The organism is Micromonospora sp. C95, from assembly GCF_018070465.1.
In the GTDB taxonomy this organism is placed as follows: Bacteria; Actinomycetota; Actinomycetes; order Mycobacteriales; family Micromonosporaceae; genus Micromonospora.
On the sequence record NZ_JAGPXT010000006.1, the window covers coordinates 1 to 111,664 of the forward strand.

Annotated in this window: 111 protein-coding genes, 1 pseudogene and 1 riboswitch (1 of these 113 cut by a window edge); of the genes and pseudogenes, 37 read left to right on the forward strand and 75 right to left on the reverse strand. The window is 72.0% G+C overall.

Features of this window, described 5'->3' with window-relative positions; genetic code table 11:
• Positions 1–49 precede the first annotated feature (49 nt).
• The 4 genes from KBX00_RS09205 to glgX all read right to left on the reverse strand — a co-directional run bounded on the left by KBX00_RS09205 (position 50) and on the right by glgX (position 8,376).
• Positions 50–1,831 carry a cellulose binding domain-containing protein gene (locus tag KBX00_RS09205; RefSeq protein WP_301547642.1) on the reverse strand — a complete coding sequence of 594 codons (1,782 nt, stop codon included), beginning with the start codon at positions 1,829–1,831 and terminating at the stop codon, positions 50–52.
• Positions 1,832–2,230: 399 nt separating this feature from the next.
• Positions 2,231–3,955 carry a malto-oligosyltrehalose trehalohydrolase gene (treZ, locus tag KBX00_RS09210; protein ID WP_210825290.1) on the reverse strand — a complete coding sequence of 575 codons (1,725 nt, stop codon included), beginning with the start codon at positions 3,953–3,955 and terminating at the stop codon, positions 2,231–2,233.
• 16 nt (positions 3,956–3,971) lie between these two features.
• Positions 3,972–6,257, reverse strand: a complete 2,286-nt coding sequence (gene treY, locus KBX00_RS09215; protein WP_210825292.1) for a malto-oligosyltrehalose synthase — start codon at positions 6,255–6,257, stop codon at positions 3,972–3,974.
• Position 6,258: 1 nt separating this feature from the next.
• Complete coding sequence (gene glgX / locus KBX00_RS09220; protein WP_210825294.1) at positions 6,259–8,376, reverse strand: glycogen debranching protein GlgX; 2,118 nt, start codon at positions 8,374–8,376, stop codon at positions 6,259–6,261.
• Between the two features lie 357 nt (positions 8,377–8,733).
• On the opposite strand from glgX, the gene KBX00_RS09225 reads away from it, so the two are divergent.
• A complete protein-coding gene (locus KBX00_RS09225; RefSeq protein WP_210825699.1) occupies positions 8,734–10,137 on the forward strand; it encodes a glycosyltransferase family 4 protein in 1,404 nt (467 codons plus the stop codon).
• A gap of 91 nt (positions 10,138–10,228) precedes the next feature.
• Here the strand turns inward: KBX00_RS09225 and KBX00_RS09230 are convergent, their stop codons facing one another.
• Both KBX00_RS09230 and KBX00_RS09235 read right to left on the reverse strand, forming a co-directional pair.
• Entirely contained in the window at positions 10,229–10,714 is a 486-nt protein-coding gene (locus tag KBX00_RS09230) for a DinB family protein (RefSeq protein ID WP_210825296.1), read from the reverse strand.
• 132 nt (positions 10,715–10,846) lie between these two features.
• Positions 10,847–11,293: a hypothetical protein gene (locus KBX00_RS09235; protein WP_210825298.1), complete on the reverse strand. Its 447-nt coding sequence runs from the start codon at positions 11,291–11,293 to the stop codon at positions 10,847–10,849.
• A 99-nt stretch (positions 11,294–11,392) separates the two neighbouring features.
• On the opposite strand from KBX00_RS09235, the gene KBX00_RS09240 reads away from it, so the two are divergent.
• Positions 11,393–11,962, forward strand: a complete 570-nt coding sequence (locus tag KBX00_RS09240) for a hypothetical protein (protein WP_210825701.1) — start codon at positions 11,393–11,395, stop codon at positions 11,960–11,962.
• Between the two features lie 84 nt (positions 11,963–12,046).
• Here KBX00_RS09240 and KBX00_RS09245 read toward each other — a convergent pair whose 3' ends face one another.
• The 7 genes from KBX00_RS09245 to KBX00_RS09275 form a co-directional block, all read right to left on the reverse strand.
• A complete protein-coding gene (locus tag KBX00_RS09245) occupies positions 12,047–13,330 on the reverse strand; it encodes a citrate synthase (RefSeq protein ID WP_210825300.1) in 1,284 nt (427 codons plus the stop codon).
• Positions 13,331–13,569: 239 nt separating this feature from the next.
• Positions 13,570–15,693: a sulfatase-like hydrolase/transferase gene (locus KBX00_RS09250; RefSeq protein WP_307868339.1), complete on the reverse strand. Its 2,124-nt coding sequence runs from the start codon at positions 15,691–15,693 to the stop codon at positions 13,570–13,572.
• Positions 15,690–17,165 (reverse strand): class I SAM-dependent methyltransferase, encoded by a 1,476-nt coding sequence (locus KBX00_RS09255; RefSeq protein WP_210825303.1) that lies wholly within the window; start codon positions 17,163–17,165, stop codon positions 15,690–15,692. Before KBX00_RS09255 ends, KBX00_RS09250 begins: the two co-directional genes overlap by 4 nt.
• Positions 17,166–17,174: 9 nt before the next feature.
• Positions 17,175–17,324: a hypothetical protein gene (locus KBX00_RS09260; RefSeq protein WP_210825305.1), complete on the reverse strand. Its 150-nt coding sequence runs from the start codon at positions 17,322–17,324 to the stop codon at positions 17,175–17,177.
• A gap of 228 nt (positions 17,325–17,552) precedes the next feature.
• Entirely contained in the window at positions 17,553–19,016 is a 1,464-nt protein-coding gene (locus tag KBX00_RS09265) for an ATP-binding protein (protein WP_374225273.1), read from the reverse strand.
• Positions 19,013–19,759, reverse strand: coding sequence for a response regulator transcription factor (locus KBX00_RS09270; RefSeq protein WP_301547643.1), 747 nt, complete (start codon positions 19,757–19,759; stop codon positions 19,013–19,015). The genes KBX00_RS09265 and KBX00_RS09270 overlap by 4 nt, the downstream gene beginning before the upstream one ends.
• A 91-nt stretch (positions 19,760–19,850) precedes the next feature.
• Complete coding sequence (locus KBX00_RS09275) at positions 19,851–20,075, reverse strand: hypothetical protein (protein ID WP_210825307.1); 225 nt, start codon at positions 20,073–20,075, stop codon at positions 19,851–19,853.
• 162 nt (positions 20,076–20,237) lie between these two features.
• Here KBX00_RS09275 and KBX00_RS09280 point away from each other — a divergent pair, with 162 nt between their 5' ends.
• From KBX00_RS09280 to KBX00_RS09290, 3 genes are all read left to right on the forward strand, one after another.
• Positions 20,238–21,185 carry a serine/threonine-protein kinase gene (locus KBX00_RS09280; RefSeq protein ID WP_210825309.1) on the forward strand — a complete coding sequence of 316 codons (948 nt, stop codon included), beginning with the start codon at positions 20,238–20,240 and terminating at the stop codon, positions 21,183–21,185.
• Between the two features lie 60 nt (positions 21,186–21,245).
• Positions 21,246–21,668: an OsmC family protein gene (locus tag KBX00_RS09285; protein ID WP_164447287.1), complete on the forward strand. Its 423-nt coding sequence runs from the start codon at positions 21,246–21,248 to the stop codon at positions 21,666–21,668.
• A gap of 349 nt (positions 21,669–22,017) precedes the next feature.
• Positions 22,018–22,872, forward strand: coding sequence for a hypothetical protein (locus tag KBX00_RS09290; RefSeq protein WP_210825312.1), 855 nt, complete (start codon positions 22,018–22,020; stop codon positions 22,870–22,872).
• Between the two features lie 43 nt (positions 22,873–22,915).
• Here the strand turns inward: KBX00_RS09290 and KBX00_RS09295 are convergent, their stop codons facing one another.
• The 3 genes from KBX00_RS09295 to KBX00_RS09305 form a co-directional block, all read right to left on the reverse strand.
• Positions 22,916–23,362: a response regulator gene (locus KBX00_RS09295; RefSeq protein ID WP_210825314.1), complete on the reverse strand. Its 447-nt coding sequence runs from the start codon at positions 23,360–23,362 to the stop codon at positions 22,916–22,918.
• A gap of 219 nt (positions 23,363–23,581) precedes the next feature.
• Entirely contained in the window at positions 23,582–24,628 is a 1,047-nt protein-coding gene (locus tag KBX00_RS09300) for a B12-binding domain-containing protein (RefSeq protein WP_210825316.1), read from the reverse strand.
• Positions 24,625–26,376, reverse strand: coding sequence for a PP2C family protein-serine/threonine phosphatase (locus tag KBX00_RS09305; protein ID WP_210825318.1), 1,752 nt, complete (start codon positions 26,374–26,376; stop codon positions 24,625–24,627). The genes KBX00_RS09300 and KBX00_RS09305 overlap by 4 nt, the downstream gene beginning before the upstream one ends.
• 285 nt (positions 26,377–26,661) lie before the next feature.
• Between KBX00_RS09305 and KBX00_RS09310 the strand changes: the two genes are divergently transcribed.
• Together KBX00_RS09310 and KBX00_RS09315 are read left to right on the forward strand one after the other, a co-directional pair.
• Complete coding sequence (locus KBX00_RS09310) at positions 26,662–26,970, forward strand: STAS domain-containing protein (protein WP_307868342.1); 309 nt, start codon at positions 26,662–26,664, stop codon at positions 26,968–26,970.
• 62 nt (positions 26,971–27,032) lie between these two features.
• Positions 27,033–27,377: an STAS domain-containing protein gene (locus tag KBX00_RS09315; protein WP_210825322.1), complete on the forward strand. Its 345-nt coding sequence runs from the start codon at positions 27,033–27,035 to the stop codon at positions 27,375–27,377.
• 241 nt (positions 27,378–27,618) lie between these two features.
• On the opposite strand, the gene KBX00_RS09320 is transcribed toward KBX00_RS09315, so the two are convergent.
• From KBX00_RS09320 to KBX00_RS09330, 3 genes and pseudogenes are all read right to left on the reverse strand, one after another.
• Positions 27,619–28,200, reverse strand: a complete 582-nt coding sequence (locus KBX00_RS09320; RefSeq protein WP_210825323.1) for an HD family hydrolase — start codon at positions 28,198–28,200, stop codon at positions 27,619–27,621.
• Positions 28,197–28,667 (reverse strand): annotated as a pseudogene (locus KBX00_RS09325) (transcriptional regulator); the annotation flags it as partial. The pseudogene KBX00_RS09325 and the gene KBX00_RS09320, both read right to left, overlap by 4 nt.
• A 26-nt stretch (positions 28,668–28,693) precedes the next feature.
• Positions 28,694–28,996 carry a hypothetical protein gene (locus KBX00_RS09330; protein WP_210825324.1) on the reverse strand — a complete coding sequence of 101 codons (303 nt, stop codon included), beginning with the start codon at positions 28,994–28,996 and terminating at the stop codon, positions 28,694–28,696.
• A gap of 216 nt (positions 28,997–29,212) precedes the next feature.
• Between KBX00_RS09330 and KBX00_RS09335 the strand changes: the two genes are divergently transcribed.
• Positions 29,213–30,193: a DUF2267 domain-containing protein gene (locus KBX00_RS09335; protein ID WP_210825325.1), complete on the forward strand. Its 981-nt coding sequence runs from the start codon at positions 29,213–29,215 to the stop codon at positions 30,191–30,193.
• Positions 30,194–30,267: 74 nt separating this feature from the next.
• Here KBX00_RS09335 and KBX00_RS09340 read toward each other — a convergent pair whose 3' ends face one another.
• The 5 genes from KBX00_RS09340 to KBX00_RS09360 all read right to left on the reverse strand — a co-directional run bounded on the left by KBX00_RS09340 (position 30,268) and on the right by KBX00_RS09360 (position 34,403).
• Positions 30,268–31,569 carry an NAD(P)/FAD-dependent oxidoreductase gene (locus KBX00_RS09340; protein ID WP_210825326.1) on the reverse strand — a complete coding sequence of 434 codons (1,302 nt, stop codon included), beginning with the start codon at positions 31,567–31,569 and terminating at the stop codon, positions 30,268–30,270.
• A 125-nt stretch (positions 31,570–31,694) separates the two neighbouring features.
• Positions 31,695–31,976 carry a DUF6510 family protein gene (locus tag KBX00_RS09345; protein ID WP_210825327.1) on the reverse strand — a complete coding sequence of 94 codons (282 nt, stop codon included), beginning with the start codon at positions 31,974–31,976 and terminating at the stop codon, positions 31,695–31,697.
• 13 nt (positions 31,977–31,989) lie between these two features.
• Positions 31,990–32,712: a ferredoxin reductase gene (locus KBX00_RS09350; protein WP_210825329.1), complete on the reverse strand. Its 723-nt coding sequence runs from the start codon at positions 32,710–32,712 to the stop codon at positions 31,990–31,992.
• A gap of 8 nt (positions 32,713–32,720) precedes the next feature.
• Entirely contained in the window at positions 32,721–33,320 is a 600-nt protein-coding gene (locus tag KBX00_RS09355; RefSeq protein ID WP_210825331.1) for a sulfite oxidase-like oxidoreductase, read from the reverse strand.
• Between the two features lie 69 nt (positions 33,321–33,389).
• Positions 33,390–34,403 (reverse strand): TerC/Alx family metal homeostasis membrane protein, encoded by a 1,014-nt coding sequence (locus tag KBX00_RS09360; protein WP_210825333.1) that lies wholly within the window; start codon positions 34,401–34,403, stop codon positions 33,390–33,392.
• Between the two features lie 243 nt (positions 34,404–34,646).
• On the opposite strand from KBX00_RS09360, the gene KBX00_RS09365 reads away from it, so the two are divergent.
• The gene (locus tag KBX00_RS09365) at positions 34,647–35,813 is read left to right on the forward strand and encodes a CaiB/BaiF CoA-transferase family protein (RefSeq protein ID WP_210825335.1); all 1,167 of its coding nucleotides are present in this window, start codon (positions 34,647–34,649) and stop codon (positions 35,811–35,813) included.
• A 30-nt stretch (positions 35,814–35,843) separates the two neighbouring features.
• On the opposite strand, the gene KBX00_RS09370 is transcribed toward KBX00_RS09365, so the two are convergent.
• Positions 35,844–36,254, reverse strand: a complete 411-nt coding sequence (locus KBX00_RS09370) for a DUF2267 domain-containing protein (protein ID WP_210825337.1) — start codon at positions 36,252–36,254, stop codon at positions 35,844–35,846.
• 146 nt (positions 36,255–36,400) lie between these two features.
• Here KBX00_RS09370 and KBX00_RS09375 point away from each other — a divergent pair, with 146 nt between their 5' ends.
• Positions 36,401–36,673 (forward strand): DUF2795 domain-containing protein, encoded by a 273-nt coding sequence (locus tag KBX00_RS09375; protein WP_210825339.1) that lies wholly within the window; start codon positions 36,401–36,403, stop codon positions 36,671–36,673.
• A 211-nt stretch (positions 36,674–36,884) separates the two neighbouring features.
• Here KBX00_RS09375 and KBX00_RS09380 read toward each other — a convergent pair whose 3' ends face one another.
• The 3 genes from KBX00_RS09380 to KBX00_RS09390 form a co-directional block, all read right to left on the reverse strand.
• The gene (locus KBX00_RS09380; RefSeq protein WP_210825341.1) at positions 36,885–37,547 is read right to left on the reverse strand and encodes a hypothetical protein; all 663 of its coding nucleotides are present in this window, start codon (positions 37,545–37,547) and stop codon (positions 36,885–36,887) included.
• Positions 37,548–37,621: 74 nt separating this feature from the next.
• Positions 37,622–38,206 carry a dihydrofolate reductase family protein gene (locus KBX00_RS09385; RefSeq protein WP_210825343.1) on the reverse strand — a complete coding sequence of 195 codons (585 nt, stop codon included), beginning with the start codon at positions 38,204–38,206 and terminating at the stop codon, positions 37,622–37,624.
• Between the two features lie 66 nt (positions 38,207–38,272).
• A complete protein-coding gene (locus KBX00_RS09390) occupies positions 38,273–38,812 on the reverse strand; it encodes a TetR/AcrR family transcriptional regulator (protein WP_210825345.1) in 540 nt (179 codons plus the stop codon).
• A 70-nt stretch (positions 38,813–38,882) separates the two neighbouring features.
• Between KBX00_RS09390 and KBX00_RS09395 the strand changes: the two genes are divergently transcribed.
• Both KBX00_RS09395 and KBX00_RS09400 read left to right on the forward strand, forming a co-directional pair.
• A complete protein-coding gene (locus KBX00_RS09395; protein WP_210825347.1) occupies positions 38,883–40,088 on the forward strand; it encodes an alpha/beta hydrolase in 1,206 nt (401 codons plus the stop codon).
• A complete protein-coding gene (locus tag KBX00_RS09400) occupies positions 40,085–41,206 on the forward strand; it encodes an NAD(P)/FAD-dependent oxidoreductase (RefSeq protein WP_210825349.1) in 1,122 nt (373 codons plus the stop codon). Before KBX00_RS09395 ends, KBX00_RS09400 begins: the two co-directional genes overlap by 4 nt.
• Positions 41,207–41,221: 15 nt before the next feature.
• Here KBX00_RS09400 and KBX00_RS09405 read toward each other — a convergent pair whose 3' ends face one another.
• The 5 genes from KBX00_RS09405 to KBX00_RS09425 form a co-directional block, all read right to left on the reverse strand.
• On the reverse strand, positions 41,222–42,175 hold the full coding sequence (locus tag KBX00_RS09405) for a pirin family protein (RefSeq protein WP_301547669.1): 954 nt from the start codon (positions 42,173–42,175) through the stop codon (positions 41,222–41,224).
• A gap of 27 nt (positions 42,176–42,202) precedes the next feature.
• Positions 42,203–42,346, reverse strand: coding sequence for a hypothetical protein (locus tag KBX00_RS09410; RefSeq protein WP_210825353.1), 144 nt, complete (start codon positions 42,344–42,346; stop codon positions 42,203–42,205).
• Between the two features lie 129 nt (positions 42,347–42,475).
• A complete protein-coding gene (locus KBX00_RS09415) occupies positions 42,476–43,108 on the reverse strand; it encodes a hypothetical protein (RefSeq protein ID WP_210825354.1) in 633 nt (210 codons plus the stop codon).
• A 13-nt stretch (positions 43,109–43,121) separates the two neighbouring features.
• On the reverse strand, positions 43,122–44,906 hold the full coding sequence (locus KBX00_RS09420) for a DUF4012 domain-containing protein (RefSeq protein ID WP_307868346.1): 1,785 nt from the start codon (positions 44,904–44,906) through the stop codon (positions 43,122–43,124).
• Between the two features lie 81 nt (positions 44,907–44,987).
• Positions 44,988–46,241 (reverse strand): glycosyltransferase family 4 protein, encoded by a 1,254-nt coding sequence (locus tag KBX00_RS09425; protein ID WP_210825355.1) that lies wholly within the window; start codon positions 46,239–46,241, stop codon positions 44,988–44,990.
• Between the two features lie 162 nt (positions 46,242–46,403).
• Here KBX00_RS09425 and KBX00_RS09430 point away from each other — a divergent pair, with 162 nt between their 5' ends.
• Positions 46,404–46,958 (forward strand): low molecular weight phosphatase family protein, encoded by a 555-nt coding sequence (locus KBX00_RS09430; protein ID WP_210825356.1) that lies wholly within the window; start codon positions 46,404–46,406, stop codon positions 46,956–46,958.
• Here KBX00_RS09430 and KBX00_RS09435 read toward each other — a convergent pair.
• Positions 46,939–48,405, reverse strand: a complete 1,467-nt coding sequence (locus tag KBX00_RS09435; RefSeq protein ID WP_210825357.1) for a polysaccharide biosynthesis tyrosine autokinase — start codon at positions 48,403–48,405, stop codon at positions 46,939–46,941. The genes KBX00_RS09430 and KBX00_RS09435 overlap by 20 nt on opposite strands.
• A 370-nt stretch (positions 48,406–48,775) precedes the next feature.
• On the opposite strand from KBX00_RS09435, the gene nhaA reads away from it, so the two are divergent.
• Entirely contained in the window at positions 48,776–50,107 is a 1,332-nt protein-coding gene (gene nhaA / locus KBX00_RS09440; protein WP_210825359.1) for a Na+/H+ antiporter NhaA, read from the forward strand.
• 18 nt (positions 50,108–50,125) lie between these two features.
• Here the strand turns inward: nhaA and KBX00_RS09445 are convergent, their stop codons facing one another.
• The 9 genes from KBX00_RS09445 to KBX00_RS09485 form a co-directional block, all read right to left on the reverse strand.
• The gene (locus KBX00_RS09445) at positions 50,126–50,416 is read right to left on the reverse strand and encodes a DUF1622 domain-containing protein (RefSeq protein WP_210825360.1); all 291 of its coding nucleotides are present in this window, start codon (positions 50,414–50,416) and stop codon (positions 50,126–50,128) included.
• The gene (locus tag KBX00_RS09450) at positions 50,413–50,763 is read right to left on the reverse strand and encodes a DUF1622 domain-containing protein (protein ID WP_210825363.1); all 351 of its coding nucleotides are present in this window, start codon (positions 50,761–50,763) and stop codon (positions 50,413–50,415) included. Before KBX00_RS09450 ends, KBX00_RS09445 begins: the two co-directional genes overlap by 4 nt.
• Before the next feature lie 95 nt (positions 50,764–50,858).
• Positions 50,859–51,446 carry a TMEM165/GDT1 family protein gene (locus KBX00_RS09455; RefSeq protein ID WP_210825365.1) on the reverse strand — a complete coding sequence of 196 codons (588 nt, stop codon included), beginning with the start codon at positions 51,444–51,446 and terminating at the stop codon, positions 50,859–50,861.
• Positions 51,447–51,666: 220 nt separating this feature from the next.
• Positions 51,667–52,632: an L-histidine N(alpha)-methyltransferase gene (gene egtD, locus KBX00_RS09460; RefSeq protein WP_210825367.1), complete on the reverse strand. Its 966-nt coding sequence runs from the start codon at positions 52,630–52,632 to the stop codon at positions 51,667–51,669.
• Positions 52,633–52,707: 75 nt separating this feature from the next.
• A complete protein-coding gene (gene egtC / locus KBX00_RS09465) occupies positions 52,708–53,454 on the reverse strand; it encodes an ergothioneine biosynthesis protein EgtC (protein ID WP_210825369.1) in 747 nt (248 codons plus the stop codon).
• A 22-nt stretch (positions 53,455–53,476) separates the two neighbouring features.
• Complete coding sequence (gene egtB, locus KBX00_RS09470; protein WP_210825371.1) at positions 53,477–54,811, reverse strand: ergothioneine biosynthesis protein EgtB; 1,335 nt, start codon at positions 54,809–54,811, stop codon at positions 53,477–53,479.
• Positions 54,808–56,043 (reverse strand): glutamate-cysteine ligase family protein, encoded by a 1,236-nt coding sequence (locus tag KBX00_RS09475; RefSeq protein ID WP_210825373.1) that lies wholly within the window; start codon positions 56,041–56,043, stop codon positions 54,808–54,810. The genes egtB and KBX00_RS09475 overlap by 4 nt, the downstream gene beginning before the upstream one ends.
• 282 nt (positions 56,044–56,325) lie before the next feature.
• Positions 56,326–57,069, reverse strand: a complete 744-nt coding sequence (locus tag KBX00_RS09480) for a hypothetical protein (RefSeq protein ID WP_210825375.1) — start codon at positions 57,067–57,069, stop codon at positions 56,326–56,328.
• Position 57,070: 1 nt separating this feature from the next.
• Positions 57,071–57,700, reverse strand: coding sequence for an RNA polymerase sigma factor (locus KBX00_RS09485; protein WP_210825708.1), 630 nt, complete (start codon positions 57,698–57,700; stop codon positions 57,071–57,073).
• 294 nt (positions 57,701–57,994) lie between these two features.
• On the opposite strand from KBX00_RS09485, the gene KBX00_RS09490 reads away from it, so the two are divergent.
• The 5 genes from KBX00_RS09490 to KBX00_RS29180 all read left to right on the forward strand — a co-directional run bounded on the left by KBX00_RS09490 (position 57,995) and on the right by KBX00_RS29180 (position 63,292).
• Entirely contained in the window at positions 57,995–59,362 is a 1,368-nt protein-coding gene (locus tag KBX00_RS09490) for a serine/threonine-protein kinase (protein WP_210825377.1), read from the forward strand.
• Positions 59,363–59,467: 105 nt separating this feature from the next.
• A complete protein-coding gene (locus tag KBX00_RS09495) occupies positions 59,468–60,730 on the forward strand; it encodes a nucleotide sugar dehydrogenase (protein ID WP_210825379.1) in 1,263 nt (420 codons plus the stop codon).
• A gap of 177 nt (positions 60,731–60,907) precedes the next feature.
• A complete protein-coding gene (locus KBX00_RS09500) occupies positions 60,908–62,365 on the forward strand; it encodes an LVIVD repeat-containing protein (protein WP_210825380.1) in 1,458 nt (485 codons plus the stop codon).
• Between the two features lie 134 nt (positions 62,366–62,499).
• Positions 62,500–62,721, forward strand: a complete 222-nt coding sequence (locus KBX00_RS09505) for a DUF2188 domain-containing protein (protein WP_210825381.1) — start codon at positions 62,500–62,502, stop codon at positions 62,719–62,721.
• A gap of 43 nt (positions 62,722–62,764) precedes the next feature.
• Positions 62,765–63,292: a hypothetical protein gene (locus tag KBX00_RS29180; RefSeq protein ID WP_301547645.1), complete on the forward strand. Its 528-nt coding sequence runs from the start codon at positions 62,765–62,767 to the stop codon at positions 63,290–63,292.
• On the opposite strand, the gene KBX00_RS09515 is transcribed toward KBX00_RS29180, so the two are convergent.
• The 4 genes from KBX00_RS09515 to KBX00_RS09530 form a co-directional block, all read right to left on the reverse strand.
• Positions 63,229–64,047: a MerR family transcriptional regulator gene (locus KBX00_RS09515; RefSeq protein ID WP_210825383.1), complete on the reverse strand. Its 819-nt coding sequence runs from the start codon at positions 64,045–64,047 to the stop codon at positions 63,229–63,231. The genes KBX00_RS29180 and KBX00_RS09515 overlap by 64 nt on opposite strands.
• A 68-nt stretch (positions 64,048–64,115) precedes the next feature.
• Positions 64,116–65,726: an asparagine synthetase B gene (locus KBX00_RS09520; RefSeq protein ID WP_210825385.1), complete on the reverse strand. Its 1,611-nt coding sequence runs from the start codon at positions 65,724–65,726 to the stop codon at positions 64,116–64,118.
• Positions 65,727–65,728: 2 nt separating this feature from the next.
• Positions 65,729–66,685, reverse strand: a complete 957-nt coding sequence (locus KBX00_RS09525; RefSeq protein ID WP_210825387.1) for a DUF5715 family protein — start codon at positions 66,683–66,685, stop codon at positions 65,729–65,731.
• A 143-nt stretch (positions 66,686–66,828) separates the two neighbouring features.
• Positions 66,829–67,197: a hypothetical protein gene (locus KBX00_RS09530; RefSeq protein ID WP_210825389.1), complete on the reverse strand. Its 369-nt coding sequence runs from the start codon at positions 67,195–67,197 to the stop codon at positions 66,829–66,831.
• Between KBX00_RS09530 and KBX00_RS09535 the strand changes: the two genes are divergently transcribed.
• Positions 67,196–68,947: a DEAD/DEAH box helicase gene (locus tag KBX00_RS09535; RefSeq protein WP_210825391.1), complete on the forward strand. Its 1,752-nt coding sequence runs from the start codon at positions 67,196–67,198 to the stop codon at positions 68,945–68,947. The genes KBX00_RS09530 and KBX00_RS09535 overlap by 2 nt on opposite strands.
• A gap of 44 nt (positions 68,948–68,991) precedes the next feature.
• Here the strand turns inward: KBX00_RS09535 and lon are convergent, their stop codons facing one another.
• Positions 68,992–71,328: an endopeptidase La gene (gene lon, locus KBX00_RS09540; RefSeq protein WP_210825394.1), complete on the reverse strand. Its 2,337-nt coding sequence runs from the start codon at positions 71,326–71,328 to the stop codon at positions 68,992–68,994.
• Between the two features lie 277 nt (positions 71,329–71,605).
• Between lon and KBX00_RS09545 the strand changes: the two genes are divergently transcribed.
• Positions 71,606–71,953 (forward strand): Lsr2 family protein, encoded by a 348-nt coding sequence (locus KBX00_RS09545; RefSeq protein ID WP_210825396.1) that lies wholly within the window; start codon positions 71,606–71,608, stop codon positions 71,951–71,953.
• 189 nt (positions 71,954–72,142) lie between these two features.
• Here the strand turns inward: KBX00_RS09545 and KBX00_RS09550 are convergent, their stop codons facing one another.
• Both KBX00_RS09550 and KBX00_RS09555 read right to left on the reverse strand, forming a co-directional pair.
• Complete coding sequence (locus KBX00_RS09550) at positions 72,143–73,369, reverse strand: hypothetical protein (protein ID WP_210825398.1); 1,227 nt, start codon at positions 73,367–73,369, stop codon at positions 72,143–72,145.
• A 286-nt stretch (positions 73,370–73,655) separates the two neighbouring features.
• Positions 73,656–74,540: a DUF2726 domain-containing protein gene (locus KBX00_RS09555; RefSeq protein WP_301547646.1), complete on the reverse strand. Its 885-nt coding sequence runs from the start codon at positions 74,538–74,540 to the stop codon at positions 73,656–73,658.
• 200 nt (positions 74,541–74,740) lie between these two features.
• Between KBX00_RS09555 and KBX00_RS09560 the strand changes: the two genes are divergently transcribed.
• From KBX00_RS09560 to KBX00_RS09570, 3 genes are all read left to right on the forward strand, one after another.
• Complete coding sequence (locus tag KBX00_RS09560) at positions 74,741–75,466, forward strand: helical backbone metal receptor (RefSeq protein WP_210825400.1); 726 nt, start codon at positions 74,741–74,743, stop codon at positions 75,464–75,466.
• 176 nt (positions 75,467–75,642) lie between these two features.
• On the forward strand, positions 75,643–76,203 hold the full coding sequence (locus KBX00_RS09565; RefSeq protein ID WP_210825712.1) for a DoxX family membrane protein: 561 nt from the start codon (positions 75,643–75,645) through the stop codon (positions 76,201–76,203).
• A gap of 163 nt (positions 76,204–76,366) precedes the next feature.
• Entirely contained in the window at positions 76,367–76,747 is a 381-nt protein-coding gene (locus tag KBX00_RS09570) for an FKBP-type peptidyl-prolyl cis-trans isomerase (RefSeq protein WP_210825402.1), read from the forward strand.
• A 96-nt stretch (positions 76,748–76,843) separates the two neighbouring features.
• Here the strand turns inward: KBX00_RS09570 and KBX00_RS09575 are convergent, their stop codons facing one another.
• From KBX00_RS09575 to pdhA, 5 genes are all read right to left on the reverse strand, one after another.
• Positions 76,844–77,194: an STAS domain-containing protein gene (locus KBX00_RS09575; RefSeq protein WP_210825405.1), complete on the reverse strand. Its 351-nt coding sequence runs from the start codon at positions 77,192–77,194 to the stop codon at positions 76,844–76,846.
• A gap of 191 nt (positions 77,195–77,385) precedes the next feature.
• Entirely contained in the window at positions 77,386–78,648 is a 1,263-nt protein-coding gene (locus KBX00_RS09580) for an Ig-like domain-containing protein (RefSeq protein ID WP_210825407.1), read from the reverse strand.
• A 285-nt stretch (positions 78,649–78,933) separates the two neighbouring features.
• Positions 78,934–80,367 carry a dihydrolipoamide acetyltransferase family protein gene (locus tag KBX00_RS09585; protein WP_210825408.1) on the reverse strand — a complete coding sequence of 478 codons (1,434 nt, stop codon included), beginning with the start codon at positions 80,365–80,367 and terminating at the stop codon, positions 78,934–78,936.
• Positions 80,364–81,380 (reverse strand): alpha-ketoacid dehydrogenase subunit beta, encoded by a 1,017-nt coding sequence (locus KBX00_RS09590; protein ID WP_164450141.1) that lies wholly within the window; start codon positions 81,378–81,380, stop codon positions 80,364–80,366. Before KBX00_RS09590 ends, KBX00_RS09585 begins: the two co-directional genes overlap by 4 nt.
• Positions 81,380–82,546, reverse strand: a complete 1,167-nt coding sequence (gene pdhA / locus KBX00_RS09595) for a pyruvate dehydrogenase (acetyl-transferring) E1 component subunit alpha (RefSeq protein WP_210825410.1) — start codon at positions 82,544–82,546, stop codon at positions 81,380–81,382. The genes KBX00_RS09590 and pdhA overlap by 1 nt, the downstream gene beginning before the upstream one ends.
• Positions 82,547–82,650: 104 nt before the next feature.
• Between pdhA and KBX00_RS09600 the strand changes: the two genes are divergently transcribed.
• Positions 82,651–83,157 (forward strand): Lrp/AsnC family transcriptional regulator, encoded by a 507-nt coding sequence (locus KBX00_RS09600; protein WP_210825412.1) that lies wholly within the window; start codon positions 82,651–82,653, stop codon positions 83,155–83,157.
• A gap of 4 nt (positions 83,158–83,161) precedes the next feature.
• Here the strand turns inward: KBX00_RS09600 and KBX00_RS09605 are convergent, their stop codons facing one another.
• From KBX00_RS09605 to KBX00_RS09615, 3 genes are all read right to left on the reverse strand, one after another.
• Positions 83,162–84,133 carry a DNA polymerase domain-containing protein gene (locus KBX00_RS09605; protein ID WP_210825414.1) on the reverse strand — a complete coding sequence of 324 codons (972 nt, stop codon included), beginning with the start codon at positions 84,131–84,133 and terminating at the stop codon, positions 83,162–83,164.
• Positions 84,134–84,268: 135 nt separating this feature from the next.
• Entirely contained in the window at positions 84,269–84,499 is a 231-nt protein-coding gene (locus KBX00_RS09610) for a hypothetical protein (RefSeq protein WP_210825715.1), read from the reverse strand.
• 165 nt (positions 84,500–84,664) lie between these two features.
• Positions 84,665–85,534 (reverse strand): metallophosphoesterase, encoded by an 870-nt coding sequence (locus KBX00_RS09615; RefSeq protein ID WP_210825416.1) that lies wholly within the window; start codon positions 85,532–85,534, stop codon positions 84,665–84,667.
• A 67-nt stretch (positions 85,535–85,601) separates the two neighbouring features.
• Positions 85,602–85,692, forward strand: a riboswitch (ZMP/ZTP riboswitch).
• An 18-nt stretch (positions 85,693–85,710) separates the two neighbouring features.
• Between KBX00_RS09615 and KBX00_RS09620 the strand changes: the two genes are divergently transcribed.
• Complete coding sequence (locus tag KBX00_RS09620) at positions 85,711–87,147, forward strand: glycine hydroxymethyltransferase (RefSeq protein WP_210825417.1); 1,437 nt, start codon at positions 85,711–85,713, stop codon at positions 87,145–87,147.
• Positions 87,148–87,198: 51 nt separating this feature from the next.
• On the opposite strand, the gene KBX00_RS09625 is transcribed toward KBX00_RS09620, so the two are convergent.
• The 3 genes from KBX00_RS09625 to KBX00_RS09635 form a co-directional block, all read right to left on the reverse strand.
• Positions 87,199–87,450, reverse strand: a complete 252-nt coding sequence (locus KBX00_RS09625) for a hypothetical protein (RefSeq protein ID WP_210825418.1) — start codon at positions 87,448–87,450, stop codon at positions 87,199–87,201.
• Between the two features lie 121 nt (positions 87,451–87,571).
• Positions 87,572–87,832, reverse strand: coding sequence for a hypothetical protein (locus KBX00_RS09630; RefSeq protein WP_155220244.1), 261 nt, complete (start codon positions 87,830–87,832; stop codon positions 87,572–87,574).
• 84 nt (positions 87,833–87,916) lie between these two features.
• A complete protein-coding gene (locus KBX00_RS09635) occupies positions 87,917–89,008 on the reverse strand; it encodes an alpha-hydroxy acid oxidase (protein ID WP_301547647.1) in 1,092 nt (363 codons plus the stop codon).
• 96 nt (positions 89,009–89,104) lie between these two features.
• Here KBX00_RS09635 and KBX00_RS09640 point away from each other — a divergent pair, with 96 nt between their 5' ends.
• Positions 89,105–89,515, forward strand: a complete 411-nt coding sequence (locus tag KBX00_RS09640; RefSeq protein WP_210825419.1) for an MmcQ/YjbR family DNA-binding protein — start codon at positions 89,105–89,107, stop codon at positions 89,513–89,515.
• A gap of 30 nt (positions 89,516–89,545) precedes the next feature.
• Here KBX00_RS09640 and KBX00_RS09645 read toward each other — a convergent pair whose 3' ends face one another.
• Together KBX00_RS09645 and KBX00_RS09650 are read right to left on the reverse strand one after the other, a co-directional pair.
• Positions 89,546–89,839 (reverse strand): hypothetical protein, encoded by a 294-nt coding sequence (locus KBX00_RS09645; RefSeq protein ID WP_210825420.1) that lies wholly within the window; start codon positions 89,837–89,839, stop codon positions 89,546–89,548.
• Positions 89,840–90,041: 202 nt separating this feature from the next.
• Positions 90,042–90,203, reverse strand: a complete 162-nt coding sequence (locus tag KBX00_RS09650) for a hypothetical protein (protein WP_210825754.1) — start codon at positions 90,201–90,203, stop codon at positions 90,042–90,044.
• Positions 90,204–90,345: 142 nt separating this feature from the next.
• On the opposite strand from KBX00_RS09650, the gene KBX00_RS09655 reads away from it, so the two are divergent.
• Together KBX00_RS09655 and KBX00_RS09660 are read left to right on the forward strand one after the other, a co-directional pair.
• A complete protein-coding gene (locus KBX00_RS09655; RefSeq protein ID WP_210825421.1) occupies positions 90,346–91,173 on the forward strand; it encodes a helix-turn-helix transcriptional regulator in 828 nt (275 codons plus the stop codon).
• Between the two features lie 9 nt (positions 91,174–91,182).
• Positions 91,183–91,392 carry a DUF397 domain-containing protein gene (locus KBX00_RS09660; protein WP_210825423.1) on the forward strand — a complete coding sequence of 70 codons (210 nt, stop codon included), beginning with the start codon at positions 91,183–91,185 and terminating at the stop codon, positions 91,390–91,392.
• Positions 91,393–91,593: 201 nt separating this feature from the next.
• Here the strand turns inward: KBX00_RS09660 and KBX00_RS09665 are convergent, their stop codons facing one another.
• On the reverse strand, positions 91,594–92,844 hold the full coding sequence (locus KBX00_RS09665) for an MFS transporter (protein ID WP_210825425.1): 1,251 nt from the start codon (positions 92,842–92,844) through the stop codon (positions 91,594–91,596).
• Between the two features lie 87 nt (positions 92,845–92,931).
• Between KBX00_RS09665 and KBX00_RS09670 the strand changes: the two genes are divergently transcribed.
• Positions 92,932–93,552, forward strand: coding sequence for an ABATE domain-containing protein (locus KBX00_RS09670; protein ID WP_210825427.1), 621 nt, complete (start codon positions 92,932–92,934; stop codon positions 93,550–93,552).
• A 100-nt stretch (positions 93,553–93,652) separates the two neighbouring features.
• Positions 93,653–94,582 (forward strand): sialidase family protein, encoded by a 930-nt coding sequence (locus KBX00_RS09675; RefSeq protein ID WP_210825429.1) that lies wholly within the window; start codon positions 93,653–93,655, stop codon positions 94,580–94,582.
• Between the two features lie 352 nt (positions 94,583–94,934).
• Here KBX00_RS09675 and KBX00_RS09680 read toward each other — a convergent pair whose 3' ends face one another.
• Genes KBX00_RS09680 through KBX00_RS09720 form a run of 9 tightly spaced genes read right to left on the reverse strand, consistent with a single transcriptional unit; the run spans position 94,935 to position 102,975 of the window.
• Positions 94,935–95,255 (reverse strand): antibiotic biosynthesis monooxygenase family protein, encoded by a 321-nt coding sequence (locus KBX00_RS09680; RefSeq protein WP_210825431.1) that lies wholly within the window; start codon positions 95,253–95,255, stop codon positions 94,935–94,937.
• The gene (locus tag KBX00_RS09685; protein WP_210825432.1) at positions 95,255–96,502 is read right to left on the reverse strand and encodes a beta-ketoacyl synthase N-terminal-like domain-containing protein; all 1,248 of its coding nucleotides are present in this window, start codon (positions 96,500–96,502) and stop codon (positions 95,255–95,257) included. The genes KBX00_RS09680 and KBX00_RS09685 overlap by 1 nt, the downstream gene beginning before the upstream one ends.
• A gap of 37 nt (positions 96,503–96,539) precedes the next feature.
• Complete coding sequence (locus KBX00_RS09690) at positions 96,540–97,814, reverse strand: beta-ketoacyl synthase (protein WP_210825434.1); 1,275 nt, start codon at positions 97,812–97,814, stop codon at positions 96,540–96,542.
• Positions 97,811–98,209: a cupin domain-containing protein gene (locus KBX00_RS09695; RefSeq protein ID WP_210825436.1), complete on the reverse strand. Its 399-nt coding sequence runs from the start codon at positions 98,207–98,209 to the stop codon at positions 97,811–97,813. Before KBX00_RS09695 ends, KBX00_RS09690 begins: the two co-directional genes overlap by 4 nt.
• Positions 98,202–98,978: an SRPBCC family protein gene (locus KBX00_RS09700; RefSeq protein ID WP_301547648.1), complete on the reverse strand. Its 777-nt coding sequence runs from the start codon at positions 98,976–98,978 to the stop codon at positions 98,202–98,204. The genes KBX00_RS09695 and KBX00_RS09700 overlap by 8 nt, the downstream gene beginning before the upstream one ends.
• The gene (locus KBX00_RS09705; protein ID WP_210825438.1) at positions 98,975–100,354 is read right to left on the reverse strand and encodes an acetyl/propionyl/methylcrotonyl-CoA carboxylase subunit alpha; all 1,380 of its coding nucleotides are present in this window, start codon (positions 100,352–100,354) and stop codon (positions 98,975–98,977) included. Before KBX00_RS09705 ends, KBX00_RS09700 begins: the two co-directional genes overlap by 4 nt.
• A 13-nt stretch (positions 100,355–100,367) precedes the next feature.
• Positions 100,368–100,955, reverse strand: a complete 588-nt coding sequence (accB, locus tag KBX00_RS09710) for an acetyl-CoA carboxylase biotin carboxyl carrier protein (RefSeq protein WP_210825440.1) — start codon at positions 100,953–100,955, stop codon at positions 100,368–100,370.
• Positions 100,952–102,652 (reverse strand): acetyl-CoA carboxylase carboxyltransferase subunit alpha, encoded by a 1,701-nt coding sequence (locus KBX00_RS09715; RefSeq protein ID WP_210825442.1) that lies wholly within the window; start codon positions 102,650–102,652, stop codon positions 100,952–100,954. Before KBX00_RS09715 ends, accB begins: the two co-directional genes overlap by 4 nt.
• Positions 102,649–102,975 (reverse strand): TcmI family type II polyketide cyclase, encoded by a 327-nt coding sequence (locus tag KBX00_RS09720; RefSeq protein ID WP_210825444.1) that lies wholly within the window; start codon positions 102,973–102,975, stop codon positions 102,649–102,651. Before KBX00_RS09720 ends, KBX00_RS09715 begins: the two co-directional genes overlap by 4 nt.
• A 399-nt stretch (positions 102,976–103,374) precedes the next feature.
• Between KBX00_RS09720 and KBX00_RS09725 the strand changes: the two genes are divergently transcribed.
• From KBX00_RS09725 to KBX00_RS09750, 6 genes are all read left to right on the forward strand, one after another.
• Positions 103,375–104,217, forward strand: coding sequence for a BTAD domain-containing putative transcriptional regulator (locus tag KBX00_RS09725; protein WP_210825446.1), 843 nt, complete (start codon positions 103,375–103,377; stop codon positions 104,215–104,217).
• A gap of 91 nt (positions 104,218–104,308) precedes the next feature.
• Positions 104,309–104,656, forward strand: a complete 348-nt coding sequence (locus KBX00_RS09730) for a TcmI family type II polyketide cyclase (protein ID WP_210825448.1) — start codon at positions 104,309–104,311, stop codon at positions 104,654–104,656.
• 13 nt (positions 104,657–104,669) lie between these two features.
• The gene (locus KBX00_RS09735; protein WP_210825450.1) at positions 104,670–106,019 is read left to right on the forward strand and encodes an NAD(P)/FAD-dependent oxidoreductase; all 1,350 of its coding nucleotides are present in this window, start codon (positions 104,670–104,672) and stop codon (positions 106,017–106,019) included.
• 221 nt (positions 106,020–106,240) lie between these two features.
• Positions 106,241–107,062 (forward strand): helix-hairpin-helix domain-containing protein, encoded by an 822-nt coding sequence (locus KBX00_RS09740; RefSeq protein ID WP_210825452.1) that lies wholly within the window; start codon positions 106,241–106,243, stop codon positions 107,060–107,062.
• A gap of 177 nt (positions 107,063–107,239) precedes the next feature.
• Entirely contained in the window at positions 107,240–108,445 is a 1,206-nt protein-coding gene (locus KBX00_RS09745; protein WP_210825454.1) for a low temperature requirement protein A, read from the forward strand.
• A gap of 85 nt (positions 108,446–108,530) precedes the next feature.
• Positions 108,531–108,737, forward strand: coding sequence for a hypothetical protein (locus KBX00_RS09750; RefSeq protein WP_210825456.1), 207 nt, complete (start codon positions 108,531–108,533; stop codon positions 108,735–108,737).
• Between the two features lie 84 nt (positions 108,738–108,821).
• On the opposite strand, the gene KBX00_RS09755 is transcribed toward KBX00_RS09750, so the two are convergent.
• Complete coding sequence (locus KBX00_RS09755) at positions 108,822–110,393, reverse strand: hypothetical protein (RefSeq protein ID WP_210825458.1); 1,572 nt, start codon at positions 110,391–110,393, stop codon at positions 108,822–108,824.
• Positions 110,394–110,572: 179 nt separating this feature from the next.
• A protein-coding gene (locus KBX00_RS09760) for an amino acid transporter (RefSeq protein WP_210825460.1) crosses the window boundary here: on the reverse strand, positions 110,573–111,664 show its 3' portion. Its footprint extends 999 nt past the window's final position; the window shows 1,092 of its 2,091 coding nt (coding positions 1,000–2,091); the start codon falls outside the window, past its right edge; it ends in the stop codon at positions 110,573–110,575.

The window sequence follows — 111,664 nt, forward strand, 5'->3', positions numbered from 1 at the left end:
GGGGGGGGGGGGGGGGGGGGCCCCCGCTTCCGGGTCAGGGATGAGTTGCTCAGCTACAGGCGGCTCCGTTGAGGGTGAAGCCGGTGGGTGCGGCGTCGTTGCCGCCGTGAGTGGCCTGGAAGCCGATGGTGACGGAGGCTCCGGGCGGGATGGAGGGGTTGTAGCTGACGTTCGTCGCAGTCACCTGACCGCTTGTCGGTGAGTACGTGGCACCCCAGCCGGAGGTGATCGTCTGCCCGGAAGCGAGAGTGAATCTCAGCGACCAGCCGTTGACGGCGCTCGTACCGGTGTTGGTGATGGTGATGTTGTCGACCAGGCCGTTGTTCCACGCGTTCACCGCGTTCGTCACCCGACACGCCCCCGCTGGCGGGTTGACCGTCGGGCTGGGAGTGGGCGTCGGGGTCGGGGTCGGGCTGACCGTTGGCGTGGGCGTCGGGGTGGCCGTCGGCGTCGGTGAGGCGGAGCCCTCGGTCAGGACGATCGTGGAGATGCTCCGGGCGGGCACGTTCACGGTCGCCTGGCCGCCACTGACGTTCACCGCCTGCGACTGGGCACCCGAGGTCCGCGAGGTGACGGTGTACTCGGCCGCCGAGATGTTCTGCGGCACCTGGACGACCGCGTCGTTCACCGCGTTGTTCGACCGGTTGAGCAGCACCAGCACGACCTTGCCCCGGCCGCGGTAGGCGGTGACCTCCAACCCGGAAACCCGCGAACTCTTCGACAGACCCACCCGACGGTCACCGGGACGGACGTACTTGGCGTACTGGGAGAACGCCTGGCCACGCTTGAGGACCGCGCCCTTTGTGGTGCCGTACTGCGCGTCGCCGTCACCGATGAAGGAGTAGAAGCGGCGGCCGTACCACCAGATGTAGGCGCTCCAGTTCGCCTCCATCGACCTGTGCACGGTTCGCATGATGTCGTCGAGGGTCTCGTTCCAGACGGCCGTGTTGCCGGGGTCTCCCCAGATGTTCGCGCCGTTCCCGTCGGCGGCGTGCAGATTCCACTCGGTCATCCACTGGTTCTTGCCGTACTGCGCGGCCAGCGGATAGGGCGACAGGTTTCCGCTGTTCTCGGCGTCGTAGAGGTGGCCGCCGACGTAACCGATGTTGTTGCGCGCGGTGGCGTCCTGCAACGTGGGGTCGGAGTACTGGCGCGCGAACCGCAGGGACTCGCCGACCATGAGGCTGGTATCCCTGACCCGGGCACCGTGGTCGCGGACGAAGTTCCGCATCTCGGTGCCGGTCCAGTCCATCGAGTCGTAGTCGGGGTGCCAGTCCGGCTCGTTCTGGATCGAGGTCACATCGATGGTCACCCCCCGGTTCTTCATGAACTGCACGTAACTGTTCAGGTGTTCGGCATAGTCGTCGTAGTAGTCGGTCCGGAGCTTGCCGCCGTTGATCCTGCTGTTGTTCGTCTTGAAGTGGGCGGGTGCCGTCCACGGCGAGGCGAGGATCTTGACGTCGGATCCGTAGGACTTCGCCGTTTGCAGGCTGGCCGCGTACAGGCCCCACTCGCTCGTCACGGGCGACACCACGGTCCGTACGATCGACAGACCGAGCTGTCCCGGCCCCGTACCGACAAGGGTCTGGGTTTCGCTCGTCGTCCACGGGTCTCCGGAACCACCGAAGATCGGCGTCGCGGCCCCGAACCCGTCGATCGTCTGATAGCTCGACGCGGTGTTGACGGTGATGTCCGGTGTCGCGGCCAGCGAGGGTGGCGCGGTCAGGATTCCCGCCACGGTGACCAGCGAGGTCGCCGCCGCGAGCACGGCGACCGCGACGGCTCCTCGACGGCGGGGTGGTGGGGCTTCGTCAGACTGGGCAAGCCTCATCGGGCTTCCTCTCTACCGCTGCTGCGATGCAGGTGGCGGCGTTTCGGCGCAGCTGGCAGGGGTCAGCCCGAACGGCTGGGCGGACAGCGGACCACCCGCCTGCCGTCGCCCCCAGCTGCAAGTCGATCAAGAACATCCGATGCCCGGCCGTTGCCCTCGGCTCAGGTCATCATCGCTGCCACTCCCACGCGACGCATCGACAGCCATCTTGCCAGTGCGTCCCGACGCACTGCAATCGTTTGCCGCCCGCCCTGCGCCATACCCCGCCCCGCCCCCGCCCCCGCCTTCGGCTCACCCAGTCGATCAAGAGCTTTGCGTCTCGGCGCCACCGTCCTGGTGACGCAAGATTCGGTTCAGCTAACGACAACTGTCCAAGATTTCGGCCGTACCGTAAGCGGCTCACAATGCGACGATTGCTGCTGTCTCCGCTGGCAACTCGATGCGGTCGCGCTGCACCGTGACGCCGTTGCCGGTGGCCAGCAGGACGCGGCGGGCCACCCCGGGCAGGGTTACCCGCTGAGGTTTGCCGGCCAGGTTCGCCGCGACCAGACAGCCACCCCGCCGCATCACCACGAACTGGTCGCCGTGGCGTACCTCCATCGCGAACAGGTGTGGATCCGACAGCTCCGGGCGGGACTTGCGCAGCGCGATCAGGCGGCGGTGGAAGTCGTACATCTCGCGGTGTTCGGGTTTGTCCAGCTCGGCCCAGTCGAGCCGGGACCGCAGGAAGGTCTGCGGGTCCTGCGGGTCCGGCACGTCGCCAGGTGGCCAGCCGTGCGCGGCGAACTCCGCGCGGCGGCCGGAGACGACCGCGGTGGCCAGTTCCGGCTCCGGGTGCGAGGTGAAGTACTGCCAGGGAGTAGAAGCCGCCCACTCCTCCCCCATGAACAGCATCGGGGTGAACGGCGCGGTCAGCAGTAGCACCGCCCCCACCCGCAGCAACGCGGGCGACAGCGAAGCCGACAGACGATCCCCGACCGCGCGGTTGCCGATCTGGTCGTGGTTCTGGAGGTACGCGACGAAGCGGTGGCCGGGGGTACGCGGGTCGACCGGGCGGCCATGCTGGCGGCTGCGAAACGACGACCAGGTGCCGGTGTGGAAGAACCCGCCACGCAGCACCTCGACCAGGCACTCCATGGTGCCGAAGTCGCCGTAGTAGCCCTGCCGTTCCCCGGTGAGCAGGGTGTGCAGGGCGTGGTGGGCGTCGTCGTTCCACTGGGCGTGCAGGCCGTGGCCGCCGGCCTCGCGAGGGGTGATGAGCCGGGGGTCGTTGAGGTCGGACTCGGCGATCAGGGACAGCGGGCGATTCACATGAACTGACAGCGACTCGACCTCGACGGCGATCTCTTCGAGGAGGTGCACGGCGCGGGTGTCGGGCATGGCGTGCACGGCGTCCAGCCGCAGCCCGTCGACGTGGTAGTCGCGCAGCCACATCAGCACGCTGTCGATGATGAAGCGGCGTACCCCGTCGGAGTGCGGCCCGTCCAGGTTGACGGCCTGACCCCAGGGGGTATGCCGCTCCCCCAGATAGGGCGCGAACTTCGGCGCGTAGGCCCCAGAGGGCCCGAAATGGTTGTAGACGACGTCGAGGATCACCCCCAGACCACGCGCGTGGGCGGCGTCCACGAACCGTTTCAGGCCGTCCGGCCCGCCGTAGGGTTCGTGCGGGGCGTACCAGCAGACGCCGTCGTAGCCCCAGTTGTGCTCCCCGTTGAACGCGTTCACCGGCAGCAGCTCGATCAGGTCGACGCCCAGGTCGACCAGGTGGTCGAGTTTGCCGATCGCCGCGTCGAAGGTGCCTTCCGGGGTGAAGGTGCCCACGTGCAGCTCGTACAGGATGCTGCCGGGCAGCTGCCGGCCGGTCCACGAGCCGTCGGTCCAGCGGAAGGCCGCGTGGTCGTAGATCCGGCTGGGGCCGTGCACGCCGGACGGCTGCCAGGCCGACCGGGGGTCGGGCAGCGGCTGGTCGTCGTCGTCGAGCAGGAACGCGTAGTCGGTGCCGGCGTCGGGCACCTCGACCCGCCACCAGCCGCCCCGGCCGGCCCGCATCTCGTGGTCGGCGGCACCGGGCAGGTGCAGCCGTACCCGTCTCGCCTCGGGCGCCCAGACGGTGAACTCGGTCATGACGCAGCCTCCCGGGTCAGGTGGTGGGCACCAGCAGCGCGACGGGATAGGTGGTCAACAGGTCCGCCAGACGGACCCGAGAGCCACTGTAGACCCGACCGGTGAACAGGCACGACATCTCTTTGCCGGGTAGTGACAGGGTGGTGTCCCGCCAGCCGCCGGCCGCGCCGAGTCGCAGCGGCAGCCGGGTGGCCACGGCGACCGCACCGCCCCGGTCGAAGGCCACCGCGTGCCGGGCGGCCGGCCCGTGCACGATGAGCGGCTGGTAGTCGCCGAACAGCTCCGGGTGGTCGCGACGCGCCCGCAGGGTCCGCGACACCACCAGCAGCTTCGCCGCGCCGGTCTCGTCCACCGCCGGCTGCCAGCCGGCATCCAACCGGGCCAGCAGTTCCCGGCGTACGGCGAAGTCGACCGGGCGGCGGTTGTCCGGGTCGACGAGCGAGTTGTCCCACAGCTCGGTGCCCTGGTAGGTGTCGGGCACCCCGGGCATGGCCAGCTGCACGAGTTTCTGCCCCAACGAGTTCGACCAGCCGGGCGGGGTGATCTCGGCGGCGAAGGCGGCCAGCTCCGCGGTGACGGCCGGGTCGTCGTACATGGCGTCGACCAGGGCGTGCATGGCCCGTTCGAAATCCGGGTCGGGGTCCGTCCAACTGGTCGAGGCCGCCGCCTCCCGGGCGGCCTTCTCCGCGTACACGTGCAGCCGCTCGCGCGGAAGCGGCCAGGCGCCGACGGCGGTCTGCCACAGCAGGTGAGCCAGGGCGGCGTCGGGCAGCGGCACCGCCGCCATCCACCGGGTGACCAGGTCGGCCCAGCGTTGCGGCAGCTCGGCGAGGACGGCGAGGCGGGCCCGGACGTCCTCACCGCGTTTCGTGTCGTGGGTCGACAGGGTGGTCATGCTCGCCGGCCACCGCTCGTGGCGGGCGGCGGCGAAACGGTGGAACCGGCCGGGCCGGGTGCCGAAGTGGGTGGGGCTGCCGCCGACCTCGTTGAGCGCGATGAACCGACTCCACCGGTAGTAGGCGGTGTCCTCGACGCCCTTGGCCATCACCGCGCCGGTGAACTGGGGGAAGCGGCGGGCGAGTTCGTCGTCGGGGTCGCGCAGCCGGCGGGTGATCGCGTCCAGTGCGCCGGTCAGGTCGGTGCGGCGCCGGCCGGCCTCGGCGCGGGCGTTGGCCAGGTGCCGGGCCCCGTCGGGCGGGTAGCCCCGGTAGACGGCGAAGGCGGCGGCGAGTTCGGCGAGGGCGGCGCGGGCCGCGTCGGGGTCGACGTCGGGGGCGAGCGCGGCCAGCCGGGTCAGTTCGGCGGCCAGCAGCCGGGTGGCGGCACCGAGTTTCGTGTCGTGGGTCAGGTCGGCCCAGGAGGTGGCCCGGCCGGCGAGGCGGGTGTCCAGGGCGGTGAAGTCGGCTTCGGCGTCGCCGTCGACGAAGAGCCCGCCGACGGCGCCCAGCGCGTCGTAGCCGGTGGTGCCGTCTACCGGCCAGCCCGGCAGTTCCTCGCCGTACTCCAGGATCTTCTCCACGATCAGCCAGGCGTCGGGGGCGGCTTCCCGCAGCCGGGCCAGGTAGCCGGCGGGGTCGCGCAACCCGTCGGGGTGGTCGACCCGGATGCCGTCGACCTCGCCGGCCGCCGCCCAGGCCAGGACCAGCTCGTGGGTGGCGGCGAACACGTCCGGGTCCTCCACCCGCAGCCCGGCCAGGCTGGACACGGCGAAGAACCGGCGGTACGTCAGCTCGGCGTCGCCGCGTCGCCAGGACACCAGCTCGTAGTGCTGCCGGTCGTGCACCTCGCGGGCGGTGCCGTCGCCGGTGCCGTCGGCGACCGGGAAGCGGTGCTCGTGGTAGCGCAGCTCCCCGTCGGCGAGCTTGAGGTCGTCGAGCGCGTCGGGGGCGTCGGCGAGCACCGGCAGCAGCAGCCGGCCCCGCTGCCAGTCGATGTCGAACCAGCCGGCGTACGCCGACTCGCGGCCCCGGCGCAGCACGTCCCACCAGGCCGGGTTGGCTGCCGGCACGGCCACTCCGGCGTGGTTGGGCACGATGTCCACGACCAGACCGAGACCGGCGTCCCGCAGCGCCCGCAACAGCCGCTGCCGGCCGGCCTCACCGCCGAGCTCCGGGTTGACCTGCCGGTGGTCGACGACGTCGTAGCCGTGTGCGCTGCCGGGGGCGGCGGCCAGCAGCGGCGCGCTGTAGAGGTGGGTGACGCCGAGCTCGGCGAGGTAGCCGGCGAGGTCGGCGGTGGCGTCCAGGTCGAAGCCGGGGCGCACCTGCACCCGGTAGGTGGCGGTGACGGGCTTCGCGGGCATGTCAGGCCACCCTCTCCAGCACCACCAGGGAGCGGTCCGGTACGCAGAGCGTGCCGCCGGCCTCCACGGTGGTCGTCTTGTCCTGGTCCGGTTCGGCGGTGCTGATCACCAGTTCCCAGCGCTGGCCGAACTCGGCCGGCGCGAGGGTGAAGTCCAGCGGCGCGTCGTGGGCGTTGAAGCAGAGCCAGAAGGAGGCGTCGTGGTGGCGCTGGCCGTACTGGCCGCGTTCCCGGATGCCCTCGCCGTTGACGAACAGCGCCACCGAGCGGCCGAAGTCGTTGCCCCAGTCCTCGCCGGTCATCTCCCGACCGTCGGGGGTGTACCAGGCCAGGTCGGGCAGCGGCTCGTCGACCTCGCGACCGCGCACCGTCAGGCCGGTGAAGAAGCGGCGACGCTGGAACACCTGGTGCTGGCGGCGGAACTCGACGAGTCGGCGGGTGAAGTCGAGCAGGTCGGTGTCGGCGTCGTCCCAGTCGATCCAGGCCAGTTCGCTGTCCTGGCAGTAGGCGTTGTTGTTGCCTCGCTGGGTGCGGCCCAGCTCGTCGCCGTGGCCGATCATGGGCACGCCCTGCGACAGCAGCAGGGTGGCGATGAAGTTGCGGCGCTGCCGGGCACGCAGGCCCAGCACCTCGGGGTCGTCGGTGTCGCCCTCGACACCGCAGTTCCAGGACCGGTTGTGACTCTCGCCGTCGCGGTTGTCCTCGCCGTTGGCCTCGTTGTGCTTGTCGTTGTACGACACCAGGTCGTTGAGGGTGAACCCGTCGTGGCAGGTGACGAAGTTGATGCTGTGGAAGGGGCGGCGGCCGTCGTCCTGGTAGAGGTCGGCGGAGCCGGAGATGCGGGAGGCGAACTCGGCGAGGGTGGCCGGTTCGCCGCGCCAGAAGTCGCGGACGGTGTCGCGGTACTTGCCGTTCCACTCCGTCCACTGTGGCGGGAAGTTGCCCACCTGGTAGCCGCCGGGGCCGACATCCCACGGTTCGGCGATCAGCTTCACCCGGCTGACCACCGGGTCCTGCTGCACCACCTCGAAGAAGGTGGAGAGCCGGTCCACCTCGTAGAACTCGCGGGCCAGGGTGGCGGCCAGGTCGAAGCGGAATCCGTCGACGTGCATCTCGGTCACCCAGTACCGCAACGAATCCATGATCAGTTGGAGCGAGTGGGGGCTGCGGACGTTCAGGCTGTTGCCGGTGCCGGTGTAGTCGACGTAGTAGCGCCGGTCGTCCTCGGAGAGCCGGTAGTAGCTGGGGTTGTCGACGCCCTTGAAGCTCAGCGTCGGCCCGAGGTGGTTGCCCTCGGCGGTGTGGTTGTAGACCACGTCGAGGATCACCTCGATGCCGGCCGCGTGCAGCGCCTTGACCATGCCCCGGAACTCCTGCACCTGCTGGCCCAGGTGGCCCAGGGCGGAGTACGCGTGGTGCGGGGCGAAGAAGCCGATGGTGTTGTAACCCCAGTAGTTGCGCAGGCCCAGGTCGGTCAGGCGGTGGTCGTTCACGAACTGGTGCACCGGCATCAGTTCGATGGCGGTGATCCCGAGTCGGGTCAGGTGCTCGATCATCGGCGGTGCGGCGATGCCGGCGTAGGTGCCGCGCAGTTCCTCGGGGATGCCGGGCAGCCGCATGGTCAGCCCGCGTACGTGGGCCTCGTAGATCACCGAGTGGTGGTACGGGATGCGCGGCGGCGCGTCGTTGCCCCAGTCGAAGTAGGGGTTCACCACCACCGACTTCGGCATGAACGGCGCGGAGTCGTCGGCGTTGATCCGCTCGGGGTCGCCGTGGATGTAGTCGTAGACCGCCGGATCCCACCGCACGTCACCGTCGATGGCCTTGGCGTACGGGTCGATGAGCAGCTTGGCCGGGTTGCAGCGGAGTCCACCAGCCGGGTCGTACGGGCCGTGCACCCGGTAGCCGTACCGCTGGCCCGGTCCGATCCCCGGGATGTACGCGTGCCAGACGTACGCGTCGACCTCCCGCAACTCGACCCGGCGTTCGTGGCCCACGTCCCACTCGTCGAAGAGGCAGAGTTCGATCTTCTCCGCCACCTCGGAGAAGATCGCGAAGTTGGTGCCCATCCCGTCGTAGGTGGCCCCGAGGGGGTATCGCTCGCCCGGCCAGACCTGCATCTCGCTCCTTCGACCCATGTCATGAGCGCGCCCGCACCATGAGCGCACCCGCCGGAGCCCACCGGTGATGCGCGCGGCCGTAATGCCCCGCACGGTCCACCGCCAATCCATCCGATCGGGTGAATGCCCGGTGTCCGCGCGACCGGGTCCAGATGAACCCTGCGGTGTCGTCGGTCACTGAGGCCCTCTTCGAGATGCGGGATCGGCCGTCATGACGTTTCCTTGTACGCGGGCGCGTAGTCCGCGCGCCTACCAGATCCTCGCACCGTCGGCGCGTTGACGCGTGTCCGAAACCCAACCCTGCCCTTCGCCGCCACCGAGGTCGGCGCGTTCCTTCCTGCACGGACGGAGACTGATGTGACCACCCTGCGGGTCGGCGGACGGACCGCCACCGCTTCGGACCGCGTCCACCGCCCCACGCTCACCTCGCGTCCCCAGGTTCCGGCGTCGGCCGGTCCCGGTACCGGGCCGCAGTCCCGCCGCATCCTCATGCTGTCGTGGGAGTACCCGCCGGTGCTCGTGGGCGGCCTGGGTCGGCACGTGCACGCCCTGTCGGTGGCCCTGGCCGCCGCCGGTCACCAGGTCACCGTCGTCACCCGCCACGCCGACGGAGCTCCGCTGGAGGAGTACGTCGACGGGGTGCGCGTCGTGCGCGCCGCCGCGGACCCGGTGACCTTCCCGCTGGCCACCGGCTCGCTGCTGGCCTGGACGATGGCCTTCAACCACACCCTGACCCGGGCCGCGCTGCGCGCCGCCGCCACCGACCACTATGACGTGATCCACGCCCACGACTGGCTCGTCGCGCACACCGCGATGACCCTGCGCGACCACCTCGACCTGCCGCTGGTCACCACCATCCACGCCACGGAGGCGGGCCGGCACCAGGGCTGGCTGCCCGAGGAGATGAACCGCACCATCCACGGGGTGGAGCACTGGCTGGGCGGCGAGTCGAACCGGGTCATCGTCTGCTCCGGATACATGCGCGACGAGGTGACCGGCCTGTTCGGCGTGCCGACCGGCCGGGTCGACGTGGTGCCCAACGGGGTCGAGCCGCACCGCTGGCGGGTCTCCGCCGCGGCGGTGGCGAAGGCCCGGGCCCGGTTCGCCGGTGCCGGCCCGCTCGTCACCTTCGCCGGCCGGCTCGTCTACGAGAAGGGCGTGCAGCACCTGATCGCCGGGCTGCCCCGGCTGCGGGAGCGGCACCCGGGGCTGCGTGCGGTGATCGTCGGCGACGGGCCGTACCGGGGTGAGCTGGAGGCCGGCGTGCACCGGCTCGGCCTGGCCGGCACGGTCAGCCTGCCGGGTTTCCTCGGTGGCACCGATCTGCCCGCGGTGATGGCCGCCTCGGACTGCTTCGCCGTGCCCAGCATCTACGAGCCGTTCGGCATGGTCGCGCTGGAGGGTGCCGCCGCCGGTGCGCCGCTGGCGGTCGCCGAGACCGGCGGGCTGGCCGAGATCGTCGAGTCGGGCGTCACCGGGGTGACCTTCCGGCCGCACGATCCGGACGCGCTCAGCGACGCGGTGCACACCCTGCTCTCCGACGCCGACCGCGCCCGGACGCTGGCCCGCCGGGCCCGCGTCATGGTGCACGATCGGTACGGCTGGGCCGCCATCGCCAGCCGCACCGCCGCCACGTACGCCTCGGCGGTCGCCCAGGCGCCGACGTTCACCGCCGAGCGGGCGGCGCGGCAGATGGCGCACGGGCGGTCGCTGCCGGCGATCCCGGAGGGCAACCTGCTCGCCGCCGCCGGCCTGCGCTGACCCCGTCCCCACCACTCGCGCTCGCGGGCGCCTCGCCCCGACCCGGACCTCGCCCGGGTCGGGGCGATGACCACCGGCGCTCGGGTGGCGGCTATCGGGGCCCGAGGCCGGTCCGGCCGTCGAGCAGCTCGCGCGCCGCGTCGAGATGACCCGCGTGGCGTGCGGTTTCCTCGATCATGTGCAGAACGACCCGCCGTAGGTCGGTGACCTCGTCTCCGAGCTGACCGGGGTGCCGCTCGCGGACCGGCGCGGACAGTGGCGTGGCGGCGAGGACGGCGTCGGACCGCTCGCACTGGGCACGGTAGAACTCCAGCACCACCGACGGCGGTCGGGGCGTGGTCAGCGGCGCATGGTCGTCGTCGGGCCAGGTCAGCGGCTCGGCCGAGCCGAGCATGATCTCCTGGAACCAGTGTCGCTCGGCGTAGCCGAGGTGCTCCACCAGGCCCAGCGGCGTCCACCCGGAGGGCAGCACGGCGGTGGCCAGGGCCGTCACGTCGAGCCCGGCAATGATCGCGAGGACGCTTGCCCGCTGCGCGCTCAGGAACACCGACAGCGCGTCCTTCTCCTCGTCACCCATGCCGTGCACCCTCTCCCTGGTCAGCCGGTGGCCCCTGTCGGAACGCGCGTAGCCTGGATCGGCTAAATGCGACCGGCGGACGATAACAATCCCGACCGACATCGTTCGCTGCCGAACTGCGCCCCTCAGCCCCTAGTCCAGCAGCCAGTGGTGCAGTTGCATGCCGTACGGGGTCAGCGAGAGGACCGCTGTCGCGCACCAGAGGGCGGTGCCGATGGCGAGCCAGCGGAACGTGGACCGATCGCCGGTCTGCCAGGTGCGGGCGAGGGACACCAACCCGAGAAGCAGGGCCACCGCGGCGAGCGGCTGGACGACCATCGCCACCACCCGGCTGAGTTCGAAGACCCAGAGCATCGGGTTCCACACCGAGTCCGGCCCGACCGGCGGAAGGGAGTCCTTCGGATCGCCCAACCGGGCCAACCCCGGGTCCAGCAGCGCCGAAAGGTCGCCGGCGCGGAGCGCGGCGGCGAGCAGCACACCGAAACTGCCGACGAGCGTGGCGGTCAGCGCCAGCAGTTGGGCCGCCAGCACCACCCGCCCACCGAGCGAGAACGGTCGCACCCGCACCTGCTGCCCCATGGGCGGCACCGTACCGCTCACCCGGTGGGTACGGCTGCCCCGCACCTGACGGGGCCGCCGGCCGGCAGGGCGACTGGCAGCATGGTGGACATGACGGCGATGGACGGTAGCGAGGTTGACCAGGCGGTGGCCGAGATGGTGCGGACGCTCACGCCGCACGTGTCCCGGGACTGGCGGGCACACCCGGCGGGGACGCTTGAGTGGAGTTGCTGGACGACGGCGGTCCACGTCGCCCACGACCTGCTGGCGTACGCGGGTCAGGTCGCGGCCCGGCCAGCCGACGCGTACCTGCCGTTCGACCTGGTCGTCCGGGACGACGCCGCGCCGCGCGACGTTCTCGCCGTGGTCACCGCCTGCGGGCGTCTGCTGAGCGACGCGGTCGGCGCTGCGGAACCGACCGCCCGTGGCTGGCACTGGGGACCGACCGACCCGGGTGGCTTCGCCGCGCTGGGGGTCAACGAGACGCTCGTGCACACCTGGGACATCACCCAGGGGCTCGGGATCGAGTGGCGGCCACCGGCGGCGCTGTGCGCGGCCGTGCTCGCCCGGCTCTTCCCGCAGGCCCCGGCCGGAGATCCGGTCGATGTGCTGCTCTGGTGCACCGGCCGGGCCGAACTGCCCGGCCATCCCCGGGTGACGTCCTGGCTGCTGAAGGCCGCCGTCGGCTGACCCGCCCGGCACGGCGACGGCCGCCGTACCCGTGAGCCGGGTGCGGCGGCCGTCGTTGTGCGGGCTGCGTCGGGTCGCTCGCGGTCAGCGCTGCTCGACGGGGAGGTAGTTCCGCTCGGCGGCACCGGTGTAGACCTGCCGCGGACGGCCGATCTTGGTCTCCGGGTCGTTGATCATCTCGCGCCACTGGGCGATCCAGCCCGGCAGCCGCCCCAGGGCGAACAGCACGGTGAACATCTTCGTCGGGAAGCCCATGGCCTTGTAGATCAGGCCGGTGTAGAAGTCGACGTTCGGGTAGAGCTTGCGCGAGACGAAGAAGTCGTCGGCCAGCGCGATCTCCTCCAGCTGCATCGCGATGTCCAGCAGCGGATCCGGCTTGGCCATCCGACCGAGCACGTCCTGCGCCGCCGTCTTCACGATCGCGGCCCGCGGGTCGTAGTTCTTGTAGACCCGGTGGCCGAAGCCCATCAGCTTGACGCCGTCCTCGCGGTCCTTCACCTTGCGGACGAACGACTGCACGTCGCCGCCCTCGGCCTGGATGCGCTCCAGCATCTCCAGCACCGCCTGGTTGGCACCGCCGTGCAGCGGGCCGAACAGCGCGTTGACGCCGGCCGAGACCGAGGCGAACAGGTTGGCGTTGCTGGAGCCGACCAGCCGCACCGTCGAGGTGGAGCAGTTCTGCTCGTGGTCGGCGTGCAGCACGAAGAGCATGTCCAGCACCCGGGCGACAACCGGGTCCACCTCGTACGGCTCCGCCGGCACACCGAACGTCATCCGCAGGAAGTTCTCCACGTAGCCCAGGGAGTTCTCCGGGTACAGCAGCGGCTGCCCGATCGCCTTCTTGTACGCGTACGAGGCGATGGTGGGCACCTTCGCCATCAGCCGGACCGTGGACATCTCCACGTGCTCGGCGTCGAACGGGTCGAGGCTGTCCTGGTAGAAGGTGGAGATGGCGCTGACGGCCGAGGAGAGCACGGCCATCGGGTGGGCCTCCCGGGGGAAGCCGTCGAAGAAGCGGCGCATCTCCTCGTGCAGCAGGGAGTGCCGGCGGATCCGCTCGGTGAACTCGGTCAGCTCCTGGGTGGTCGGCAGCTCGCCGTAGATGAGCAGGTAGGAGACCTCCAGGAAGGAACTCTTCTCGGCCAGCTGTTCGATCGGGTAGCCCCGGTAACGCAGGATGCCCGCATCACCGTCGATGTAGGTGATCGCGGACGAACAGGCGGCGGTGTTGACGAACCCCGGGTCGTACGTCGTCAGCCCGGTTTCCTTCAGCAGCTTGCCCACACCGATCCCGGCGGGGCCCTCGACCGCGGAATGTACCGGCATCGACAGCTGCCCGCCGGGGTGATCGAGCTTGACTTCCGTCATGTGGTTCCTCGCTTCGCCGGCAGATCTACGTTGAATTGCCTTCGCTTCTACCGTAATTGCGGTTGCGGCGACACCGCCCCTCGTGGTTCGGCGGTGAGGCATGCGTCACCCGATTCCCGACCGAAGCGCCGGGAAACCCCGACGACCGGGACGCTGAGCCACGAAAGGCGCACGTGATGTGCAAGCAGGCGACGCGAACGGGACCGGAACGGCAGCTGCCCGGCGGGCCGCCCGACCGGTCAGGAGATCGACAGCTGACGCAGCCGCCCGTCGGGGCCGACCAGGTAGAGGTCGAGCCGGTTGGCGCCAGCCCGGAAGAGCCGGTCGTCGGCGAGCAGGGCCGCGAAGCGTCGGCCGCCCGGGTCCGGAGCGACCACCGGAACCACCGCCGCGACCGTACCGTTGACGGCCACCGCCAGTTCGGTCCCGTCGGTGACCTCGTCGTCGACGGTGCCCCAGATCATGCCGGGCAGCACCCCCTCGTCGGGATCGACGGCGCGGAAGGCGCCCAGCCCGCCGACCCGGGCACTGCCGGCGGCCGGCGTCGCTCCCACGGCGGTCCCGACCAGCCGATGCGGGGCCGCCGGTGGCGGCGCGACCGGCACCCCACCGCTGATCGGCATAGGTTGCGACGGCCGGTCGTAGAAGACCTTGCCCGCGTCGGTGCGGGGCGCCTGCCGGGCGGAGCGGCCGTCGACCCGCCAGGGCAGCCGGATGGCGGCCTCGTCGGCGACCGTCGGCAGCAGGTCGACGTGTTGCCAGTTGCGGTCGTCGACCTGCCCACCGCGCTGGCCGGGTGTCTTGACGAAGAGCGGCACCCAGGCCACCTCGTCCGCGGCGGCCCGGATGGCGTCCTCGCCGCGCCCCTGCACACCCTTCGTGAAACTCACCCCGTGGTCGGCGGTGACCACCACGAGCGCCTCGTCCCACAACCCGGTGGCGCGCAGCGTACGCATCGTCTCGCCGATCAGCCGGTCGGTGTAGCCGAGCTGGGCGAGGTGCCGGGCCCGGGCCAGCTCCACCCAGCCGTCACCCTCGTTGGGGAAGTCCTCCGGGGCCTCGTACCGCGCTCCGGACGGCAGGAACGCCCACGGCGAGTGCGGCATCAGCAGGTGCAGGAAGTGCAGCGTCGGCCGCGCCGACGGGGTCAGGCCGTTGAGGAAGCTGGTGAACCGGGCCGGCTGGTTGACGTTGAGGCTGTCCCAGCGGAACTTCGGGTCGGTCGGCACCGGCTCGGCGGCGTCGATACCGGCCTCCTCGGCGGTGCGCTCGCGGTAGGAGTCCTCCGGGTCGATCCGACTGTCGTGCGGCGCGACCACCTGACGCAGCAGCCCTGCCGTCTCCCGCACCAGCACGCCGATCCCCTGTTGCGGGGTGACCGGTTGCTCGCAGCGGCTCGGTGGGCAGAGTCGGGTGATGCTCTCCTCGGCGCGGATGTCGTACAGCCCGCCGAAGGCGGTGAAGAGGTTGTCCGGGTAGTGCGAGTAGTGCGGGGCGTACGGCTCCGTCGGGTAGCGGCCGGTCAGCATCGCCGGCAGCGCGTACGGCGTCCACCCGCTGACCCCGGTCGCGTTGCGGTACCAGGTGGAGGCGGCGGCCAGCTCGGCGAAGTGCGGGAACCGGGTCGCGTCGACGCCACCGCCGGAGTCGAGCAGGGAGACCAGCGGAAGCTCGTCGAGGATCAGCATGACCACCGGCGGGTGCCGGTTTCCGGTCGCCGTACCCGCAACGCCGCCGTCGCCGAGCGGCAGCACCACCGGCCCGGTCGGCGAGGCGAACAGGAACAGGCCGACGAAGACCGGCGGACCGACGGCCGCCAGGCGCAGCACCCGACCGAGCACCGTCCAGCGCCGGTGGGCGACGGCCGCGCCGGCACCGGCCGCCACCGCGACAAGCAGCAGCGGTACGCCCCGCAGCGCTGTGGTGTGCCGGCCCACCTGCACCGCCAGCGCGGCGACCAGCAGCCCGAGCAGCAGGCTGTGCGTCACCGTGCGCGCCGCGGCTCCGGCCAGGCCGGCGAGCAGGCCCAGCAGCCCGAGCGCCAGCGTCGGCACGACCGCGACCAGGGCCACCAGCAGCAGGATCTCGCCCCGGTCGGCGCGGTGGAACAGGAAGAAGTCCGGGCTGCGGCCGAGGATGTCCAGCAGCGGCTGGGTGATCACCAACCCGACCAGCGCGGTGACCTCCAGCAGCCGGCGGCCCTCGGTCCGCCAACCGCCCCAGCCCGACCACCATCGCCTGCGGTGGACCGGCGGTCCGGTCGGGTCGGTGTGGACGGATCCTGCTGGTGCCGCATCGTCGCCACTCGCACGGGCGGCACCGGGGTCGGGCACGCCGGACCCGGTGCAGCGGCGGTCGGTCACGAAAGGGCCACCCGGTACAGGGTGCGGGTGCCCGAGGACAACTCCAGGCGCTCCTCGACGGTGCCGTGTCCGGCGAGCAGCGTCTCGAAGACGTCCCGCCGGTAGTCGGGGAAGATGCCGTCGGGCTTGTTTGCCAGCAGCCGGGCGGCCATCGGGTCGTCCGGGTGGACGAACTCGACCACCAGCCGGCCGCCGGGCGCGGTGAGGCCGGCGAGGCAGGCCACCACCTCCGGCAACGGCACGTTCCGCCCGATCGCCAGATGGTGTACCAGGGCCAGGGCGAGCACGGTGTCCGCGTTGGCCCGAGCGGCGAACGAGGCCCGTTCGATCCCACGCCAGCCACCGCCGGGAGACGGGTCGGCCAGGTCCATCACCAGGGGCAGCACGTGCCGTTCACCTTCGCCGCGCAGGCTGCGGTACAGCCGGTCGACCACCACCGGGTCCTGCTCGACGGCGACCACGTAGTCGGCGTGCCGGGCGGCGAGTCGGGCGTACCGTCCGTCGTTGGCGCCGAGGTCGAGCACGAGTCGATGCCGACCGGCGGCGTTCAGCGCGGCGACCACGAAGCGCTCCTTGCCCGCCCGGTCGTCGCCGGAGTAGCCGCAGGTGTGCTGGTAGTCGACCCAGTGGGTGGCCGGCGGCTGGTGGTCCAGGCGGCGGACGAGCTTCTCCAGCCCCCGCACGGTCGCCACGGCCAGCTCCCGGGTGTACCCGGCGTCGCGCAACTGGGTGCGGACGTCGGCGGTGCTGGTCGCGGCGCTGCGGCGCTGCACCGAACCGTGCAGGTGGACGTGGGTGAGCACCCCGGGAAGCAGCCGGCGGGTGCCCCGGAACAGCGGGCCCATCTGGTCCGGGGAGATGCCGTCCACCTGAGCCCGCAGCCACGGCTGGAAGGCCAGCCCCAGGTGGGCGCCGAGCATCAGCGGGTAGAGCAGGGTCTGACAGAACTGCCGGTAGCCGGCCCAGGGTTCACCGTCACGCAGCGGGGTGAAGGACCCGACGTCGATGAAGACCGGCTCGGTGCCGCGCCACTGGAGGTTGTACGCCGAGCCGTCCTTGGTGGTGAAGCCCGCCGGCAGGGCGGACCGGAGGATCTCCAGGTGCAGCAGCGCGGCGTCGCGCAGCATGGCGAAGGACCATTCGTACGGGTGTGAGACGAACGGGACGCGCTCGTGCCGCAGCACCGTCTCCCAGACCGTGGACGCCGAACCGGCCGGCAGTTGGCGCAACGGCGACTGGGCCGGGAGTTCCTCGGTGCCGCAGACCTTGCCGGCGGCGAGCAGCGGCGGGAAGAAGCTGCTGGCCGCCAGGGCACGCCAGTGGGTAGCGGCGGTCCGGTCGAGCGCGCGCAGCACATCGTCGCCGGCGTGGAAGACCCGGTTGGCCGGGTCACGGAAGGAGCCGGGCTCCGGGCGTGGGTCGACGTCGAGCGGGGCCGGTCTCGGCGACCGGCCCAGGTCTGGGATCACCATCGCCTCGGGTCAGCCCTGGTCGGTGGGCTGGCGGCGGAACCGGCTGACGAGTCTGCGCCAGTAGAGCTTGGCCGCCACCGCGACCCCGGCGATCCCGCCGACCACCGCCTGCACGATCAGGCTGCCGGATCCCGCGTCCAGGTAGGCCAGGTGGTTCACCGACCGCTCCTTCCCTCTGCCGTCACAAACCGACACCGACCGCCGCAGCTCACATTCCGGATCAGAGCGGCCGTGCCGGACCTAAGCCACCGTACGCCCCCAATTGCCACCGCTCACCCACAACGCCCACTTCCCCCACCCACTTCCTCCAGCCCACCCACCCCCATCCCGCGTTGATCATGAGGTTGGCGGCGCTCTTGGAGATCGAACTTGCGGTCAACCTCATGATCAACGCGAGGAAAGGGGGGTGGGGTCTGGGAGGCGGACGGTGAAGACCGTGCGGCCGGGGCGGGAGTCCAGGGTGACGGTGCCGTGGTGCGCCGCCACCACGGCGGCGACGATGGCCAGGCCGAGTCCGGTGCTGCCGTGGGCGCGGGACCGGGAGCTGTCGCCACGGGCGAAGCGTTCGAACACCTCGGGCCGCAGCTCGGGGGGTACGCCGGGGCCGTCGTCGGCGACGCTGAGTTCGGCGGCGTCGCCGGCCTGGCGCAGGCTGGTGGTGACGGTGCTGCCGGGTGGGGTGTGCACCCGGGCGTTGGTCAGCAGGTTGGCCAGCACCTGGTGCAGCCGGGCGGGGTCACCTGTCACCCGGATGATCGGCTCGGGCAGGTCGAGTCGCCAGCGGTGCTCGGGGCCGGCCACGTGCGCGTCGCTGACGGCGTCCACGACCAGCGCGGTGAGGTCGACCGGTTCGACCGCGAGGGGTCGGCCGGAGTCCAGCCGGGCCAGCAGCAGCAGGTCGTCGACGAGGCTGGTCATCCGGGTGCTCTCCGACTCGACCCGGCGCAGCGCGTGGGCCACGTCGGGCGGGACCTCGGCGCGGCCCCGGCGGGTCACCTCGGCGTAGCCACGGATCGCCGCGAGAGGCGTACGCAGTTCGTGGCTGGCGTCCGCGACGAACTGGCGTACCCGGGTCTCGCTGGCCTGGCGGGCGGCCAGCGCGGCGGCGACGTGGCCGAGCATCCGGTTGAGCGCGGCGCCGACCTGACCGACCTCGGTACGCGGATCGGTGTCGGCGGCCGGGACCCGTTCGGAGAGCGCCACCTCACCCCGGTCGAGCGGTAGTTCACTGACCCGGGCGGCGGTGGCGGCGACCCGGCGCAGCGGACGCAGCGTGGCCCGGACGATCAGCGCCCCGGCGGTGCCGGCGACGAGCAGGCCGACCACGGTGACCCCGGCCTGCGCGGCCACCATCGCCCAGACGGTCTCCTGTACGCCGGCCAGCGGCACACTCAGCACCCGCACGGTCCCGGTCGGCGACTGTCGGGCCACCGCCCGGTAGCCGCCCCGCTCCCCCAGGCGCAGGCTGTGCGCCCGACCGTCGGTGGGCACCTCGGCCAGTTCGCCCACCTCGTCGACCGGTACCGACTGCTCCTGTCGACCGACAAGGGTCCATGCCTCGGTGACCCGGCCGTCGGCGACCTGGGCGCTGATCGTGCCGGGCGGGAAGCCGCGCGGCACCCGCAGATCGCCCCACGGGCCGGTGCCGGGGCCGGGCTCCCACGCAGCGCCGGGTCGCCCACCCGGCGTGAAGCGCAACTGCTCGTCCACCCGGGAGATCAGGAACTGCCGCAGCGCCAGGGTGGTGAGACCGCCGATGGCCAGGCTGACCACGGCGAGCAGCGCCACCAGGGTGAGCACCAGACGGGTCCGCAGCGACCAGCCGGCCAGCCACCGGTGCACCCCGGTCACTCCGCCGGCTTGAGCAGGTACCCGGCCCCGCGCAGCGTGTGGATCATCGGCTGGCGGCCGGCGTCGATCTTCTTGCGCAGGTACGAGATGTACAGCTCGACGACGTTGGCCTGGCCACCGAAATCGTAGTTCCACACCCGGTCGAGGATCTGCGCCTTGCTCAGCACCCGACGGGGGTTGCGCATCAGGTAGCGCAGCAGCTCGAACTCGGTGGCGGTGAGGGTGATCAGTTCCCCGTCCCGGCGTACCTCGTGGCTGTCCTCGTCGAGGGTGAGGTCGCCGACGGTGAGCACCGCGTCCGGACGGGTGGCCACCGCGAAGCCGGAGCGGCGCAGCAGCGCGCGCAGCCGGGCGATGACCTCCTCCAGGCTGAACGGCTTGGTCACGTAGTCGTCGCCGCCGACGGTCAGCCCGGCGACGCGCTCCTCGACCGCGTCCCGGGCGGTCAGGAAGAGCACCGGCACGCCGGCGTCGTCCGCCCGCAGCTTGCGCAGCACCTGGAGACCGTCCAGGTCGGGCAGCATCACGTCGAGCACCACCGCGTCGGGCCGGAACTGCCGGGCGGCGCGTACCGCCGCCATGCCGTCGGCCGCCGTACGCACCTGCCAGCCCTCGTAACGCAGCGCCATCGACAACAGGTCGGTCAGGGTCGGCTCGTCGTCGACGACCAGCACCCGGACCGGCTCACCGTCCGGTCGACGCAGTTCCACCCGGTCCAGTCCGGCCTCGCCCTCGATCGTCATGGATGCCATGGTGGCGCCACGCGCTTGGTGGCGCTTGTGCGGCCGCTGTGTGCCAGCTGTGCGGGCGCGCCGGGGCGCGGTCCGTGTCGGGTCACTCGGTCACGCCGACCGGGTCGGTTCGGACGAAACGCATGGACCAGGTTCCCGAGCTGTCGGGACGTTCCCGCACGTAGAGATGATCCGCTGCCGGCGTGGGCGCCTCCTGGGGGCGGCGCAGCACCCACAGCCGTGGCGGGGTGCCGTCCGGGCCGGCCGGCAACGACCGGACCAGGTCGTGGGCCGGACCGCCGACGAAACGTACGGTCACTTCACTCATCACGTTCCGCCTCCAGCCCGCCCGGCGCGTCGGGCGTCCCGGCTCGCACGCTAACGCACCAGCCGCCGTCCGAGGCGGGTTTGCCCTGATCGGAGCCGGGGTACCGTGCCCAAGCCACGGCCTCGCACGCCGGTGGAGCGATCGAGGGACAGGAGGCAGTCGATGCGTACGCTGGACGGGCGGTACCGGCTCGACCAGCGCATCGGCATCGGCGGGATGTCGGAGGTGTGGCGGGCGCACGACACCGTGTTGGACCGGCAGGTGGCGGTGAAGCTGGTCTCACCCGGTCAGCCGGACGGGGCGGACTCGGTGGAGCGGATCCGCGCCGAGGCGCGGTCAGCGGCCCGCCTGGTGCACCCCAACGTGGCCAGCGTGCACGATTTCGGCACCTGCGACACCGGGGCGGGGCACCGGTTGCCGTACATCGTGATGGAGTTGGCCGAAGGGCAGACCCTCGCCGCGCACCTGCGCGCCGGTCCGTTGGACTGGCGGATCGCGGTGCGCGTCTGCGCGGAGGTCAGCGCCGCGCTGGCCGCCGCGCACGCCCACGGCATCGTGCACCGCGACATCAAGCCGGCCAACGTGATGCTCACCCCGTCGGGGGTCAAGGTGTTGGACTTCGGCATCGCCACTCCGGCCGGCGCCGCCGACACCACGCCCGACGGCGTCGTGGTCGGTACGCCCGCGTACCTGGCGCCGGAACAGCTGCACCGGGCTCCGGCGACCCCGGCGGCCGACATCTACGCCCTCGGCGTCCTCCTGCACTACTGCCTGGCGGGACGTCTGCCGTACCCGGCGGACAGCGTCAGCCAGTTGCTCCGACGGGATCGACGCCGCACCCCGCGGCCCCTGCCCGAGCTGCCCGGGCTGCCCGCCGAGGTGGCCGACCTGTCCCGACGCTGCCTCGCCGACGACCCGATCCGCCGGCCGAGCAGCCTGGTGGCCGCGCTGCTGCTCGCCGAGGCGGTCGACGCCCGGGTGTACGTGCCGATGCGCGAGCCGCTGATGCCACGACCGCGGCCGGCGGTGAGTCCGTGGACGGAGCGGGCGGCGACAGAGGTGACCGAGGCCGCCGCCGCCGTCGTCCAGTGGAGTCGGCACGGCGGGTGACTTCCCGGTTTCACGCGGCCGGGCCCGGGTAGCCCGGCGGGGAGTGACGGGAGGAACGCGATGCCGAGTTCCTGGCTGAACGAGGTTGCCGCCGCGACCGCCGAGGGCGGTCACATCCACACCGACGACGAGGCGCTGTCCACCGCCCTCGCCTCGCCGCTGGCGCCGCACTGCACCGGGCTGACCCCGTCGCAGCTGCTCGCCGCGGCGTTCGCGTCCTGCCTGCATCACGCGGCGGTGGAGGCGGCCGGCGGCATCACCGACGAGGCGCACACCGTGCAGGTACGCGCGGAGGCGAAGCTGGGGCGCGATGACGACGGCCGTTACCGGGCCGACGTGCACGCCTCCATCTCGTCGGTCGGGCTGAGTCGACAGCAGCTCACCGAACTGGTCGAGCACGCCGACCGGCTCTGGCCGTTCTCCAGCGAGGACGGCGGCCGACACCGGCTCACCGTCAGTCCGGCGGAGAACGGCCGACACTGATCCGCGTGGTGCGGTGCACCGGCCCGGCCTCGTCGGGTGCGGCGACGTCGAAGCAGGTGGTCGGAGTCAGCACCGCATGGCCCGACCGCCCCACCCGCCGGCCCGGTTGGATCGATCTCGGCCTCATCCGTTCGGCGGAGGTGGCCGAGCGACTCGATAGACGCCGGCAAGATCCCGTTTCCGCCCTGTTTTATACGTTGATTTCCGACATTTACTCAGGGACGGACAGGCGTATTTGATCCGTTATGTCATATAACGCGGAGAATCACCAGGCGGATAGCCGCGAATTGTGACGCATGCCACCAACCGGGCCGATGGCAGCCGGCCGTCTACTTTCTAGCCTCGGCGGGTGCATCCCGACGACGACATCGACCAGCAGCTGACCCCCGAGCAACCGGCGAGCCTTTCGTCCGGCGAGGCATCACCCGAAAGGCTGATGGGGCGGCATCGCGCCGTACCCGTACCGCGCCGGGGTGTTCGCGCGTTGCTCGCCTCCACCCCGCTGCGGGTGGCTCTGGCCACGGGCGTCACCTGCTGCCTCGGCGCCACCGCCGTCGTGGCCGCCCGGCACGACGACGAGGCACCGCCACCCCGGGTGACCGAGGCGCTCACCGAGCGCGCCCTCGCGGCTCAGGAGAAGGCCGCCTCCCGCTCCCTGGACCGCAGCCCCACCCCCGCCCCGACCAGCGCCAGCCCCTCCCCCACCGTCAAGCCGTCGCCCACCGCGAAGCCGAAGCCGAAGAAGAAGGCCCCCGCCAGACCGACCCGCCCCCGGCCCGTCGCCGGGCTGAACCAGGCACAGATGGACAACGCCAAGGCGATCGTGGACGTCGGCGTCAAGATGAAGATCCCGCGTCAGGGGTTGGTGATCGCGGTCGCCACCGCCATGCAGGAGAGCACCCTGCTCAACTACGCCAGTGGTGTGCTGCCCGAGTCCCAGAACTACCCGCACCAGGCCGTCGGCTGGGACCACGACTCCGTCGGGCTGTTCCAGCAACGCCCCAGCAGCGGTTGGGGCAGCGTGCGGGACCTGATGCGGCCGGCGTACGCGGCCCGCGCGTTCTACGAGGCGCTGCTCCAGGTGCCCGGGTGGCAGCAGATGAGCCTGACCCTGGCCGCCCAGGCGGTGCAGATCTCCGCCTTCCCGTACGCCTACGCTCAGCACGAGCAGCGGGCCGCCACCGTGGTGGCGGCCCTGACCTGAGCCGGACGCCGGTCGTCGGGTCTGACCCGCCAGCAGCGGCGGGTCAGACCCGCTTGGGCAGCACGACCACCCGGCCGAAGAACTCGTCGATACGGTGCACCACGTCGTTGAAGTCGTCCAGGTCGATCGGCTTGGTGACGTAGGCGTTGGCCTGGAGGGTGTAGCTGCTGATGATGTCGGTGTCCGCGTTCGAGGTGGTCAGCACGACGATCGGGATGGACCGCAGGTCCTCGTCGTTCTTCACCTCGCCCAGCACCTGACGCCCGTCCTTCCGGGGCATGTTGAGGTCGAGCAGGATCACGTCCGGACGTTGGGCGTCGCCGTGCCGGCCCTCGCGACGGAGAAACTCCATCGCCTCCTCGCCGTCACCGACCACGTCGATCACCTTCTCGACGTCCGAGGTGGCCAGGGCTTCCTCGATCATGAGCACATCGCCCGGGTCGTCGTCCACCACCAGGATGCGAACCGGAGCGAGGGTGCGTGCGCCCATCTCTACCTGCCTCAGGTCGGCCAGGACGGGACCTACCGGCCCCGCGCTGGCGGAAATGTAGCCCATCATCGGACGATCGACGACCGCCGGGTCCGCGAAGTCACAGCCGTACCCCGGCAGCCTGTCCGAGACGGCCGGGATGCGCACCCGGCACTCGAAGACGGGTGTTTGCTGCCCGGCAAGTATAGGAGGCGCTGGCGGGCGGATGGCACGCTCCGGTCAGGCAGCTCGCCGATCCACCGCCGGCAGTACCGCGCGTCCCCGCTGGAGGTGCTCCACCGCCCGGGGAAAGTCGTGCAGCAACCGGCCGTAGTGCGCCAGCGACACGTCGACAGACGCGGCCGGCACGCCGCGACTGTCCAGGATTGTCACCAGCCACTCGACGAACTCGGTGAACAGCGAGCCGTCGTCGACGTAGAGGGCGGCGGCGAGGAAGTCCAGGATGTATCCGAGGTCGTTGACCGTCGAGTCCAGCTGGGCCGGGGTGTGGTCGCGGATGGCCGGGAACCGCCGCGCCAACTCGGCCAGGGCGCTGTCGATCAACTCGCCGCGTCGGTTGACCAGGCTGGCGTACTCGTCGTCGGCCAGGTGCACCAGGTCGGCCGGCGGCACCGCGCGCAGGGCCCGTTCGTCACCGAGCAGGTCGGCGGCGGCGGGCGCGTTGGCGGCCCAGGCCACCCCGAGCCGCCGCGCCCACCGGCCGTCCACACCGAAGCCCCGACCACCGACCAGCACCGGCACGTCCGCGCGCCGGCACGCCTCGATCATCCGATGCGCGTGGGGCAGTCGCATCGGCAGCGCGGAGGCCAGCGCCACCGCGTGAGCGTCGTACCGGTGCAGGTACGACACCAGGTGCGCGGCGGGGACACTTGCCCCCAGGAAGGTGACCTGCCAGCCCCGCAGCCGCAGCACCTCGGCCACCAGTCGAGCCGGCAGCGCGTGCCACTCACCGTCCATGCAGGCCACCACGATCCGGGCACGGGTCGGGCGCACGTCGACGTACGCGGCGACGGCCGCCACCACCCGCTCGCTGACGTGTGTCGCCGCGTGCTCCTGGGCCACGCTCCACTCGTTGCGCGCCCACCGCTCCCCCACCTCGGCCTGTGCCGGCGCGACCAGGTCCAGCAGTACCCGTTCGGCGGCCACCCCGGCGTCGAGCAGCCCGCGCGCCACCTCGACGGCGGCGTACTCGTCGGCCTCGGCGAGGCAGTGCAGATAATCCGGGTAGACGGCCTGGAGTGAGGTGTCCCGGGTCGCGGCGGTCACCGGTCCGCCCCCTCCGGGGCCGGTTCGGTCACGGCGGGCACCGCGTGCAGATGCCGCTGCGGGCGACCACCGACGCCGGTGGCACGCAACGCCAGCACCGCGATGTCGTCGTGGTCACGCTGGGCCAGCCAGTCGCAGGTCACCTGCTCGATCCGCTCGGCAAGTGCCGGAGCCGGCATCCGGTGGCACCCACCGAGCGCCTGCACCAGACGCTCGGTGCCGAGCAGCTCCTCACCCCGTCGACCGCCCCGCGCCTCGGTGACTCCGTCGCTGTAGAGCAGGCACGTCTCACCGGGGGCCAGCCGGGTGGAGACCTGACTGATCCGCGGATCCGGTACCACGCCGATGAGCATGCCGTTCAACGGCAACTGCTCCACCTCGCCGGAGGCTCGCAGCACCAGCGGCGGCAGGTGCCCGCCGCCGGCCAGGGTCAGCCCCAGGCCACCGTCGCGGTGTGGCCGGACCACGCCCAGCACCATGGTGGCGAAGCGACCCTGTCCGTGCGCCAGAGTCGTCTCCAGCAGTGCGTCGTTGAGCAGCCGCAGCAGCCGGGCCGGTTGCTGCTCCACCCGGTGCAGCGCATGCAGACACTGACGCAGCTGCCCGGTGAAGACCGCCGCCTCGACTCCCTTGCCGGAGACGTCGCCGAGGAAGAACACCGAGCCACCGTCGGGCAGCCGGTGCGAACCGTAGAAGTCGCCGCCGATGCGCAGGCCGGCCTGGGCCGGCCGGTACGCCGTACCCCACTGCACACCCGGCGCCGGCGGCGGCTCGACGGGCAACAGGCTGGCCTGCAACATGTCGGCCACCTCCGCCTGTTCGCGGTAGAGCAGCGCGGTGGTCAGCGCCGCACCGGCCCGGGCGGCGAAGGCCCGGACGAGGTCGAGGTCGTCCGCCCCGTACCAGCCGCCCGCTCCCCGCGCGACGAGCAGCACCCCGGCGGGCGCGTCCCGGCCCGACAACGGCACCAGGCGGGCAGCCACCTCGGCGGCGGAAACACCGGGCAACCAGCCCGCGTCGATGGCCTGCTCGACCAGCCAGTCGACGCTGTGCGGTGCGGTGCCGCGCAGACTCTCGACGATCGCCGGAGGCAGCTCCGTCGCGGCGAGGACCCCGCGATCGACCGTGGGTGTCGCGTCGGCGTCCTGGCGGGCGCGCCACCATCGGGCCCGTCCGGAGCGGGGCGCGAGCACCAGCACCGCCACCTCGGCCAGGGTCGGCACGGCGAGCCGGACGACCGCGGCAGCCGCACGGTCCGGGTGCAGCGGATTGCCCAGCTTGTCGCCGACCGTGGTGAGGAACGCCGACCTGGACCGCTCGGCCGCCAGTTCCTCGGTCCGCTTCTCGTGGTCGCTGACATCCTCGACGTACCAGCAGCTGCGCCCGGCGGACAGCTGGACCTGACGTACCCGCAGCCGTCGGCCGTGCTGGCGCAGATGTCCCTCGCGCGAGGTCAGCTGCGCGACCGCCCCGAGCGTGCCACCGACGACCACCTCGGGCAGCAGGCGCCGCGCGACCGGGCTGACGTGCCGCACGGTCCCGTCCGGCCCGCACACCACCACACCCTCGCGGAGATGTTCGGCTACCTCAGGCCAGTCCGCGGCGAGCTGACTGCGCGGCGACTCCAGGGCGGGCAGCCCGACGGCCGGCGCGGAGGTGGTTGGACGCCAGGCGGGAACCCGGGCGACGCTCGGCGCGGCAGAACGTCCGTCGCCGGGGTCGAGGTCCCTGACGTCGGCACCAGTCACCAGCTTGAGCCTCGCTCCTTGTCGGTTCCGCAGCCGCTTCGAGCGGCATGCATGGTCGCGTCCTGGCACCCAGCCTACGCGGGTCTGCCGGGGCCGCCACCCGGGCGAGCATCGCGTCGCGTACCGACGGCCGTCCGAGAGGCGGGCCAGCTCGGCGGTTGTTACGATCCCCGCGCCCCTACCCGCCCGCCACCGCAGAAGGCGTGATCGTTGCTGTCCCACGGTCGCCGACCCCAGACGCCGCCGCTGATTATGTCCGTCGACCGGTCCGTTCCACTCGCACCGGTGATCCGGGTCGTCGGTGATCTCGCCTACACCACCGCCGCGCCGCTGCGGGCCGAGATCGACCGGACGATGGGCACCGCCCCCACCACCCTGGAACTCGACTTCGGTGGCCTGCAGTTCATCGACAGCACCGGGCTCGCCGTCATCGTCCATGCCTGGCGCGAGGGGCAGCAGCGGGGCATCCGACTGCGGTTACGGGCGGTTCCCCGGTTCCTGGGGACGATCCTCGACATGACGGGAGTCACCGGCCTGCTGGCCCGCGAGCCGGACGGCACCGAGCCGGACGGCCAGTCCCCGGTCACCGCGTAGCGGCTGACGGAGAACCTGGCCCCGCGAGTTGCGCTCGGCCGGCGTACTGGCAACATGGTGTCATGTCGGCACAGCTGTTGGTCATCGAGGTCGACCGGCACGACGCGGGGCATGCCGAGCTGCGGCTGACCGGTGACCTCGACTTCGACAGTGCGCCGGAGCTCGTCGACGTCGTGGCGACCCTGCGGCGCGAGGGCTTCGAGCAGTTCGTCATCGACCTCTCTGGTGTGAGCATGTGCGACTCGTCCGGGTTGAGCGCGTTCGTGGTCGCCCACCGGGGCGGCTCCGTGCCGCTGCGGCTGATCGGCGTCAACGCCACACTTCGCCAACTGCTGGACCGCACCGGCCTCGCCGAGTTGCTTGAGCTTCCCCTGGCCGCCGGGGGCGACGTTCAGGCGGCCGGCTGATCCGTCCGGGCCACCGAAGACACCGCCGGACCGCGCTCGTAGCTGGCGATGGCTCCGATGCTGTCGACAGCAACAGTGACAGCAACGAGCCCGGACGAAGACGACCGCCGAGGGAGCGCGGGCAGTCGCCCGAGGTCACGGACGCGGACGGACCCCGCCAGACGAGGCGCCCAGAAACGTACAAGCGAGGGGTCAACTTGCTTGGAGTGGTCGACCCCGGTGGCAGGTCTGTGCCTGGTGGTTATGCCGGCGGTGGGGGAGGAGTGAGCCAGGCGAGGGGTTGTCCGGTGAGGGCGGCGTCGGCGAGGCGGTGGGCGCTTGTGGTTTTGAGTGCCGCACGTGAGCTGTCGATCCAGCGTTGTACGTTGTCTGTGCCCTGGTGGCGGTACTCGACTGCTTGGACGAGGCATTCCAGTTTGTCAGCGTCGCGGGCGACGATGGCCTCTGGTGTCTCGCCCGCTTCGTATTCGGCGACGGCGGCGTTGATGAGGTCAGCGACGGCCGGTGGGCAGGCGGCGACCTGGTCGGCGGTGACGGTGGTGTTGGGTGCGGCGGTGAGGTAGCGCTTGGCGATGTGTGGGATGTCGGTGATCCGGGTTTCCTGGGTGTCGTGCAGGACGCACAGCATCGATACGCGGGCCGGGTCGGCACCTTCCATAGTGGCGAGCATCATCCCGATGAGCGCGGTTCGGAATGAGTGTTCGGCGATGGATTCGGGGTGCTTGATGCCGGCGAACCACCAGCCGGTGCGGGCGGCGCGTTTGAGTACGCCGGCTTCGAAGATGAAGCGCATGGCTCCGGCGGCGTCGTGGTCGTCGTTCATCTGCCCGTCCCTGTGCCGGTGACTCCGTCTGCTCGCAGGCTGTAGACGATAGAGGTTAGTTCCTGCCGGGATTGTGGAGAGATGTGGTGGCTGTCCAGGATCCGGGTACTGCGCTTGAGGAGCGCGCGGCTCTCGGCGGGGTTGTCGAGGGTGAGTCTGCGGCGTACGGCGAGCAGAGCCCAGATGTTGTGGACGTTCAGGTCGACAAAGGGGTGCGTTGGGTCGAGGCGCTGGACCAGGTGCCGGAAGAGAACCGAGCCGTGCCAGTCTGCGAGCGGTGCCGGCATGAAGGAGTCGTCGCATCGGCTGGACCCGACAGCCGCCAGCAGTACAGCAGCGAAGTACAGCAACCGTGCCGACCGACCCCGACCGGAACGGGCGTCACCAGGCCGGATGACCTCGCATCGAGCCCGATCCGGCCGGTCTGCCGAGAGTTCACACCGAAGGGGTGGCCCCCGACCCTGGGACCAGGGGTCGGGGGCCGGAGGATGGCTCAGGGAGCCGGGACCGGATACGGGCCGCTGCGGTGGGGCCGGGTGGTCGGCTCCGCGTCCTCCGGTAGGCCCGAATCCGGCGTCTGGAACAGATAGCGGACGAACTCCGCACCCGTCCCGTCGTCCTGATCGCCGGGCCACTGGCCGACGCAGTCGACGCCGATCACCTCGCGGCCGCCGCCGTCGGCCTCTTCCAACAGCGCCCACAGGCTCACCGGGTAGCAGCGGGTGCGCTCGGGTGCCAGCCGCCACCGCGCGTACCAACCGGGTCGGGCGGGGACGATCTCCACTATCCGCTTCATCACGACCTTCCCTTCCGCCGTGCCTCGGAAGATCTCCGGTCCACCGCGATCGTCGGCCCCGCCCGGGTGACCGGCCCTCACCCCGGCCGGATGAAGCCTCGCCGGCGTGGTCGACTCCGTCCACTGCCGGCGCCGGCCCGATCGTTTCGGCCCGGCGACCGCCGGGAAGGCCATCGACGAAGCCCGGCACCACCCAGCGGAAGCGAGGTGTGCACCATGCGTAAACAGATGGAGGGCGACAACCAGCGCCGAAGGGCACTGGCCCGCCAGGCCCGGGAACGCGGCATGCGGGCCGCCGACACCGGTGCCAGCCTGAGCGCGTCCAAGCAGTTGACCCACCTCGACCAGCACGAGCGGGCCGGCCCGGCACCGGCCGGCAGCCGCCACAAACCGGACACCACGCGCGGCGGTCCCGCTCCCCCACCGGCCGGTTCCCCGGCGACCCCCCGGCCTCGCCCCGAGCCGGCCGGGCCGGCGCCCGGGGTCACCATGGTGGGCTACCGCGAGCTGGTCGAGGACGTCGTGCGCCGCGCCGGCGTCGACTTCCGTACCGCAAAGGTCGGGGTGGAGTCGACGGTGCTGGTCCTGGCCTGGGCCCTGGAGGCCGGCGAACGTCGCCGGCTGCTGGAGGCGGTGCCCGCCTCGCTGCACGACGTGGTGCCGGTGGACGGCATCGAGCGGCGCCAGGACCTGGCCGGCTTCCTGTCCGAGGTGGGTCGGATCAGTGGTCGAACGCCGGAACAGGCGCGCTATCAGGCCGAGGCGACCCTCTCCGCGCTCGCCGAGCACGACGGTGATCTGATCGAATCACTGCACGTACCGGACGAACTGCGGCAACTGCTGAACCCGCCGGCTGCCGGCGGCGGCGTGGTCGGTCCGGTCAGCGCGCTGCCGCCGTTGTCGGCGGCCGAACTGCGCGCGGCCCTGGCCGACCTGCCGTACTGGTCCGGTGACGGCACCGCGCTGTCCCGGACCCTGGAGCTGCCGCCGGGCAACCTGGACCGGGTGCTGGATCGGCTCGATCAGCTCCGCCAGCAGACCGGCCGCGGGCCACGCATCGGCCGCGCCGACCCGACGACCGCCCTGCTGACCGTCACCTCCGGCAACGCCGGGGCGGTGACCGCGATGGACATCGACCTGGCACACGCGGTCGACGACGCCATCGACGAGGCGGGGGCCGGCATGGCGACCGGCTGAGCCGTCGAGATGTCAGCCGTGCGGTCGTGGACACCCCCACGACCGCACGGCGGGTCGGTCAGGTCGGACCCGTGTCAGCGCACCCGGGCCGGCATCTCGGGCGACGAACTCTCCAGCGGTACGGCGGTGGCGGAGATCAGTCCGAGCTGCGCCGCCGAGCGTGGCAGTGCGGCGTCGAGGAACCAGTCCGCGCTCACCCTGGCCCGGTTGCCGGGCATCGCGAGCAGGTGATAGCCACGGGTGACCGCCTTGGCGGGCAGGCCGGACAGTGGCACCTTCAACGGGTTCGCCGCGGCCTGCTTGCCGCCCAGGTCGACCACCCAGCCGAGGTCGTGGTGCTTGTACGGCCGACGGCGTCCCTGTCCGTACGAGGCGGCGATGTTGTGCGCGGCCAACTTGCCCTGCCGCTGCGCGTGCTGGGCGGTCATCGTGCAGATCTCACCGGGCCGGGTCAGGTCGGGCACCGCGGCGGCGTCGCCGCAGGCGTAGACCTCGGGGAATCCGGGGACGTTGAGGTACTCGTCGACGACCAACCGCCCCTTCTCGGTCCGCAGGCCCAGTTCGGCCACGAACGGGTCGGGGCGTACGCCGACGCACCAGACCAGCGAGCAGGTGGGCACGTACTCGCCGTCGGTGAGCTTGACCCCGTCGGAGGTGGCGACCGCCACCGAGGTGCCCATCCGCACGTCGACCCCGCGCCGTCGCAGCACCCGGTCGGCGGTGACCGACATCCGTCGGTCCAACTCGGGCAGCACCCGTGGGGCGACGTCCAGCAACATCCACCTTGGCCGGATCTTCAGCCGGGGGTGCTGGGCGGCCAGTTCGTCGGTGAACAGGATGCCGTGCGCGGCCACCTCGGTACCGGTGTATCCGGCACCCACCACCACGAACGTGGCGCGTGCCTGCTGCTCCGCCGGGTCCTCGGCCTGCTCGGCGAGTTCGATCTGCCGGACCACGTGATCGTGCAGGTAGAGCGCCTCGGGCAGGCCACGGAAACCGTGCGCGTACTCGGTCACGCCGGGAATCGGCAGCAGCTTGTTCACGCTGCCGACGGCCAGCACCAACCGGTCGTAGGCCAGCCGGTTGTGGTCACCCTCCGGCTGGGTGAATCCGACCCACCGGTTCTGCAGGTCGACGCTGTCCGCCTCGCCGATCACCACCCGCACGCCGTCCAGCGTGCCGGACAGGGGCACGGCGATCCGGCCCGGCTCCACCACTCCCGCCGCCACCTCCGGCAACAGCGGCAGATAGAGGAAGTAGTCGGTCGAGTTCAGCAGGACGATCTCGACTCGACCGCGGGCCAGCCGGGTCAACGTCTTCGCCGCGTGGTACCCGGCGAACCCGGCCCCCACGATCACTACACGAGGCTTCGTCATTCCGGCCCGGTTCCCGCGATCCGCGCCGGCAAACGTCCGACCACCCCGTCGATCTTGCACTTTTCGTCGGGTCAGACCGGCATAAAGACGGCAAAATGGCGACCGGAAGTGCAAGATCGCGAGAACTAGGGGGTGCGTTCGGGTGGCATGGGGAACTGGAGGAAGGTGGTGCCGCGCAGGTCGAGCCAGGCGCGGTCGGGGGCGCGGACCAGGCGCACCATCACCTCGATGCAGGTGGGGCAGCGGCCCACCAGCCCTGGGGCGTGTGAGTAGACCCGCAGCCCGGCCACCGGACCGGGGGTGCCGCAGTGGGCGCACCGGGCGGTGGCGCTGCTCAGGTCGAGAGCGAACACCTCCCCCAACGGACCGTCGAGCATGTTGCCGTCCACGTAGGGCAGCGCGGTCATCCGCGGTCTCCTCTCAACCGGTCGGGCCGAAACGTTCGGTGCGTACCCGCCGTGCCGGGTGGCCCAGCCCGACGAGCAGATCGGAGACGGCCTCCACGAAACCGGTGGGGCCGCACACGTACACCAGCGGCTCCAATTCCGGCGGCCAGCCGTTGTTGTTGACATCGGCCAGGCCGAGCCGGTGCGGCTCGCCGCGCCACCCCTCGGGTGCCTGCCGGGTGTAGACGTGGGCCACGTCCAGCCCGGCGTCGTCGCGTACCCGGCGGCGCAACTCCTCGGTGTAGAAGGCGTCGTCGGGAGTACGCACGGAGTAGATCAGCCGGAACGGGACCCGGCTTGCGGCCACCCGCCGGGCCCTGATCATGGCCATCAACGGCACCACCCCCGATCCGCCGGCGACCAGCAGCACCGGTTCGGTCTGCTGTGGCCGCCACACGAACCAGCCGCCGATCGGGCCGCGCACCTCGACCGGGTCGCCCTCGCGGTAGCCGTCGACCAGAAACGGCGACACCTCGCCGTCGGTCACCCGTTGGACGCACACCTCGACCCGGTCGCCGTCGGCGGGCGCGGCCAGCGAGTACGACCGGGCGGCCTGGTAGCCGTCCGGCGCGGTGAGCCGGATGTCGACGTGCTGGCCGGGCAGGTGGCCCGGCCAGCCCGGCACCTCCAGCACCAGGGTTCTCGCCGTCGGTGTCTCGGCCCGATCTTCCACCAGCCGGGCGGCCCGCCAGCTCATCCGGCCGGTCAATCGCCCTGGTACCGCTGCTCACGCCACGGGTCACCGTAGTCGTGGTAGCCGGCGGTCTCCCAGAAACCGGGGGTGTCCTCGACGGTGAGGTGGATACCGCGCGCCCACTTGGCTGACTTCCAGAAGTAGAGGTGCGGTACCAGCAGCCGCGCCGGCCCGCCGTGCTCGGCAGGCAGGTCGTCACCGTCGTAGGTGTGCACCAGCCAGGCCTGCCCGTCGCGCAGGTCCTCCAGCGGGAGGTTCGTGGTGTAGCCGCCGTAGGAGTGGGTCAGGGCGTAGTCGGCGGCGGTCTCCACACCGTCGAGCAGCGTGTCCAGCGAGACGCCGCGCCAGGTGGTGCCGAGCTTGGACCACCTGGTGACGCAGTGGATGTCGACGGTCGGCGTCTCCTGCGGCAGCGCCATCATCTCGTCCCAGCTCCACCGATGCTCCGTACCGGTCTCGGTGCTGATCACGAACTCCCACTGCTCACGCGGCACCCGAGGGGTCGGGCCGGCGGAGAGCACGGGGAAGTCCGGCGTCAGGTACTGGCCGGGGGGCAGATCCGGCGCCTCGACGCGAGGCCGACCCTGGAAGCCCGGTGTGACGATACCCACCGCTCAGTCCTACCACGCCCCGCGCCGCGACGGACGCGTTCGGCCGACCAGGATTGGTGGTCACGCCGGTCACTTCCGCTCGGTGACGACCTCCTTGGATCCGGGCACCACGTTGCGGGTCGCCCGCAGGCTGGTGAAGGTGACCACGGCCAGCACCACGACGATGACGCCGAGGGAGATCTCGGTGGGAATCAGCGGCACGCCCTCCCAGATGCCGTGCGCCCAGTGCAGGCCGAGCTTGATACCGATGAAGGCCAGGATGATCGCCAGGCCGTAGGTGAGGTGGACCAGACGGCTCAGCGCCGCGTGCAGCACGAAGTACAGCGCCCGCAGGCCCAGCAGGGCGAAGGCGTTGGTGGCGAAGACGAGGTACGGGTCCTCGGTGATGCCGTACACCGCCGGCACCGAGTCGACGGCGAAGACCACGTCGGTGGCGAGCACCGCCACCACCACCAGCGCGAGCGGGGTGAGCGCCCGACGCCCGTCCACCGAAACGGTCATCTTGGTGCCGTGGTACTCGTGCACCACAGGCATGAACCGGCGCAACAGTCGCACCGAGCGCATGGTGCCGATGTCCACCGACTGCTCGTGCCCGCTGAACGCGTCGCGGAGCAGCTTGGCGGCGGTGAACAGCAGGATCAACGCGAAGATCAGGAAGGCGAAGTCCAGGGTCTGCAGGGCTGCGGCGCCGAGGGCGATGAAGATGCCGCGCAGCACCAGCGCTCCGGTGATGCCGAACAGCAGCACCCGTTGGGCAAGCTCGGTCGGCACCGCGAAGGCGGCCAGCAGCAGCATGAAGACGAAGAGGTTGTCGACCGACAGCGATTTCTCGACCAGATAACCCGCGAGATAGTCGACGCCCTCCTGCCGCCCGTACTGGGACCAGACCCAGGCGCCGAAGGCCAGGGGCAGGGCTATGTAGAAGGCGGACCAGCCCAACGCTTCCTTGAGTGACACCTCGTGCGGGCGGCGCGTCACCACGAAGTCGAGCACCAGCAGGGCGATGACTCCGGCGATCGTGATCGCCCAGAGCGAGGGCGTGCCGATGGTCTGCAGACCAGCTGCGAGCGACAATTCGGACATGGGGGCCTCCTCGAACACCGTGTCATGTTCGAGGTCTCCTTCACCCACGTTTCGTGGGCAACCACCCGAGGCGCGCTCCGGGCGCGCCGTACTGACCGGCATGGTTCGTGGGAAGTACTCCCCTCGTGCTGCCAAGGTTAGGGCAGCCCAATTCCGCCCGCCACGCGGGGCGCTGCCCGCCGCAGTGGCTCCGCTCACGGCGGGCAGCCCGCCGGTCCCGATCCGAGCGCCTATCGTGGCCCGGTGAGCGCAGACCTGCCGACCGGCCCGCTGGCCGGCGTACGCGTGGTGGAACTGGCCGGGATCGGCCCCGGACCGTTCGCCGCCATGATGCTGGCCGACCTGGGCGCCGACGTGATCCGGGTCGACCGGGTCACCGAGGTGGACGCCGCCGCCTTCGGCACCCCACATCCCGATCTGCTGAACCGGGGGCGCCGCTCGATCGGTGTCGACCTGAAGTCCGCCGGCGGACGCGAGGTGGTGCTGGCGCTGGTCGGTGCCGCCGACGCCCTCATCGAGGGGTTCCGGCCCGGGGTCACCGAGCGGCTCGGCGTCGGACCGGCCGACTGCCACACGGTCAACCCGGCACTTGTCTACGGCCGGATGACCGGGTGGGGTCAGCACGGCCCGAACGCCCCGTACGCCGGACACGACATCGACTACCTGGCGCTGACCGGTGCGCTGCACGGCATCGGGCGGGCCGGTGCGCCTCCGGTGCCGCCGATGAACCTGCTCGGCGACTTCGGCGGCGGCGGCATGATGCTCGCCCTGGGCGTGGTCTCGGCGCTGCACGCGGTTCGCGGGGGCGCGACCGGTCAGGTGGTCGACGCGGCAATCGTGGACGGGGTGGCGGTGCTCAGCACTCAGATCCACGCACTGCGCCAGCTCGGCATGTGGCAGGACCCGCGCGGCGTCAACCTGCTCGACGGCGGTGCGCCGTTCTACGACACCTACGAGTGCGCCGACGGGCGGTACCTCGCCGTCGGCGCGCTGGAGCCACGCTTCTACGACGAACTGGTCCGGCGCACCGGTTTCCCACTCCCACCGGACGAGCCGATCGACCGGACCGACCCGGCGAACTGGCCGGCGTTGCGGGCCGCCTGGGCGCGCCTGTTCCGCACCCGTACCCGGGACGAGTGGGCGGCGCTGCTCACCGCCTCCGACGCCTGTGTCGCGCCGGTGCTGGATTGGCAGGAGGCGTCCGAGCACCCGCACCTTGCCGCCCGGAAGACGTTCGTGCTCCGCGACGGGGTCGTCCAGCCGGCGCCGGCGCCCCGGTTCTCCGCCACCCCGACCGCGATCCGTCGGCCGCCGCCCTGGCCGGGTGAGCACACCGACGAGGTGCTCGCCGAGGCCGGCTTCGACCGGGACCGGGTCGCCCAGTTCCGCGCCAGCGGAGCGATCGGCTGAGTCCGGCACCGGCCGCGGGGCGACAACCGCTCAACGGCGGCGCAGCGTCGCGCCGGGGGCCAGAGCGGGCTCGACCATGTCGCGGTAGTCGCGGGGCAGCTGGACCACCAGTTCGTCGAACTCTCCGCCGGTCACCGCCTCCCGCAGAGTGGTGAAGACCGCCCGGATCGCGTCCTTGGCGGCCGGCTCCGCCACCCCGGCACGCACGGCGACCCGGGCGACGAACTCGGCGGCACCGAACCGCTCCGCCGCCTCGATGTCCGGTGTCGGGCGCATCGGCAGCCGCAGCGGGGCCGGCAGCTGTACGGCCAGGTCCAGCACCTCGCCACCGGTCAGCCGCTCGGCAAGCGTCTCCAGCGTCGCCCGGATCAGCTCCGCCGACCGCGACGACGAGGTGGCGGTGCGCTGGGCGACCTGGTCGACGAACGTGTCGTAGTTCATCGCGTACCCCCTCCGGCCCGCGCTTACCCACCGGACCGGTACGGAAACGGCGACCGCTTTTCCGTCGACCTCGGCGCGTGAGCTGCCCCGGGTCGGGTATCCGCGCCCGGTCGTGGCCGGATCGAGGCCCGGGAGGAGTCGACACCATGGCGAGTTACGCCGACGTCCTGCAGTACCTGTCCAGCCTGGACTACCCCGCCGGGAAGGACGAGGTGGTGCGCGAGGCCGAACGGGAAGGGGCACCGCCGGACGTGCTGCAGGCCCTGCGCGCCCTGCCGCCGGTGGATTACGCCAACGGCAACCAGGTGGCCCGGTCGGCGGGCATCGACGCCGCGCCCGAGATCACCGACGCGCAGCGCGGCGCCCAGGGGCGCGACAAGCGGCACCAGCGGGTGTCGCAGCACCTGCGCAGCATCTGACGCCGCCACCCGCCGACGGACAGGGGGGCGCCCCGGCCACGAACCGCGGCCGGGGGCGCCCCTGGGTAACCGCCTGCCCTGGGGGACGCGCCCGAACCGGGTCGCGGCCACCAGGCGGCCGACAGCCACCCGAACCGGGTGGCTGCGTGTTACTGCGAGCAGCTTACCGCACGCCATCAGCCGAACGGACAGCGGGTGCCGACAAAGGGCCTCATCCCGCCAGCTCGGCGTATCGCCCCTCCAGGTCGACCCGGGCCAGCGCGCCGACCAGCCAGGCGAGCCGCTCCGACCCACGACCACCGGCCAGCCCGGCGAGATCCTCGGCCGAGCGGCCCAACCCGAGCCGCCGGGCAGCCGTCAGCGCCCGCCGGTCGGCCACCGGCGCGACCTCGCCCCACAACGCCTGCACCTCGCGCAGAAACAGGTCCGCGACCTGGTCGTCCACCCCTGGCAAGGCGGTCAGCAGCGCCCGCTCACGGGCCGGGTCACGGTGCGCCGCCGACCGCAGCCGTCGCAGGTCACCCCGGTAGTGCCCGACGACCGTACGGGCCAACTCGCCCAGTAGGTCAGCCAGCGCCTCGACGTCACCGCGCTGCCCGCTGTCGCGCAGCGTCCTGACCCGGTCGGCGTGGGACGAACCGGACAGTCGGGCCGCGCTGTCCCAGCCCGCGTCGGGCAGCGCGTGCGCACCGTCGAGGGCCCGCCGGAAATCTCCCCGGCGGGCCAGCAGCACCGACAGGCAGAGCACCTGGAACAGGCTGGACGGGTTGTTGGTGACCCGGAAGCCGTACTGCTCGGCGAAGCCCCGGCCACTGCCGGCGAGCCGGCGCGCCAACCGCTTCCTGTCCTCGATCGTGGCAACCGTGGTGGGCATGGGCGGCTGTTACCCGCGCCCAGGGTGAGTAGGCCGGGTTTCGCCGGACCACACCTGGCTGCCGGGCCCAGCCTTCAGCGGCGGTCCAGCGTCAGTACGCGCACCCCGGAATCCAGCGTCGTGGCATCAACGGGGACGAACAGGGTGGGCTGGAAGGGACCGGCGAACATCGGAATGCCCGAGCCGATCACGGACGGGTGCTGCTTGATGATGAGCCGGTCGATCTCGGGTAGCAGGCTGTGGGCCAACGTACCGCCGCCGACCAGCCAGATGTCCAGCTCGCTGCCGTCCTGCTTGAGGCTGCGGACTCGGTCGAGGGCGTCGGTGCGGACCATCTCGACGGCGGTGCCCGGCGTTGCCCGCAGGGTGGTGGAGAACACCAGGTGACGCAGGTGCGGATAGGCGTCGTCCAGCCCGGCGTCCAGGCCGAGCTGATAGGACGCCCGGCCCTCGAGCACGGTGTCGAAGACCTTCCCCGGCCCCTCGAGGCCCAGCGCGGCACGTGCGGGCGCGGGCAACGTCTCCGGGAAGTTGGTCACCATGTAGTCGATCAGGTCGGCGGGGACCGGGAAGTAGCTCTGGCCGCTTGGGTCCCCGCCGTCCGGGCCAGCGATGAAACCATCGACGGTGGCCGCGACGTAGTAGGTGAGTCGGCGCATGGGGCCCTCCATCACAGGGTGCTCGACTGTCGGATCGGGGTCGTCGGGGGTTTCGGCCGACCTGGGTCACTCGGCGCTCATGAGCCGTGCCAGGGCGGCTTCCAGCGCGGCGCGGCCGCGTTGCTGTCCCTCGGTCGCGGTGAGTTCGGCGAAGATCATACCGTCGACCAGCGCGAGCGCGGCCGTGGCCACCTCGCGTGCCGCCGCGACGCCCTGCTCGGTCAGCCGCTGCTCGATGGCACCACGCACCCGGTGCGTGCCGGCCGCCAGGAACTCGCGCAGCTCGGGGCGCCGTACGGATTCGAGCGCGAGCTCGTAGCGGGCGAGGAGCCGCTCCCGGTCGGCGCTGAGCAACTGTTCGGCCACCCGGGCGAGGTCTGCGGCGAGCGTCCCGGCGGCGGGGGCGAGAGCCGCCTCGTCCAGCTCGGCCAGCCGATCGACGGCCGCCCGGAGCAGGTCCGCCCGGGTGCGGAAGTAGTAGGAGGTGGAGCCCATCGGAAGCCCCGCCTGCCGGTCCACGGCCCGGTGGGTGAGTCCACGTCCACCCGCCCTGGCCAGCGTGGTGATCGCCGCATCCGCGATCACGGTCCGACGCTCGGTCGCCACGGGCTTCCCCCCCCTGCTGCTCTACAGGTGTAGAGTAGCAGGACCTCGACATCTGTAGAGGAGGAGCCCCGTGTCGAACGACTACCTGGTGCACGTCCTCGTGCTCGGCCTGGCCACCGCCGCCGCGTTGGTTCCACCCGCTCGACCGCGGCTGCTGGCGCGGGCCGCCTTCCTGGCCGGAATGGTCGTGAACGAGGTGCCGCACCTGTTCCTGGCGCTGCTCGCGGCCTCGACCGCCGCGGCGATCTGGAGCGGAGACCTGCGCACCGACGTGCTGTCGGGCGTCCTACTGGCGGGCGCGGTGGCGACCGCGGTGATGCTGATCCTGTTGACCCGCCGGGCCGCCCGTTCGAGGTCCGCCGCCGGCGCCGCACTGCGAGCGGCCGGCATAGACCGCGCACCGGCTCGGCGAAGCTGGTGGCGTACCGCCCTCACCCCGCTTCCGATCCGACCCCGTTCCGTGCGGCGACTACGCAACCTGCGCTACGGCGACCACCGGCGCCAGCGCCTCGACGTCCTGCGACGCCGCGACCGGCCAACGGGTGGGCCGGTGCTGGTCTACTTCCACGGCGGCGGCTACTTCTCGGGCAGCAAGAACTGGGAGGCTCGTGGCCTGCTGCATCACCTCGCCGCACGCGGCTGGATGTGCGTGAGCGCGACGTACCGGCTCCGCCCCGGGGCGGGTTTCGAGGAGCACCTCGCCGACGCCGAGGCCGCGATCGCCTGGGCGCGTACGCACGCCGGAGAGCACGGCGCGGACGCCACGACGGTCGTGCTGGCGGGTAGCTCCGCAGGGGCCCATCTGACCTCTCTCTACACGCTGCGCGCGAAGCCCGAGGAACGGCCTGCCGCGGCGGTCTGCCTCTACGGCTACTACGGCCGTTACTACGGCCGCGGCGCCGACGAGGCGGTCACGTCGACCCCGTTCGCGCTGCCGGCATCCGACGCACCGGCCTTCCTGATCGCACACGGAAGCCTCGACAACTACACCTCCGCCGGCACGGCGCGTGCCCTGGCGGACAAGCTGCGGGCCGAGTCGTCGCAGCCCGTGGTCCACGTCGAACTGCCCGGCGGCCAGCACGCGTTCGACATCGTCTCCGCCTGGCGGCTGACCGCTGTCATCGACACCCTGGACGCGCTTCTGGCCGACATCGGGGTGGGAGCGGGAGGGACTTCGACCGATCGTGCCGCCCCGTCACCACCGGCGACGTGCGCCGGGGTACGCCGGGCGAGGGCGTTCGCCCGACCCGGCGAGGGTCACCTGGAGGCGCAATGAAGGTGCTGATCGCCGGCGGCGGTGTCGCCGGGTTGACATTCGCGGCGCTGCTGCGTCCCCGGGGCCACCAGGTCACCGTGGTCGATCCCGGCCATGGCAGCGACGACGGCTTCGCGCTCGCCCTCTGGCCGCACGGGACCCGGGTGCTGCATGCGGTCGGCGTCCATGACCGGCTGGTCGAGCGGGGCCTGCCGATGCGGCGCTACACGGCGCGGTCGGGGTCGGGGGCCCTGCTCACCACTTCCGGGCCGCCTCCCGACATCGCCCGCCACGGATACCTCGGCACCCTGCCACGCGGCGAACTCGTCGAGATGCTGGCCACGGCCTGCGACCACGTGGCGCACCGCACGGGTCGCATCGTGGCCATGGAGCAGCACCCCACCGGCGTCGATGCTCGGCTCGACGACGGAACCAACATCGCGGCCGACCTGTTGGTGGGTGCCGACGGCATCGGATCCGCGGTGCGCACCGCGCTCCTCGGACCCCAGCCCCGGCACGACACGGGATGGACCTGCGCGACGTGGTGGATCGCGGCGGCAGACCACCCGGGCGCCGCCGGTGAGACGGTGGAATTCTGGGGAGCCGGCAGCTTCGTCGGGTGCTACCCGTGCAAGGGTCGGGCGTGCCTGATCGTCGGCGGCCCCTCGGACACCGTGCGCGGCCCGCAGGCCAGGGCATGGCTGCACCGGACCCTCACCGGAGCGGGACTGCCCGCCGACCGTCTGCTGCCCCGCTCGGACGACGAGCGTTGGCTGTGGCCCATGACCGATGTGCGTGCCACCCGGTGGGTGCGCGGCCGGGTGGCGCTGGTGGGGGACGCCGCTGCCGCCTTTCTACCGACCGCCGGAATGGGTGCCTCGGTGGCACTGGAGTCGGCCGCGGCGCTGGCCGACGAGCTCAGCCGGTCCGACGCCGGCCACGTACCCACCGCGCTGCGCCGCTACGAACGGCGGCGGAAGGGGCGCGTCGAGCGAGCGCAGCGGCAGTCACGCCACTTCGCCCGGGCGCTGTTCACCTCGTCGAGCACGCTCGCGGGTCTCCGCAACGGGCTCGTCGCCCGGATGTCCGTCGACAGGCTGCTCGCTCCCCTGGTTCGCGACCTCGACCACCCCGCCTGAGCTGCCAGCGACCGCCTAGCCGTGGAAGCCGCCGGAACGGTCGCGGGCCTTGAGCCGGACGGTGGGCAGCACCGGTGCGGGCAGCGGCGGGTCCGGGTCGTCGGCGACGACCCCGAACCGCCGGCCGGCCATCCAGTCCTCCCGGGCGGCGGCGATCTCGTCGTGGTCCCGACCGACGAAGTTCCACCACATCACCAGCGGCTCCTCGAACGGCGTGCCACCGAGCAGCATCAGTCGGCTACCCGGCTCACCGCGCAGGCTCAGCGCGTCCCGTCCGGAGCCGAGCCAGAGCAGCGCCCCGGGGGTCAGCGGCAGGCCGTCGACCTCGCCGGCACCGTCGAGAGCCAGCAGCGCGTACTCGAAGTCACGCCGCAGCGGCAACCCGGTGAGCGCTGGCCCGGCCAGTTCCAGTTGCGCGCCGAGCAGCGGGGTGTGCACCCGCGCCGGTGAGCGTTCCCCGGCGAGTTCCCCGACCAGCAGGGTGACGTCGAGGTCCCCGTCGCGCCACCGGGGCAGCTCGGCGTGGTGGGCGAAGTCGGGCGCGCCGGCCCGGGCCCCGTCCGGCAGCGCCACCCACAGCTGCACCCCGTGCATCAGGGGCGGGTGCTGCGCCGGTGAGCGTTCGGAGTGGGCGATGCCGTGACCCGAGGTCATCACGTTCAGTTGACCGGGACGGATCGGCTGCTGGTTACCGAGGCTGTCGCGGTGCAGGATCTCCCCGTCGAGCAGCCAGGACACGGTCTGCAGGCCGGTGTGCGGGTGCGGCGGCACCTCCATGCCGGGCCGCTCGGCCACGTCGTCAGGTCCGAAATGGTCGACGAAGCACCAGGCTCCGACCAGCCGGCGGGTGCGCTGCGGCAGGAGCCGGCGCACCGTGGTGTAGCGACCCAGCGGCACGTCGTGGCCGGGCAGCAGCACGCTGCCGGGATCCACCGTCGCCACACCGGGTGGTCGGGTCTCCGCTGGCATCGCCTCGGCTCGCTCCACGGCTCGACTCTACGCCCGGGCTCGGGCGCGTACCGGCACACCGTCGGTGACGGTGACGTCGAACTGGTTGACCCCACCGGCGACCCGTACCAGGAGCGGTCCGTCGACGCCGGGTAGCCCGACCGGGCGTCGAACCGGTGCCTGAGCTGGCACCCCACGAGCGTCGCGACGCTGGCGTACGGCGTGGTGTAGGGCCGGCTGGACAGACAGGTACCGGTGCCCGTCGGAGGGAACGGCGGGCACCGGTACCTTCGTTCTCCGGGCCCTGCCCGGAATGGTGGGTCAGTTCGCGCCACCCGCACCGAAGCGGTTGCGCCGCCGCCAGGCCACCGTGCCGAGCAGCAGGACGGCACCGGCGGCGACGAGACCGCCGCCGACCTTCATCGGCGTGTCCAGGCTGCTGCCGGTGACCGGCAGGTGCGGCTTCTTCTTGTGCAGTACCCGCAACTGGGTCGAGGCGGTACGGCCGGACTCCCGCCCGGTCGCGGTGAAGGTGAGCAGGCCGGTCACCGACGGCTTGTACCGCCGGGTGAAGACCCCTTCGGAGTTGGTCCGGGCGGTGAAGCTCAACGGCGCGCTGGCCTGGAAGGCCACCGGTGCCATGGCGACGGTACTGCCGTCGCTGCGCCGGGCCGTACCGGCGGCCGGCGCGGCCAGCGGTGACACCGAGACGACGATGTCCACCGTCTCGTTCGGCCCGAAGTTGCGGCCGGTCAGGATCACCGTCTCACCGAGGAAGATGGTGGGTCGGTTCACCGTCAGCGACGCCAGCACCGGCGGATACGGCGGTGGCTGGGGCGGATCGGTGACTGTTGGCGACGGCTGCGGCTGCGGTTGCGCCGCCCCCGCCGCAGCCGGCACGGCCACCACGGCCAGACCGACCGTGAGCGCCATGATGATGCGGGATAGCCGCATGGTTCGTTCCCTCCTACTGAGAACAGCTTGGTGCGGTAACAACATGGGTGGTCCATGGGGTGGCGGTCGGGGTCAGCCACAGCTCGGCCGTACCGCTGCCCGTCTTGCCGGTCAGCAGCGAGACCTCCAACGTGCGGGTCCCGCCTGGTCCGACCTCGACGTTCATGGTGGCGACCTGTCGCCGTCGTTCGGTGCCGTTGCCCACCGAAGTCTCGGCACCGTCGAGTCGGGTGTCGAGCACCGCCCCGCCGGTCGGGCCGTACACCGACACCAGGGTCCGGACGGTGTACGGGTCCCCGGCCCGACCGAGACCGAGCACCGACTCGCTGAGCCCCGAGGCCGGTGCGGTGGACCGGAGCGTCACCCGGAGGTTCAGCTCACGGCGGCCGTCGGCGTGGCAGTCGCCGACCGTGAGGTCGGCGGTCTGCCGGAGGTAGTAGCCGAGCTTCGCGCCGCTGCCGTCGTTGAGGAACACACCGACCGTCGGCACGGTGTCCTGTTCCGGAAGCGCCCCGGCCATCCGGCTGTCGCCGAGTGTCCGCTGTTCCTCCGGTCGGGCACTCCAGAACAGTATCCGACGTTCTTGTATAGAGCGGTCGAATGCGGACAACAACCCATTCGGGTGGATGTTCCGGGCGAAGAGTGTGTCAAAAACAGTGGCCGCCGCACCCGCGAAGAAGTCGTCCTGTTCTCGCGGACCCATCTGCTGGTAGGTGTCGCTGAGCAGGGTCCGGACCGCGTTCTCCGCACTCAACGCCACCCCGCCCGGCACCCGCACCGGCCCGGTGGCCTTCAACAGGTACGACAGCACGACCGGGTCCACGGCCAGGACACCGTCGACCTTCTCCCCGCTGTGCCGCCGGTACATCTCCCGATACAGCGCGGCGGCGGTCGGGAAGTGCGGGCTGAGGTTGACGTCCGCCGGGTAGATGCCGGGCAGCTCACCCCAGAGGGCCCGCACCTCCGCCGGGATCTTCAGGGGCTCGGGGAAACGACCAAGGCTGGAACTGCTGCCCTGGTCACCCATCTTGACCCGGCCCTTGTTCGCCTCGATCACCGCGTACGCGCCGAACATGCCGCCGGTCGCGCGCAGCTCCGCGGAGTTCTGCGACACCAGCAGGTAACGCCGCGGTCCGTCCACACCGAGCAACGGCGGCAGCAGGCGGCTCGCCCGGTCCGCCGCCGAGGTCATCGCGGCCAACCGGTCGATCTCGCCCCGCAGCTCCGTCAGGGCACGCCGAACCTGCCCGACCAGCCGGTCACCGGAGACCTCGGCCAACTCCGTGCGGGTCCGCTGCACCGCGGCGTGCACCGCGACCAGATCGTCGGTGACGGTACGCAGGCCGGTCAGATCCAGTCGACCCTCCTGCGGCACCAGGCCCCCGAGGTCGACGCGGAGCAGCGCCGGGAACGCCTGGCGGGCCAGGTCGTCGATGGCGACGGCGATCTGCCGGACCGCGGTGAGGTTCGCCCCGGCGACCGGGGCCTGCCGGCCGAGCCACCATCCGGGATCCCCGGTGGCCCGCCGCGCCGCGCCGGACTGCTCCTGCAGGGCGGCGAGGGTTCGCTGGGCGCGAGCGGTGTCGCCGCCGACCAGATGGGCGCTCAGTTCCCCGGCCAGGCCGGCGGCGTTGATCAGGTGGGCGCGAGCCTGCCAGCCACGGAAGCCGACCCAGCCGGTGAGGCCCAGCAGCAACGAGCCGACCACCAACGTGGTCAGCAGGATGCGACGCAGTCGGGCGCGCCGACGACGGCGGGACCGGCTACGCCGCCGTCGAGGGCTTTCGCTCTGCGTCACGTCGCACCTCTTTCCAAAAACGGACAGAAGACCACATTGTTCTTAACACCTAACGGCCAATTCGGTGTGTTAATGACTGGATCAGGCTTTACGCGAGGTTTGCTCGGTCTTACCGTCGCGCCTGGTTCCGGCGGCCGCCGCCTCCAGCAGCAGTTCCTCGATCCGGTCTACGCCCGAGGCGAGCGACATCTCCCGCAGGTACGCCTCCCGACCGCGCCGCCCCATCTCGACCCGTGCCGGCGCGGGGATCTGCGCCGCCAACCAGAACCGGTCCGCCAGGCTGGCCCAGTCCTCCGGCGGGCAGGACAGCCCCGCCCGGGCCCGTTCGACAAGGGTCGCGGTGTCGCCGCCGGCCGAGGCGACCACCGGTGCGCCGCACGACAGCACCGCCTGGAGCTTGTCCGGCACGCTGCTGCGCAACTCCGGCAGATCACGCACCATGACCAGCTGATAGTCGGCGGCGGCATACAGCTCCGGCATGTCCAGCGGAGAGCGCCGGTCCACGAACCGGACGTTGTCGGCCCGCAGCTCGGCGGCGAGGCCGCGCACCCGCCGCTCGTCGGCGCCCGAGCCCACCAGGACCAGGTCGACGGTCTCGCCCAGGGCGGCCGCCGCCCGTACCGCCGTGTCCAACCCCTGCCGGGCGCCGATGGTGCCGGCGTGCATCACGACGCACCGCTCGTCCCGGCGGACCAGCCGTCGGGCGGCCGGACTGGCCGACACCGGACGGAAGATCCGCTCGTCGGTCCAGTTGAGCACCACCCGGACCCGCGCCTGGTCGATCCCGTCCGCGAGCACCGCGTCCCGCAGCGAGGGCGTGGTCACCGCGACCCGATCGGCGGCCCGGTAGGTCCGGAGCGTGGCCGCCCGGACCCGAGCCGCCCACCGGCCCTCGTCGACGGAGTCGGGGAGTTGTTCGGCCCAGACGTCCGGCACGTGCAGCACCAGCGGCACCGGGCCGAGCAGGCGTAGCAGGGCCGCCGAGGCGAACGCGGCGGCCGGTGGCTGATGCACGTACAGCACGTCCACTCCGGCAAGAAACCGCCGACCGACGAGCGCCGCGCTGCCGGCGAAGGTGAGCCAGGAGGCCATCCGGCCACGTACGGTGGCGTCACCGGTGCTGTACCGCGGCACCCGGCGCACGGTCAGCCCCCGGCTGCGGGTCTCGTGGTGCCAGCGCTGCCGCCAGCCCGGGTAGACGTGCCCGCCCGGATAGTCGGGGAATCCGGTCAGCACCCGTACCTCGTGACCCCGCGCGGCCAGTTCCTCCGCGAGACTGCCGGGGATGAACGCCGGCTCCGGTGGAAAGTGGTACGTCACCATCCCGATTCGCACCGGTACACCCCCGTCCCTGCGGACCGGTTCGGCGCGCCGCCCGGGACCGGGAGCGCGACGACTGCGTACGATCTCGACATCCCCTCACCGGGTGGACGCTCCCGGCGACCGCCCGTCGTCGCGGCGCCACCGCCCGCGACCGCATCGTCCAGGGGGTTCCACATGCTCAGCGGGGTGCTGTTCGTCTGCCACGCCAACCTGTGCCGGTCACCGATGGCCGAGTACGCCGCGCGTCGCCTGCTCGCCGGGCAACCGGTGACCGTGGCCAGTGCCGGCACCGACGCCGTCGAGGGCCTGGCCATGCATCCGTACGCGGCGGCGATCGCCGCCGAGACCGGTGACGACCCGACGTCGTTCCGCAGCCGGCGACTACTGCCGGAACACCTCACCGGTGCGGTGCTGGTGCTGACCGCCACCCGGCGCCAGCGCTCGATCTGCACCGCGCTGGCACCGGCCGCGCTGCACCGGACGTTCACGCTGCGCCAGTTCGGCCGGCTCGCCGCGGCGGCCGAGCCGGCGACGAACGAGCAGGACGATCCGGTACGGGCCGCGGTGGCCGCCGCCGCCCTGGCCCGGGGGCGGTTGCAGCCCGCCCCCGGGGACGCCGACGACCTGCGTGACCCCGTGGGGGGCACCCCGGAGGACTTCCGACGCTGCGTGGAGGAGATCGACCGGGCCCTGCGACCCCTGGCGACGCTCATCGGGACAGCCGGGTGAGTTCCTGCGTGTGGTCGCTCACCTCACCGGAGTGGGTCCGTTCGGCATGCCGGCCGGCCCGGCTGCGGTCCGTCGGCACCGACTGACCACCGGTCGCGGCGGCGACCACCCGGTAGGCCTCGTACTGGTACGCCTCGGCCTTGGGTACCCGGGCCATGTTCAGCACGCAGCCGAGCAGCCGCACCGACACCGAGTGCAGGGCCCGGGCGGCCGCGGCCACCTGGGCCCGGGAGGTACGTCCCTGCTGGGTGACCAGCAGCGCGCCGTCGGCCTGCACGGCCACCACCACACCGTCGGTGACCGCGAGCAGCGGCGCGGTGTCGATGATGACGATGTCGGCGGACTCCCGAAGGGCCAGCAGCAGGTCCGACATGGCCTTGGAACCGAGCAGCTCGCTCGGGTTGGGCGGTGCCGAGCCGCTGGGCAGCACGAGCAGCGACTTGTCTCCCCAGCGCTGCACCACGTCGCCCACCTGCACGTCGCCGACGAGCACGTCGGTCAGCCCCACTCCCGGGTCGATGCCCAGGTAGTCGCCGACCTTCGGTCGACGCAGGTCGGCGTCGACCAGCAGGACCCGCCAGCCCGCCTCGGCCAGCGCGATCGCCAGGTTGCACGACAGGGTCGTCTTGCCCTCGCCCTGCAGGGCGCTGGTGACCGCGATGACCCGAGCCGGCTCGTGCACGTCGACGAAGCGCAGGTTCGTCCGCAGCTTGCGGACGGCCTCGGCCCGCGCCGAGGTGGCGGCGTCGCCGACGATCAGTGGGGCCGACCGCGCGCTGGTGTCGATCGGGATCTCACCGAGCAGCGGGCTGCCGGTCACCCGCTGCAGCCCGGCCGCGTCGCGCAGCCGGACGTCGGCCATGCCGCGCAGGATCGCCAGCCCGACGCCGGCCAGCAGGCCGAGCAGGGCACCGATCGCGGTATTGCGTACCGGCTGTGGTGACACCGGTGTCGGGGTCACCCGTGGCCCACTTACCACCTCGATCTTGATCGGCCCGGGGCTGCCGTCCGGCCGCGTCTCGACCTTCTGCACCAGCTCGACGAACTTCGCCGAGAGCGCTTCGGTCACCCGCAACGCCCGGGTCTGGTCGGTGTCGGTCACCGACGCCCGCAACAGCACGGTGCCGGTCTCGGTGGAGGTGCTGACTCGACGCTGGATCTCCTCGGCGGTCAGCCCGAACTGGTTGTCGGCCACCGCGGCCTGCGCCAGCCGGTCACTGGTCAGCAGCTCCGCGTACGACTTCACCCGCTGTTGAAGGAAGAGCCCACCCTGGTAGGCGTCGGTGACGCCCTGGCTCGGGGTGGTGACGAAGAAGGTGACCGAAGCGACGTAGCGAGGCTGGGCCCGCACGGTGACCAGCGCGGTCACGCCCAGGGCCACCATGAGGGTGACCAGGACGATCCACCAATGCCGGCGCACCAGGCGTAGTTGGCGGTACAGGTCCATCAGGCGGGCCTCCGTACCGGGCCGGTAACGCCAAAGAACTTCACGAAAACCCCCAAGGTCGACTCAATCTCGTGAAACCATTAAAGCGGCTCATGCGGCTTATGTCCGGAGTTAGGTATTTTCTGAATAGCCGATCACGTCCGCAGTGACCAACCGGACCGGCGGTCCCTCGGAATCGCTCCGATCCGGAAAAAATGCGATGTCGTCGTCGAGCGCCACCGAGCGGCTCGTCGCCCTGCTGTGGGAAGAGTCGCCGCCGCACCGCTCGCGACGGCCGTCGGCACTGGATAAGGTCTTGCACGGGTGTGCCGGGAAGCCTGGTCGGCGATGGTGCCGTGCTGCCCTCTGACCGACGAGGTGGACCTCACGTATGACCGACCGGAACCCGCGCCCCGAGCGCCGCGGCGCGAGCCGCCTCTTCGCCCGTACCTCCTGGCCGGAGGCGCGCTTCCTGGCCGACGTGCTGCGCACCGAGACAGTCGGCGGCGCCCTGCTCCTCTTCGGTGCCGTGATCGCGCTGGTCTGGGCGAACTCACCATGGGGTGACGCCTACGCAGCGCTGGGGCGGTGGGTGCCCTGGTCGGGCGGCGAAGCGCTGCACCTCGACCTCGACCTCGCCACCTGGGCCGCCGACGGCCTGCTGGCCATCTTCTTCTTCGTGGTCGGGCTGGAGCTCAAACGCGAGTTCGTCGCCGGTGAATTGCGCGATCCGCGGCGGGCGGCGCTGCCGGTGGTGGCGGCGGTCGGCGGAATGGTCGTGCCGGCGCTGATCTTCGTGGCCGTCAACGTCGCCGGTGGTGGCGACGGACTGCGTGGTTGGGCGATCCCGACCGCCACCGACATCGCGTTCGCGTTGGCGGTGCTGGCGGTGATCGGCGCCTACCTCCCGCAGGGCCTGCGGGCTTTCCTGCTCACCCTGGCCGTGGTCGACGACCTGCTGGCCATCACCATCATCGCGGTCTTCTACACCGACGACTTCAGCGTGCTTCCGCTGCTCGGCGCCCTGGTGCCGATCGCCCTGTTCGGCCTGCTGGTGCAGCGCCGCCGCACCTGGTGGTGGGCGCTCATCCCGCTGGCCGTGGTGGCCTGGACCCTGGTGCACTCCTCCGGAGTGCACGCCACGGTGGCCGGCGTACTGCTGGGCTTCACCGTGCCGGTGCTCGCCGGCAAGGGCGGCACCGGCGGTCGCCCGATGGCCGGCCTCGCCGAGCACCTGGAGCACGTGTGGCGACCGGTCTCGGCCGGCTTCGCGGTGCCGGTCTTCGCGTTCTTCGCCGCCGGTGTCTCGCTGCGCGGCGCGGACCTCGGCGCGGTGATCACCGACCCGATCGTCCTCGGCATCGTGCTCGGCCTCGTGGTCGGCAAGTGCGTCGGCATCCTCGGCTCGACCTTCCTGCTGGCCCGGTTCACCCGGGCCAGCCTGGACGAGGACATCAGCTGGTCGGACCTGCTCGGGGTGTCGTTCCTGGCCGGTATCGGCTTCACCGTGTCGCTGCTCATCGGCGAGCTCGCCTTCGGCTCCGCCGGCTCCGAGGGCGACAACGTCAAGGCGGCGGTGCTGGCCGGCTCGTTGATCTCGGCGCTGTTGGCCACCGTCGTGCTCCGGCGGCGCAACAAGGTGTACCGGGCGATCGCCCTCAAGGAGCAGGCCGACCAGGACCAGGACGGTGTGCCGGACGTCTACCAGAAGCCCGCGGGCTGAACCACGGCACCCGCCCACTCACCCCGGTAGCGCCCGGTCGACCCGCTCGGCCGGGCGTTGCCCGTCTCCCGACCGCCGGCGGAAGTCCGCGGTCAGCGCGGTACGCACCAGCAGGCGCAGTGCCACGATCGCCACCAGTACGGCGATCTCCGTCCAGGACTGCTCGCCGGTCAGCCGCAGTAGGCCGGCGGCGAGCAGCATGTCGAGCAGCACCCCCAGGGCCGTCGCGCGGGAACCGGTGGTCAGCAGCGCCACCGTCGCACCGAGCACACCGAACGCCGTGACGAGAGCGGACAGCAGCATCCTCATCGGTCGTCGACCTGCCGTTGTTCGTGTTCGATCTCCCGGCCCAGCACGTAGTTCAACACCGTCCGGATGGCGGCGATGGCGGCCAGTTGACCGATCTGCGCGAAGGTCGGCGACAGCGCGGTACGCAGGATGTCCGCCGCCAGCTGGAACTCCAGGCCGAGGGTGAGGAAGCGCCCCAGGGACAGCCGGATCCGGGTGAACACCGCGGCGTCGCGGTGGCGCAGCCCGTCGATCACGAACCGCAACGCGGCCAGGGCCGCACCGACGACGATGACGAAGGCACCGACCAGCTCGACCGCGGTCACCAGCAACTGGTGGCCCCGTTGGAGGATGACCTCGACGTCCACCCGGGCGCCTTACCCGGCCTGCATCCGGGTAGTCGACGCCCGGGGCGCACGAGTTGACCCGGTCGGCGCAGTCGCGGCACAGGTGTCGACGACGCTCAGCGCAACTGGGTCACCGCGTCGACGATCAGCCAGACACCGCTGACGGCGAAGAGCGCGGCGGCGCCGTACCTGATGGTTCGTTCCGGCAGTTTCCGGCCGAGCAGCCGGCCGGCGACGATCGCCAACGTGTCCGCCGCGACCATGCCGACGGTCGAGCCGATCCAGGTGCCGAACCAGCCGTACTGGGTGGCCAGCGTGATGGTGGCGAGCATCGTCTTGTCGCCCAGCTCGGCGAGGAAGAACGCGACGCCGACGGTGAGCACGGCTGATCTGCCACCCCGGGCGGCACGGCGCTCGTCATCGGCGGTGAGCCGGTCGCCCCGCAGCGTCCACGCGCCGAAGCCGAGAAAGGCCAGACCCGCCAGCAGCGAGATCCAGCCGGTGGGCAGGGTCGCACCGAGCCCGTGGCCGATCGCCACCGAGGCGAGGTGCACCAGGGTGGTGGCGACGGTGATGCCGATCAGCACCGGCACCGTGCGGTACCTGGTGGCGAAGGCCAGCGCCATGAGCTGGGACTTGTCTCCCAGCTCGGCGACGAAGATGACGCCGAAGCTGATCACCAGCGCGGCGAGGAACCCGTCCATGATGTCCTTCCCGGATCAGGCCGGGAGGAGGTGTGGGGCGCCCTCGACCCGGCTGCAACAGCCTGGTCGAAGGTCTCGCCCGCCTCGCCGGAACGAGGCCGGGTGGCCGGGCGCGTGACGCACCAGTATGTCGACCACGACGTTATGGGCTACTCCCCTTCGCTGCGCCCACCCTAACCGATCGTCCAGCGGCTGCTCACCCGGGTCGGCCGACGATCGCTCACGCGGCGCGGGCCAGGGTCACCCCGAACAGGCCGTCCGGGTCGGTCCAGAACCGCTCGGTACGGAAACCCGCGGCGGCCAGTTCGCCCGCGATGCCTTCCGGGCGGAACTTCGCCGACACCTCGGTACGCAGATCCTCACCGGCGGCGAAGTCGACGTCGAGGTCGAGCACCCGCACCCGCATGGATCTCTCCGCCCGCAGCCGCATCTCGATCCACTCGTGTTCCGCGTTCCAGAGCGCGACGTGGGCGAAGCCCGCCGGGTCGAAGTCGGCGTCGAGTTCCCGGTTGAGCACCCGCAGCACGTTGCGGTTGAACTCGGCGGTCACCCCGGCCGCGTCGTCGTACGCCGGCACGATGACCGCCGGATCCTTGACCAGGTCGGTGCCGACCAGCAGCCAGTCGCCCGCCTCCAACGCGGCGCGCATCCCGGCGACGAACTCCGCGCGTTCGTCCGGCAGCAGGTTGCCGATCGTGCCGCCGAGAAAGATGACCAGCCGCCGCCCACCGGTCGGCAGCCGATCCAGGTGGCGGGTGAAGTCCCCGACGATGCCGCGCACCCGTAGCCCCGGGTAGTCGGCGGCGAGGGCGGCGGTGGAGCCGGCCAGCGCGCTGACCGACACGTCCAGCGGCACGAACGTGCCGAGACCGCCGCGCTGGGTGCAGGCGTCCAGCAGCAACCGGGTCTTCTCCGAGGAACCGGAACCCAGCTCGATGAGCGTCTTCGCGCCGGTCAGCTCGGCGATCTCGGTCGCCCGCGCGGCCAGCACGGCCCGCTCGGCCCGGGTCGGGTAGTACTCCGGAAGTCGGGTGATCTCGTCGAAGAGTTCGCTGCCCCGGGAGTCGTAGAACCACTTCGGTGGCAGCCACTTCTCGGTCGCGGTCAGCCCGAGGCGGACGTCCCGGCGCAGGCTGCGGCTGAGGTCCCGGTCGTCGAGGTGGATCTCGAGCGGCTCAGCGCCCATCTGCTGTCCCCTTCCGTCGTGTCTGACAGGTGCGGGCGGCCCGGCGCACGCCCGGTGGTGCTTCGTCGGCCCGCCTCACCACGCGGCCAGGTCCCGCTGGCGCACGTCGGTCGCCGTGGCCTGCACGAGCTGCCCGTCGGGCACCGCACGCCAGCCCGGTCCGTCGTCGTGCGGTTCGGAGGCCAGCAGCACCGACTCGGGGGTGGCACGAAGCGACAGGGCGTGCCCGGCCGCGCTGGCGACCACCGTGTGCCCGTCGGTGAGCAGCATGTTGAGCCGGGATCCGGGTGCCGCCGCGGCCACCGAGGTCACCGTCTCGGCGACCGCCCGGGCCGGCGCGACACCGGAGCGCAACCGGTCGCGGAGCAGCGCCCACAGCAGCGCCGAGTCGGTCGTCGCGTCCAGGGTGAGCAGGTCCCGCACGGGCAGCTCGGCGGCGAGCGGAACCATCGAGTCGGGCCAGCCGCGCACCACGCCGTTGTGGCTGAACAGCCACCGCCCCTCGGCGAAGGGCGCGGCGGCGGTGTCGACGATCGCCATGCCGACCGTGGCCGAGCGGACGGCGGCCAGCACCGCGCCGGCGGAGGTGACCGCCGCCAGCTCGGCGATGGTCGGGTCGCTCCAGATGGGCTGCGCCCGGCGGTACCGCACCGGCGCCGCGCCGTCCGGGTACCACCCGACGCCGAACCCGTCGGCGTTTATGGTCCCGCCGCCACGCATGTCACGGGGGGCCCAGGACTGGCGCAGCAGTGAGTGCGGCGGGTCGAACAGCAGCTCCCGCAGGGTCACCGGTGGCCCCAGATAGGCCAGGTGTCGGCACATCAGACGACCGGCTTCCCGACCGTCACCGGTGCGCCTCGTCGGGCCGGGCGTCGCGGGCGCACCGGAAGCCGCTGAAGATCTGCCGCCGGACGGGATAGTCCCAGTTGCGGAACGTGCCGCGGCAGGCCGCCCGGTCGGTGCCGAACGAGCCGCCCCGCAGCACCTGGTAGTCGTCGCCGAAGAAGACCTCGGAGTACTCCCGGTAGGGGAAGGCCGCGAAACCCGGATAGCCCCGGAAGGGGGTGGCGGTCCATTCCCACACGTCGCCGATGAGCTGATGCACGCCCAGCGGCGAGACACCTGCCGGATACGCGCCCACCGGTGCCGGCGACAGGTGCCGTTGGTCCAGGTTGGCGTGCGCGGAGGTGGGGTCGCCGTCACCCCACGGATAGCGGCGGGACCGGCCGGTCGCCGGATCCCACCGGGCGGCCTTCTCCCACTCCGCCTCGGTGGGCAGCCGCTTGCCCGCCCAGGTGGCGTACGCCTGCGCCTCGTGAAAGCAGACGTGCACCACCGGCTCGTCGTCGCGGACCCGGTCCCAACGGCCGAACCGCAGGTAGGACCAGCCGTCGCCGTCCCGCCGCCAGTGCATCGGCGCGGCGAGCCCGGCCTGCCGGCGATGCTGCCAGCCCGCCCCGGTCCACCAGCGCGGGTCGTCGTATCCCCCGTCGGCGATGAACGCGCGGTACGCACCGTTGGTCACCGGCGCGGCGTCGATGACGTACGCGGGCAGCTCCACCCGGTGGGCCGGGCGCTCGTTGTCGAGCGCCCACGGGTCCGTGTCGGTGCCCATCACGAACGGACCGGCGGGCACCAGCACCTCGGCGGGCACCCGTACGGTCGGCTCGGGTGGCGGCGGCGCGTGCAGCGCCACCGGGCCGGACCGTAGCTGGTGGGTGGCGAGCATGGTCTCGTCGTGCTGCTGCTCGTGCTGCACGATCATGCCGAAGGCGAACCCGTCGGCGACCAGCCGGGAACTGTCGAAGGTGACGCGGTCCAGCAGGTCATGGACCTTCTCCCGAACCGTGGCGACGTACGCCCGGGCCTCCGCCGGCGGCAGCAGCGGCAGCGACGGGCGGTCCCGACGCGGTTGCTTGAACGCGTCGTACAGGTCGTCGATGTCGCACCGGACCGCCTCCCGCCCGCCGACGTCGCGGACCAGCCAGAGTTCCTCCTGGTTGCCCACGTGCGCCAGGTCCCACACCAGCGGGGACATCAGCGGTGAGTGCTGGCGCATCAGATCGGCGTCGTCCACCGCCTCGGTCAGCAGGGCGGTGCGGGCGCGGGTCCGGGCCAGTTCCGCCGCGATCCGGCCGCGCAACCCCTCGGCGTCGCGGTCGATGCTGGTGTCGGTCACGGCCGACTCCTCTCCGCGGCCGCACGCCGCAGTCGTAATCCGTGGTCGATCTCCCGGTGCAGGGCCGGCGGCAGTTCCAGCCGCGGTAGCGCGGTCCGGGCCAGGTCGAGCAGACCCGTGGCGGCCCGGGCCAGGGTCGCGTCCCGCAGGCCGTACCGCGCGGCACGGTGCCAGCCGTCGGCGGCGGGCGCGGTCACCGCCATCGCCGCGACGATCGTGTCGGGGCCGCTGAGCAGCGCGCTGAGCACCGCCAACGGCAGGATCCAATCCCGCCCCGGTTGGGCGTCGAGGTATCGAATCTCCAGGTAGCCGCGCGGACGCACCGGCGGGAAGAGCGTGCTGACGTGGTATTCCAGGTCGTCGAGGCGGGGCGGCCGGTGCAGCGCCCCGTCGATCCAGTCGGCGAACGTCACGTCCGGCGGTGCCGTCCAGTCCGGACCGTCACCCCGGACACAGAGCAGCGGCGCGGCCAGCACGTACGCCGTCCAGGCGGCCACCGGATCCCGGTCGGCAAGGGCGGGGGTCCAGACCGGGGCGGTGCGAGCGGGGTCGATGCGCCACCACGCGCCCATCCGGGCCGACGCCCAGCCGGTGTCGCGGCCGGCGTGCCGGCCGGCGGTGGCGAAGGTGGCGAGCAGGGGTGGGCCGGCGGCGTGCACCAGTTGCCACCTGGCCAGCAGTTGCTCGGGCTGCCCGGCGTCGAGGCAGACCTGCAGACCGGCGGTGCTGTACATCATCGTCCGGCCGTCGGGGCCGCGGCGGTCGAAGACCTGGCGCATCGCCCGGTAGCGGGGGGTGTCGATCACCGGCCGGGGATGTCGGTGCGGATCGATGCCGGACCGGCCGAGAGTCAGGCCGGCGGCGTCCAACAGTCTGGCGGCCTGCGCCACGTCGGCCTGGGTGGCGTCGATCAGCGCGGTGACGCGGGCTCGCGGTGGGGTGGAGATCTCCAGTTGCCCGCCGGGCTCGACGGTCATCGCACTGCCCTGGAGCAGGCGCAGGGCCGGGCTGGTCGGGTCCAGCGTGGTGGGGGCGTACGGCCCCAGTGCCGCGCGCAGCCGCGCGGCGTCGACGGGGCGGGTCGGATCGACGGCGTCGTGGACCGTCCACTCCAACTCGACCCCGGTGAGGGTGGGTGGGCCGGTCTTGAAGCAGATCCGGGCGAGATGCCGGGCCGCGGCGGCACGGTCCCGCAGCACCGGGATCCGGTCCACCTCCGGTGACATCACCATGCGTGGCTCCCTTCCCGATCGGATCGCCGACACGGTAGCCCATCCCGGTGACATCGACGCCCGGTGAACCTGAGCCGCAGGGTGCCGGCGCACCGGTTCCGAACGCCCGGCACGTCGCGGTGCACGGCACGGAGACGAGGCACTTCATCCGATGTCGGCACGGACGACGTGGCCACCATCTGTCTAGCAGGGGCAGACCGCGCGTCGAATGGATTTCACGATTCGGTCATGTTCGGTCCGGGTGGGAAAGGCTCGCGACCGTGCCGGCCGCTCGACCGGGACTCAGCCGCCGTGGCTCGCGGTCGGCTCGGCGTCGGAACTGGCCCGTAGCTCCCGGCAGTACTCCTCGACGTGTTCCGGGCCGCCGGCCGCGACCACCAGTTCGTTGAACGCGGGCGTGCCCAGTGCCTTCTCCCGCTGCCGTTCCGACTTGGCCAGGTAGGCCCGACAGAGGCCCGGCCGGTCGGTGGTGTTGTCCGAGTTGCCGGGACCGACGTGCCCGCTGGTCCCGGTGCTCGGCGTCGCCGACGCGCTCGGCGCCGGCACCGACGGGGTCGGCGGCCGCGCGGGCACGGAGGTCGGGCCACCGGTCGGGGCCACGGTGGCCTCGCCGGTGGGCGTGCCGTCACCGGTGCTGGGTGCCGGCGCGGCCGGGCTGGTGGCCACCGGTGGCGTGCCCGGACCGGCGCGGTCCATACCGACCGCGGCCAGGGCGGCACCCGCCGTGGCGGTGGCCGCCAGCCCGGCGATCCAGGCCACGGCGCCGACGGTGAACCGGTGCCGTCGTCGCCGGGCCGCCGGTACCGCCGCATCCGGTTGACGGGCGGCCCGAAACGCCGCGACGGCGGCCTCCTCGCCGGCCAGTTCCCGCTCCCGGGCCGGGGCGGCGGCGGCCCGCAACAGGTCGGCCAGCGGGCCGGTCGACGCCGACGCCGCCCGGGTGGGCGGGGCGTCCGGGGCGGCGTCCAGCAACCGCTCGTGGTCGGCGCGCCGCGACCGGCGCAACATCACCCGCAGTCCGCGCATGTCAGCCGTCCACCGGTTCGGTCTGCGGTGGCAGGCCGGCGCGCCGGGGCGACCGGGTGTCGGCCGCGGTCCGGGCATCGTCCGGGGCGCTGGTCGCCGCTCGCTGGTCCAGCAGGACGGCCAGTCGGCGCAGGCCACGGTGCGCGGCGGTACGCACCGCACCGGCCCGACGGCCGAGCACCCGTCCGGCGGTCTCGGCATCGAGCCCGATCACGGCGCGCAGCAGCACCGCCTCGGCCTCCCGGGGCGGCAGACTGGCGATCAGCGCGAGGGCCGCCTCGGTGCCGAGCCTCTCGCCCGCCCGCTCGGCGGTGTCCGCGTCCCCGGCCAACTCGCTCAGTTCCTGCACCGGAACTGGCAGTGCGGGGCGACGGCGCTGCCGGCGCAGGTGATCCATGGCCCGGTTCCGGGCGATGGTGACGACCCAGGCACGAAACTCGCCACCGGTGAAGGTGGGCAGGTCGCGGGCGACCTGCAACCAGGTCTCCGACGCGACGTCCTCGGCGTCGGCGCCGACGAGGGCGGTGAGGTAGCGCAGCAGCCCGGGCTGCAGGGTGCGGTAGAGGTGACGGAAGGCGTCCTCGTCACCGGCCCGGGCAGCGGATACCAGGTGGTCCAGCTCACCGGGCACGGTCGCACCGCCGCCGACCCACCGGCCGTTGCCGAGACGGCCGCCGGGCGGGGGCATGCGACGGCTCGGCCCGCTGCGCGCGCCGAACCTCCTCGATCCGCACCCCACCCCCGCTTACCTGAATCGAACCGGGCCGGCACGGCCCGGTAGCGGATTCTCGCCGACAACGCCGGGGACCACAACCTGGGCCGCCCGACCCTCGCCACCCGGTGGCGACGGATTCGTCGGTTGCGGTATCGGGACGGCCCGACCCGCCGACGCGCCGGTCGAGCCCACTGTGGGTACGGTGGTGCCGTGTTGTCTTCGGAGGTCGTACTCAGCGGTCGGTACCGCTTGGACGAGCGTGTCGCCACCGGCGGCATGGGCGACGTCTGGCAGGCAACCGACCTGATCCTCGGCCGGCAGGTCGCGGTCAAGGTGCTGCTGCCCGCACTCGTCTCCGATCCCGACTTCATCGCCCGGTTCCGCGCCGAGGCGCGGATCATGGCGGCGCTGCGACACCCGGGGATCGTGCAGGTCTACGACTGCGGTGAGGACGATCTGCCCGGCGGGGGCCGAGCCGACTACCTGGTCATGGAATTCGTCACCGGTCAGCCGCTGTCCAAGCGGATCGAGGCCGAGGGCCGCCTGGACGTGGGCGTGGCCATGTCGGTGGTGGCACAGGCGGCGCAGGCGTTGCACGCCGCGCACGTCGGCGGGATCGTGCACCGCGACGTCAAACCGAGCAACCTGCTGATTCAGGAGGACGGCACCGTCGTCCTGGTCGACTTCGGGGTGGCCCGGTCGACGAACGTAACGAGCATCACCAGCACGAACGCCGTCCCGGGCACCGCCCTCTACATGGCTCCCGAGCAGGCCGCCGGGCGACCGGTCTCCGGGGCGACCGACCTGTACGCGCTCGGCGCGGTCGCCTACTGCTGCCTGACCGGCAGTCCGCCGTTCACCGGCGACAATCCCCTCCAGGTCGCCGTCCGGCACCTCGACGACCCGCCGCCGGAACTGCCGCACGACATCCCGGAAGCGGTCCGGGTGCTTGTCGACCGGGCCCTGGCCAAGAATCCGGCCGACCGGTTCAGCAGCGGTGCGGCGATGGCGGAAGCGGCCCGGGCCGCCGTGTCGGAGGGCTCCCTGCCCACCACATTTGTCCCGGTGGCCGCGGCACTGCGCGACGCGGGGCCGGACACCCGCACCGCAAACCCGGTGTTCGACGCACCGCCATCGGGCGGACGGCGTCGCGGCAAGCTGGTCGGCGCGCTGACCGCGGTGCTGGTCGGGATGACGGCACTCGGTGCGGCGCTCGGCGCCACGCAGGAGGCGAACACCCCGGCGGTCAACCTGCCGACCACCGCGCCGACGGTCGAGTCGACCGCCGAGGAGGGGGCAGCGCCAAGCTCGCCGGAGAGCGCACCGGCACAGGCGCCCGCGCTGCGTCCGGCCAATTCGACGACCCGGGCGACCGAGTCCCCGTCACCCTCGCTGCCCTCGCCGCAGCCCAGCGAGTCGAGCGAACCCGCCTCGCCGGATCCGACGGGCTCCAGCCCCGACACCCCGGAACCGACGGGCTCGCCCAGCGAACCCACGGCGCCGGTGACCCCCACCCCGTCGACGCCCACTTCCGCACCCGAGGTGGAACCGGGCACCGGCGAAGATACGGGCGACTGACCCCACCAGTCTCAAGCTCCTCTAAATTCCCGAAACGGACGTACGCCGTCACACCGCGCTCTAGGCTCCTCACCAGCAGTTATCTCCTACGGTGCGGGAGTTCGGGTGAGCGTGGAGAAGCTTGTCGTCGTCGGTCAGGGCTACGTCGGTCTGCCGCTGGCCATGCAGGCCGTGGAAGCTGGTCTGGACGTGGTCGGCCTCGACGTCGACGCCGACCGGATCAAGCGGCTCGCCTCCGGCGAGTCGTTCGTGTCGGACATTCCGGCCGACCGGCTCGGCCGGGCCCTGGCCAGCGGCCGTTATCACCCGAGCACCGAATACGCCGATGCGAAGGACTTCGACATCTGCGTCATCACCGTGCCCACTCCGCTGCGCGACGGCACCCCCGACCTGAGCTTCGTGGAACAGGCCGGTACGGGGATCGGACCGTACCTGCGGCCCGGCTGCACGGTGGTGCTGGAGTCGACCACCTACCCCGGCACCACCGAGGAGCTGCTCCGCCCGCTGCTGGAGGCGGCAAGTGGGCTGCGCAGCCCCGGGGACTACCACCTCGGGTACAGCCCCGAACGCATCGACCCGGGCAACCCGACCTGGCAGCTGGCGAACACGCCGAAGGTGGTGTCCGGGGTGGACGCCGCCGCGCTGGCCCGGGTCGACTCGTTCTACCGGCGTCTGGTCCAGCGGACGGTGCCGGTGGACTCGACCCGGGTGGCCGAGCTGACCAAGCTGATCGAGAACACCTTCCGCCAGGTCAACATCGCCCTGGTGAACGAGCTGACGATGCTCTCGCACCAGTTGGACATCGACGTGTGGCAGGCCATCGAGGCGGCCGAGACGAAGCCGTTCGGATTCATGCCGTTCCGGCCCGGTCCCGGTGTCGGCGGGCACTGCCTGCCGATCGACCCCTGTTACCTCTCCTGGCAGGTCAAGCGCCGGCTCGGCCGGCAGTTCCGGTTCATCGAGCTGGCAAACGACGTCAACCACGAGATGCCCGAGCACGTGGCGCAGCGGGTGATGGCCGGGCTGAACCGCTCCGGGCGGGCGGTCAGGGGTGCCCGGCTGCTGCTGCTCGGGCTGGCGTACAAGCGCAACACCGGTGACATGCGCGACTCGCCGGCCGTCGAGGTCGCCCGGCGGCTGCGGGAACTCGGCGCCGAGGTCCGGGCGGTCGAGCCGTACGCCGAGGCGCACCACCTGCCCGCCGGGGTGCTGACGGTGAGCCTGACCGAGCGCGAGTTGCGCGAGGCCGACGGGGTCGTGGTGGTCACCGACCACGACGTGTTCGACTACGACCTGGTGGTCCGGCACGCCCGATACGTCTTCGACACCCGCAACCGTTGCGCCGGCCCCACCGTGGAACGCCTCTGATGTGACGGTGGCGAGCGGGCATCCACGCCGGTGGTCATGCCACACCTGCCCCGGGTCGAGGTCGCTGCGATCGCATCCCTTCACATTGGACGCAAAAGGTGACGTGGATCACATCGATGAATCTCATCCGCGAGTAGGGTACGACCAACGTCACTACCCTTCCGAAGGGCGTCGCCGATGGTCGGATCGACCCTGCCACGGGGGCGGCAACTGCGCATCGTCAGTGTGGCCGCCACCGGGCTCCTCCTCGCCAGCATCGCCGTTGCCTCACCCGGCAACGCGCAGACGGTCTCGCAAGCGGCCGTCGAGTCCGCCGCAGCCGTCGAGGCACCCCTGGGTGTCGACGAGATCGCCAGCAGCCCCAACCTCAAGCTGATCGCCAATCTGCCGAAGCAGGCGCCGTTCAACACCACCGCGGCGCTCGGCAGCGACATCGCCTTCCAGGGCAGGTACGCCTTCGTCGGCAACTACGACGGCTTCGTCATCTACGACGTGTCCAAGCCGAGCAAGCCGACGATCGTCTCGCAGGTGCTCTGCCCGGGCGCACAGAACGACGTCACCGTCTACGGTGACCTGCTCTTCCTGTCGACGGACTCGTCCCGCAACGACGACTCGTGCAGCAGCACCTCCCAGTCCGCCACGATCAAGGAATCGTGGGAGGGCATCAAGATCTTCGACATCAAGCACAAGGCCAGCCCGCGGTACATCAAGGCGGTCGAGACGGCCTGCGGCTCGCACACCCACACGCTGGTACCGGCGAAGGACAAGAAGTCGGTCTACCTGTACGTCTCCTCGTACAGCCCGAACGCCGCCTTCCCGGACTGCCAGCCGCCGCACGACTCGATCAGCATCGTCAAGGTGCCGCTGAAGAAGCCGACCGACGCGGCCGTGGTCGCCACGCCGAACCTCTTCCCCGACGGTGGCTACGAGGGTCGTACCGGCGGCTCGGCCACCACCGGTTGCCACGACATCACCGCGTACCCGTCCAAGGACCTCGCCGCCGGTGCCTGCATGGGTGACGGGGTGCTGCTGGACATCAGCAAGCGGGAGGCACCGCGGGTGCTGCACACCGTGCGGGACACCACAAACTTCGCGTTCTGGCACTCGGCCACCTTCAACAACCGCGGCACCAAGGTCGTCTTCACCGACGAGCTGGGCGGTGGGGGCGGCGCCACCTGCAACGAGGCCGTGGGCCCGGAGCGCGGCGCCAACGCCATCTACGACATCACCGGTCGGGGCGACAAGCGCGAGCTGGAGTTCCGCAGCTACTACAAGATCCCGCGGACCAACGGCGACACCGAGAACTGCGTGGCCCACAACGGCTCGCTCATTCCGGTGCTCGGCAAGGACATCATGGTCCAGGCCTGGTACCAGGGCGGCATCTCGGTGTGGGACTTCACCAACTCCCGCAAGCCGAAGGAGATCGGCTACTGGGAGCGCGGACCGCTGTCGGACAGCCAGCTCATCGTGGGTGGCTCCTGGTCGGCCTACTACTACAACGGGCACATCTACTCCTCCGACATCCAGAAGGGGTTCGACGTGCTCGCGCTCAACGACTGGCGGACGTGGACGGCCAAGCTGGCCCACTTCCGTGAGCTGAACGTGCAGACCCAGCCCAGCTACCTGAGCTGGTAGGACCAGCACACCGACCGGGCCCGGTCGCCCCCGCTGGGGTGGCCGGGCCCGGTCGCGCAACAGCCGCACCGGTTGTCGCGTTTTCTCCCGCCCGTCCCGGGTACCTCGTCCGTCACGCAGGGAAGGGGTGTGCGATGACGCGCAACGAGTACCACGTGGTGCCCGACGGCGCCGGCTGGAAGGTCGAGCAGGGCAGCACGGTCGTCGGGACGTACGACACGAAGCAACGGGCGGTCGAGGCCGGACGCGAGACGGCACACGGCAACGAGCCCAGCCAGCTCGTGGTGCACACGGCCGACGGAAAGATCGAGACCGAGTACACCTACCGGGACGACCCGTACCCGCCCGCCGGCTGAGCGGGGCACACCGGCGGCGGCCTGCCGACATCATCCAGCCCGGGTGCGGTCGGCAGGCCGTCGCAGCTCCGCCGGCCGTGCCCGCCGTCACCGGCAACGGCACCGAAACCGGCAGCGTACGCCGGGCCTGTCAGGATGGCCGACCGCGACCTCCACCGGGGCTGCCGCGCCCGCCCCGCTCCGACCGACCCGGCGCCGCCCCCACCCGCTCGACGCGATCGCCGTCGCGCTCGCCGCCATCGGGGCCGGCTGCGTCGCGACCGGGCTGCTGCCCCGTCCCGAGGCCGCTGCCGTCCTCGGCCGGATCCTGCCGCTGCTGATCTTCCTCGGCACCGTGGTGGTCCTCGCCGAACTGACCGCGGCCGCCGGCGTCTTCGACGTGCTCGCGACCCGCCGACCGGCCGCCCGCCGCACCCGGCCTCGGCCGGGCAACGGTGACGTCGCCGCGTACCCGGCCCACCCCCGATCGGCGGCGGGCGACTGGCGGACGGCCGGTCGCCGCTCGTTTCAGGCCCGACGCACCGGTAGCTGCAACTCGGTGACCCCCTTGTCGGCCTCCTCGGGCCAGTAATCCACGTAGAGCTCGCGCGCGTAGCCGTCGGTCCGCCAGTCGTTCTCCTCGATCCAGCGGGCCAGCACCTGCATGCTGCGGTCGGCCGTGTCCATCGGGCCGTGGTGGATCGTCGTCGCCGCCGTGATCGCCGGCAGTTCCACCACGGCGACGCCACCGGCCGCCGCCTCGCCCTCGATCCCCACCCCGGCATGCACGACCACGCCCTCGCCGTCGGCGGCCTGGTCGTACCAGGCAACGGCCGGCCCGGCCGGGTTTACCCCGGCTGCCTCCAGCCGGCGGAACAGCTCCGGGTAGAGCGGCGTCAGTACCGGACCGATGTCCGCGGGCTCGTAGCTGCGGGCGACGGCACTCAGCTCCGCGACCCGGATCGGTGGCACCTGCTTGAGTACGACATCCTGGCTGGTCATCCGACCCTCCGTCTCGATCATGTGGAGCCTCGCCTCGACGCTTGACAGCCGCGCCGTGTCCGCCGCCAGCTGGGCCGCCAACTGGGCCCGGCGCAGCCGTAGCATGCCCCGCAGCTCGCCCAGGTCGACGGTCTCGTCGAGGATCGCCCGCACCTGGGCCAGGGTCAGCCCCAGGTCCTTCAGCGCGATCACCCGGTTGAGCCGACCCAGCTGGGCGGCGGTGTAGTAGCGGTAGCCGCTGTGCGGGTCGACGGCGGCCGGCGGCAGCAGCCCGAGGCTGTCGTAGTGCCGGAGCATCCGTACCGACACGCGGCCCAGACTGGCGAAGTCTCCGATGGTCAACATGGCACCTCCACGGTCGGCGCTGACACCGTGTCAGAGTCAAGCCCGGGCCACCGGACGTCGGCAACGCCTCAGCCGGGCAGTGGGGCCTCGTCGCCGCGGTTGCGGCGCGGCGACACCAGCCGGCGCATGATCGGGGTGGCGTTCCACTTCGCCGCGCCGACCAGATCGCGGGCGTGTTCGAGCACCGTGTAGTCGGGCCTCGCCCGCCCGGCGGCGAGCGCGGCGTCCAGGTCGTTGCCGCAGCGCATCAGCACGCTGTCGAAGTCGCGGCGGACCGGCTCCAGCAGGTGGTAGCCGAACGAGCGGTGCAGGCGGGCGAAGAGCGGCTTGTACAGCCGGGCCCGCTCGTGCAGCCCGGAGGAGTACGACATGGGGTTCTTCGGCCGACGCCGGATGTAGTCGGGCAGCATGTCGGCGAAGGCCCGCCGGACGATCCACTTCTCCTGGCCGTCCCGTAGTTTCAAATCGATCGGCAACCGCATCGCCAACTCGACAAGCGCGAGGTCGAGGAAGGGCACCCGGGCCTCGACACCGAAGGCCATGCTGGTCCGGTCGACCCGCTGCAACTCGGTCCGGCACAGGTTGCGGATCTTGTGCAGGAAGAGTCGCCGGGACGCCTGCGGACCGACCTCGTGGTACATGGGGTAGCCACCGAACAGCTCGTCCGAGCCGTCGCCGGTGAGCACCACCTTGACGCCCAGCTCCCGCAGCCGCCGGAAGATCGGCACCGAGACGACCGCGTTGATGATGTCGCCGTACTCGGTCAGCTCGGAGATCCGGATCGCCTCCCGCACGTCGGCCAGCCGGATGTCGCGCGGGCGCAGCTCCACCACCTCGTGCGCGACGCCGAGATCCTTCGCCAGCCGCCGCGCGTACGCCAGGTCCGGGCTCTCCGGCACCCCGACGGTGACCGCGACGCAGTCCGGGTGCAGTTGCGCCGCGTGCAGCAGCGCCAGGGAGCTGTCCAGGCCCCCGGAGAGCACCACACCGACCGTCAGGTCGGTGTCCAACCGCACCCGGAGGCTGTCGGTGAGGGCGGCACGGACGAGCAGGGCGGCCTCGTCCGGGTCCGCCACCACCGGCCGGCCCGCACCGAGGGCGAGCAGGTCCACGTACGGCCGCAGCTGCGGGTCACCGTCGGCGTCGGCCCACCCGTGGTGCCCCGGCGGTACCTCGTTGATCGGCGCGCCCAGCCGGACCAACGCCTTCACCTCGCTGGCGAGGTGCAGGCACCCGGGAGTCCGCGCCCAGTACAGCGGCTTGACGCCGAGCGGATCCCGGACCAGGTACGCGCGCCTGGTGGCCCGTTCCACCACGACGAAGGCGTACTCGCCGCGCAGGTGGCTCACCACCCGCTCGCCCCAGTGCTCGAAGGCGGCCAGCACCACCTCGGTGTCGCTGACGCTGCGGAACTGGTGGCCGAGGGCGGTCAACTCGGCCCGCAACTCGTGGTGGTTGAAGACCTCGCCGTTGTAACAGAGCAGCCAACGCTCGTCGGCGGAGACCCAGGGCTGCACCGCGCGCTCCCGGTCCACCACCCGCAGCCGCCGGGTGCCGGCGAGCAGCCCGGTCTCGTGCCGGGTCTCGGTCACCTCGCCTCGTGGTGCGAGTGTGGTGAGCCTCCGCCGGAACATCGCCGGATCGGCCTCGGGGCCGATGCTGAGCATGATCCCGCACATCGTCAGATCCCCATTTCGGCCTCGTACGCGCGACGCAGCCGCAGCGCCGCCGCCGGTGCGAGGCAGACGTGCCATGCCTGCCCCTCGTCGACCACGTTGATCTCACCCGCCCGCTGCCGGTTCAGCAGCAGCCCGGCAAGGGTGTCCCGCACCCCGAAGCGGCGGTACCAGTCCATCTCCACATCCACCGCCCAGCCCAGGCAGTGGCCGCTGGGCACCATCGCCGCGTACCCGAGACGCCGCAACCGGTACTGGTGCTCGGCGCTGCGGACCAGGCTTGTCACCCACAGCGGCGGGGTGCCCGCCGGGGTGGCGGCGGCGAACTCACGACCGATGTCGTTGAGCAGGGCGATCACCTCACGGCGGGCGCGGCGGAACCACAACCCGGCGGTACGCGGCGTGGCGTCGGGCAGCATCCGGCGGCGCAGCGCCCGTACCCCCCGGCCGACGAGCGTGCGCGGCTGTTCGGTGTACCGGAACCGCAGCAGTCCGCGCCGCCGCAGCCACTCCAGGTCGACCAGCTCGGCGCTGTGGTCGACCTCGGCGTCGGTGAGGAACGTGGTGGCATCGCGCCACCACATCACGTCGACGCGGGACAGCAGGTAGATGCGCACCAGAGCGGTCAGGTCGGCGGCGGAGCTGCGCTCGTTCGGCTGGTACCGGGCCATCTCCAGCAGCAGGGTTTCGCGGGCTCCGATCAGACCCTGGGAGGTGGCGTCGAGCACCTGCATGATGGCCGGCTCCCGCAGTCGCTGGTCGATCAGCACCTGGCGGGCCTTCGCGCTGCTCACTCCGGCCAGCGCACTCACCTCGACCAGCAGCTCGGCCACGGCGTCGCGGTAGGCCGCCAGGTCGGGCGGGGCCGCGGTGAGCGGGCGCACGATGCCCCGGGGGCGACGGCGAGCCGGGGTGACGGCAGGACCGGGCCGGTGTCCCGGGCTTCGGCTGGGCACTCGCATGATCGGTCCTCTCTGCCGCCGCGATGATCGCTCGTAACAGAAAGTAACGTCACCGATCCGGATTAGTACGAGCAATACTCCCGTATCCCCCTAAGGCGTGGCAGACCACGCCGACGGGCAGGCACCACGAAACCTCAGCCGGCTCAGCTGGTCGGACGGGTGGAATCCAGGAAGGCCGCCATGGTGGCGTCGGCTGTCGCCCGGTCACCGGTGAGCGCCAACTCGAACAGCACGCCCCGGGTCATCGCCATCGCCATCCGCGCCTGGGTCCGCGCCCGCCCCGGCGGGTGGCCCACCTGCTCGAAGAACCGACCGAGCCGCTCGGTCCAGACGGTGATCCAGCTGCGCAGCGCACCGGCCCACGCTAGGTCACCGCCGACCCCCTCCCGGGCTGCCGATCGGCTGTCGACAAGACCGCGTCGTCCGTGGTCGCGCCGCCGCCGGCGACCCCGCGCACATGTTCGGGTGGTCGCCGCAGCGGACCGGTGGGCGTGATGAAAGGCTTGACCCATGAGTTCCACGTCCGTACTGCCCGACCCGTCCACCGAGCCGCCCGCCTTCACGGATCTCGGGCTGCGGCCCGAACTGCTCGCCGCGCTCGCCGCGCTCGGGTACGAGGAGCCCACGCCGATCCAGCGGGAGGCGATTCCGCCGCTGCTGGCCGGCCGGGACCTGCTCGGGCAGGCGGCGACGGGCACGGGCAAGACGGCGGCGTTCGCCCTGCCGTTGTTGCAGCGGATGCCCGACGACCGGGCCGGCGACGACCCGCTCGCGCTGGTGCTGGTGCCGACCCGGGAACTCGCGGTGCAGGTCTCCGAGGCGTTCCACCGCTACGGCAAGGATCTCGGCGCCCGGGTGCTGCCGATCTACGGAGGGCAGCCGATCGGTCGGCAGCTGCGGGCGCTGGACGCCGGGGTCGACGTCGTGGTGGCCACCCCCGGCCGCGCTCTGGACCACATCGCCCGGGGCACGCTGCGGCTGGGCAACCTCGCCAGCGTGGTGCTGGACGAGGCTGACGAGATGCTCGACATGGGGTTCGCCGAGGACATCGAGTCGATCCTGGAACACGCCCCCGAGCAGCGACAGACGTTGCTCTTCTCCGCCACCATGCCGGCGCGTATCGACGGGATGGCCCGAGCGCACCTGACCGACCCGGTGCGCATCCTGATCGCCCGCGAGCAACCGGTGGCCGGCGAGGCCCCCCGGGTACGGCAGAGCGCGTACCTGGTGCCACGGGCGCACAAGCCGGCGGCGTTGGGGCGCGTGCTGGACGTCGAGTCCCCCACGGCGGCGATCGTGTTCTGCCGCAGCCGGGAGGAGGTGGACCGGCTCACCGAGACGATGAACGGTCGCGGTTACCGGGCCGAGGCACTGCACGGCGGCATGAGCCAGGAGCAGCGGGACCGGGTGATGGGGCGGCTGCGCGCGGGCACCGCGGACCTGCTGGTCGCCACCGACGTGGCGGCCCGTGGGCTCGACGTGGAGCAGCTCAGCCACGTGGTCAACTTCGACGTGCCGTCGGCACCCGAGTCGTACGTGCACCGCATCGGTCGGGTGGGCCGGGCCGGTCGGGAGGGCGTCGCGATCACTCTGGCCGAGCCCCGGGAGCACCGGATGCTCAAGACCATCGAGCGGGTCACCGGCCAGCGGATCACCATCGACAAGATTCCCACGGTCGCCGACCTGCGGACCCGTCGACTGGAGCTGACCCAGGCCGCGCTGCGGGAGAGCCTGCTGGAGGACGACCTGGATCCGTTCCGGGTGATCGTCGAGACGCTCAGCGACGAGTTCGACCTGATGGAGGTGGCGCTCGCCGCGGTGAAGCTGGCCCACGAGGCGACGCTGCCCGGCTCCGACGAGGCGGAGGAGGAGATCCCGCAGGTCGCGGTCCGCCCAGCCCGAGAGGGCCGGGCGGCGGGGTACGAGGGCCGGGGTGAGCGCCGGCCGGCGCGTCCCCGTACCGCCGGCACCACCCAGGTCTTCATCGGGGTGGGCCGGCGGGCCGGGGTACGCCCGCAGGATCTGGTCGGCGCGATCACCGGTGAGACCGGGGTCCGGGGCAGGGACATCGGCTCGATCGAGATCGCTGATCGGTTCTCTCTGGTCGAGGTGCCCGTGGCGGTGGCCGACGAGGTGATCGCCGGGCTGCGCGGCAGCACCATCAAGGGCCGCAAGGCCACCGTCCGCCGCGACCGCGAGGGACGTCCCGGCGAGGGCCGTTTCGACGGCGGCGACCGCCGGGACCGCCGCGACCGCCGCTGAGTCGGGCGGGAGGGGCACCTGTCACGAGGTGCCCCTCCCCGGTCTCAGGCGGCGGTGACGCGTTGCCCGCCCAACGACGCCGGGTCGATCTCGGCCGGGCGCAGCGCCAGGGCGAGTACGTCGGCGACGTCGGCCAGGGTGTGCACGGTCAGCGCCTCGCGCACCTCGGTCGGCAGGTCGTCGAGGTCCGGTTCGTTGCGGGCCGGGATGATCACCTCGGTCAGTCCGGCCCGGTGGGCGGCGAGCAGCTTCTGCTTCACGCCGCCGATGGGCAGCACCCGACCGGAGAGGGTCACCTCGCCGGTCATCCCGAACTCGGGGCGTACCGGCCGGCCGCTGGCCAACGACGCCAGGGCGGTGACCATGGTGATGCCGGCGCTGGGGCCGTCCTTGGGCACCGCACCCGCCGGGACGTGCAGGTGGATCCGCCGCCCGGCGAGGGCGTTCGGGTCCAGGCCGAGGCGGCGGCCGTTGGCCCGTAGGTAGGAGAGCGCGATGTGCGCCGACTCCTTCATCACGTCGCCGAGCTGACCGGTGAGGGTCAGCCCCGGCTCGCCCTCCATGCTCGTCGCCTCGATGAACAACACGTCTCCCCCGGCGCCGGTGACGGCCAGTCCGGTGGCCACGCCCGGTGTCGCGGTGCGTTCCGCCGACTCCGGAGTGTGCTTCGGCCGGCCGAGGTAGCGGACCAGGTCGTCGGCGCCGACGCGGACCGGCGTCGGGTCGTCGGCCAGGGTCACGGTCACCTTCCGCATGATCTTCGCCAGGGCCCGCTCCAGCTGCCGTACGCCGGCCTCGCGGGTGTACTCCCCGGCGACGCGGGCCAACGCCTCGGCGTCCACGTCGATCTCGTCGGCGGTCAGCCCGGCCCGCTCCCGCTGGCGCGGCAGCAGGTGGTCGCGGGCGATGGCCACCTTCTCGTCCTCGGTGTACCCGTCCAGGGTGACCAGTTCCATCCGGTCCAGCAGCGGGCCGGGGATGGCCTCCACCACGTTTGCGGTGGCCAGGAACAGCACATCGGACAGGTCGAGATCGACCTCCAGGTAGTGGTCCCGGAAGGTGTGGTTCTGGGCCGGGTCGAGCACCTCCAGCAGGGCCGCTGCCGGGTCGCCCGCGTATCCCACGGAGACCTTGTCCACCTCGTCGAGCAGCACCACGGGGTTCATCGAGCCCGCCTCGCGCAGCGCCCGGACGATCCGGCCGGGCAGCGCGCCCACGTAGGTGCGGCGGTGTCCCCGGATCTCCGCCTCGTCGCGGATGCCGCCGAGGGAGACCCGGACGAAGGTCCGGCCGAGGGCCCGGGCGACCGACTCGCCGAGGCTGGTCTTGCCGACGCCGGGCGGGCCCGCGAGGGCCAGCACGGCACCGGAGCCACGGCCGCCGACCACGCCGAGGTCACGCTCGGCGCGCCGGTTGCGCACCGCCAGGTACTCCAGGATGCGGTCCTTGACGTCGGCCAGGCCGGCGTGGTCGGCGTCGAGCACCTCGCGCGCCGCCGACAGGTCGGTGTTGTCCTCGGTCCGCGTGCTCCACGGCATCTCCAGCACCGTGTCGAGCCAGGTACGGATCCAGCCCGCCTCCGGCGAGGCGTCGCTGGCCCGCTCCAGTTTGCCGACCTCCCGTAGCGCCGCCTCGCGTACCTTCTCGGGCAGGTCGGCGGCCTCGACGCGGGCCCGGTAGTCGGCCGAGCCATCCGGGGCGTCCTCGCCGAGTTCCTTGCGGATGGCGGCGAGCTGCTGACGCAGCAGGAACTCCCGCTGCGACTTCTCCAGCCCCTCGCGGACATCGGAGTTGATCTGCTCGGTGACCTCCTGCTCGGCCAGGTGGTCCTTGACCCAGCCGACGAGCAGTTCCAGCCGGGCGGTGACGTCCGGCGCGGCGAGCAGTTCGGTCTTCTGCGCCAGGGTCAGCCAGGGCGCGTAGCCGGCCGAGTCGGCCAGTTCGGAGAGGTCGGTCATCCGCTCCACCGCGTCGATGACCTGCCACGCGCCGCGTTGCTGCAGCACGGAGGTCACCAGGGCGCGGTACTCGCGGGCCAGTTCCCGTGCCTTGCCGGCCGGGGCGGGCTCGTCGATCTCGGTCGCCTCGACCCAGAGCGCCGCGCCAGGCCCGGGCACCCCGGAGCCGATTCGGGCACGGGCGAGACCACGGATCACGGCCGCGGGCTCGCCGCTGGGCAGCCGCCCCACCTTCTCGATGGTGGCGATCGCGCCGACGGAGCCGTACTCGCCGTCCAGGCGGGGCACGGCGAGCAGCGTGCGGTCGCCGGTTGCCCGGGCCGCGTCGACGGCGGCCTGGGTGGTGGGGTCGAGGGTCACCGGGATGACCATGCCGGGCAGCAGCACGGCGTCGGTCAGTGGAAGTACCGGAAGAGTTGCCATCGAACACCTGCTATCGCGTTGGGTTGAGCGTGTCTGGCTCAAGTCATCACGGGCCCAGGTTGTTCCTCGGTGTGACCCGGCACACGGCACGCCGGCCCGTCGCGGTGGCTTCGACCGTCCGGCACGTCGACCCGTACCCACGCCGAGCAGATCCGAAATCGGGGATTTCGATGCCGCGCAAAACGCGAACCGCCGCGCGACGCGCTTTTGTTGCGCAATTGGTGGACGATCAGTCAAACTTTGAGCACACCCCGCCAGACACAAGGAGTAATCGACGATGGCCAAACAAGTAATCACGGTGCTGACCGACGACCTCGACGGCGGAAAGGCCGACCGCACGGTCGAGTTCAGCTTGGATGGCGTGGCGTACACCATCGACGTTTCCGACGAGAACGCGGGCGTCCTGCGCAAGTCGTTGGATCCGTTTATCAATGCCGGCCGGCGCCTCGGCCGTGGCGCTACCGACACGAGCCGTAGCCCACGTCGTACCATCGGTTCCGGCGCCCCCGGAATGAACCGCGAGCAGAACCGCGCCGTCCGCGAATGGGCGGTCCAGAACGGCTACAAGATTTCCGAGCGGGGTCGCATCCCGGTCGAGGTGACCGAGGCGTACAAGAACCGCTGAGCAGCGAGAATGTTGCTCGGGCGCGGTTTGGGTCGGTTATAGCGCGGCCTGGGGCCGGGTTACGACAGGGTCGCCCGGCTTACCGACGTGTGGCGGGGGCGCCCGGTATTGTGCGGGGGGGCCCGCCGCGGGGGCGTGGTGAAACGGCGCGGCCGCCAGCCCGGCCGCGGCCCCGCCGCGGGTCAGGCGTCAGTTGACCTGGATACGCACCGCGTCGAAGGCGGGAGTCTGGTTGGCCCGCTCCGACATCGGGATACGGTGCGAACCGTCACCGGCCCAGACCGCACACTGTGCGGTACCGGAGTCCGGCAGGCCCGGAATCTGGATGGTCACCTGGTCCGGCTCGGCTCCGCCGCCACCGTCCTCGGTGGCGACGAAGAAGGCCGGCACCGGCTCGGGCGCGGGCGCCTCGTCCGTGTTGTTCAGCATCCGGCAGGCGGTGTGGAAGTGGCCACGGGTCAGGCCCTGCCCGTTGAGCAGCGAGCTCTCCAGGTAGTAGCCACCCTGCCCGGCCGGCAGGAACCGGTCCCGAACGAGGTTGCGGGTGCTGACCTGGATGGAGAACCCCTCGTTGCGGTTGATCTGCTGCGGGAAGTCGGTGATCAGCAGCGACGGATTGTTGGCCGCGGAACCGACCTCGCCGAAGGCGGTGCTGATGCAGCGGTTGCCGTTCTGGAAGCCGTCGTGCGCCTGCAGCTGACTGTTGTCACAGTTGTTCGCCAGCACGTCCAGGCCGTTGTTGTTGCCGTTGTCGCCACCGTTGTCGCCACCGTCGCCGCCGTCGTTGTTGTCGACCGGCTGCACCTGGCAGGTGGCCAGGTTGCCCAGGCCGCGCGGCCGGGGGCCGAAGCGGTCGATGGCGATCGTGATCCGACCGAGGGTCGCCCGACGCTTGCTGGCCAGCGGGTTGAGAATGGCGTTACGGATGAACCGCTGACCACGATCGCCCTCGGCGGCGAGCCGCTCGTCGGCCTCGGTGATCTGGGTCTGCAACGCGTTCAGGTTGCGGTCGACCTCGGCGCGGGCCCGGTCGGGCACCTGCGGCAGCCGGCTGACGACGTCCGGGCAGGCCACCGCGAAGGCGCCAGCGGTCGCGCCGTCGGTGCCGTCGCGGGTCTCCTGGCATTCCTCGACGGTCTGCTGCCCGTCGCCCCAGTGGTTGACCACCCAGCGTCCGTTCTGCCAGGTGCGGGTCGTGGTGGCGCCGCGAGCGGCCGGCGCGGTGGCGCCGGGACTGGGTGCGACACATTCGGCTGCCACCGGTCGCTGCTGCTGGTTTGACCGTCGGTCGCCGGCCGACGAGATCTGGGTCACGGCGACGACGCCGCCGAAGACGGCGAGCGTGGCGCCAACGGCCAGAAGTCGCTTGGTCCGCGCGTTACCGGTTGGTCGGCGCGACCGGGTTGACCTGCGCATCGAATTGCTCTCCTTCTCGATCCGGTTCCTGATTCGTGACTCGACGGACCGAACGGAATCTTGGTGGCACGCTCGACGGTGACCGCCTGAACGTGCCGGTGGCACGTCGACGAACGACGATGCCCTTTCCGCACCGTCTCCCGCGCCTGCCGGTGCGGGTTGGGGAGTTCCTGTCCATTCGCGGTGAGGTACGGGCCCGCTCCGACGGCGGTTCAAAGGCGGCAAACTTTTTTTCGATGTTTCTTTCCGCGCCCGGGCGGTCACCGTCCGCCCTCGACGGCACCGTTCAAGAGGCGGTCACTGCCGGCAGCAGATGGTCGTAGGCGAAGTCACCCACGAGTTCGTCGCTGCGGTCCCGCAACCGCCGAATGTCGGCGACCAGATCCTCGCGCGGCACCAGCGACGGCGCGCTCGCCTCGATCGTCCGCAACCGCTCCCCGACCGCGAGGACCGCCAGGTCCTCGGCGAACCGGGCCGGCTCGACGCCACAGGAGAACCCGTGGGCCTGTGCGGTCACCCGCTCCACAAGCACCTCGCCCGGACGCACCTCGGCCCAGCTCCACCCCTCGGCCGGCCCTCGCGTCCAGTGCACGTGCAGCCCCCGCAGGATGGGGTCGGCCAGTCGGCGCGCCACGTACGCCTGCACCACCTCGACCCGGGCGAGCGCGCCAAGGTCGTTGACCGCGCCGTCGCGCCCGTCGGGCAGTCGGCCCACGATGTCCCGGAACCCGACGGCCACCTCGTCCGGACCGGCGGCACCGGCCGCGTACCGGCGGGCGTCGACGAGGTACGCGACGATCCGTGGTCCGTGTCCGGCAGTAAGCAGGGTGGCGGAGACGACCCGCAGCAGCGGCAGGCCGGTCGCGGCGGCGACGGCTTCCGTGGTCCGCTCGGCCCGCCTGGCGGTGGCGTCGGTCGACGGTGCGCGGAACTCGACGGCGAACTCGGGCCGTCCGGTCGCCGCCGTGCAGACCACGTGGTCGAAGAGCGTCCGGCTGGCGGTGTTCCACTGGCTCGCGGTCACACCCGGTGGACGACGCCGGACGATCTCGCCCAGGCGCAGCCCGGCGTGCACCCGCTGCTCCGCCCGGATCAGCACGGGGCCGCGACCGGCATCCTGCGGCACCGGTGCCAGCTCGCGATCCCGGTCACCGTCCATCGTGGTACCCATGAGCCCTCTTCAACCTCTCCTGACGGGCCGGTGGCGGCCGCCAGACCGGACCACGGTGCGCCAGCAGCTGACCAAGGGTCTCCTGCCGCCGGCCGACCGAGTCTAGGATGACGATCATGTCGGCGGCTCCCCCGGCGGGCCGCCGCTGACGGGACGATGGTCGACGGCGCTCCGCCGGTCACCGGCCGAGGAGGTGGACGGTGCGGGTGGTTTCCCTGGTGCCGTCGCTGACCGAGGCGGTGGCCACGACCCTGCCCGGGCTGCTGGTGGGCGCCACGGACTGGTGCACCCATCCGGCGGATCTGGACGTGCCGCGGGTCGGCGGCACCAAGTACCCGGACCTGGACCGGGTCCGCGCGCTCCGTCCCGACCTGGTCCTGCTCAACGTCGAGGAGAACCGGCGGGCCGACGCCGACGCGCTGACCGCGGCGGGCATACCGATCCGGGTGACCTATCCGCGCACCGTGGACGATGCGCTGACCGAGCTGGCCGACCTGCTGCGCGACCTGGGTTCCGCACGGCAACCCCGGTGGCTGACCCAGGCTCGTCGAGAGTGGGCCGCGCTGGCACCGGCCCCGGCCCCCCGACGCGCGGTGGTTCCGGTCTGGCGGCGACCCTGGGTGGTGCTCGGCGCCGACACGTTCGCCGGGGATCTGCTGCGGCGGCTCGGCATCGCCAATCCGTACGCCGAGCAGCCGGAGCGGTATCCACGGCCGAGCCTGCCGCAGCTGCGGGACCAGGCACCCGAACTCGTCGTGCTGCCGGACGAGCCGTACCGCTTCACCCGCGACGACGGTCCCGAGGCGTTTCCCGGCGTGCCCTGCGCCCTGGTGTCCGGTCGGCACCTGACCTGGTACGGCCCGTCGTTGGCCGAGGCTCCCGCACTGTTGGCCGCGCAACTCGCCGACCTGTACGTCGCCCACTGAACCCCCGGCCGGACGTGCCGGTCGGAGGCCGGCAGCGGTCACCGGTCCCGACGAACAGGGGTCGAAGGTCCCGGCCGGTAACGGCCCGCCGGCCCTGATCGCCACCTGCCCTCGCCACGTCAAATGGAAGTGCCACCGGGACACGCGGTGCGAAGCAGAGAAGGGACGTGGACATGATGACCGCGATGATCGAGCGGAACACCGCCGCCGAGGCCCCGGTGGCCGAGACCAGCCAGGAACAGAACCTCCGTACGCGGGCCGCCCGCTACCTGCTCGCCGGGCTCCGCCTGGCGCTCGGCTGGGTCTTCCTCTGGGCCTTCCTGGACAAGGTGTTCGGCCTGGGCTTCGCCACCGAGGCGAAGAACGCCTGGATCAACGGGGGCAGCCCGACCAAGGGCTTCCTCAGCTTCGGTGCCGCCGGCCCGTTCCAGGGCTTCTACAACGGCATCGCCGGAGCCGCCTGGGCCGACTGGCTCTTCATGATCGGCTTGGCCGCCATCGGTACGGCACTGCTGCTCGGCATCGGGGTGCGCGTCGCCGCCGCGACCGGCGGTCTGCTGCTGGTGCTGATGTGGACGGCCGTCCTGCCGCCGGAGAACAACCCCTTCATGGACGACCACCTCGTCTACGCCGGCGTGCTGGCCCTGATCGCGGTGACCAACGCCGGTGACACCTGGGGACTGGGTCGCACCTGGGCACGGTTGCCGATCGTCAAGCGGTTCGGCTGGCTCCGCTGACCTGATCACCTCCCCCGCGGCGGGCGTCACCTACCGGTGGCGCCCGCCGTACCGCGTCCAGTCGGCACCGACCACGGGTGGCAGCATCGGTCCACGGAGCGCGCCGGGCCGGCGCATCCGGCAGGATGGTGCTGACCGGAACCGACGCACCAGGAGAATCCGCATGAACCAGGCAGCGAGCAAGCCCGAGATCGGCCCGATCGAGGGTGCCCCGCCGGCCGACCTCGTGATCGAGGACATCGCCGTGGGCGAGGGCCCGGAGGCCCAGCCCGGGCAGTTGGCCCGCGTGCACTACGTGGGGGTGTCCCACTCCACCGGCGCGGAGTTCGACGCCTCCTGGAACCGGGGCGAGCCGTTCGACTTCCCGCTCGGCGGCGGACGGGTCATCGCCGGCTGGGACCAGGGCGTGGTGGGGATGCGCGTCGGCGGCCGTCGGCGGCTGACCATCCCGCCGCACCTCGGGTACGGCAGCCGAGGCGCCGGCGGCGTCATCAAGCCCAACGAGACGCTGGTCTTCGTGGTCGACCTGCTCGCCGTCCGCTGACATCACACGTCCGGCGCCGGCCCCGTGCCCGGCGCCGGACGCCCGCTGTTCCACCTGGCGGCGTAGCGGTCGCGGCGGTCGTGCGGCGTCGACCGGTCACGCCGCGGCGAGCACCTGCTCCGACGTGCCGCCGACAATCGGGATGACCCGCCTCAGCCCGGTGGCCCGCAGCACCCGCTCCACCACGGGTGGCGGGTCGACAAGCACCAGGTTGCCGCCCTGTGACCGCACCCGGAGCCGGGCCGCGACAAGCGTGCGGGCCCCGGCCGCGGAGAGCAGCCGAACCCCGGAGAGATCCACCCGCAGCTCGGTGCGGGCGGGGGCCGCCCAGAGAGCGGCGCGGAACGCCGCGACCGTGGCGATGTCGATCACACCGACCACGCGAACGCACACCGCGTCGTCGGACCGGCTGGTCTCGACGTGGAACCGCTCCTCGCGCTCTCGCATATGACGAACCTATCCCCCACCACCGACACTTCCACCCTGCTGGAAGGCGGTTCCGGGTAAGCCCAGGGCATGACCCGCAGGCCAGCCGGGTCCACCCTAGGGACGATCCCCGGACCAGGGTGAACACCCGGGCGGGCCGGCCACGACGCTCCGGGCCGACCCACGCCGGGTGGCCCGGCGGGTACGCCCGGTCAGCCGCCGCTCGCCGACGGCTGTGGTTCGGGCGAGCCTCCTCCGGCAACTGCCCCCGGATCGGCTGACTGGGTGGGCGTGGGCCGCAGGCCGGCGGGCACCGGCAGCGCGCTGCCCTTGGCGAACTCCGCCCAGCTGACGTTCCATGCCGTCCAGCCGTTGCCCTCGTCGAGTCCGACCTCGGTGCCCTTGACGGTGACCAGGTCACCGACCTGGGTGACACTCATCAGCCAGTCCGCGTTCGCCGCCGACAGGTTGGTGCAGCCGTGCGACACGTTCGTGTAGCCCTGATCCCCCTCCGACCAGGGTGCGCCGTGGATGAACTCACCGCCCCAGGTGAGTCGCTGCGCGTCCTCCACGTCGACCACGTACGGATCGGCCGAGCCGCGGGTGTCGAACGTGGTGAAGTCGTGCTTCTCCATGATCACCATCTTGCCGCTGGAGGTCGGTGTGCTCGGCTTGCCGAGGCTGACCGGCAGCCTCCGCAGCAGCCTGCCGTCCCGGATCACCGACATCTGCTTGGTCGCGTTGTCGATCTCCAACTCGACCTGCCGACCGATCTTCGAGGTGGCCCGCCGGTCGGCGTCACCGACGCTGTCCTTGCCGATCGGCAGGCCCTCCAGCGCGGAGCGAACCTTGATCGTCGTACCCGGCCGCCAGAAATCGGGCGCCCGATAGTAGACCTGGCTTCCATCGGACACCCAGGACCAGGTGCCCGGCTGCGGCGGATCCGTCTTTACGAACAAACGGCGCTGCACATCCCCGCGCGCCTCTTTGGGAATTGGCGGGTCGAAGGCGACGGTTACCGGCATAGCCGTTCCGTACGTCCGATCACCGGCGAAATACAAAGTGCTGACGATGGCCGGTTTGGATGATTTGGGCCGGGTCGTGAACGTCGTCCTGCGGGTGACCGTCTTCCCGGAGTCGCCGGTCGCGGTGACCTCCGCGGTGTACGTCCGCTTCGGTTCCAGGGTCCGGCTCGGTACCCAGCCGGTGCCGTCCTCCCGAGGCTCCGCCGCGACCGCCGCGCCCTTGTCGTCGGTGATCCGCACGGCGGTGACCCGCCCGTGTTTGACCACCGTGCCGATCTCCCCGGTGACCGGCACGTCGCGGGTGCCCTCGGCCGGCGTCACGGACAGTTCCGGGTTTGCTCGCGCCTCGGCGGGCTGCCCGGGCCTGCGGTCGCCGGTGCACGCGCCAAGCGCCAGCGGTGCCGCTGCGACACTCACCGCCAACAGCGTCAGTCGCCGCCTCAACATCATGATGCGTCCCCCCGTTTATCGCCGCTTCCTCCGCACATTCTCGCCAGCTCGGCACCGACGTTTTCGCGGTTTCGACCAAGAGCGGGAAACATTGTCTGGAGGTCATTTCCGTAATCGCACCCGGGCGAACGGAAAATGCCAGCGACGACATTACGGGCGATACGCGGCCGGCTGTGGCGCTATGTCCGCCGCCGTACCACTGATCCGGCTCGACGGGCGTCCGCCTCCGGACGGCGGTCGATCGGGGGGTCGGTCCCGGCCAGGACCGATCCCCCCGGTCGGCCGTCAGAGCGCCGCGATCAGCAGCGCGGGCTGCTCGACGCAGTCCGCCACGTGCCGCAGGAAACCGCCGGCCACGCCGCCGTCGCAGACCCGGTGGTCGAAGGTGAGGCTCAGCTGCGTCACCTTCCGGACCGCGAGCTGCCCGTCGACCACCCACGGCTTGTCCACGATGCGGCCGACGCCGAGCAACGCCGCCTCCGGGTGGTTGATGATCGGGGTCGAGCCGTCGACGCCGAACACCCCGTAGTTGTTCAGCGTGAAGGTTCCGCCGGTGAGCCGGGCCGGCGGCAGGTCGCCCGCCCGGGCCGCCGCGGTGGTGGCGGCGAGTTCGGCCGCGAGTTCGGTGGTGGTGAGCCGTTCGGCGTCCCGCAGTACCGGCACCACCAAGCCCCGGTCGGTCTGGGCGGCGATGCCCAGGTGCACCCCGGCGGACTGGACGATGCGCTGCCCCTCGGTGTCCACCCGTGCGTTGAGTTGGGGATAGCGGCGCAGCCCAGACAGACAGATCCGGGCGAGCAGGGCCAGGATGCTCACCGGCTGGTCCGGGCGGGCGGCGTTGATCGCGGCCCGGGTCTGGAGCAGCGCGGTCGCGTCGGCGTCCACCCAGATGGTCACCTCGGGGATCTCCCGCCGGCTGCGGGACAGCTTGTCCGCGATGGCGCGGCGGATGCCGGTCAACGGGATGACCAGGTCCTGGGCACCGACCGGGTCTGCCGGTGCCGGGTGTTGTCCCGTTGTCGCCGGCCGGTCGGAAACTGCGGTGAGCCGGGCAGTCACGTCGGCCGGCGCCCCGGTGACGTCGCGGGCCGCCGCCTCCACGTCGGCCCGGCGGACCACACCGCCGGGGCCGCTGCCGCGCACCGTCATCAGGTCCACCCCACGCTCCCGCGCCAACCGCCGCACGATCGGCGAGATGACCAGCGGTTGGGCCAGTCCGGGCGGGTCGGGCTCCCGGTCGGCCACCGCCACCGCCGCCGGCCGGCCGGCGGCGGTCGGAGTCACTGCCGCACCCGAGGCCGTCGGGACGTCGCTCGCGCCCGCCGCGTCCGTGACGGCGGCGAGCCGAGGCCGCCTACGCCGGCGGGAACCGCCGTGGCCGGTGCCGTACCCGATCAGCACGTTGCCGGAGCCGGCCCGCTCCTCCTCGCGGTAGACCGCGTGCCCGGACGGCTCGCCGCCGTCGGCGCGCCCGCCGACCGGCTCGGCGACGGTGATCAGGGGCTGGCCCACCGGGCGTACCTCGCCCTCGACGCCGTGCAGGGCGACGACCCGGCCGGCGTACGGGCAGGGCACGTCGACGACCGCCTTGGCGGTCTCCACCTCGACCACGGTCTGGTCCACGGTGACCGTGTCGCCCACCGCGACCCGCCACTGCACGATCTCCGCCTCGGCGAGACCCTCACCGAGGTCGGGCAGGAGAAAGATCTTCTCGGTCATGCCGCACTGCCCTCGGTGAGCCAGCGCCGGTCGGGCTGGTCGTCCCACTGCAACCGGGCCACCGCGTCCAGCACCCGGTCGACCGAGGGCAGGTGGGTGTGCTCCAGCATCGGCGCCGGGTACGGGATGTCCAGGCCGGAGACCCGCAGCACCGGGGCGTGCAGCGCGTGGAAGCAGCGCTCCTGCACCCGGGCGGCGATCTCCGCGCCGACTCCGGCGAAGCCCTGCGCCTCCTGCACCACCACGCACCGCCCGGTGCGGCGTACCGAGGCGGCGATGGTGGCGTCGTCGAACGGCACAATGGTGCGTACGTCAACCACCTCCAGGTCCCATCCCTCGTCCCGGGCGGCCTCGGCGGCCTCCAACGCGACCGGGACCGCCGGTCCGTACGCGACCAGGGTGGCGTCGCGTCCGGCCCGGCGTACGACCGCTCGGCCGAACGGCTCGGTCCGGGTCGGCAGCGCGGTCTCGGCACCGGCGAAGTAGAGCTTCTTCGGCTCCATGAACACCACCGGGTCGGGGTCGTCGATCGCCTCCCGCAACAGCGAGTACGCATCGTCGACGGTGGCCGGGGTGACCACCTTGAGGCCCGGGGTGTGCGCGTAGTACGCCTCGGAGCTGTCGCAGTGGTGTTCCACGCCGCCGATCCCACCGGCGTAGGGCACCCGGATCACCATCGGCACGCTCAGCGCGCCCCGGGTGCGGTTACGCAGCTTCGCCACGTGCGAGGCGATCTGCTCGAACGCCGGGTACGCGAACGCGTCGAACTGCATCTCGACCACCGGCCGCAGCCCGGACATGGCCAGCCCGACGGCGAACCCGACGATGCCGGCCTCCGCGAGGGGGGTGTCGAAGCAGCGTTTGTCGCCGAACCGGGCCTGGAGTCCGTCGGTGATCCGGAAGACCCCGCCGAGTTGGCCGACGTCCTCACCGAAGACGAGCACCCGCTCGTCGTCGAGCATCGCGTCGGCGAGCGCGGCGTTGAGCGCCTTCGCCATGGTCATGGTGGCCATCAGGCGTCCTCCTCCGCTGCCGCGGCCAGCTCGGCGCGCACCTGCTCCCGCTGTTCCACCAACTGGGTGGTGGGTTCGGCGTAGACGTGGTCGAAGAGGCTCAGCGGGTCGACCGTGGGCTGGGTGTTCATCCGTTCCCGCAGGTCGGCCGCGTACGTCTCGGCCTGCTCGGCGATCTCGGCGACGGCCGCGTCGTCGAGCACGCCCCGGCCACGCAGGTACGTCTCCAGCCGGGCCAGCGGATCGCGGTCGCGCCACGCCTCGACCTCGTCGGTGTCGCGGTAGCGCGTGGCGTCGTCGGCGTTGGTGTGCGGCTCCATCCGGTAGGTGTGCGCCTCGACCAGGAACGGTCCCTTGCCGGCGCGCGCGTGCGCGACGGCCCGGGTGAGCACGGCGAGTACGGCCACCGGGTCGTTGCCGTCGACCTGCTCGCTGGGGACGCCGTAGCCGACGCCCTTGTAGGCCAGCGACGGAGCGGCGGTCTGCCGGGACAGCGGGACGCTGATGGCGTACCTGTTGTTCTGCACGAAGTACACGACGGGAGCCTTGAACACGGCGGCGAAGTTGACCCCCTCGTGGAAGTCACCCTCGCTTGTGGCACCGTCGCCGATGTAGACCAGAGCCACGGTGTCGCGCCCCTGGTACGACTCCCCGTAGGCCAGCCCGGCGGCGTGCACGCACTGGGTGGCCAGCGGCGTGCACTGCGGTGCGGTGCGCCGCTGCGCGGGGTCGTACCCGCAGTGCCAGTCGCCGCGCAGCAGCGTCAACACCTCGACCGGGTCGATGCCGCGGGCGGTCAGCGCCATCGACTCCCGGTAGGTGGGGAAGACCCAGTCGTCGTCGCGCAGCGCCAGCACGCCGCCGATCTGGCAGGCCTCCTGGCCCCGGGAGGACGGGTAGACGGCCAGCCGACCCTGCTTGGTCAGGGCGGTGGCCTGGGCGTCGAAGCGCCGGCCGACGACCATCCGTCGGTACATCTCGCGCAGCGCCTCGACGGGCGGCTCGGGGTAGTCCGCGCGGGCCGGCAGCAGGGTGCCGTCCGGGTCGAGCAGCCGGACCGGTGTGGTCTCCGGCAGCAGGCCGGCGGCGGGGTCGGGCGCGGCCGGGGTCGCCGGCCGCCGCTTGCGCGGGGATGCCCTGCGGGCCGCCTGGGGGGTGGTGGTCACGGCGGAACCTCCTGGACGTGTGGTGGCCCTATGCTCCTGTGGTCGGATGATTGACTCAAGATGGCCGGTGAACGCGGGATGAATGGCACCCAGAGGAGGGCTCGATGAGCCAGGAGACCGCCGATGAGGCGGACCGGCGGGGCGGAACGGGACGTTCTGCCGTCGCCCTCGACGAGGTCGACCGGCGCATCCTCGACGAGCTGACCCGGGACGGTCGGCTCTCCATCCGGACGCTCGCCGAACGGGTGCACGTCTCGCGTACCAACGCGTACGCCCGGGTGGAGCGGTTGCTGCGCGACGGGGTGATCACCGGGTTCGCCGCGCGGGTCGCCCCGGAGCCGGCCGGCCTGGGCACCTCGGCGTACATCGCGCTGACGATCAGGCAGAACACCTGGCGGGAGGTGTCGGCGGAGCTGGCCCGGGTGCGCTACGTCGAGCATGTGGCGCTGCTCAGCGGCGAGCACGACGTGCTCGCCCTGGTCCGGGCGCCGGACAACGCCACGCTGCGGGACGTGGTGCTGGACCGGGTGCAGCGCATCGCCGGGGTGCTCGCCACCCGAAGCTGGCTGGTCTTCGAGGAGTACGACGGGGCGCGTAGCCCGTGGGAGTGACCGCTCAGCGTTCCGGCGGTGACTCCAGGCCCTCCCGGTCGGCCAACTCCAGCAACGGAGCCAGGGAGAACCGGCGCGCGTCCAGGCCCGCGTGCGGATCGCCCCGCTCGGCGAACCGGCCCGGCATGGTGGTCACGTCGAAGTCCTCCGGCCGGACGTCGTCCAGCTCCGCCCAGTTCAGCGGCGCGGAGACCAGCGCGGCCGGCGTCGGCCGGATCGAGTACGCCGATGCCATGGTGTGGTCCCGGGCCATCTGGTTGTAGTCGACGAAGACCGGCCGGTCCCGCTGCTCGCGCCACCAGGTGGTGGTGACCAGGTCCGGCCGGCGCCGCTGCATCTCCCGACCGAGGGCCAGCACCGCCCGGCGGCAGTCGCCGAAGCTCCACCGCGGCTCGATCGGGACATAGACGTGCAGCCCACGCCCGCCGGTGGTCTTCGGATAGCCGGTCAGCCCCAGCTCGTCGAGGAAGGCCCGCACCTCGTGGGCCACCGGCACCACCTGGTCGAACCCGACCCCCGGCAACGGGTCGAGGTCGATCCGCAGCTGATCCGGCCGCTCCACGTCCGCCCTGGTCACCGGCCACGGATGGAAGCGCAGCGTGCCCAGGTTGACCGCCCAGATCACCACGGCCAGCTCCCCCGGCGCGACCTCGTCGGCGGTGCGTCCGCTGGGAAAGGTGATGTGGGCGGTGCCGACCCAGTCGGGCGCGCCGGCCGGCACCCTTTTCTGGTAGAACGCGTCACCCCGGTTGTCCTGCCGGGTGGCGATTGTCGCGCCCTCGAACACGCCGCGCGGCCACCGTTCGAGCATCGTCGGGCGATCCCGCAGCGCGCGCAGGATGCCGTCGCCGACGGCGAGGAAGTAGCGCACCACGTCGAGCTTGGTCAGCCCCCGCTCGGGAAAGTACGGCTTGTCCGGGCTGCTGACCCGGACCGTCCGCCGACCCACCCGGATCTCCTCCGCCGCCGTGGCCACACCTGAGAGGGTACGACGCGACACCCGGTGCGGCGGGCCACCGCCGGGCACCGGGCCGAGACGGGTTCACGGGTCCCCGCGCCCGACCTGATCGGTGGGCCGGGACGGTGTCCAGGCCCACCGTCGTCGCGTTGGTCAGCCGTTCTCGCGTTGCAGACGCATGGCCAGCATCTGCTTGCCCTGCTCACCCGCCTTGCGGTTGTTTTCCTGGATCTTGCGGAACCAGGTGGCGAGTTCCTCGTCACCCCGGGCAGCCGCGTCGGCGATGTAGGTCTCCAGATGCCAGATGTTCTCCAGCGACATCTGCAACGCGTGGATCAGGTCGTAGTTCTTGTCTTTCACCGGGCTGTCCGGCCGCTGCACCATCGTGGCCACCACACACCTCCAACTCGTCGGGTTCCGGTCGCATACCCGTGGTCGGCGGCAGCACACGCGCGCGTCAGCCCGACCGCGCCGTTTCGTCGTTCCCGGCGGGGTAGGAGTGCAGATACGGGCCCGACGATTCGGGCCCGGAAGTGGCGGCGGACCGGTTCACCAGGCCGTGGGCGGCACCCCGTCCGGCGCCGGCAGGATCTGCCGCAACCGGCCGGGTGGTACGCCCCGGGGCCGCCACTCCCGGGGATAGCCCACCGACACCTCCTCGAACCGCACCCCGTCGTGCCAGCTGGTCCGTGGAATGTGCAGGTGGCCGTAGACGACCGCGACGGCGGCGAAGCGTACGTGCCAGTCCGCGGTGGCCTCGGTGCCGCACCACTGGGCGAAGATCGGGTACCGCAGGACGCGGGTCACCTCCCGGACCAGCGGCCAGTGGTTCATCAGCACGGTCGGCAGCGCCGGATCGCGCCCGGCGAGCCGGCGGGCGGCCTCGGCCACCCGGGCGACGCACCACGCCGACCGACTCTCGTACGGGTCGGGGTGCAGCAGCACCTCGTCGGTGCAGACGATTCCGGTCCGGTACGCCTCGGCCAGCGCGGCCTCGGGCGTGTCGAAGCCGTCCGGCCGCCAGCTGTGGTCGTACAGCAGCATCAGCGGCGCCACCGTCACCGGGCCGCCGGGCCCCGCCCACACCGGGTACGGGTCCTCGGGAGTGACCACACCGAGATCACGGCACAGCTCGACCAGGTGGGCGTAGCGCGCCGCGCCCCGCAACGTCACCGGGTCGGCGGGCGGCGTCCACAGCTCGTGGTTGCCCGGCGACCAGATCACCCGGGCGAACCGGCCGGCCAGCAGTCGCAGCGCCCAGGCCACGTCGGCGACGGTGTCGCCCACGTCACCGGCGACCAACAGCCAGTCCTGCGGCGTCCGGGGACGCAGCCCCTCGACGACCGTCCGGTTCTCCGGATGGCCCACGTGCAGATCGCTGATGGCCAGAAGACTGCCACCACCGCCCGCTGCCGCCATGCGGCGATCCTAGTGCGCCCGCCCGGTCGGCGCCCCGGCCCGCCGTGCGGGCGTACCCGGTAGGATCGCCTCGGGCCGTGACTGGCGCATTGGAGATGGAGAACCATCGGGGAGCGGCCCCGTCACGAGGACGCATGCCGAGCGCCTGGGCCTTCCGCACGTCACCTGGAGGTCGCATGCCGCGCAACGCCGAATCCACCGCCTTCCGCAGCGCTCTCGAGGTGATCCGTGGTGTCGAGCCGCGGGTCGCCGACGCGATCGGGGCGGAACTGGCCGACCAACGCGAGTCGCTCAAGCTGATCGCCAGCGAGAACTACGCCTCCCCGGCGACGTTGCTGGCCATGGGCAACTGGTTCAGCGACAAGTACGCCGAGGGCACCATCGGGCGGCGCTTCTACGCCGGCTGCCAGAACGTGGACACCGTCGAGGCGCTCGCCGCCGAGCACGCCCGGGAGTTGTTCGGCGCGACCCACGCATACGTGCAGCCGCACTCGGGCATCGACGCCAACCTGGTGGCGTTCTGGGCGATCCTGGCCGACCGCGTCGAGTCACCGGCGCTGAAGAAGGCGCAGGCCCGCCACGTCAACGACCTCACCGAGGCGGACTGGTTCGCGCTGCGGCGCGAGCTGGGCGACCAGCGGATGCTCGGCATGTCCCTGGACGCCGGCGGGCACCTCACCCACGGTTTCCGGCCGAACATCTCCGGCAAGATGTTCGACCAGCGCAGCTACGGCACCGACCCGGCCACCGGTCTGGTCGACTACGACCGGGTCGCCGAGGCGGCCCGCGAGTTCCGGCCGCTGGTGCTGGTCGCCGGCTACTCGGCGTACCCTCGCAAGATCAATTTCCGGATCATGCGGGAGATCGCCGACTCGGTCGGCGCCACCTTCATGGTGGACATGGCGCACTTCGCGGGCCTGGTCGCCGGCAAGGTCTTCACCGGTGACTTCGACCCGGTGCCGCACGCGCACATCGTCACCAGCACCACCCACAAGTCGCTGCGCGGTCCGCGCGGCGGCCTGGTGCTGTGCGGCCCCGAGCTGGCCGACCAGGTGGACCGGGGCTGCCCGATGGTGCTCGGCGGCCCGCTGCCGCACGTGATGGCGGCCAAGGCGGTGGCGTTGGCCGAGGCTCGCCGGCCCGACTTCGCCGGCTACGCCCGGCAGATCGTCGACAACGCCCAGGCGCTGGCCGAGGGTCTGCTGCGACGCGGAGCCAAGCTGGTCACCGGCGGCACCGAGAACCACCTGGTGCTGATCGACGTGACCGGCTACGGGCTGACCGGCCGGCAGGCCGAGCAGGCGCTGCTCGACTCGGGCATCGTCACCAACCGCAACGCGGTGCCGCAGGACCCCAACGGCGCTTGGTACACCTCCGGCATCCGGATCGGCACCCCCGCGCTGACCACCCGGGGGCTCGGCACGGCGGAGATGGACACCACCGCGGAGCTGATCCACGCCGTGCTCAGCCAGACCAGCGCCGGGGTCGGTCCGGACGGCACCGCCTCCAAGGCGAAGTACGTGCTCGACCCGACCCTCGCCGAAAAGATCGGCCGCCAGGCCAGCGAGCTGCTCACCGGTTTCCCGCTCTACCCGGACGTCGAGCTGGGCTGACGAGGATCGCGTCGGGCCGGGACGGCCCGGCCCGACGCGACTGCGATCGACTCAGGAGTAGTCGAACGTCCAGAGGAACCACTGGGTGCTGACCGGCGCGTACGTCTGCTCGCAGTACCACCAGTCCCACAGGCCCTGGCCGGCACCGGAGGCACCGTAGGACCGGCAGAAGTCGTAGCTGTAGTAGACGCCGCGCAACGTCCCGCCCGGCGGGTCCGCCTGAGCCGGTGCCGCCCCGGCGACAAGTGTCCCGCCCACCGCGGCGAGCGCCACGACCGCCGCCACCACCCTGCTGCGCACCATGAGTACCTCCTGCTTCCGAAACGGCCGACACCCGCGCATCGGCAGATGTGCCCAGAGTGCGGAGGTCGGGACGCACAGTCAACGCGATCCCGAGCGTTGGCGGCTCGACAGTGGACCCGCCTCAGGCGAGGGGACGCTTCAGGTGGTAGCGGTGCACCTCGGTGCTGCCCTGCACATTGTTCACGTCCTCGGCGGCGGAGACGAGTTCCCAACCGTCGCGTCCGGCGCGGTTGAGATGCGCGATCGCGGTGTCGCCGTACGCCGTGATGTCCTTGCGGGACCCGTCGGGGCCGTACCAGACGAACGAGACATGAAAATTGCGGCCCTGTCCCTGGTAGCGGCGGACCAGCAGGGCGTACTCCCAGGCAACCATGTCGACCATTATGGCCGTCCTACCTGGACGACGGCAGGGCAGCCGTCACAGGTTGCGAACCGGTGAACGCGATGAGTCGCCACACCGGACCGGTCAGCCCACGGGGACCGTGCGCAGGTGCCGGGCAGTCGCCGGATCGGCGCAGCCGGCCAGGGCCAGGGCGTCGCGTACCTCGTCGGCCAGCAGGGCCAGCGCGGAGCTGGCCGCCGGTCGCCCACCGACCGCCAGGGCCCAGAGCATCGGCCGCCCGACCAGCACACCGGCGGCACCCAGCGCCAGGGCGCGCAGCACGTCGACGCCGCTGCGGATTCCACTGTCCAGCAGCACCTCGCAGCGGCCCCCGACGGCCGCCACCACCTCGGGCAGCATGGTGGCGCTGGGCGGGGCTCCGTCGAGCTGTCGGCCGCCGTGATTGGACACCACGATCGCCCGCGCTCCCGCCTCGACCGCCCGTACGGCGTCGGTCGGGTCGAGGATGCCCTTCACGACCAGCGGCAGATCGCACCGCTCCCCCAGCCACCGCAGGTCCGACCAGGTAAGTGCCGGAGCGAAGACCGTGTCACGGTGCGCGGACACCGGGGTGACGCCGGGCGTACCGCCGTGGGCCAGGTCGTCGCGGCCGCCCGGCAGGTTGGTCGGGACCAGGTCCGGCGGCAGCCGGAAGGAGTTACGCAGGTCCCGCAGACGCCGACCGAGCACCGGCACGTCCACCGTGACCACGAGGGCCCGGCAGCCGGCGGCGCGGACCCGCGCCAGCAGGTCGTCGACCAGGGACCGGTCGCGCAGCCAGTACAGCTGGAACCAGACCTCGGCGCCGGTGGCGGTGACCTGCTCGATCGGCGTGCTGCCGAGGATGCTGGCCAGGTACGGCACGTCGGCAGCGCGGGCCGCGGCGGCCAGCGCCGGTTCGCCGTCGGGGTGCACCAGCCGCTGGTACGCCATCGGCGCCACCGCCACCGGCATCGCGTACTCCCGGCCGAGCAACCGGGTCCGCAGGCTCGGGGTGCGCACCCCGGTGAGCACCCTCGGAAGCACGCCGACCCGGTCCAGTGCGCGGCGGTTTCCGCCGAGGGTCACCTCGGCACCGCTGCCGCCGTCCAGGTAGTCCCAGACGTGCGGCGGCAGCACCGTCCGGGCCAGGGCGGCGAAGTCGGCCAGGCAGACCGGGTCGGGCGTGATCTCCATGCGGTTCACCATCGCCGACGGCCGCCCGCCACGCCAGCGCGTCCGGGCCGCGCTGCCGGGACCCACCGCGCGCGGCATGTGGCGTACCGTCGGGAGGTGGCCAGTTGGGACGACGTACGCCGGATCGCGCTGGGCCTGCCGGAGACCAGCGAGCGGCCCTCCTATGACGGCGTGGCCGCCTGGCGGGTGAAGGACAAACCGTTCGTCTGGGAACGCCCGCTGCGCGGCAAGGAACTCGAGGCGCTCGGTTCGGCCGCGCCGGACGGTCCCATCCTCGGGGTCCGGGTGGCGGACCTCGGCGTCAAGGAGGCGTTGCTCGCCGACGACCGTGGTCTCTTCTTCACCACGCCGCACTTCGACGGCTACCCGTCGGTGCTGGTGCGGCTGGACCGGATCGACGTCACCGAACTGACCGAGCTGATCGTGGAAGCCTGGTACGCCCGCGCCCCGAGACGGCTGGCCGCCGCGCACCAGGCGCAGACGACACCGCCCGAAGCGGGCGGGTGACGGTAGGCACCCGGTACCCGTAGACAAGACTCAGGCCGTCGCGCGCCGGCTGGAAGCGCTTCTCCGCCTCGGTTGCCCGACCACCACGGGTGCCGGGGCGGCCCGCAGCCCGGCCTTGATCACGAAGATGGCCCGTCGCGCCACGGCGTCACCTCGGGAATCGAGCTGGTACCCCTCCAACCAGATCCACCCGTCGTAGCTGGTCCGGGTCCAGTCGTCCAGCACCCGGATCACCCGGAACAGGATCGGCCGGATGAACTGCACGCTGGCCTCAGGTCCGACCCGGAGCAGGTCACCGGCGCGGGGTGTGGTCAGCTCAGCCATCCGAGGAACCTCCGGCGGAGGGTTTCCGTGGGCACCCAGCTCAGATCCTCGGCGGCTGACAGCAGGTACGACCCCAGGTAGAGAGTCAGACAGGTACGAGCTGCGCCGTACTCGTGGACCAGTTCCGTTCGGCCGGAGGCGCAGGGCCAGGGGGCGTCGCACCGGAGACAGACCCAGGTCGGTCGGTCTGGCAGATGCCCGGTCACCGCCAGTGGCCCCGGTTGACCAGGACGCGCTGCTTCACCCGGCAGGGCAGCGGAGACCCACAGAGACAGACGCGCTTCGCTCGCCGCAGCGACCACACCGGCCGGTGCTTGCGCGCCAAGTCCTCGGCCAGCGCCAAGACGTACTCGACGTAAGTCATGCGCCTGGTCACATCGCCTCCCGCAAGGTCAAAATGGTTCTCTAATTTGCAAGTCCAAATCAATCGTACGAGTAGAGTCACGGTTTGGGAACACACAGCGAGGTCTCATGTCACGCATTGTCAGGCCAGCCATACTCAGGCGATGGTCAACCCGACGATCCAGCGACGACGGCTCGGCAATGAGCTCCGCAGGGCACGCGAGGCGGCAGGCAAGACGCAAGACGAGGCCGCCGAGGTAATCGACTCCTCATCGAGCAAGATCAGCCGGCTGGAGTTGGGGCAGTCCGGCATCCGTCTCACCGATCTGAAGCTGCTGCTCGACTTCTACGGGGTGACCGGCGACGAAGCCGAGCCCTTGCGTGACCTTGCCCGAGCGGGCCGACAGCGCGGGAAGTGGAGCGGCTACCGCAACGTGGTGCCCGACTGGTTCCGGCAGTACCTCGATCTCGAAGCCGACGCAGCAGAGATCCGCTGGTACCAGCCCGAGGTCATCCCCGGCATCCTCCAGGTCGAGTCCTACATGAGGGCGATGAAGGTCGCCAAGGACGAAGACCAGCAGATCGCCGTACGGCTGGAACGACAGAAGGTCATCGACCGCGAGGACGGGCCGGAGCTCAGCTTGATCCTCAGCGAGTCGGCGCTACGCCGGAACCTCGGAGAGCCGGCAACGATGCGGGAGCAACTGCTGCACCTGGCAGAGGTAGCGGACCGCCCAAATGTGACGATCCAGGTCTTCGCTTTCGATGCCCAGACGTACGAGACCTCGTCGTACAACTTCATCATCCTGCGGTTCGGAGCAGACATGACCTCGGAGGTCATCTATTTGGAGACCTTCACCGACGCGGAGTACCTCGACAGCCCCGAAGCGCTTCGGGCATACACTCGGTTGTGGGAACGCCTGCGGGCAGCCGCCCTCGGGCCGGTGGAGTCCCGCAAGCTCATCCTGCGGATAGCAGGCGAGATCAAGTAGAGGTTGGCCATGAAGACCCCGGACCTCACTGGCGCGGTGTGGCGCAAGTCCACCCGTAGCGACAACAACGGCGGCGCGTGCGTCGAGGTGGCGACCAACCTCTCGGCCGTGGTCGTTGTCCGCGACAGCAAGGACCGGCAGGGCGCGTTGCTGTCCTTCAGCGCCGACCGGTGGGCCGGCTTCGTTCAGGGCATCAAGGCCGGCACGCTCGACGCCTGAGCAAAGCCCCGCCATCAGCACCGGGCAGGGCTGCCGCAGCTGTTCGTCCCATCGCCACACAGGTGCCGCCCCCCGATCCGGGAACCGTCGACGCGCGTGCTCATCCGTCCCGCCCGGCCCGGACCTCTCGGACAACCCTCGCCTGGACTCCCCAGCAGTTTCAGGGATACTGCTGCATCCGGCGTCGTCGAGGCAGCAGTATCAGCGAAGTTGCGAGGCAGCGCAGCGCGAGGCAGCGCAGCGCGAGGCAACAAGCGCCGGCGTGGCGGTGGCGGGCGAGTCCGACGGCGCGTCCACGGTAGGGGCGGGGTGGGCGAGACGCCGCTCGCCGAGCGCCAGCACCAGGGCCACGGCGCTGAGCAGGGCACCGATCAGCACGGTGAGGTGCACGCCGTGGCTCGGCAGCGCGAGCCCGCCGACGAAGGCACCAGCGGTGATGCCGACGTTGACGGCGGCGGACACGGTCGCGGCGGCGATGTCCGAGCGTCCCGGCGCCACCTGGAGTACGAGCCCGCCGAGAGCCGCGGTGAACGCGGCGAAGGCCAGGCCGGCCACCGCGATCAGACCGACGGCCGCGGCGGGTCGGTGGCCCAGCGCGTACAGCCCGAGCAGGGCCAGCGACTGTAGTGCGACGGTCGCGAGCAGGGCGAGCCAGGGGTTGCGGTCCACCAGCACACCGACGGCGAGGATGCCGAGGACGCTGGCGATCCCGCGAGCGAGCAGGACGGCACCGACCGAGCTGGCGGGCAGCGCGCTGTGTTCGGTGATGAAAAGGGCGACGTAGGTGTAGGCGACGATCGCCCCGGCGGTCGCCAGGACGGCCACCGCGACCAGCAGCCAGAAGCGTCGGGCGTCGGGCGCCGCGCCTCGGGTGGCGTGCCCCTCGTCGGGGCGCGTCGAGGGCAGCAGCGCGGCGACCACGACGAACACGATCGCGCCGAGCCCGGCAACCGCCAGGAACGAGGCCCGCCAACCGGTGCGCTCGCCCAGCCAGATGCCGGCGGGTACGCCCAGGGCCAGGGCGATGTTGCCACCGGCGAACACGACCGCGACCACCCGGCCGCGCAGTCCCGGCCGGAACAGTTCCGCGGCGGCCGGCACCACCACCGCCCAGAACAGCGCGTGCGTCGCCGCGGTCGCCATCCGGGCCGCCAGCAGCAGCGCGAAGGTGCTCGCGAACACCGTTACCGCGTTGCTGACCACGAAGCCGGCCAGCAGCGCCGACAGCAGTCGCCGGCGAGGAACCCGGCGGACCAGCGCGGTCAACGGCACCGAGGCGACCATCACCACGGCGCCGTACGCGGTGACCAGCATGCCCACGTCCGTGGGCGACACGGCCAGGTCCGCGGCCATCGGCAGCAGCAGCCCGATGGGCAGCGCCTCGGCGGTGGTGTAGAGGAAGGTCCCGCCCGACAGTCCGATCAGGACCGTCACTGCCCGACCGCGTTCCATGCGCCCTCCAGTGTTACCTGCTATCAGTGTTATGGAGGTAACACTAGGCAGCGCCCCGATCCTCGTCAACTGGTAAAGTCGCGTTTGATGGAAACAGTCGAGGGTGTCCGGAGGCTGCGCCTGGTGGGCGGCAACCTCGCGCTGGACTTCGTCAACACCCGTACCGGTCCACCCGTCGGGCCACCCGACGGCGACGTGCTCACCGGGTACCCCGAGCTGGTCGCCTGGGCCGAGTACGCCGGCATCCTCACCGGAGCGGAGGCGGCCAGGTCGCAGCGCCTGGGCCACGCCGACTCGGACGCCGCACGCGCCGCCTACGAGCGGTCGCTGCGTACCCGTGAGTGTCTCGACGAGACTGTCCGGGCGCTGGCCAACGGCCGGAACCCGAGCAGTTCCGCCCTGGCCCGGCTGCGCGACGACGAAGCTGACGCGCTCGGGCACGCGCGGCTCGACCGGGCCGGCAGTTTCGTCTGGTCCTGGCGGGACGACCACACGGCGGCCCGACCGCTACGGCCGGTGGTGCACGCGGCGGTCCAGTTGCTCACCACCGGCCCGCTCGACCGGATCAAGGGATGCGGGGGCTGCCGCTTCGTCTTCCTCGACGAGAGCAAGAACCGCAGCCGCCGCTGGTGCAGCATGGACGACTGCGGCACCGCCGAGAAGGCGCGGCGCTACGTCGCCGCGCGCCGTACCCGAGGGTCCCGGTGAGCATCCGCCCCGGCCAGCGGCACCGGCCGACCGTCGCGTTCGCCCGCTGTTCGCTCCACCGCCAGATCCGCGTCGCCCGCTCCGCGTACCGTCGGCGCACGTGATCATCCGTCCGGCGACCACCGAGGTGCGCGCGTTACGCCGTATCGGTGACACCGCCCCGCACAACGCCTTCACCGACCTGGTCCGGTACGCGGGACAGTGGTTCTGCGCGTTCCGACAGGGCCGGTCGCACCTGTCCGACGACGGCGTCCTGCGGGTGTTGACCTCATCGGACGCTCACTCCTGGCAGACCGCGGCCGTCCTCGCCCAGTCCGGTGTCGACCTGCGCGACCCACGCTTCGTGCTGCGCCCCGACGGACGGTTGCAGCTGCTCGCCGCCGCCGCGACCGGCACCCCGAAGCGGTTCCGGACGGTCACCACGGTCAGCGACGACGGTCACCGGTGGGACGAGCCCCGGCCGATCGGCGAACCGGACGTCTGGGTCTGGCAGGCCGCCTGGCACGGCGACGCGATGTACGGCGTCGGCTACGCCACCCGGGAGCCACGGTTCGCCCGGCTCTACCGCAGCGACGACGGCTTCGACCTGCGACCGGTGGTGCGCACCCTGTTCTCCGGCGGGTATCCGAACGAGTCCGGGCTGGTCTTCGACCCCGACGGCACCGCCACCTGCCTGCTGCGGCGCGACGGTGACACGGCCAGCGCGCAGCTCGGCCGGGCCCGCCCGCCCTACCGGGAGTGGATCTGGACGGACCTCGGGGTACGGGTGGGCGGGCCGGCGCTGTGCCGGCTGCCCGACGGCACCCTGGTGGCCGGCGTACGGCTGCACGACGGTTCGGTGCGGACCGCGATCTGCGCCGTCGACGTGGCGCAGGGTCGGCTGCGGGAGCTGGTGACGCTACCTTCCGGCGGCGACTCCAGCTACCCCGGCCTGGCCTGGCACGACGAGCGACTGCACGTCAGCTACTACTCCTCGCACGAGGGGCACAGTTGCGTCTACCTGGCCGAGGTCGACCTCGGGTCGCGTTGAGGGCCCACCGGCCGCGTCGACAACCGGGGCGCAGCCCGATGCCGCCGGTCATCCGAGGGCTGCCGGTCGGCGGAGGTCGGCGGGTCGGCGCGGGGGCGCCGATCGGTCTCGCTCGGCGAGCACAGCGGTCCGGTCATGACTCCCCACCTCCACCCTCGGCGTCGCCGCGGCACGCACCGGACGCAGATCGCCTGCTCGGAGCGCTTCCAGAACCCTACGGCAGCCACGACGGACATTGCGTCATGCAAATGGATGTCCGAGAAGGGCGACTGACCGGATTGCCGTCGGGTCGACCGGCGAGGATGATCGATTCCGTGTGTCAACCTTCAGTGAGCGGGCACTGACCGAGCGTTCATGGCGTTCCGGCCGGCACCGGTGTCTGCGCGTGGATGTGGAAACGCAGGGACCGGGCGGCGGTGAAGCACTCCCGCATCGGCCGGACCAGGTCGCGGTGTTCCGGGCTGCGCTCCCACGCCTCGAAGTCGGCCAGGCTGCTCCACTCACTGGTGATGAGCCACTGCTCCGGGTCGGTCGACGAACGGCAGACCTGGTCGACCAGGTGACCCGGCACCCCGTCGGCGACCAGGTGCCGGACCGCCTCGTAGGCCCGGAGAAAGTCCTCGGTGCGCTCGTCGGGCACCCGCACGAGAAAGACCACCCGTGCTCGCGTCATCACCACTCCTGTCCCGCCGGCGGTGCACCGCGCACCACGAGCGCACTGTTGAACCCGTCGAAACCCCGGGCGCAGATCAACGCCACCCGGGTACGCGGGCGACGGGCGGCCCGCAGGAAATCCAGCTCGCAGCCTTCGGCCACGACCTGCGGCCCGGCCGAGGCGGGCAGCGTGTCGTGCGCGAAGGCGAGCAGGGCGGTGGCCACGTCAAGTGCCGACCCACCCTGATGGGCCCGCCCGGTCAACTCCTTGTGGGTGCTGACCGGCGGCGTGCGGGCGCCGAAGACGGCCCGCAGGGCGCTCGCCTCGGCCCGGTCGTAGCGGGGCACCCCGAGCGCGTCGGGAACGACCACGTCCACCTCGTCCGGCTCGACGCCGGCCCGACCCAGGGCCAGCCGCATCGCGCGCGCGTACTGCTGCGCGTCTCCGGCGCTGTCCGGGGTGGTGTGCGCCGCGTCGTGGGTGGCACCCCAGCCGGTCACCTCGCCGTAGCTGCGCGCGCCCCGGGCGCGGGCGTGCTCCAGCTCCTCCACCACGAACACCGCGCCACCCTCGGCGGGCAGGTATCCGCTGGCGGTGGCGTCGAACGGCCGGTAGGCGCGCTCCGGATCGGTCACCTCGCTGAGCAGGCCGGAGCGCAGCTGACAGGCCAGCGCGTACGGGCTCAGCGGACACTCGGTCGCCCCGGCGAGCACCACCGAGGCGCCGCGCCGCACGGTCCGCACCGCGTGCGCCAGGCTGTCCAGGCCACCGGCCGACTCCGCCACCAGCACCCCGCACGGCCCCTTCGCCTGGTGCCGGATGGAGAGCTGTCCGACGCTGGCCGCGTAGAACCAGGCGATCGACTGGTACGCACCGACCGTGCGCGACGGTGACGACCACAGGCGTTGCAACTCCCGCTGGCCGAACAGGTTGCCGCCCGAGGCGCTGGCCAGGGTCACCGCCCAGCCGTACGGGTCGGTGGCCCGCTCCGGCAGGCCGGCGTCGGCAAGCGCCAGCGCGGTGGCGGCGAAGCCGAGGTGCGTCCACCGGTCGGTCTGCACCAGGGCACGGTTGTCCGCGTACCGGCCCGGGTCGAAGTCCGCGACCTCGCCGCCGAGGCGGGTCGGGTAGCCGGTGGCGTCGAACAGGCTGATCGGTCCGGTCCGGCGGCGGCCGGACAGGACCGTACGCCAATGCGCGTCCGCGCCGACGCCGCTGGGTGCCACCACCCCGACGCCGGTGACCACGGCCCGCCCGCCGGTCATGCCGTCACCGGCGTGGGCCGTCCGACCCGACTCGTGCTCACCGCGTCACGTCCCGGGCCGACCTGCGGAACAGCATGGCCGACTGGAACCCGCCGAAGCCGCTGCCCACCGAGAGCGCCACGTCCACCGGCACCTCCCGGGCCTCGTTGGGCACGTAGTCCAGGTCGCACTCCGGGTCCCGGGTGGCCCAGTTGGCGGTCGGCGGCACCACGCCGAACTCGATGGCCAGCGCACACGCGGCCATCTCGATGGCGCCGATGGCGCCCAGCGAGTGCCCGACCATCGACTTGATCGAGCTGATCGGCACCCGGTGGGCCGCCGACCCGAGCGACCGCTTGAAGGCGGCCGTCTCGTGCCGGTCGTTCTGCCGGGTGCCGGAGCCGTGCGCGCTGATGTAGGAGACGTCGTCGGGGGCCAGTCGGGCCTGCCGCAGTGCGTCGGTGATGGCCAGGCCCATCTCCAGGCCGTCGGGACGCAGCCCGGTCATGTGGTAGCCGTTGCTGCGGCTGGCGTAGCCGGCCACCTCGCAGTAGACGTGCGCGCCCCGCCGCGCGGCGTGTCCGGCCTCCTCCAGCACCAGCACCGCCGCCCCCTCGGCCAGCACGAAGCCGTGCCGGTCGGCGTCGAAGGGGCGGGAGGCGTGCGCCGGGTCGTCGTTGTCCGGGCTGGTCGCCTTGATGGCGTCGAACGAGGCCACGGTGACCGGCGAGATGGGCGAGTCGGCGGCTCCGGCGAGCACGATGTCGGCCTCGCCGTCCACGACCAGTTGGTGGGCGTAGCCGATGGCGTCGATGCCGGAGGTACAGCCGGTGGAGATCACCTGGGCCGGCCCGTGCAGTCCGTGGTGGCAGGCCACGTCGGCGGCCAGGCTGCTGGGCATCAGCGCCGGGTAGAGGTACGGGCCACCGAGAGCCGCGTCGACCAGCCAGCGGCGGCCGCTGTCGCTGACCGTCACGTACTCCTGTTCCAGTGCCATGGTGCCGCCGACGGCGGTGCCCAGGACCACACCGGTGCGGTCGCGCTCGGCGTCGGTGAGGTCCAGCCCGCTGTCGGCGACCGCCTCGGCGGCACAGGCCAGCGCGAACTGCACGTACCGGTCGGCGCGCTGCCGCTGGGCGGGGGTCAACCCGGCGGCGTCCGGGTCGAAGTCGCACTCGGCGGCGATCTGCGACCGGAACGGCGACGGGTCGAAGAAGGTGATCCGCCGGGTCGCCGTACGCCCCTCGGTGATGGTCTTCCAGAACCGGTCCCGGGTCGCCCCGCCGGGGGCCACCACCCCGACGCCGGTGACCACGGTGCGCCGGGTGGTCACGACCGGTCCCGCTGTTCGACAAGCTCGGTGTCGACGTGGCCGAGTTCCGGGCGCGGCGCCAGCGGTCCGAGGTGGAAGACCACCTCGGCGGGCACGTGCCCGGTGTTGCGCAGCCGGTGCCGGACGTTGCGGGCCACGAACAGCGCCTCGCCCGCCGCCAGCGGCACCGGTTCGTCGTCCAGGTCGACGGTGATGGCGCCCCGGGCGACGTAGAGGAACTCCTCGCTGTACGGGTGGTAGTGCTCGGCGATCCGCTCTCCCGGCGCCATGCTGGCCACCCCCATGAAACCCGAGGTGCTGCCGACGGTACGCGGACCGAGCAGGACACGTAGCTCGCCGCCGCGTCGGCGGTCGGCGGGCACGTCCCGGGCGGCCACCAGGGCGAGGTCACTCATCGTCGGCTCCTGTCGCGCTCGCACCGGTCGAGACGGCCGTCGGGGTGGCACTCGTCGACGGCGTGGTCGTCGGGTAACCGGCGAGCCGCTCGACGCGTTCCTTGATCACGGCCAGCTGCACGGCGCTGTTGGTGTTGATCCGTTCGGTCATCCCGGCGTTGTCCACCGGTGCGGTCGGCTTCATGGCGAAGTCCTGCACCCAGGTCATCCGCACACCCTCGGGTTCCTCGGTGTAGGTCCAGCGGATCCGCATGTACTCGAACGGTCCGGTCTCCACCCGGCGGGCGCGCACCTGTCGGGTGGCCGGGTCGGCGGTGCGTTCGCTGACCCAGCTCCAGGCGACTCCGTTCTCGTCGGGATGCATGGTGAGTCGGAACCGGACCGTGTCGCCGTCCCGGTCGAGGATCTCGGCCCGTGCGTACTCGGTGAACAGGTCCGGCCAGTTCGCCACGTCGTTCGTCACCGACCAGACCAGTTCCAGCGGAGCGGCGACGACGATGCTGTTCTCGGTATGCCCGGGCGGGTCGGCCCGCCGGGCGACCAGGTCGGCCACGCCCGGGATGCTCAGCTGCGCGGCCTGCTCCGGGATGCTGACCTGCCACCGGTCAGCGACGACGGCCGAGAGTTCGAGCAGGGCGAGCGAGTCCATGCCCAACTCCTCCAGGGAGGCGGCCGGCGCGCGGGCGGCCGCGTCCGGGTCGAGTCCGCAGTTGGTGACCAGGATGTCGGTTATCTCCGCGGTCAGCGAGTCGTCGTCGGTGACGGTCATCGTTTCCTCCTCGGGTGTGTGGGTTTCGGTGCGGCGATCAGGCGGTCCACCAGCCCGGTGGAGTGACGCCCCTTGCGGAACTCGGCGTCGTCGAGCACCCGCCGCACGAACGGGATGGTGGTCCGCATCCCCGGTCCGGAGATCTCGAACTCGCCGAGCGCCCGGTCCAGCCGGTTCAACGCCAGGTCACGGTCCGGGGCCCAGACGGCGACCTTCGCCAGCAGCGAGTCGTAGTGCGGCCCCACCAGGTAACCGGGATGCCCGTGCGTGTCGACCCGGGTGAACGGGCCGCCGGGAGGCACGAACCGGTCCAGCCGGCCGGGGGTGGGCGCGAAGTTCCGGTCCGGATCCTCCACGTTGACCCGGCACTCGACGCTCACCCCGGTGAACCGGACGTCCTCCTGACGCCAGCGCAGCGGGGTGCCCGCGGCGACGTGGAACTGCTCGTGCACCAGGTCGATACCGGTGATCATCTCGGTGACCGGGTGTTCCACCTGGATGCGACAGTTGATCTCCAGGAAGTGGAACTGCTCCTCGGCGTCGACCAGGAACTCCACCGTCCCGGCGCCGGTGAACCCGACGTCGAGTGCGCCGCGCAGGGCGATGCTGGCGATGGCGTCCAACGTCGCCGGGGACAGCGCCGGAGCGGGCGCCTCCTCGACGAGCTTCTGATGGCGGCGCTGCACCGAGCAGTCCCGGGTGCCCAGGTGCACGCCGTTGCCCTGCGAGTCGCAGAGCAGTTGGACCTCCACGTGCCGGGCGTCGGTCAGGTAGCGCTCGACGTACACCCGGTCGTCGCCGAAGGCGGCCTGGGCGGCGGCCCGGGTGCGCGCGTACGCCCGGGGCAGGTCCGCCGGGGTCCGGACCACGGTCATCCCCCGGCCCCCTCCCCCGGCCGCGGCCTTGATGATCACCGGGTAGCCGACCTCGGCGGCGACGGCGGCGGCCTCGGCGGCCGTCGGTACCGGCTGTACGGCACCCGGTGCCAGCGGCAGCCCGGCTCGGCTCATCAACGCCCGGGCGGCGGACTTGTCGGCGAGCACGGACATCACGTGCGGCGGCGGCCCGACGAAGGTCAACCCGTTGTCCGCGCAGATCTCCGCGAAGTCGGCGTCCTCGGAGAGGAATCCGTAGCCCGGGTGCACCGCCTCGGCACCGACCTTACGGGCGGCCTCCACCACGGCGGCGGCGTTGAGGTAGCTGCGCCGGCTGGCCGAGGGGCCGATCCGGACGGCCTCGTCGGCCAGCCGCACCGCCACCGAGTCGGCGTCCGCGGTGGAGTAGACCACGGCGGTACGGATGCCCAGTTCCCGGCACGCGCGCAGGATGCGCAGCGCGATCTCACCCCGGTTGGCGATCAGCACCTTGGAGAACATCGGCGCACCACCCTCAGGCCGGAGCCAGGGCGACGAGCGGCTGGTCGTACTCCACCGGCTGTCCGTCGGCGACCAGGATCTCGACGACCCGGCCGGGCCGGTCCGCGGCGATCTCGTTCATCAGCTTCATCGCCTCGACGATGCCGACCACCTGCCCGGGTCGGACCAGGTCGCCGACGGCCACGAAGGGTGCCGCACCCGGCTGCGGCGACCGGTAGAAGGTGCCGACCATCGGGGAACGGACGCTGGCGCCGGTCGTGGGACCCGCCGCCGGTGGGGCCGGGGACGGTTCGACCGGTGACCGGGGGGCCGGGGCGGCGACACCGGAACCCGTGGGGCCGGACGGTACGCCCGGTTCCGGGTCGACCGGCCGAGACCACTCCACCTCCAGCTCGGCGTCGCCGAGACGCAGCCGCAGCCGGCGCACCGGGTCGGTCAGTTCGGCGAGTAGCTGCTGGGCGTGTCGGCGCAGGTCGGCCAGGGCGGCGTCGGCCGCCGGCCGCCGGTCGGGTTCCTGACCGGCGACAGCGTCGGTCCGCTGCCCGGTCCCGTCACCGTTCGGCGCGGTCGCCGCAGCGGGGACGGTGGGCGCGGCGCTCATCGGGTACCCACCCGGGCACCGGCACGAGCGGCACCGAAGCGGCGGAAGCGTCGTCGCCGTCGTTCGACGAGGGTCACCGCGGGCACCTCCAACAGCGGCAGCAGGTTCGCCAGCAGCGCCTGGCGGACGGCCCGCGCCGTCGCCTCGGGGTCGTCGGCGGCAGAGCCGTCCGGCTCGGGAACGACCTCGTCGACGACCCCGAGCCGGCACAGATCCGGTGCGGTCAGTCGCAGGGCCCGGGCGGCCTGCGGAGCGGCGGTGCGACCGGGCCAGAGGATCGCGGCGCAGCCCTCCGGGCTGATCACCGAGTAGACCGCGTGCTGGAGCATCAACACCCGGTCGGCCACCGCCAGGGCCAGGGCGCCGCCGCTGCCGCCCTCCCCGGTCACCACGGTCACCACCGGCGTCGGCAGCACGCTCAGGGTCAGGATGTTCTCCGCGATCGCCGCCGCCTGGCCGTGCTCCTCCGCCTCGACGCCCGGATCGGCCCCCGGGGTGTCGACCAGGGTCACCACGGGCAGCCCCAGTCGGGCCGCGAGTCGCATCAGTCGCAACGCCTTGCGATGGCCCGCCGGGGTGGCCATGCCGAAGTTGCGGGCAGCCAACTCGGCGGTGCTGTGTCCCTTCTGGTGGCCGATCACCATCAGGTGCCGGCCGTCGAGCCGCGCCAGCCCGCCGACCACCGCCGGGCAGTCGCCGCCGAGCCGATCGCCGTGCAGCTCCGTGAAGCCGTCGAAGGTGGTCTCCAGATAGTCCAGGGTGGTGGGACGGCCCGGATGCCGGGCCAGACGTACCGTCTCCCAGGCGTCGCGCACCGGCGCCCGGGACAGCTCTACCGGGCGGGCCGCCTCGACCGGCGGGGCGCCCGCGACAGACCGCCTCGTGGCCCGGCGGCCGGTTCCCGCCGCGGCGAGCAGGGTCGCCAGTCGGGCACGCAGAGCGTGCCGGGGCACCACCATGTCGACCTGGCCGTGCCGCAGCAGGAACTCGGCGGTCTGGAAACCCTCCGGCAGGTTGCGTCCGGTCACCTGTCGGATCACCCGGGGGCCGGCGAAGCCCATCCGGGCGCCGCTCTCGGCCAGTACCAGGTCGGCGCTGGTGGCGAAGGAGGCCGCCACCCCGCCGTAGGTGGGGTCGGTCAGCACGCTCACGGTGAGCAGCCCGACCTCGCGCAGCGCGGCCATCGCCTGGCTGACCGTGGCCATCTGCATCAACGACAGCGCGCCCTCCTGCATCCGGGCACCGCCGGACGCGGTGACCAGGACCAGCGGCACGCCCGATTCCAGAGCCTGCTCGGCGGTACGGGTGATCAGCTCCCCGACGGCGCAGCCCAGGCTGCCACCGAGGAACCGGAAGTCCATCACCGCGAGCGCACACCGCGACCCGCCCACTGTCGCGATGCCGCCGAGCACCGCCTCCGCGAGGCCGGTGTCGGCGCGGGCGGCGGCGAGCCGGTGCGGGTACGGCAGGACGTCGACGAAACCGATCGGGTCCACCTCGACCGCGCGGTCCGGCAACGGCCGGAACGACCCCGGGTCGACCAACTGGCCGACCCGCTCGGGTGCGGCGAGTCGGGCGTGCAGGCCGCACTCCGGGCAGACGTCGAGGTTGCGGCGCAGCCGCTTGCGGTAGAGCAGGGCGGCGCAGCCGCCGCACCGGGACCACAGGGTCTCGCCCGAGGGCGCGGTGGCAGTCATGGCCGGCGCCCGTCGAAGCGGTAGAAGCAGCGCGCCATGGCGTCCCGGGGCGAACGCCAGTCCGGCCGGTACGGCGAGATGTACGAACTCAGCCGGCTGCTGACCCGGACGAACTCGGGGTGCTCCCGAACGGCCTCGACGGCACCGTCGCCAGCCGACTCGGTCTCGATCAGATGCACGTACAGGTCGTGCAGGCGGTACAGCGAGCGATGCCGGACCCCCACCAGGCGGGGCAGTTCCGTCGTGTCGGACTCGGCGAAGATCTCCGCGACCGCCGACTCGCCGGTCGGCACCACCTTCGCGACGATAAGCGTTCGGTCCATGCTGGTCCTCCCCCCAGGGGGCCGGTCGGACGCCACCGGGTGGGCCCGGACGGCTGCCGCCACGATGCGGAGCACCCCGTCACCCGGGCGTCACCGGCCCTCCGGGGAAGACCGAGGTTCAGTGACGCTGAGTTGACGCAAGCTGTGGTTCAGCTGAGCGGGCACGAATGCCATGATCGGCAAGACTGACCAGTTCAGAGGCGGTCTCACAGAAGCTGGCGGGTTACATTACCGACAATGTCGTTGACTCAGAGTAACGACGATTGATAATCTTCGCGACGGTCGGACCCGGCACCGCACCCCGCGTGCGACGGCCGACGAGCCGACAATGGCGTCACGGCGGCCACGCCGGGACCCGGCCGAGACCCGCAACCGACGCGTTCCGCAGGGGGTGCCGCCGTGGCCGCCGTTCCGCCCACGCCCACCACCGGCCAGCCCCACGACGCCGAGATCCGGCTGCATCTGCTCGGTGGCTTCCGCCTGACCCACGGAGACACCCCCGTGGTGGTGCCCCGTGGCCTGCAACGGATCATCGCGCTGATCGGGCTGCGTCCCGGTGCCACCCGTGCCCACCTCGCCGGCCTGCTCTGGCCGGAGGGCACCGAGGAACGGGCACTGTCCTCACTGCGGACCGCCCTGTGGCGACTGCGTCAGGATCCCTACTGTCCACTGACCACCGCCGCCGACACCGTCCGCCTCGACCCGCTGGTCCGGGTCGATGTCGACCGGCTCGTCGACACGGCCGGCCGGGTTCGCGACGGCCACGCCCCGGGCGACGCCGGGGAGGCCCTCGCCGCCGGCCGGCACGACCTGCTGCCCGGCTGGTACGACGACTGGGTGTTGGCCGACCGGGAACGGCTGCGCCAGCTCCGACTGCACATGTTGGAACAGGTTTCCGGCCAGCACCTGGCCGCCGGTCGGCACGGTGAGGCGTTGGAGGCGGCGCTGGAGGCGATGGCCGCCGAGCCGCTGCGCGAGACACCGCACCGGCTGGTCGTCCGCATCCACCTCGCCGAGGGAAACGCCTTCGAGGCGGTACACGCCTTTTACGTCTACCGGGACCTGCTGCTGCGGGAACTGCGACTGGAGCCGTCGCCGGCGATGAGCGCGCTGCTCGCGGAGACCCTCGACCCCATCCGCCAGGCCAGCCGTCCGACCAGCGGACCCCGCCGGCACGTGGTCACCCGCGCCACCTCTGCCGGCCCGATGGCGATGCGTCACCGCACCGATCCCGGACGTTGACGGGTAGGTGACTGCGCGGGCGACAGGGTGGGGGCCACAGCGGCCCGTACCCGGTGTCCGGCCGGGCCGAACCACCGGTGAGAGGGGTCCGATGAGTCGTCTAGTGATCGTCAGCAGAATCATCCCGGGCGCAGAGGGTCGCGTGGCACAGATCTTCGCCGAGTCCGACGAGACCGAACTGCCGAGCCTGACCGGGGTACGCCACCGGTCCCTGTACTGCCTGCACGACCTGTGCGTACACCTGATGGAGACCGACGACGTCGGTGCGGACGCCCTCGCGGCGGCCCGGAACCATCCGCTGTTCCAGCAGGTCAACGAGCGGCTGTCGGCGCACACCTCGCCGTACCTGCCCACCTGGCGCTCGCCGCGGGACGCGATCGCCAACTGCTTCTACCGCTGGGACAGCGCGGAGGTTCCGGCACCGCGCGTGGCCGGCTGACCGGGCGCGAGACATGACGACCCGAGCACCGCACGTCCTGGTCATCGGTGCCGGCACCGGCGGCCTGTGTCTGGCGCACGGGCTGCGCCGGGCCGGGATCGGCGTCGAGGTCTACGAACGACACCGGGCCAGGGGCGAGGGGCTGCTCGGCTACCGGGTGGGCATCGGTCCCACCGGCAGTCGGGCCCTGCGTGACTGCCTGCCGCCGGAGCTGTTCGAGATCTATCTGGCCACCTGTGCCCGCTCGCCGCGCTACTTCAACGTACTCAGTGAGAAGATGCGCCACACCGCGTCCTTCCCGCTGCGGCCGGACACCCACCCGGTCGACACGGAACGATCCGTGGCCCGGATGACGCTGCGCCAGGTGCTGCTGACCGGCCTGGCGGACGTGGTGCACTTCGACCGCACCTTCACCCGGTACGAGCAGCACGACGACGGCACCGTCACCGCCCACTTCGCCGACGGCAGCACCGCCACCGGTGACCTGCTCGTGGCGGCGGACGGTACGCACTCGGCGGTCCGTCGCCAGTATCTGCCGCACGCCGTCATCCGGGACGCCGGCACGGTGAACATCGCCACCCGGGTGCCACTCACCGCACACACCCGGTCCCTGTTGCCGGAGAGCGTGCAGCGGGGCATCTCGCTCATCTTCGGTACCGGCGGGGTGATGGGCGTACTGCACGTGATGGAGTTCAAGTGGGACCGCGACGGCCGGCTGAAACCGGAGACGAGTTCGGCGGACGCGAAACTGCTCAGTGGGTGGCCGGGGCTGGAGCACGACCCCACCCGCGACAACATCAACCTGGTGGTGTGGAGCACCGCCCGCCGGTTCCCGTCGGACGTGATGCGACGCCGGGGCACGGAGCTGATCCAGGTGGCGCTGGACCTGACCGCCAACTGGCACCCGCACCTGCGAGAGCTGCTCAGCCTGGCGGACCCGGACAGTGCCCTGCCGATCCGGGTGTCCACCTCGGAGCCGGTGCCGCCCTGGAAGAGCAGTACGGTCACCCTCCTCGGTGACGCGATCCACACCATGACGCCGGGTCGGGGCGTGGGCGCCAACACCGCACTGCGCGACGCGAACCTGCTGCGGCGACAGCTGATCCTCGCCGCCGCCGGTGAGAAGACCCTGGTGCAGGCGGTCGCCGACTACGAGGCGGCGATGGTGCCGTACGGCTTCGCCCGGGTCGCCGACTCGTTGGGGCGCAGCGGCACCAACGGTGACGACCGCATGTACCAACCGGTGTTCGGCCGGCTCGCGCTGCTCGGAGCCCGCGGTTACTTCCGGGTCACCAGCCGGGTTCCCCGGTTGCGGCGCAAGTTCGTCGACGACTTCTACACCTACCGGGGCGAGCAGGACTGATCCTTGTCGCGACCCCGGCACCCGACCGGTGCCGGGGTCGCGCCGTGTCCACACACGCGGTGACCACCGCACCGTCCGTCCCGGACCGGACACCTGCCGTAGCCTCCGCGCGTCCGGCACGGACTGTTACCTGGCCTGTCTGTCGTCCCGGCCGCGCGTGTGCGAAGCTGCGGCGAGTTTTTCTCGCGACGATCCGGACGTGAACCTCAGGGAGGGTTACCGTGGGCGAGTCCTTCGGGAACTGGCTGATACTGCTCGTGGCGCTGCTGGCGGGGCTGGCGGTGGGCTGGCTGTTGCTGCGCGGTCGGCGGTCGGAACCGCCCGCGTCGACGGCCGGTGCGGCGAACGACGCGACCACCGAGGCGAGCGAGTCGGCTCCGGTCGCCGCCGGGACCGCGCAGTCGACCGCCGTGACCGAACCAACGACCGAGCCCGCTCCCGGCGCACCGGCGGACAGCGACACCACCGCCCCGGCGGCCGAGCCCACCGAGGCCGACGCCGCCCCGGCCACCGTCGAGCCGACCGCCGGCACCCGCGAGGCGCCGGTGACCGGCGCGGAGTCCGCCGAGGCGACGCGCGCCACCGACCCGCTCACCGACGACGCCGCTGCGGCCACCGTCCAGGACGGACCGACGGTGGACGCGACCGTGGAACCGCGGCCGGCGGTCGCCACCCCGCCGGTCCGGCCACCGGCCACCACCGAACCCGCTGCGGCGCCCACCACAACCGCTCCGGCCACCAGCACGCCGGCCACGGAGACCGAGCCGGTGGCGACCGAGCCGGTCACGGTGGCCGACCCGGTCACCGCCGCGGAGCCGGCGACCGCCGAGGCCGACGACTTCCGGCGTATCCAGGGCGTCGGGCCGAAGATGGCGGCCGCGCTGCACGGCGCGGGCATCCGGACCTACCAGCAGCTGGCCGACCTGGACGAGGCCGCGCTGCGGGAGACCGTCAAGAGCGCCGGGCTACGCGCCACCGCCAGCCTGGCCACCTGGCCTCAGCAGGCGAAGGTGCTGGCCGCCCAGGCCGACAGCGGGTCCTGACGATGCCGGGCCGCCGGCTGTGGGCACGCCCCTCGCGGGCTCCGCGCCGGCGGCCCCGGTGTACGCCATTCCGGTGACCGGCTCCGATGGGGACGCCACCGGGCCGGAGCCGTCGTTACGGTCGATAGGCCGGCCAGGCCGGCACGCCGCACCGTCGCCGGCTGCCGGGAGCCAACCGTGCCGTTCGCCCACCTACAGCCCGACAACCCGCGGCCACCTCCCACCCGCAGCACGTCCACCACCCGCCGGGTCACCCTCCTGGAACTCTTCTTCGACCTGGTATACGTCGTCGCGTTGGCGCTCATCTCGCGCGGGCTGGCCGAGGAGATCAACTGGCACCAGGCCGGTCAGGCGCTGATCCTGCTGGGCGCGGTGTGGTGGACCTGGACGATCACCACCCTGATCACCGACCTGTACGACCCGGAACGCACCGAGATCAAGGCCCTGGTCCTCGCGGTGATGTTCGGGGTGCTGCTGATGGCCAGCGCGATTCCCAAGGCGTTCGGCGACCGAGGGCTGATGTTCGCCGGTGCGTACGTCGTCATCCACCTCGGGCGCGGGTTGTTCATCATTCCTGCGGTACGCGACGACCCGCAGGTCCAACGACGTGCCGCCAGGGTCTTCTGCTGGTTCGCGCTGTCGGCGGTGCCGTGGATCGGCGGCGCGTTCGTCTCCGGCGACGCCCGGATGGCGCTGTGGCTGCTCGCCCTCGGCCTCGACTACCTCGGGCTCCGGCTGTCCTACCCGGTGCCCGGGCTGGGCAGCGTCCCGGCCGCTCTGTTCAGGTTGACCGCCGAACACCTCGCCGAGCGGTATCAGCAGTTCTTCACCATCGCTCTGGGCGATGCGATCCTCGTCACCGGCATCGCCTACACCACGAACCACTCGGAACTCGAGGACGCCCTGGCGCTGCTGCTGGCCTTCGTCACCACCCTGCTGCTCTGGCGGATCTATGTGCACAAGGCCGGGGAACTGCTGCCCGTCGCCATCAAGGTCACGAACAGGCCGACCCGTTTCCTGAGCACCTCCCCCTACACCCATCTGGTGATGGTCGCCGGGGTGGTCGCCACGGCGGCCGGCTTCGAGCTGGTGCTGCACACCCCCACCCTGCCCGCCCGTACCCCGCCCGAATGGGCGGCGATCATGCTCGGCGGCCCGGGGTTGTTCCTGCTCGGCCGGGCCCTCTTCGAACGCGAGGTGTTCAACCGGGTGTCGTGGTCGCGGCCCGCCGGCGTGGTGGCGCTGCTGGCCGTGGCACCGGCGGTGCTGTTCCTGCCGGCACTCAGCGCGTCGCTGGCCGCGCTGCTGGTGCTCGCCGGGGTGGCGCTGGACGACCTTCGCCGCAGCCGCGGTCGTCCGCCCGAGGCGCCCACGCCACCGTAGGGCACGCAGGTCTCGTTAGCCGCTCGGCGCGTCTGGGTACAAGGTCCGCACCTTGCAACCCAACCCCCGATTCGTGGAGGAAGCCATGCGCGGCACGTCGATATTCGGAGTCCTCGTGGTGATCTGGCTCGTCATCGGCGCCATCGCCGCCGGACAGCGCGGCTACTACAACGACGAGGAAACCAACTGCGCCGAGGCCGGCACGATCCTGGTGACCATCGCCGCCGGGCCGCTGAACTACGTCGGCGCCAACCCGGAGGTCGACTGCGAGCTGCCCCAGCCCTCTCAGTGAGCCCGGTGACGCACGACCAGGGCCCGTGCCGGTTGCGGACACGGGCCCTGGTCGTCGGCGCGGATACCGGCCGGACGTCCCGGCTCAGCGGAAGCAGTGCGCCACCGGCACCTTGCTGCCCAGGCAGTTGGTCGGCGAGTTCTCGACGACCACGCTGTCGTCGTCGATCTTGACCTGGGCCCGCTCGGCCTGGATCCCGCCGGCCTTGACCGTGGACTGGTTGCCGAGCACGTGGCTGCGGTAGAGCGAGGTCGAGCCCGCCGTCACGAACAGCCCCGCCCCCTGCGACCGCTTGCCCACCGCGGCGTTGCCCTTGACGTCGCTGCCCCGGACGAGCAGGTTGGACTTCTCGGCGTGGATGCCGCCGCCGTTGCCGCGCGTGGTGTTCCCGCTGACCACGCTGTCGTCAAGCGGCAGCAGACCCTGGAAGCTGGAGATGCCGCCGCCCTTGCCGGTGGCGATGTTGTCGCGGACCGTCAACTGCCGCAGCACCAGCACCGCGTCGGAGTTGGCCAGCCCGCCACCGGTCTCGGCGCTGTTGCGTGCCACCAGGGTGTCGAAGACCTTGGTACGCGCGGAGAAGCTGGCCATCCCACCGCCCTGACCGGCGTTGTTCTGCACGAAGGTGGAGGAGTAGACGTCGCCGGCGGCCCGGAAGTTGGCCAGTCCACCGCCGTAGCTGACCGCGCTGTTGTGCCGGAACTCGGTCCGGTGCATGGTCATGACGCCGCCGTTGAGCAGGCCCCCGCCCTTGCCCTGGGTGCCGGCGGCCCGGTTGCCGATCAGTTTGCTGTCGCTGATCTGGAGGTTGCCGTCGTTGAAGATGGCACCGCCACCGCCCTCCGCCGACAGCGAGGTACTGCCGACGACGGTGACCCCTTCGACGACCGCCGTGGCGCCGTGCACGACGTGGATGCTGCCGCCCTCCGCCGCCGAGCGGCCGTTGCGCAGGGTGACGTCCCGGAGGGTCAGTTCACCCCCGTCACGCACGGTGAAGAAGCGGAAGTCGGGCGTGTTCAGCCCCCGGACGATCGTCGCACCGGAGCCCTCGATGGTGATCCCGTGGTAGATCACCGGCAGGCCGGCCTTGTCGTCGGCGGGGTTGCGCGGCGGCGCCTCGGCGTCGCCGGGGTTCTCGGCGGTGTCGGCGGCCTCCCGCGCGTCGCGGATGCCTCCGTCGTACTCGTCGGGCTGTTGGAATGCGTGGGTCAACGTGTAGGTGCACTTCTCCGCCAGGCGCAGCGTGGCACCGCCCTCGGCGTTCGCCCGCACCAGAGCCGCGATGAGCCGGCCGGAGTCGCAGGGCACCGGCACCACCGTGCCGTCCGGTGCGCGCCCGTGGTGACCGGCCGACCGGCCGTTCGCACCTCCCGAACTGTCCGGGGTCGCGCCGGCATCGTGTCGCCACTCGGGCCGCTGCCGGTCCGGCCCCCGGCGTTGCGGTGTCTCGTCGACTCCGGGTACGTCATCCTGAAACATCGCCGCGGGCCGGCTCGGGTCCGGTGCCGCCGGGTCACGGTCGGCGGCCGAGGCCGTGACGGCGGTCAGGCCCGCCGCCCCGGCCACCAGGCTGCCCGCCACCAGGCCACCGGCCAGCAACCACCGGGACCGCCGACCGGGTCGGGTGGACCCACGGCTCCCTTGGTACGTGGACATCAGCGCTCCTGCCTCTCGTGCATGCGAAACACGGCCGCACCGAATCGGGCGCGGGGCGGCCGACGTCGCGTCAGCCCCCAGAGGCCACCGTACGGCGACACACTGCGCAAATCAGTCATAAGTGAATGCGTACGCCATTCGGCTTCACATCTACCCGGAGCCGGCATCGGCGATGCCGCTCAACCCCCGACGTGGATGCCGGGTCGACGCGCGGGATCGGGTTCGGACTTGCGCAGGATCTCCCGGACCACCGGCGGGGTGTCCCCCCGACCGAGGATGAGGTAGCGCAGCAGGTGGGCGATCGGGTTCCCCTCCGACCACTCGAAGTGGGCGTGCGGTCGTACGCCGGTGGCGTCCCGCAGCGCCAGCAGGATCGCCGCGATGGCGTTCGGCGCCGCCGGGCTGCTCGCCCGCAGCACCCGGTAGCCACCCACCTCGACACCGCACACCCGCAGCACGTGACGGAACCCGGAGGGATCCAGCACGTCGATCTCCAGGAAGAGCACGTCGGTCGCCCCCGGAACCGGGTTCAGGCCGCGCTGCGCACGCTCCTTGATGGTGTACTCCTTGACCGCACCACTGCGCCGCTTGTGAGCGATCAGGTGCAGTCGGCCGTCGTGGGCCACCGAGTCGGCGATGAACCGCCGCGCCGTCTCGTCGAACTCGACCCGCTCCGCCCGTAGCTCCGTGGTGCGGGTCACCCGGGACACCAGCGACACGGCGATGATGCCGAGGATGAACAGCCCGGAGATGGCGATCCCGTCCGGCTTCTCGATCACGTTCTCGACCAGCGCGTACAGCAACACCAGGGTGAGCACCGTGAAGCCGGCGGCGACGCCGCGTTGCCGCCGGCCGGCGGCGGCGATGGCCACCGCGACCGCCGCCGAGACCATCATCGCCAGGATCCCGGTGGCGTACGCCCCCGCCTGCGCGTCGACGTCGGCGCGGAAGACGACGGTCAGCACGATGCAGACAAGCGTGTAGACGATCACCACCGGGCGCACCGCGCGGGCCCACTCCGGCGCCATGCCGTACGAGGGCAGGTAGCGCGGCACGATGTTGATCAAACCGGCCATCGCCGACGCGCCCGCGAACCAGAGAATCAGCACGCTGCTCATGTCGTAGGCGGTACCGAACGCCTCACCGACCTGCTCGTGGGCGAGATAGGCCAGTGCTCGCCCGTTGGCGGCCCCACCCGGGGCGAACGCCTCAGGTGGGATGAGCACCGCCGTGACGAAGGTGGTGGAGAGCAGGTAGACCGACATGATCAA

Coding starts and splice junctions, on each gene's coding strand:
- KBX00_RS09340 (WP_210825326.1), bottom strand. CDS start 31,569: ATGACGAAGCCTCGTGTAGTGATCGTGGGGGCCGGGTTCGCCGGGTAC.
- KBX00_RS09590 (WP_164450141.1), bottom strand. CDS start 81,380: ATGGCCACCATGACCATGGCGAAGGCGCTCAACGCCGCGCTCGCCGAC.
- KBX00_RS09435 (WP_210825357.1), bottom strand. CDS start 48,405: ATGGACCTGTACCGCCAACTACGCCTGGTGCGCCGGCATTGGTGGATC.
- lon (WP_210825394.1), bottom strand. CDS start 71,328: ATGGCAACTCTTCCGGTACTTCCACTGACCGACGCCGTGCTGCTGCCC.
- KBX00_RS09580 (WP_210825407.1), bottom strand. CDS start 78,648: ATGATGTTGAGGCGGCGACTGACGCTGTTGGCGGTGAGTGTCGCAGCG.
- KBX00_RS09345 (WP_210825327.1), bottom strand. CDS start 31,976: ATGACCGCGCTGCCCTACGTGGACGGCAACATGCTCGACGGTCCGTTG.
- KBX00_RS09380 (WP_210825341.1), bottom strand. CDS start 37,547: ATGCCCACCACGGTTGCCACGATCGAGGACAGGAAGCGGTTGGCGCGC.
- KBX00_RS09550 (WP_210825398.1), bottom strand. CDS start 73,369: ATGCGCAGGTCAACCCGGTCGCGCCGACCAACCGGTAACGCGCGGACC.
- KBX00_RS09655 (WP_210825421.1), top strand. CDS start 90,346: ATGGTCAACCCGACGATCCAGCGACGACGGCTCGGCAATGAGCTCCGC.
- KBX00_RS09405 (WP_301547669.1), bottom strand. CDS start 42,175: ATGCCAGCGGAGACCCGACCACCCGGTGTGGCGACGGTGGATCCCGGC.
- KBX00_RS09275 (WP_210825307.1), bottom strand. CDS start 20,075: ATGAGTGAAGTGACCGTACGTTTCGTCGGCGGTCCGGCCCACGACCTG.
- KBX00_RS09610 (WP_210825715.1), bottom strand. CDS start 84,499: ATGGTGCAGCGGCCGGACAGCCCGGTGAAAGACAAGAACTACGACCTG.
- KBX00_RS09255 (WP_210825303.1), bottom strand. CDS start 17,165: ATGGTGATCCCAGACCTGGGCCGGTCGCCGAGACCGGCCCCGCTCGAC.
- KBX00_RS09330 (WP_210825324.1), bottom strand. CDS start 28,996: ATGAAGCGGATAGTGGAGATCGTCCCCGCCCGACCCGGTTGGTACGCG.
- KBX00_RS09270 (WP_301547643.1), bottom strand. CDS start 19,759: ATGACGATCGAGGGCGAGGCCGGACTGGACCGGGTGGAACTGCGTCGA.
- KBX00_RS09665 (WP_210825425.1), bottom strand. CDS start 92,844: ATGGAACGCGGTCGGGCAGTGACGGTCCTGATCGGACTGTCGGGCGGG.
- KBX00_RS09545 (WP_210825396.1), top strand. CDS start 71,606: ATGGCCAAACAAGTAATCACGGTGCTGACCGACGACCTCGACGGCGGA.
- KBX00_RS09755 (WP_210825458.1), bottom strand. CDS start 110,393: ATGTCCACGTACCAAGGGAGCCGTGGGTCCACCCGACCCGGTCGGCGG.
- glgX (WP_210825294.1), bottom strand. CDS start 8,376: ATGCAGGTCTGGCCGGGCGAGCGATACCCCCTCGGGGCCACCTACGAC.
- KBX00_RS09385 (WP_210825343.1), bottom strand. CDS start 38,206: ATGCGCCGACTCACCTACTACGTCGCGGCCACCGTCGATGGTTTCATC.
- KBX00_RS09730 (WP_210825448.1), top strand. CDS start 104,309: ATGAGTCGTCTAGTGATCGTCAGCAGAATCATCCCGGGCGCAGAGGGT.
- KBX00_RS09585 (WP_210825408.1), bottom strand. CDS start 80,367: ATGACCGAGAAGATCTTTCTCCTGCCCGACCTCGGTGAGGGTCTCGCC.
- KBX00_RS09415 (WP_210825354.1), bottom strand. CDS start 43,108: ATGCGGCTATCCCGCATCATCATGGCGCTCACGGTCGGTCTGGCCGTG.
- KBX00_RS09245 (WP_210825300.1), bottom strand. CDS start 13,330: ATGACGGAAGTCAAGCTCGATCACCCCGGCGGGCAGCTGTCGATGCCG.
- KBX00_RS09480 (WP_210825375.1), bottom strand. CDS start 57,069: ATGCGCGGACTGCGGGTGATGTTGCGCCGGTCGCGGCGCGCCGACCAC.
- KBX00_RS09320 (WP_210825323.1), bottom strand. CDS start 28,200: ATGAACGACGACCACGACGCCGCCGGAGCCATGCGCTTCATCTTCGAA.
- KBX00_RS09635 (WP_301547647.1), bottom strand. CDS start 89,008: ATGGAGATCACGCCCGACCCGGTCTGCCTGGCCGACTTCGCCGCCCTG.
- KBX00_RS09670 (WP_210825427.1), top strand. CDS start 92,932: ATGGAAACAGTCGAGGGTGTCCGGAGGCTGCGCCTGGTGGGCGGCAAC.
- KBX00_RS09555 (WP_301547646.1), bottom strand. CDS start 74,540: ATGGGTACCACGATGGACGGTGACCGGGATCGCGAGCTGGCACCGGTG.
- nhaA (WP_210825359.1), top strand. CDS start 48,776: ATGACCGACCGGAACCCGCGCCCCGAGCGCCGCGGCGCGAGCCGCCTC.
- KBX00_RS09335 (WP_210825325.1), top strand. CDS start 29,213: ATGCGTAAACAGATGGAGGGCGACAACCAGCGCCGAAGGGCACTGGCC.
- egtD (WP_210825367.1), bottom strand. CDS start 52,632: ATGGGCGCTGAGCCGCTCGAGATCCACCTCGACGACCGGGACCTCAGC.
- KBX00_RS09280 (WP_210825309.1), top strand. CDS start 20,238: ATGCGTACGCTGGACGGGCGGTACCGGCTCGACCAGCGCATCGGCATC.
- KBX00_RS09530 (WP_210825389.1), bottom strand. CDS start 67,197: ATGGGTCAAGCCTTTCATCACGCCCACCGGTCCGCTGCGGCGACCACC.
- KBX00_RS09645 (WP_210825420.1), bottom strand. CDS start 89,839: ATGGCTGAGCTGACCACACCCCGCGCCGGTGACCTGCTCCGGGTCGGA.
- KBX00_RS09575 (WP_210825405.1), bottom strand. CDS start 77,194: ATGCGAGAGCGCGAGGAGCGGTTCCACGTCGAGACCAGCCGGTCCGAC.
- KBX00_RS09370 (WP_210825337.1), bottom strand. CDS start 36,254: ATGAACTACGACACGTTCGTCGACCAGGTCGCCCAGCGCACCGCCACC.
- KBX00_RS09235 (WP_210825298.1), bottom strand. CDS start 11,293: ATGGGGCAGCAGGTGCGGGTGCGACCGTTCTCGCTCGGTGGGCGGGTG.
- KBX00_RS09695 (WP_210825436.1), bottom strand. CDS start 98,209: ATGAGTGACCTCGCCCTGGTGGCCGCCCGGGACGTGCCCGCCGACCGC.
- KBX00_RS09700 (WP_301547648.1), bottom strand. CDS start 98,978: ATGACCGTCACCGACGACGACTCGCTGACCGCGGAGATAACCGACATC.
- KBX00_RS09295 (WP_210825314.1), bottom strand. CDS start 23,362: ATGGGCGCACGCACCCTCGCTCCGGTTCGCATCCTGGTGGTGGACGAC.
- KBX00_RS09620 (WP_210825417.1), top strand. CDS start 85,711: ATGCCGCGCAACGCCGAATCCACCGCCTTCCGCAGCGCTCTCGAGGTG.
- KBX00_RS09750 (WP_210825456.1), top strand. CDS start 108,531: ATGCGCGGCACGTCGATATTCGGAGTCCTCGTGGTGATCTGGCTCGTC.
- treZ (WP_210825290.1), bottom strand. CDS start 3,955: ATGACCGAGTTCACCGTCTGGGCGCCCGAGGCGAGACGGGTACGGCTG.
- KBX00_RS09285 (WP_164447287.1), top strand. CDS start 21,246: ATGCCGAGTTCCTGGCTGAACGAGGTTGCCGCCGCGACCGCCGAGGGC.
- KBX00_RS09720 (WP_210825444.1), bottom strand. CDS start 102,975: ATGGACCGAACGCTTATCGTCGCGAAGGTGGTGCCGACCGGCGAGTCG.
- KBX00_RS09475 (WP_210825373.1), bottom strand. CDS start 56,043: ATGGTGATGTCACCGGAGGTGGACCGGATCCCGGTGCTGCGGGACCGT.
- KBX00_RS09520 (WP_210825385.1), bottom strand. CDS start 65,726: ATGTGCGGGATCATGCTCAGCATCGGCCCCGAGGCCGATCCGGCGATG.
- KBX00_RS09505 (WP_210825381.1), top strand. CDS start 62,500: ATGACGCGCAACGAGTACCACGTGGTGCCCGACGGCGCCGGCTGGAAG.
- KBX00_RS09315 (WP_210825322.1), top strand. CDS start 27,033: ATGTCGGCACAGCTGTTGGTCATCGAGGTCGACCGGCACGACGCGGGG.
- KBX00_RS09525 (WP_210825387.1), bottom strand. CDS start 66,685: ATGCGAGTGCCCAGCCGAAGCCCGGGACACCGGCCCGGTCCTGCCGTC.
- KBX00_RS09535 (WP_210825391.1), top strand. CDS start 67,196: ATGAGTTCCACGTCCGTACTGCCCGACCCGTCCACCGAGCCGCCCGCC.
- KBX00_RS09685 (WP_210825432.1), bottom strand. CDS start 96,502: ATGACCGGCGGGCGGGCCGTGGTCACCGGCGTCGGGGTGGTGGCACCC.
- KBX00_RS09615 (WP_210825416.1), bottom strand. CDS start 85,534: ATGGCGGCAGCGGGCGGTGGTGGCAGTCTTCTGGCCATCAGCGATCTG.
- KBX00_RS09230 (WP_210825296.1), bottom strand. CDS start 10,714: ATGGGTGACGAGGAGAAGGACGCGCTGTCGGTGTTCCTGAGCGCGCAG.
- KBX00_RS09515 (WP_210825383.1), bottom strand. CDS start 64,047: ATGTTGACCATCGGAGACTTCGCCAGTCTGGGCCGCGTGTCGGTACGG.
- KBX00_RS09680 (WP_210825431.1), bottom strand. CDS start 95,255: ATGACGCGAGCACGGGTGGTCTTTCTCGTGCGGGTGCCCGACGAGCGC.
- KBX00_RS09570 (WP_210825402.1), top strand. CDS start 76,367: ATGAACCAGGCAGCGAGCAAGCCCGAGATCGGCCCGATCGAGGGTGCC.
- KBX00_RS09650 (WP_210825754.1), bottom strand. CDS start 90,203: ATGACTTACGTCGAGTACGTCTTGGCGCTGGCCGAGGACTTGGCGCGC.
- KBX00_RS09660 (WP_210825423.1), top strand. CDS start 91,183: ATGAAGACCCCGGACCTCACTGGCGCGGTGTGGCGCAAGTCCACCCGT.
- KBX00_RS09205 (WP_301547642.1), bottom strand. CDS start 1,831: ATGAGGCTTGCCCAGTCTGACGAAGCCCCACCACCCCGCCGTCGAGGA.
- accB (WP_210825440.1), bottom strand. CDS start 100,955: ATGAGCGCCGCGCCCACCGTCCCCGCTGCGGCGACCGCGCCGAACGGT.
- KBX00_RS09445 (WP_210825360.1), bottom strand. CDS start 50,416: ATGAGGATGCTGCTGTCCGCTCTCGTCACGGCGTTCGGTGTGCTCGGT.
- KBX00_RS09350 (WP_210825329.1), bottom strand. CDS start 32,712: ATGAGCTGGCGGGCCGCCCGGCTGGTGGAAGATCGGGCCGAGACACCG.
- KBX00_RS09630 (WP_155220244.1), bottom strand. CDS start 87,832: ATGGTCGACATGGTTGCCTGGGAGTACGCCCTGCTGGTCCGCCGCTAC.
- KBX00_RS09565 (WP_210825712.1), top strand. CDS start 75,643: ATGACCGCGATGATCGAGCGGAACACCGCCGCCGAGGCCCCGGTGGCC.
- treY (WP_210825292.1), bottom strand. CDS start 6,257: ATGCCCGCGAAGCCCGTCACCGCCACCTACCGGGTGCAGGTGCGCCCC.
- KBX00_RS09715 (WP_210825442.1), bottom strand. CDS start 102,652: ATGACTGCCACCGCGCCCTCGGGCGAGACCCTGTGGTCCCGGTGCGGC.
- KBX00_RS09360 (WP_210825333.1), bottom strand. CDS start 34,403: ATGTCCGAATTGTCGCTCGCAGCTGGTCTGCAGACCATCGGCACGCCC.
- KBX00_RS09625 (WP_210825418.1), bottom strand. CDS start 87,450: ATGGTGCGCAGCAGGGTGGTGGCGGCGGTCGTGGCGCTCGCCGCGGTG.
- KBX00_RS09705 (WP_210825438.1), bottom strand. CDS start 100,354: ATGTTCTCCAAGGTGCTGATCGCCAACCGGGGTGAGATCGCGCTGCGC.
- KBX00_RS09375 (WP_210825339.1), top strand. CDS start 36,401: ATGGCGAGTTACGCCGACGTCCTGCAGTACCTGTCCAGCCTGGACTAC.
- KBX00_RS09600 (WP_210825412.1), top strand. CDS start 82,651: ATGAGCCAGGAGACCGCCGATGAGGCGGACCGGCGGGGCGGAACGGGA.
- KBX00_RS09240 (WP_210825701.1), top strand. CDS start 11,393: ATGGACGGTAGCGAGGTTGACCAGGCGGTGGCCGAGATGGTGCGGACG.
- KBX00_RS09500 (WP_210825380.1), top strand. CDS start 60,908: ATGGTCGGATCGACCCTGCCACGGGGGCGGCAACTGCGCATCGTCAGT.
- KBX00_RS09735 (WP_210825450.1), top strand. CDS start 104,670: ATGACGACCCGAGCACCGCACGTCCTGGTCATCGGTGCCGGCACCGGC.
- KBX00_RS09455 (WP_210825365.1), bottom strand. CDS start 51,446: ATGGACGGGTTCCTCGCCGCGCTGGTGATCAGCTTCGGCGTCATCTTC.
- KBX00_RS09430 (WP_210825356.1), top strand. CDS start 46,404: ATGCTCAGCGGGGTGCTGTTCGTCTGCCACGCCAACCTGTGCCGGTCA.
- KBX00_RS09400 (WP_210825349.1), top strand. CDS start 40,085: ATGAAGGTGCTGATCGCCGGCGGCGGTGTCGCCGGGTTGACATTCGCG.
- egtC (WP_210825369.1), bottom strand. CDS start 53,454: ATGTGCCGACACCTGGCCTATCTGGGGCCACCGGTGACCCTGCGGGAG.